The 115,343-nt window shown below is 75.8% G+C and carries 94 protein-coding genes and 2 tRNA genes (1 of these 96 only partly in view); 48 read left to right on the top strand and 48 right to left on the bottom strand.

Going from position 1 to position 115,343, the window contains the following annotated elements:
- Positions 1 to 15: 15 nt before the first annotated feature.
- From FB586_RS11225 to FB586_RS11245, 5 genes are all read right to left on the bottom strand, one after another.
- Entirely contained in the window at positions 16 to 1,002 is a 987-nt protein-coding gene (locus tag FB586_RS11225; protein WP_370741078.1) for a LacI family DNA-binding transcriptional regulator, read from the bottom strand.
- A gap of 197 nt (positions 1,003 to 1,199) precedes the next feature.
- Positions 1,200 to 2,114: a carbohydrate ABC transporter permease gene (locus FB586_RS11230; RefSeq protein WP_136519385.1), complete on the bottom strand. Its 915-nt coding sequence runs from the start codon at positions 2,112 to 2,114 to the stop codon at positions 1,200 to 1,202.
- Complete coding sequence (locus tag FB586_RS11235) at positions 2,111 to 3,145, bottom strand: carbohydrate ABC transporter permease (protein ID WP_136519386.1); 1,035 nt, start codon at positions 3,143 to 3,145, stop codon at positions 2,111 to 2,113. The genes FB586_RS11230 and FB586_RS11235 overlap by 4 nt, the downstream gene beginning before the upstream one ends.
- Before the next feature lie 143 nt (positions 3,146 to 3,288).
- Positions 3,289 to 4,599 carry an ABC transporter substrate-binding protein gene (locus FB586_RS11240; protein ID WP_136519387.1) on the bottom strand — a complete coding sequence of 437 codons (1,311 nt, stop codon included), beginning with the start codon at positions 4,597 to 4,599 and terminating at the stop codon, positions 3,289 to 3,291.
- Between the two features lie 383 nt (positions 4,600 to 4,982).
- Positions 4,983 to 5,549 (bottom strand): DUF2505 domain-containing protein, encoded by a 567-nt coding sequence (locus FB586_RS11245; protein ID WP_246036704.1) that lies wholly within the window; start codon positions 5,547 to 5,549, stop codon positions 4,983 to 4,985.
- 149 nt (positions 5,550 to 5,698) lie between these two features.
- Here FB586_RS11245 and FB586_RS11250 point away from each other — a divergent pair, with 149 nt between their 5' ends.
- Positions 5,699 to 7,180, top strand: a complete 1,482-nt coding sequence (locus FB586_RS11250; protein WP_136519388.1) for a sensor histidine kinase — start codon at positions 5,699 to 5,701, stop codon at positions 7,178 to 7,180.
- Between the two features lie 173 nt (positions 7,181 to 7,353).
- Here the strand turns inward: FB586_RS11250 and FB586_RS11255 are convergent, their stop codons facing one another.
- Complete coding sequence (locus FB586_RS11255) at positions 7,354 to 7,602, bottom strand: WhiB family transcriptional regulator (RefSeq protein ID WP_013117620.1); 249 nt, start codon at positions 7,600 to 7,602, stop codon at positions 7,354 to 7,356.
- A gap of 515 nt (positions 7,603 to 8,117) precedes the next feature.
- Here FB586_RS11255 and FB586_RS11260 point away from each other — a divergent pair.
- Positions 8,118 to 8,522 carry a hypothetical protein gene (locus tag FB586_RS11260; RefSeq protein WP_136519389.1) on the top strand — a complete coding sequence of 135 codons (405 nt, stop codon included), beginning with the start codon at positions 8,118 to 8,120 and terminating at the stop codon, positions 8,520 to 8,522.
- A gap of 51 nt (positions 8,523 to 8,573) precedes the next feature.
- On the opposite strand, the gene FB586_RS11265 is transcribed toward FB586_RS11260, so the two are convergent.
- The 5 genes from FB586_RS11265 to FB586_RS11285 all read right to left on the bottom strand — a co-directional run bounded on the left by FB586_RS11265 (position 8,574) and on the right by FB586_RS11285 (position 18,283).
- Positions 8,574 to 12,512, bottom strand: coding sequence for an FtsK/SpoIIIE domain-containing protein (locus FB586_RS11265; protein ID WP_136519390.1), 3,939 nt, complete (start codon positions 12,510 to 12,512; stop codon positions 8,574 to 8,576).
- A 143-nt stretch (positions 12,513 to 12,655) separates the two neighbouring features.
- Positions 12,656 to 15,202, bottom strand: coding sequence for an ABC transporter permease (locus FB586_RS11270; protein ID WP_136519391.1), 2,547 nt, complete (start codon positions 15,200 to 15,202; stop codon positions 12,656 to 12,658).
- Positions 15,202 to 16,011, bottom strand: a complete 810-nt coding sequence (locus tag FB586_RS11275; RefSeq protein WP_370741070.1) for an ABC transporter ATP-binding protein — start codon at positions 16,009 to 16,011, stop codon at positions 15,202 to 15,204. The genes FB586_RS11270 and FB586_RS11275 overlap by 1 nt, the downstream gene beginning before the upstream one ends.
- A gap of 185 nt (positions 16,012 to 16,196) precedes the next feature.
- Complete coding sequence (locus FB586_RS11280; protein ID WP_246036705.1) at positions 16,197 to 16,940, bottom strand: response regulator; 744 nt, start codon at positions 16,938 to 16,940, stop codon at positions 16,197 to 16,199.
- Positions 16,937 to 18,283 (bottom strand): sensor histidine kinase, encoded by a 1,347-nt coding sequence (locus FB586_RS11285; protein WP_136519393.1) that lies wholly within the window; start codon positions 18,281 to 18,283, stop codon positions 16,937 to 16,939. Before FB586_RS11285 ends, FB586_RS11280 begins: the two co-directional genes overlap by 4 nt.
- Positions 18,284 to 18,464: 181 nt before the next feature.
- Here FB586_RS11285 and FB586_RS11290 point away from each other — a divergent pair, with 181 nt between their 5' ends.
- The 6 genes from FB586_RS11290 (at position 18,465) to FB586_RS11315 (ending at position 24,836) form a co-directional block, all read left to right on the top strand.
- Complete coding sequence (locus FB586_RS11290) at positions 18,465 to 19,193, top strand: response regulator transcription factor (protein WP_136519394.1); 729 nt, start codon at positions 18,465 to 18,467, stop codon at positions 19,191 to 19,193.
- A 3-nt stretch (positions 19,194 to 19,196) separates the two neighbouring features.
- Entirely contained in the window at positions 19,197 to 20,516 is a 1,320-nt protein-coding gene (locus FB586_RS11295) for a sensor histidine kinase (protein ID WP_136519395.1), read from the top strand.
- A gap of 60 nt (positions 20,517 to 20,576) precedes the next feature.
- On the top strand, positions 20,577 to 21,773 hold the full coding sequence (gene manA / locus FB586_RS11300) for a mannose-6-phosphate isomerase, class I (RefSeq protein ID WP_136519396.1): 1,197 nt from the start codon (positions 20,577 to 20,579) through the stop codon (positions 21,771 to 21,773).
- A gap of 18 nt (positions 21,774 to 21,791) precedes the next feature.
- On the top strand, positions 21,792 to 22,976 hold the full coding sequence (locus FB586_RS11305; RefSeq protein WP_136519397.1) for a 5-(carboxyamino)imidazole ribonucleotide synthase: 1,185 nt from the start codon (positions 21,792 to 21,794) through the stop codon (positions 22,974 to 22,976).
- Positions 22,973 to 23,509 carry a 5-(carboxyamino)imidazole ribonucleotide mutase gene (gene purE, locus FB586_RS11310; RefSeq protein ID WP_136519398.1) on the top strand — a complete coding sequence of 179 codons (537 nt, stop codon included), beginning with the start codon at positions 22,973 to 22,975 and terminating at the stop codon, positions 23,507 to 23,509. Before FB586_RS11305 ends, purE begins: the two co-directional genes overlap by 4 nt.
- A 106-nt stretch (positions 23,510 to 23,615) precedes the next feature.
- On the top strand, positions 23,616 to 24,836 hold the full coding sequence (locus FB586_RS11315; protein WP_136519399.1) for an acyltransferase family protein: 1,221 nt from the start codon (positions 23,616 to 23,618) through the stop codon (positions 24,834 to 24,836).
- On the opposite strand, the gene FB586_RS11320 is transcribed toward FB586_RS11315, so the two are convergent.
- From FB586_RS11320 to rfbB, 3 genes are all read right to left on the bottom strand, one after another.
- Positions 24,809 to 25,741 carry an LCP family protein gene (locus FB586_RS11320; protein ID WP_136519400.1) on the bottom strand — a complete coding sequence of 311 codons (933 nt, stop codon included), beginning with the start codon at positions 25,739 to 25,741 and terminating at the stop codon, positions 24,809 to 24,811. The two genes, FB586_RS11315 and FB586_RS11320, sit on opposite strands and share 28 nt — an antisense overlap.
- A gap of 630 nt (positions 25,742 to 26,371) precedes the next feature.
- Positions 26,372 to 27,613 carry an LCP family protein gene (locus tag FB586_RS11325; RefSeq protein WP_246036706.1) on the bottom strand — a complete coding sequence of 414 codons (1,242 nt, stop codon included), beginning with the start codon at positions 27,611 to 27,613 and terminating at the stop codon, positions 26,372 to 26,374.
- 101 nt (positions 27,614 to 27,714) lie between these two features.
- A complete protein-coding gene (gene rfbB / locus FB586_RS11330) occupies positions 27,715 to 28,710 on the bottom strand; it encodes a dTDP-glucose 4,6-dehydratase (RefSeq protein ID WP_136519401.1) in 996 nt (331 codons plus the stop codon).
- Between the two features lie 139 nt (positions 28,711 to 28,849).
- Here rfbB and FB586_RS11335 point away from each other — a divergent pair, with 139 nt between their 5' ends.
- Genes FB586_RS11335 through FB586_RS11345 form a run of 3 tightly spaced genes read left to right on the top strand, consistent with a single transcriptional unit; the run spans position 28,850 to position 34,286 of the window.
- Entirely contained in the window at positions 28,850 to 29,923 is a 1,074-nt protein-coding gene (locus FB586_RS11335) for a class I SAM-dependent methyltransferase (protein WP_168800530.1), read from the top strand.
- Positions 29,923 to 31,467 (top strand): glycosyltransferase, encoded by a 1,545-nt coding sequence (locus FB586_RS11340; protein WP_136519403.1) that lies wholly within the window; start codon positions 29,923 to 29,925, stop codon positions 31,465 to 31,467. The genes FB586_RS11335 and FB586_RS11340 overlap by 1 nt, the downstream gene beginning before the upstream one ends.
- Positions 31,464 to 34,286 carry a glycosyltransferase family protein gene (locus FB586_RS11345; RefSeq protein ID WP_168800531.1) on the top strand — a complete coding sequence of 941 codons (2,823 nt, stop codon included), beginning with the start codon at positions 31,464 to 31,466 and terminating at the stop codon, positions 34,284 to 34,286. Before FB586_RS11340 ends, FB586_RS11345 begins: the two co-directional genes overlap by 4 nt.
- On the opposite strand, the gene FB586_RS11350 is transcribed toward FB586_RS11345, so the two are convergent.
- Positions 34,256 to 35,452: an ABC transporter ATP-binding protein gene (locus FB586_RS11350; RefSeq protein ID WP_136519405.1), complete on the bottom strand. Its 1,197-nt coding sequence runs from the start codon at positions 35,450 to 35,452 to the stop codon at positions 34,256 to 34,258. The genes FB586_RS11345 and FB586_RS11350 overlap by 31 nt on opposite strands.
- Positions 35,452 to 36,372: an ABC transporter permease gene (locus tag FB586_RS11355; RefSeq protein WP_136519406.1), complete on the bottom strand. Its 921-nt coding sequence runs from the start codon at positions 36,370 to 36,372 to the stop codon at positions 35,452 to 35,454. Before FB586_RS11355 ends, FB586_RS11350 begins: the two co-directional genes overlap by 1 nt.
- Before the next feature lie 194 nt (positions 36,373 to 36,566).
- Here FB586_RS11355 and FB586_RS11360 point away from each other — a divergent pair, with 194 nt between their 5' ends.
- Genes FB586_RS11360 through FB586_RS11370 form a run of 3 tightly spaced genes read left to right on the top strand, consistent with a single transcriptional unit; the run spans position 36,567 to position 41,891 of the window.
- Positions 36,567 to 39,071 (top strand): glycosyltransferase, encoded by a 2,505-nt coding sequence (locus FB586_RS11360; RefSeq protein ID WP_136519407.1) that lies wholly within the window; start codon positions 36,567 to 36,569, stop codon positions 39,069 to 39,071.
- Between the two features lie 4 nt (positions 39,072 to 39,075).
- Positions 39,076 to 40,020, top strand: a complete 945-nt coding sequence (locus FB586_RS11365) for a glycosyltransferase family 2 protein (RefSeq protein WP_136519408.1) — start codon at positions 39,076 to 39,078, stop codon at positions 40,018 to 40,020.
- Positions 40,017 to 41,891 carry a hypothetical protein gene (locus tag FB586_RS11370; RefSeq protein ID WP_136519409.1) on the top strand — a complete coding sequence of 625 codons (1,875 nt, stop codon included), beginning with the start codon at positions 40,017 to 40,019 and terminating at the stop codon, positions 41,889 to 41,891. The genes FB586_RS11365 and FB586_RS11370 overlap by 4 nt, the downstream gene beginning before the upstream one ends.
- A gap of 69 nt (positions 41,892 to 41,960) precedes the next feature.
- Here the strand turns inward: FB586_RS11370 and FB586_RS11375 are convergent, their stop codons facing one another.
- The 8 genes from FB586_RS11375 to FB586_RS11410 all read right to left on the bottom strand — a co-directional run bounded on the left by FB586_RS11375 (position 41,961) and on the right by FB586_RS11410 (position 53,415).
- On the bottom strand, positions 41,961 to 42,986 hold the full coding sequence (locus FB586_RS11375; protein ID WP_168800532.1) for a glycosyltransferase family 2 protein: 1,026 nt from the start codon (positions 42,984 to 42,986) through the stop codon (positions 41,961 to 41,963).
- On the bottom strand, positions 42,983 to 44,125 hold the full coding sequence (locus FB586_RS11380; RefSeq protein WP_136519411.1) for a glycosyltransferase family 4 protein: 1,143 nt from the start codon (positions 44,123 to 44,125) through the stop codon (positions 42,983 to 42,985). The genes FB586_RS11375 and FB586_RS11380 overlap by 4 nt, the downstream gene beginning before the upstream one ends.
- Positions 44,122 to 45,123: a lysylphosphatidylglycerol synthase domain-containing protein gene (locus FB586_RS11385; protein WP_136519412.1), complete on the bottom strand. Its 1,002-nt coding sequence runs from the start codon at positions 45,121 to 45,123 to the stop codon at positions 44,122 to 44,124. The genes FB586_RS11380 and FB586_RS11385 overlap by 4 nt, the downstream gene beginning before the upstream one ends.
- Positions 45,120 to 46,367, bottom strand: a complete 1,248-nt coding sequence (locus tag FB586_RS11390; protein ID WP_136519413.1) for a polysaccharide pyruvyl transferase family protein — start codon at positions 46,365 to 46,367, stop codon at positions 45,120 to 45,122. Before FB586_RS11390 ends, FB586_RS11385 begins: the two co-directional genes overlap by 4 nt.
- Positions 46,364 to 47,590, bottom strand: coding sequence for a glycosyltransferase (locus FB586_RS11395; RefSeq protein WP_136519414.1), 1,227 nt, complete (start codon positions 47,588 to 47,590; stop codon positions 46,364 to 46,366). The genes FB586_RS11390 and FB586_RS11395 overlap by 4 nt, the downstream gene beginning before the upstream one ends.
- A 26-nt stretch (positions 47,591 to 47,616) precedes the next feature.
- Complete coding sequence (locus tag FB586_RS11400; protein WP_136519415.1) at positions 47,617 to 49,992, bottom strand: LasA N-terminal domain-containing protein; 2,376 nt, start codon at positions 49,990 to 49,992, stop codon at positions 47,617 to 47,619.
- Complete coding sequence (locus FB586_RS11405) at positions 49,992 to 50,600, bottom strand: hypothetical protein (protein WP_136519416.1); 609 nt, start codon at positions 50,598 to 50,600, stop codon at positions 49,992 to 49,994. The genes FB586_RS11400 and FB586_RS11405 overlap by 1 nt, the downstream gene beginning before the upstream one ends.
- 115 nt (positions 50,601 to 50,715) lie before the next feature.
- Positions 50,716 to 53,415, bottom strand: coding sequence for an N-acetylmuramoyl-L-alanine amidase (locus tag FB586_RS11410; RefSeq protein WP_136519417.1), 2,700 nt, complete (start codon positions 53,413 to 53,415; stop codon positions 50,716 to 50,718).
- A 205-nt stretch (positions 53,416 to 53,620) separates the two neighbouring features.
- Between FB586_RS11410 and FB586_RS11415 the strand changes: the two genes are divergently transcribed.
- The 4 genes from FB586_RS11415 to FB586_RS11430 are packed head-to-tail and all read left to right on the top strand — an operon-like array spanning position 53,621 to position 56,897.
- Positions 53,621 to 54,760, top strand: coding sequence for a glycosyltransferase family 4 protein (locus tag FB586_RS11415; RefSeq protein ID WP_136519418.1), 1,140 nt, complete (start codon positions 53,621 to 53,623; stop codon positions 54,758 to 54,760).
- Between the two features lie 49 nt (positions 54,761 to 54,809).
- Complete coding sequence (locus FB586_RS11420) at positions 54,810 to 55,553, top strand: glycosyltransferase family 2 protein (protein WP_136519419.1); 744 nt, start codon at positions 54,810 to 54,812, stop codon at positions 55,551 to 55,553.
- The gene (locus FB586_RS11425) at positions 55,550 to 55,999 is read left to right on the top strand and encodes a DUF2304 domain-containing protein (protein WP_136519420.1); all 450 of its coding nucleotides are present in this window, start codon (positions 55,550 to 55,552) and stop codon (positions 55,997 to 55,999) included. The genes FB586_RS11420 and FB586_RS11425 overlap by 4 nt, the downstream gene beginning before the upstream one ends.
- A 10-nt stretch (positions 56,000 to 56,009) precedes the next feature.
- Positions 56,010 to 56,897 (top strand): glycosyltransferase family 2 protein, encoded by an 888-nt coding sequence (locus tag FB586_RS11430; protein ID WP_136519421.1) that lies wholly within the window; start codon positions 56,010 to 56,012, stop codon positions 56,895 to 56,897.
- A 171-nt stretch (positions 56,898 to 57,068) separates the two neighbouring features.
- Here the strand turns inward: FB586_RS11430 and FB586_RS11435 are convergent, their stop codons facing one another.
- Entirely contained in the window at positions 57,069 to 57,830 is a 762-nt protein-coding gene (locus tag FB586_RS11435) for a glycosyltransferase (protein WP_246036707.1), read from the bottom strand.
- A complete protein-coding gene (locus FB586_RS11440) occupies positions 57,827 to 59,149 on the bottom strand; it encodes a hypothetical protein (protein WP_136519422.1) in 1,323 nt (440 codons plus the stop codon). Before FB586_RS11440 ends, FB586_RS11435 begins: the two co-directional genes overlap by 4 nt.
- 86 nt (positions 59,150 to 59,235) lie before the next feature.
- On the opposite strand from FB586_RS11440, the gene FB586_RS11445 reads away from it, so the two are divergent.
- The gene (locus tag FB586_RS11445; protein ID WP_136519423.1) at positions 59,236 to 60,138 is read left to right on the top strand and encodes a glycosyltransferase; all 903 of its coding nucleotides are present in this window, start codon (positions 59,236 to 59,238) and stop codon (positions 60,136 to 60,138) included.
- 39 nt (positions 60,139 to 60,177) lie between these two features.
- Here the strand turns inward: FB586_RS11445 and FB586_RS11450 are convergent, their stop codons facing one another.
- Positions 60,178 to 61,629: a hypothetical protein gene (locus FB586_RS11450; RefSeq protein WP_136519424.1), complete on the bottom strand. Its 1,452-nt coding sequence runs from the start codon at positions 61,627 to 61,629 to the stop codon at positions 60,178 to 60,180.
- A 148-nt stretch (positions 61,630 to 61,777) separates the two neighbouring features.
- On the bottom strand, positions 61,778 to 62,407 hold the full coding sequence (locus FB586_RS11455) for a dTDP-4-dehydrorhamnose 3,5-epimerase family protein (RefSeq protein ID WP_136519425.1): 630 nt from the start codon (positions 62,405 to 62,407) through the stop codon (positions 61,778 to 61,780).
- Between the two features lie 93 nt (positions 62,408 to 62,500).
- Here FB586_RS11455 and rfbD point away from each other — a divergent pair, with 93 nt between their 5' ends.
- On the top strand, positions 62,501 to 63,352 hold the full coding sequence (gene rfbD, locus FB586_RS11460; RefSeq protein ID WP_136519426.1) for a dTDP-4-dehydrorhamnose reductase: 852 nt from the start codon (positions 62,501 to 62,503) through the stop codon (positions 63,350 to 63,352).
- 51 nt (positions 63,353 to 63,403) lie between these two features.
- Here the strand turns inward: rfbD and rfbA are convergent, their stop codons facing one another.
- Positions 63,404 to 64,276 carry a glucose-1-phosphate thymidylyltransferase RfbA gene (gene rfbA, locus FB586_RS11465; RefSeq protein WP_136519427.1) on the bottom strand — a complete coding sequence of 291 codons (873 nt, stop codon included), beginning with the start codon at positions 64,274 to 64,276 and terminating at the stop codon, positions 63,404 to 63,406.
- A gap of 58 nt (positions 64,277 to 64,334) precedes the next feature.
- Entirely contained in the window at positions 64,335 to 65,090 is a 756-nt protein-coding gene (locus FB586_RS11470) for a TIGR03089 family protein (RefSeq protein ID WP_136519428.1), read from the bottom strand.
- A gap of 245 nt (positions 65,091 to 65,335) precedes the next feature.
- On the opposite strand from FB586_RS11470, the gene FB586_RS11475 reads away from it, so the two are divergent.
- From FB586_RS11475 to FB586_RS11485, 3 genes are all read left to right on the top strand, one after another.
- Positions 65,336 to 65,662, top strand: coding sequence for a WhiB family transcriptional regulator (locus FB586_RS11475; protein ID WP_136519429.1), 327 nt, complete (start codon positions 65,336 to 65,338; stop codon positions 65,660 to 65,662).
- 82 nt (positions 65,663 to 65,744) lie between these two features.
- Positions 65,745 to 69,413 carry a glycosyltransferase gene (locus tag FB586_RS11480; RefSeq protein WP_136519430.1) on the top strand — a complete coding sequence of 1,223 codons (3,669 nt, stop codon included), beginning with the start codon at positions 65,745 to 65,747 and terminating at the stop codon, positions 69,411 to 69,413.
- Entirely contained in the window at positions 69,410 to 71,179 is a 1,770-nt protein-coding gene (locus tag FB586_RS11485) for a DUF5719 family protein (protein WP_136519431.1), read from the top strand. Before FB586_RS11480 ends, FB586_RS11485 begins: the two co-directional genes overlap by 4 nt.
- On the opposite strand, the gene FB586_RS11490 is transcribed toward FB586_RS11485, so the two are convergent.
- Together FB586_RS11490 and FB586_RS11495 are read right to left on the bottom strand one after the other, a co-directional pair.
- Positions 71,176 to 72,078, bottom strand: a complete 903-nt coding sequence (locus FB586_RS11490; RefSeq protein WP_136519432.1) for a glycosyltransferase family 2 protein — start codon at positions 72,076 to 72,078, stop codon at positions 71,176 to 71,178. The two genes, FB586_RS11485 and FB586_RS11490, sit on opposite strands and share 4 nt — an antisense overlap.
- Before the next feature lie 12 nt (positions 72,079 to 72,090).
- Entirely contained in the window at positions 72,091 to 72,630 is a 540-nt protein-coding gene (locus tag FB586_RS11495; RefSeq protein WP_168800533.1) for a metallopeptidase family protein, read from the bottom strand.
- Between the two features lie 116 nt (positions 72,631 to 72,746).
- Between FB586_RS11495 and FB586_RS11500 the strand changes: the two genes are divergently transcribed.
- The 3 genes from FB586_RS11500 to FB586_RS11515 all read left to right on the top strand — a co-directional run bounded on the left by FB586_RS11500 (position 72,747) and on the right by FB586_RS11515 (position 75,090).
- The gene (locus FB586_RS11500; protein WP_136519433.1) at positions 72,747 to 73,130 is read left to right on the top strand and encodes a DUF3499 domain-containing protein; all 384 of its coding nucleotides are present in this window, start codon (positions 72,747 to 72,749) and stop codon (positions 73,128 to 73,130) included.
- A 302-nt stretch (positions 73,131 to 73,432) separates the two neighbouring features.
- Complete coding sequence (locus FB586_RS11510; RefSeq protein WP_136519435.1) at positions 73,433 to 74,884, top strand: phosphomannomutase/phosphoglucomutase; 1,452 nt, start codon at positions 73,433 to 73,435, stop codon at positions 74,882 to 74,884.
- Positions 74,881 to 75,090 (top strand): Trm112 family protein, encoded by a 210-nt coding sequence (locus FB586_RS11515; protein WP_136519436.1) that lies wholly within the window; start codon positions 74,881 to 74,883, stop codon positions 75,088 to 75,090. Before FB586_RS11510 ends, FB586_RS11515 begins: the two co-directional genes overlap by 4 nt.
- Positions 75,091 to 75,165: 75 nt before the next feature.
- On the opposite strand, the gene FB586_RS11520 is transcribed toward FB586_RS11515, so the two are convergent.
- The 4 genes from FB586_RS11520 to FB586_RS11535 all read right to left on the bottom strand — a co-directional run bounded on the left by FB586_RS11520 (position 75,166) and on the right by FB586_RS11535 (position 79,614).
- Positions 75,166 to 76,077, bottom strand: a complete 912-nt coding sequence (locus tag FB586_RS11520; RefSeq protein WP_136519437.1) for a glycine betaine ABC transporter substrate-binding protein — start codon at positions 76,075 to 76,077, stop codon at positions 75,166 to 75,168.
- A gap of 105 nt (positions 76,078 to 76,182) precedes the next feature.
- Positions 76,183 to 77,055, bottom strand: a complete 873-nt coding sequence (locus FB586_RS11525; protein ID WP_136519438.1) for an ABC transporter permease — start codon at positions 77,053 to 77,055, stop codon at positions 76,183 to 76,185.
- Positions 77,052 to 78,314, bottom strand: a complete 1,263-nt coding sequence (locus FB586_RS11530) for a quaternary amine ABC transporter ATP-binding protein (RefSeq protein WP_370741072.1) — start codon at positions 78,312 to 78,314, stop codon at positions 77,052 to 77,054. Before FB586_RS11530 ends, FB586_RS11525 begins: the two co-directional genes overlap by 4 nt.
- A 448-nt stretch (positions 78,315 to 78,762) precedes the next feature.
- On the bottom strand, positions 78,763 to 79,614 hold the full coding sequence (locus FB586_RS11535) for an RDD family protein (RefSeq protein WP_246036708.1): 852 nt from the start codon (positions 79,612 to 79,614) through the stop codon (positions 78,763 to 78,765).
- Between the two features lie 47 nt (positions 79,615 to 79,661).
- Here FB586_RS11535 and FB586_RS11540 point away from each other — a divergent pair, with 47 nt between their 5' ends.
- Positions 79,662 to 80,651, top strand: a complete 990-nt coding sequence (locus FB586_RS11540; protein WP_136519440.1) for a stage II sporulation protein M — start codon at positions 79,662 to 79,664, stop codon at positions 80,649 to 80,651.
- Positions 80,652 to 80,693: 42 nt separating this feature from the next.
- Here FB586_RS11540 and FB586_RS11545 read toward each other — a convergent pair whose 3' ends face one another.
- From FB586_RS11545 to FB586_RS11570, 6 genes are read right to left on the bottom strand one after another with little or no spacing between them, the layout of a single operon-like run.
- Positions 80,694 to 81,869, bottom strand: a complete 1,176-nt coding sequence (locus FB586_RS11545) for a winged helix DNA-binding domain-containing protein (protein ID WP_136519441.1) — start codon at positions 81,867 to 81,869, stop codon at positions 80,694 to 80,696.
- 39 nt (positions 81,870 to 81,908) lie between these two features.
- Positions 81,909 to 83,225, bottom strand: a complete 1,317-nt coding sequence (locus FB586_RS11550) for a DUF58 domain-containing protein (protein ID WP_136519442.1) — start codon at positions 83,223 to 83,225, stop codon at positions 81,909 to 81,911.
- A gap of 3 nt (positions 83,226 to 83,228) precedes the next feature.
- Positions 83,229 to 84,260: an AAA family ATPase gene (locus tag FB586_RS11555; RefSeq protein WP_136519443.1), complete on the bottom strand. Its 1,032-nt coding sequence runs from the start codon at positions 84,258 to 84,260 to the stop codon at positions 83,229 to 83,231.
- On the bottom strand, positions 84,257 to 85,465 hold the full coding sequence (locus FB586_RS11560) for a DUF4350 domain-containing protein (RefSeq protein ID WP_246036709.1): 1,209 nt from the start codon (positions 85,463 to 85,465) through the stop codon (positions 84,257 to 84,259). The genes FB586_RS11555 and FB586_RS11560 overlap by 4 nt, the downstream gene beginning before the upstream one ends.
- The gene (locus tag FB586_RS11565; RefSeq protein ID WP_136519444.1) at positions 85,462 to 86,115 is read right to left on the bottom strand and encodes a DUF4129 domain-containing protein; all 654 of its coding nucleotides are present in this window, start codon (positions 86,113 to 86,115) and stop codon (positions 85,462 to 85,464) included. Before FB586_RS11565 ends, FB586_RS11560 begins: the two co-directional genes overlap by 4 nt.
- Positions 86,112 to 87,338, bottom strand: a complete 1,227-nt coding sequence (locus FB586_RS11570; RefSeq protein WP_136519445.1) for a glycerophosphoryl diester phosphodiesterase membrane domain-containing protein — start codon at positions 87,336 to 87,338, stop codon at positions 86,112 to 86,114. Before FB586_RS11570 ends, FB586_RS11565 begins: the two co-directional genes overlap by 4 nt.
- A 190-nt stretch (positions 87,339 to 87,528) precedes the next feature.
- Between FB586_RS11570 and mtrA the strand changes: the two genes are divergently transcribed.
- The 7 genes from mtrA (at position 87,529) to secA (ending at position 97,950) form a co-directional block, all read left to right on the top strand.
- Positions 87,529 to 88,212 carry an MtrAB system response regulator MtrA gene (gene mtrA / locus FB586_RS11575; RefSeq protein ID WP_136519446.1) on the top strand — a complete coding sequence of 228 codons (684 nt, stop codon included), beginning with the start codon at positions 87,529 to 87,531 and terminating at the stop codon, positions 88,210 to 88,212.
- 10 nt (positions 88,213 to 88,222) lie between these two features.
- Positions 88,223 to 89,983 carry an MtrAB system histidine kinase MtrB gene (mtrB, locus tag FB586_RS11580; protein WP_136519447.1) on the top strand — a complete coding sequence of 587 codons (1,761 nt, stop codon included), beginning with the start codon at positions 88,223 to 88,225 and terminating at the stop codon, positions 89,981 to 89,983.
- Entirely contained in the window at positions 89,980 to 91,641 is a 1,662-nt protein-coding gene (locus FB586_RS11585) for an LpqB family beta-propeller domain-containing protein (protein WP_136519448.1), read from the top strand. The genes mtrB and FB586_RS11585 overlap by 4 nt, the downstream gene beginning before the upstream one ends.
- Before the next feature lie 104 nt (positions 91,642 to 91,745).
- Positions 91,746 to 92,639, top strand: a complete 894-nt coding sequence (locus FB586_RS11590) for a ComF family protein (RefSeq protein WP_246036710.1) — start codon at positions 91,746 to 91,748, stop codon at positions 92,637 to 92,639.
- A gap of 255 nt (positions 92,640 to 92,894) precedes the next feature.
- Complete coding sequence (gene hpf, locus FB586_RS11595; RefSeq protein ID WP_136519449.1) at positions 92,895 to 93,563, top strand: ribosome hibernation-promoting factor, HPF/YfiA family; 669 nt, start codon at positions 92,895 to 92,897, stop codon at positions 93,561 to 93,563.
- A 112-nt stretch (positions 93,564 to 93,675) separates the two neighbouring features.
- On the top strand, positions 93,676 to 95,025 hold the full coding sequence (locus FB586_RS11600; RefSeq protein ID WP_136519450.1) for a winged helix-turn-helix domain-containing protein: 1,350 nt from the start codon (positions 93,676 to 93,678) through the stop codon (positions 95,023 to 95,025).
- A gap of 117 nt (positions 95,026 to 95,142) precedes the next feature.
- A complete protein-coding gene (secA, locus tag FB586_RS11605) occupies positions 95,143 to 97,950 on the top strand; it encodes a preprotein translocase subunit SecA (protein ID WP_136519451.1) in 2,808 nt (935 codons plus the stop codon).
- Positions 97,951 to 98,052: 102 nt separating this feature from the next.
- Here secA and FB586_RS20185 read toward each other — a convergent pair whose 3' ends face one another.
- The 3 genes from FB586_RS20185 to FB586_RS11620 all read right to left on the bottom strand — a co-directional run bounded on the left by FB586_RS20185 (position 98,053) and on the right by FB586_RS11620 (position 101,531).
- Positions 98,053 to 99,609, bottom strand: coding sequence for a GAF domain-containing protein (locus FB586_RS20185; RefSeq protein WP_136519452.1), 1,557 nt, complete (start codon positions 99,607 to 99,609; stop codon positions 98,053 to 98,055).
- A gap of 312 nt (positions 99,610 to 99,921) precedes the next feature.
- Positions 99,922 to 100,581 carry an Rv3235 family protein gene (locus tag FB586_RS11615; RefSeq protein ID WP_136519453.1) on the bottom strand — a complete coding sequence of 220 codons (660 nt, stop codon included), beginning with the start codon at positions 100,579 to 100,581 and terminating at the stop codon, positions 99,922 to 99,924.
- Positions 100,578 to 101,531: a LysM peptidoglycan-binding domain-containing protein gene (locus FB586_RS11620; RefSeq protein ID WP_136519454.1), complete on the bottom strand. Its 954-nt coding sequence runs from the start codon at positions 101,529 to 101,531 to the stop codon at positions 100,578 to 100,580. The genes FB586_RS11615 and FB586_RS11620 overlap by 4 nt, the downstream gene beginning before the upstream one ends.
- 147 nt (positions 101,532 to 101,678) lie before the next feature.
- Here FB586_RS11620 and FB586_RS11625 point away from each other — a divergent pair, with 147 nt between their 5' ends.
- Positions 101,679 to 102,203 (top strand): hypothetical protein, encoded by a 525-nt coding sequence (locus FB586_RS11625; RefSeq protein ID WP_136519455.1) that lies wholly within the window; start codon positions 101,679 to 101,681, stop codon positions 102,201 to 102,203.
- A gap of 37 nt (positions 102,204 to 102,240) precedes the next feature.
- Here FB586_RS11625 and FB586_RS11630 read toward each other — a convergent pair whose 3' ends face one another.
- Positions 102,241 to 102,468 carry a helix-turn-helix domain-containing protein gene (locus FB586_RS11630; RefSeq protein WP_136519456.1) on the bottom strand — a complete coding sequence of 76 codons (228 nt, stop codon included), beginning with the start codon at positions 102,466 to 102,468 and terminating at the stop codon, positions 102,241 to 102,243.
- Between the two features lie 187 nt (positions 102,469 to 102,655).
- Between FB586_RS11630 and FB586_RS11635 the strand changes: the two genes are divergently transcribed.
- The 5 genes from FB586_RS11635 (at position 102,656) to FB586_RS11655 (ending at position 105,532) form a co-directional block, all read left to right on the top strand.
- Complete coding sequence (locus tag FB586_RS11635) at positions 102,656 to 103,336, top strand: SAF domain-containing protein (protein WP_136519457.1); 681 nt, start codon at positions 102,656 to 102,658, stop codon at positions 103,334 to 103,336.
- Position 103,337: 1 nt separating this feature from the next.
- On the top strand, positions 103,338 to 104,570 hold the full coding sequence (locus FB586_RS11640) for a CpaE/TadZ family protein (protein ID WP_168800534.1): 1,233 nt from the start codon (positions 103,338 to 103,340) through the stop codon (positions 104,568 to 104,570).
- 26 nt (positions 104,571 to 104,596) lie between these two features.
- The gene (locus tag FB586_RS11645) at positions 104,597 to 105,055 is read left to right on the top strand and encodes a DUF6912 family protein (protein ID WP_136519458.1); all 459 of its coding nucleotides are present in this window, start codon (positions 104,597 to 104,599) and stop codon (positions 105,053 to 105,055) included.
- Positions 105,056 to 105,250: 195 nt separating this feature from the next.
- Positions 105,251 to 105,322 (top strand) — tRNA-Gln (locus FB586_RS11650).
- A 137-nt stretch (positions 105,323 to 105,459) separates the two neighbouring features.
- Positions 105,460 to 105,532, top strand: a tRNA-Glu gene (locus FB586_RS11655).
- Positions 105,533 to 105,798: 266 nt separating this feature from the next.
- On the opposite strand, the gene FB586_RS11660 is transcribed toward FB586_RS11655, so the two are convergent.
- Positions 105,799 to 106,518: an IclR family transcriptional regulator gene (locus tag FB586_RS11660; protein ID WP_136519459.1), complete on the bottom strand. Its 720-nt coding sequence runs from the start codon at positions 106,516 to 106,518 to the stop codon at positions 105,799 to 105,801.
- A gap of 116 nt (positions 106,519 to 106,634) precedes the next feature.
- Between FB586_RS11660 and leuC the strand changes: the two genes are divergently transcribed.
- The 5 genes from leuC to FB586_RS11685 all read left to right on the top strand — a co-directional run bounded on the left by leuC (position 106,635) and on the right by FB586_RS11685 (position 112,270).
- Positions 106,635 to 108,098 (top strand): 3-isopropylmalate dehydratase large subunit, encoded by a 1,464-nt coding sequence (gene leuC / locus FB586_RS11665; protein ID WP_136519460.1) that lies wholly within the window; start codon positions 106,635 to 106,637, stop codon positions 108,096 to 108,098.
- Positions 108,099 to 108,127: 29 nt separating this feature from the next.
- The gene (gene leuD, locus FB586_RS11670) at positions 108,128 to 108,796 is read left to right on the top strand and encodes a 3-isopropylmalate dehydratase small subunit (RefSeq protein WP_136519461.1); all 669 of its coding nucleotides are present in this window, start codon (positions 108,128 to 108,130) and stop codon (positions 108,794 to 108,796) included.
- Positions 108,797 to 108,976: 180 nt separating this feature from the next.
- Positions 108,977 to 110,308, top strand: a complete 1,332-nt coding sequence (gene murA, locus FB586_RS11675; RefSeq protein WP_136519462.1) for a UDP-N-acetylglucosamine 1-carboxyvinyltransferase — start codon at positions 108,977 to 108,979, stop codon at positions 110,306 to 110,308.
- Between the two features lie 136 nt (positions 110,309 to 110,444).
- Complete coding sequence (locus tag FB586_RS11680) at positions 110,445 to 111,626, top strand: sensor histidine kinase (RefSeq protein ID WP_136519463.1); 1,182 nt, start codon at positions 110,445 to 110,447, stop codon at positions 111,624 to 111,626.
- Positions 111,623 to 112,270 (top strand): response regulator, encoded by a 648-nt coding sequence (locus FB586_RS11685; protein WP_136519464.1) that lies wholly within the window; start codon positions 111,623 to 111,625, stop codon positions 112,268 to 112,270. Before FB586_RS11680 ends, FB586_RS11685 begins: the two co-directional genes overlap by 4 nt.
- Here FB586_RS11685 and FB586_RS11690 read toward each other — a convergent pair.
- Positions 112,242 to 113,186, bottom strand: coding sequence for an aminoglycoside phosphotransferase family protein (locus FB586_RS11690; protein WP_136519465.1), 945 nt, complete (start codon positions 113,184 to 113,186; stop codon positions 112,242 to 112,244). The genes FB586_RS11685 and FB586_RS11690 overlap by 29 nt on opposite strands.
- A 177-nt stretch (positions 113,187 to 113,363) precedes the next feature.
- Here FB586_RS11690 and FB586_RS11695 point away from each other — a divergent pair, with 177 nt between their 5' ends.
- The 3 genes in view from FB586_RS11695 to FB586_RS11705 are tightly spaced (at most 43 nt apart) and all read left to right on the top strand, a layout consistent with a single transcriptional unit that may run on beyond the window.
- On the top strand, positions 113,364 to 113,957 hold the full coding sequence (locus tag FB586_RS11695) for a DUF1772 domain-containing protein (RefSeq protein ID WP_136519466.1): 594 nt from the start codon (positions 113,364 to 113,366) through the stop codon (positions 113,955 to 113,957).
- A gap of 43 nt (positions 113,958 to 114,000) precedes the next feature.
- The gene (locus tag FB586_RS11700; protein ID WP_136519467.1) at positions 114,001 to 114,735 is read left to right on the top strand and encodes a lysophospholipid acyltransferase family protein; all 735 of its coding nucleotides are present in this window, start codon (positions 114,001 to 114,003) and stop codon (positions 114,733 to 114,735) included.
- Positions 114,732 to 115,343: the 5' portion of an NAD(P)H-dependent glycerol-3-phosphate dehydrogenase gene (locus tag FB586_RS11705; RefSeq protein WP_281276666.1), read on the top strand. The gene runs 408 nt beyond the window's last position; only the first 612 of its 1,020 coding nucleotides appear in the window; its start codon is at positions 114,732 to 114,734; its stop codon lies beyond the right edge, outside the window. The genes FB586_RS11700 and FB586_RS11705 overlap by 4 nt, the downstream gene beginning before the upstream one ends.

Here is a 115,343-nt window from a genome sequence, read left to right on the forward strand (position 1 = left end):
ACGCGGGCCGGCCGGTCAGGCGGAGGCGCGGACGACGAGCTCGGGGGCGAAGATCAGCGGCTCGCTCGGCGGCGCACCGTGCAGCTGGTCGAGCAGGCGTGCGCCCGCGGCGCGCGCCATGGCGACGACCGGCTGGATGACGCTCGTCAGGGGCGGGTTGGTCGACGCCGCGACGCCGAGGTTGTCGTACCCCACGACGGCGACGTCACCGGGCACCTCCCGGCCCAGCTCGGTGAGCACCCCGAGGGCGCCGGCCGCCATGAGGTCGGACGCGATGAAGATCCCGTCCACGTCCGGGTGCTGCTCGAGCAGCTCGCGTGCGGCCCGGGCGCCCGAGGTGATGGTGAAGTCCCCGTGCACCACGGCGGACCGGTCGAGGCCGGCGTCCTCCATCGCGCGGCGCCACCCGGCGAGGCGGTCGATGCCGGCGGACATGTCCTGCGGGCCGGCGATCGTGCCGATGCGGCGGCACCCGCGGTCGATGAGGTGCTGGGTCGCGATGCGGCCGCCCTCGGTGTTGTCCGTGTCGACGTACTGCACGTCCTCGTCGGGGGCGGACAGCGGCCGGCCGACGAAGACGTTGGGGACGCGCGAGGTGAGCAGCGCGCGGTCCAGCTCGTCGTCCCGGTGGTGCGAGACGACGATGGCCCCGTCCACGTGCCCGTTGCGCAGGTAGCGGATGGTGCGCTCGCTCTCGCCGGGGCGCGCGATGACGAGCACCACCTGGATGTCCGAGTCGGCGAGGGAGGTGCTCAGGCCGTTGAGCGTGCCCGCGAAGAACGGGTCCGACAGGACGCGCTCGTCGGGCTCGGGCACGACGAGCGCGATGGAGTCCGTGCGGCGCGTGACGAGCGAGCGTGCGGCACGGTTCGGCGTGTACCCGAGGTCCGCGACCGCCGCCTCGACGGCGGACAGCGCCTCGGGGGAGACGCGCAGGCCCCCGTTGATCGCGCGCGAGGCCGTGGATCGCGAGACGCCGGCTCGCTCGGCCACCTGCTCCAGCGTGGGTGCGCTCGGCCGTGCACGGTCCGCACCCGTCGGGACGTTCTCGACCACCGTTGGTCATCCCCTCCTGTGGCTGCTCGCGAGCAGCGCGTCGACGTCCTGCCGGCTCTCGCCGTGCCGGGCACAGCGAGGCTACCCGGCCGGACGGCCCGGTCCGGCCGGACGCACGGGGCGCCCGGCCGGACCGCAGCGGCTCAGCCCTTGACCGCGCCCGCCATGATCCCGGCGACGAGCTGCCGGCCCGCGAACATGAACAGGATGATGAGCGGCAGCGTGACCAGGAAGACACCCGCCATGACCAGCGAGTAGTCGACGAAGTAGTTCGCCTGGAGCAGCCGCACCGCGACGGGCAGTGTCGGGTTGTCCTGGTTCAGGACGATCGACGGCCAGAAGAAGTTGGTCCACTGGGTGACGAACGTGAAGAGCGCCAGCATGGCGGCGGCAGGACGTGCCGCCGGCATCGCGATGGACCAGAAGGTCCGGAACATCGAGGCCCCGTCCACGCGAGCGGCCTCGATCAGCTCGTAGGGGAGCGCCTCCTCGAGGTACTGGGTCATCCAGAACACCCCGAAGGCGGTGACGAGCGCCGGCACGATGACGGCCTGCAGCGTCCCGATCCAGCCGATCTTGGCCATGATGATGTACAGCGGGATGACGCCGAGCTGCGTGGGCACCGCCATGGTGGCGATGACGAACACGAGCAGCGGTCGCCGTCCGCGGAAGTTCAGCTTCGCGAACGAGAAGCCGGCGAGCGTCGAGAACAGCACGGTCGCCGCCGCGGTCACCACCGAGATGATCACCGAGTTCCAGAACGCCTTCCAGAAGCTGAAGGCGTCGGAGTTCATGACCTGCGAGAACTTGTCGAACAGGCTCGCGTCGGGCAGCAGCTGCGGCAGCGGGTTCTGCGAGATCGCGGCCGGGTCGGACGAGCCCAGCAGCAGCGTGTAGTAGATCGGCCCGAGGCCCACGAGCACCGCGATGCCCAGGAGCACGTAGGTGACGACGCCGGGACGGCGGTTGTACCCGCCGGCCTTGCCCCGCGAGCTGCGTGCCGCGGCCCGGGCGGCGCCCGGGCCCGCGGACTGGCGGATCATGGGGACGGAGCTCATGCCGACCTCCTCGAGGAACGGGCGGCGGCACGCCGCTGACGGCGGGACGGCTGGCCGCCGCCCGAGGTCGAGATCCGGTTCGTCACCGCGAAGTTCACCAGCCCGATGAGCACCACGATGATGAAGAGGATCCACGCGACCGCCGCGGCGCGGCCCAGGTCGCGCTGCGTGCCCCAGCCGACGTCGTACAGGTACAGCGTCGTCGTCATCCACTGCTGCGAGCCGCCGCCGCGACCCGCCGGGTCGAACACGCGCGGCTCGTCGAAGATCTGCAGGCCGCCGATGGTGGAGGTCAGCACGACGAAGATGATGGTCGCGCGGATCTGCGGCACCGTGACCGAGAAGAACTGCCGGACGCGGCCCGCGCCGTCGATGATCGCGGCCTCGTAGAGCTCACGCGGCACGGCCTGCATGGCGGCGAGGAAGATCAGGGTGTTGTAGCCGGTCCAGCGGAAGTTCACCATCGAGGCGATCGCGACGTGGCTCGCCAGCACGTCCACGTGCCAGCGCACCGGGTCGATGCCGAAGACCCCGAGCGCGGAGTTCACGAGGCCCGACTGGTCCGCGAACATGCGCCCGAAGATGAGACCGACCGCGACGGGCGCGACCACGTAGGGGAGCAGCACGCCCATGCGCCAGAACGTCTTGGCGCGCAGGTTCTGGTCCAGCAGCGCGGCGAGGACGATCGCGACGAGCACCTGCGGGACGGACGACAGCAGGAAGATCGAGAACGTGTTGCGCAGCGACCGCCAGAACATCGGCTGGCCGAACACGTCGGTGTAGTTCTGGAAGCCGATGAACTCGCCCTGCCCGCCCAGCAGCGCCCAGTCGTAGACCGACACGTAGGCGGTGTAGATCAGCGGGAAGAGGCCGGTGATCGCGAAGACGATGAAGAACGGCGAGATGTACAGGTAGGGAGAGACCTTCACGTCCCAGCGGGACAGCTTCTGCGAGAAGCCGACCCGTCGCGGAGGACGGGGCGCGCCCGACTGCGCGACGCGCTCGGGCGCGGGTGGTGACTGGACGGACATACGGACCTCGCGTGGGTGGTGACCCCGGGGGGCTCAGGGTCGCGTGTGCCCGCGGACCCTCGGACGGCGGATGCGGGGACGGCGCCCCGCAGCGGAGGACCGGCCGGGGACGACGATGGCGTCGTCCCCGGCCGGCCCGTGGGTCACAGACCCAGGTTCTGGAACGCCTCGACGGCGCTCTGCCAGCCCTGCTCGGGGTTCTGGGACTGCTCGACGTCCACGCGGATGATCGCGTCGGCCACCGCCTGGTGGATCTTGAAGTAGTTCTCACCCTTGAACGGCGTCACCGAGATCGCAGCGGCACGGTTGGCGAAGATCTCACCGACCGGCGCGTTGTTGAAGAACTCGTTGGTCGACGCGGTCAGCTCCTCGTTCTCCCACGCCTCGACCTGGCTCGGGAACGTACCCGCGTTGAGGAACGCCTTGATCTGCGTCTCGGGCGAGGTCAGCCAGTCGGCCAGCTTCTGCGCCTCCTCGACGTTGTCGCCGGTCGCGGGGACCGTCAGGTACGAGCCGCCCCAGTTGCCGCCGCCACCGGGGAAGACGTCAGCGACGTCCCAGCCGGTGACGCCGCCCGAACGCTCCTCGATCGGGCCGGTCATCCACGCCGGGCAGAGCATCGTGGCGAAGCCGTTGCTCTGGAACGCGGCGTCCCAGTCGGGCGACCACTGCTCGAGGTGCGCCGACAGGTCCGCGGACTCGGTCACGACCTGCGTGAACGCCTCCTGGACCTCGGAGTTCTCCGCGAGCGGCTTCGGGGTGCCGTCCGACTCCTCGTACGCGTTCTCCATCTGGTTCACGATGCCCTGGTAGATGGAGGTCGCGGAGTCGTACCAGGCGACGTCCGGCGAGGCGGCCTTGAACTGGCGGCCGGCCTCGAAGTAGGACTCCCACGTCGCGTCGTCGCCGCCGAGGAGCTCCTTGACCGACTCGCGGTCGGACGGCAGGCCCGCGGCCTCGAAGAGGTCCGCGCGGTAGCAGATGCCCTCGGGGCCGATGTCGGTGCCGTAGCCGATGAGGCGGCCGTCCTCGGACGTGGCGGCCTCGACCTTCCAGTCCTCCCAGCGGCCCTCGACCGAGTCGCTGGTCAGGTCGGCGAACGCGTCCGCGCTCGTCAGGAGCTCGGGCAGCCAGTCGACCTCGATCGCCTCGACGTCGGCCAGGCCGGAGCCGCCGGCGGCGAGCTTGGTGGTGAGGTTCGTCCGCGCGTCCTCGGACCGGGCGGCACGCGTCTGCTTGACGGTGACGTTCGGGTTCTCCTCGGTGTACTCCGCGAGGAGCTCATCCGTGTAGCCGAAGTCGTTGAAGGTCGCGACCGTGAGCGTGATGTTGCCGTCGCCGCTCGCGTCGCCGCCCTCGTCGGCGTTACCGCCGTCGGAGCAGGCGGACGCGAGCAGAGAGATGCTCGCGACGCCGGCGGCGAGCGCCCACGCCTTGCGTGTGGTCTTGCGCACTGTGACTCCCTTGTCAGTCGGACGGCGACGTCGCCGTACCCCTCTGTCCACCCGGCACCCGGACGCCGCAGGGGCTGCGTCGGGCGACGCGCGTCGGGCCGTCGGGCCCCGCCGTGGGCCTCCCGCTGCACTTCTGCGGGAGCGTTCCCACGCGCTGGTGACACCTTCGTCCGGTTCATGGTCGAGTGTCAAGGAGGACCGTGTGCGCCGACCGGGTGGTAGCGATCCCACGGACGTGTCTCCGCAGGTCAGCGCCCTGCTGGACGCTCCGCGTTACGCAATTGTTACGGCTGCGGGACCCTCGCGTGACCCTCGTCGCGCCGGCGTCGGGACGCGCCGACGGGGACGGGGAGGCGCGACGTCGCGCCAGGCCCGCGGCAGGGTCAGACGGCGGGCTCGTCGTGGGGTGCCGCCGACCGGTCCGCCGACGCCGTGCCGTCCGCCCCGTGCACGAGCCACGAGCGCGCCACCGCCGCCTCCGCGTCGAGCGCGGTGCGGACGGCCTGTGCGGCCGCCTCCTCGACGGGGGTCGCGAACAGCGGGAGCGCGGCGCGCACGTCGCCGTCGTAGGCGAGCGTGGTCGTCGCGTCGGTCGACGCCGTGAGCGCCGTGCGGCCCGTGACACGCACGGGCGCGCCGACGATCTCCACCACGACGGTGCCCGCCCGCGTGCCGTCGGCCTCGGGCGCCTCCCACGCCTCGACCTGGCGCACCTCGATGACCGAGCCGACCAGCCCGGCCAGGTGCGCGGGGATCTGCGCCGTGGGCAGGGAGCGCCGCGTCGTCACCGTGAAGGCGTCGCCGGCGCTGCCGGTGACGTCCACCTGGCGGTCCTCGGCCCCCGACGCCCGCACCTTGGCGTCGACGTAGGCCGGGTCGGCGAGCATGCGGGCGACCGCCACGGCGTCGCCCGGCAGCTCGTGCGTCACGCGCAGTCGCACTGCGAGCACCCCCTGCGGTCGTCGGAGCGTCTGCGGCCCCCGAGCCGGGTCGCCGCCTCCGGCGGGGCGGCACCGCGCCCGCCGCCGGTCCGCCCCGGGTGTCGTCCACGGGTGGACCGGTGAGGTCGAGCGTAACGCGCGCTGCGTAGGCTGGGCCGGTGTCCACGCTGAGCGACCTCGTCGCACGTCACGGGCCGCTCGCCCCCGCCGACCTGGAGTGGCTGCACCTGCTCGTCGGCGACTGGCAGGTGGTGTCCGACCTCGCCTTCGCCGACCTCGTGCTGTGGCTCCCCACGACCGACGGCGACTTCGTCGCGATCGCGCAGTGCCGGCCCTCCACGGGGGCGACCGTCCACTACGACGACGTCGTCGGGTCCCACCCGCCGGACGGTCAGCGCCCCCAGCTCATGCGCGCCCTCGTCGAGCAGGCGGCGCAGCGCTCGCGCGAGCCCCGGTGGTTCGGCTCCTACGCGGTCCGCGAGGAGGCGGTCCCCGTCGTGCGCGAGGGACGGTCGATCGCCGTGCTCGCCCGGCAGACCAACCTGGGCGGCACGCGCACGCCCAGCCGGCTCGAGCTCAACTACGTGGAGGCGGCCGACGACCTGCTCGGGATGGTCGCGCGCGGGGAGTTCCCGGCGCCGGACGCTCCCACGGGCCCGCGCCGGGGCGCACCGCGCGTGGGCGACGGGCTGGTGCGGCTCAACGGCGAGGGCGAGGTGCTCTACGCCAGCCCCAACGCCCTCTCGTGCTTCCACCGCCTGGGCGCGCTCGGTGACCTCGTCGGCCGCTCGCTCGTCGAGGTGACGTCCGACCTCATCGAGCAGGACGCGACGGTCGACGAGTCCATGCCGCTCGTGCTCATGGGCCGGGCGCCCTGGCGCGCCGACGTGGAGGCGCGCGGCGTCGCCCTGTCGCTGCGTGCGGTGCCGCTGACGGAGCACGGGGAGCGCGTCGGGGCCGTCGTGCTCTGCCGCGACGTCTCGGAGCTGCGGCGCCGCGAGCGCGAGCTCATCACCAAGGACGCGACCATCCGGGAGATCCACCACCGGGTGAAGAACAACCTGCAGACGGTCGCCGCCCTGCTGCGCCTGCAGTCGCGGCGCATGAGCACGCCGGAGGCGCGCGAGGCGCTCGGGGAGGCGATGCGGCGGGTCGCGACCATCGCGCTCGTGCACGAGACGCTGTCGCAGACCCTGGACGAGAGCGTGCCGTTCGACGACCTCGTCGGACGCAGCCTGCGGCTCGCCGCCGACGTCGCCACCGCCGGCGCGCACGTGCGCACCACCGTGCGGGGGTCGTTCGGCGCGGTGCCGGCGGAGGACGCGACGGCGCTCGCGCTCGTGCTGACCGAGCTCGTCACGAACGCCGTCGAGCACGGGTTCGCGGGGCGGGAGCAGGGCTCCGTGGAGATCGTCGTCGCGCGCGAGGGCGACGGCCTGCGCGTCGAGGTCGCCGACGACGGTGCGGGGCTGCCGGCCGACCGGGGAGCGGGGTCCGGCCTGGGCACGCAGATCGTCTCGACGCTCGTGTGCAACGAGCTGGGCGGGTCGATCGCGTGGCGCGCGCGGGAGGGCGGCGGCACCTCGGTGGTCATCGAGGCGCGGCTGCGGCAGGGCCGGGAGACGGCCACCGTCGCCTGACGGGCGGCGCCGGGGAACGCGGTGCCGGGTGGGGCCACGGGGTCGTCCCGGTCCCGGACGTGCCGCAGGGCCGTCCGCGTGCGTCGCGGACGGCCCTGCGGGAGCGGTCGGGAGGTGTGGCCCGGCCGCGCTGCGCCCCGCCGGGTGGGCGGGGACGGCGGTGGCGCGCTCGGTCAGCCGGCGCGGCGCTGGCGGGCGGTGCGGCGCTTGAGCGCGCGGCGCTCGTCCTCGGACAGGCCGCCCCAGACGCCGGCGTCCTGGCCGGTCTCGATCGCCCACTTCAGGCACGTGTCGACGACGTCGCAGCGCCGGCAGACGGCCTTCGCCTCCTCGATCTGCTGGAGCGCGGGGCCCGTGTTGCCGATGGGGAAGAACAGCTCGGGGTCCTCGTCGAGGCAGGCTGCGCGGTGGCGCCAGTCCATGGGATCTCTCCTTGGCACGCGTCGGCTCGGCGCCCCCGGATGGAGGGCGCGGCGGACGACATGGAGTCAGTGGTGGGGGGGACGTGCTGGATCCAGACTCACATCCGCCCTCACCGCCAGACAAGGGTTACGGCAAGGTTTCCTGACGGTGGCCGGTGAGGTCTTCGTCACATCCCGGTCGCGGCCGTGCGGCCGTCGAGGTGACCCGGGGGAGCTGCCGTCGTCCGCCTCCGGGCGAACGTCCAGGTCAGCGCCGCGGCGTGACGGGAACGGCGTTGACCTGCGACGTCATCCCCCGTGCGGGGGAGTGACGTGGCCCACCGTGCCCGCCCCGACCCGTCCGGAGGCGTGCGCGTGACGACCGTCACGAGGAGTGGCACCGCGTCCTGCCCGTCCTGCGCGCCGCGCACGTGGTAGGAGTCGCCCTCGCGATCTGGTATGGACCACGCGCATCGGCGTGTCGCGCCCCCGTGGTGCCGGCGCGGCGGCGTCCGTCCGCGTCCTAGGGTCGTCGCATGCCGACGTCCCGTCCCGCCCTGCTCGTCGTCGCGTGCGGGCTCGTCCTGCTCGAGGTGCTGGCGCTGGTCGCGGCCGCCGTCAGCGGCCTGGTCGTCCTGGTACGAGGTGCGCAGGCGCCCGCCGTGGCCGCGTTCCTCGTCGTGCTCGCGCTCGCCGCCGCCCTGCTGCTCGTCGCGGCCGCACGAGGGCTCTGGGCGGGCCGGCGCTGGGGTCGCGGCCCGGTCCTGACGGCGCAGGTCCTGCTCGTCGTGGTGTCCGCGACGCTGTGGCAGTCGGGCGGGGGAGCGGCAGCCGTCGCCGGCGTGCTGCTCGGCCTGCTGGTCGGTGCGGCCGTGCTCGCGCCGTCGGTCCTGGCGGCGACCGGACGGGCCGGTGGCGAGGGCACCGACCCGCGACCCTGACGCGCAGGGGCTGCACGCCCTGGGGCGGGGTGCTCCGCGACCCGCCTCCTGTCACGAGGCGGCCGTGCCCGGGTCGGCGTGCACCTGCACGCGGACGAGCGCGCGGTCGCACCGCAGGACGCCCCGTCCCGGCGGCCGGTGCGCCGGGTCGGCGTGCAGGGCCCCCTCCGGGCCGAGGAGCGCCGCGGCGTCCGTGTCGTGCGGGTCGAGCACCAGCACGTGCCGGGCCCGCAGTGCTCGCGCCACGGGACCGCGGAACGCCGTCGCGGCGTGCGCGCTCGTGGTCGCGAGCGCGGCCACGTGCACCCCGCTGCCGGGCAGGAGGAGCTCCTCGACCGCCTCCGCCGACCCCGGGACGGCCCGGTCGAGCTCGTCGGCGTCGTCGACCACCACGACGACGGGCGGCGCGCCCGGCCCCGTGAGCGCGGCGACGTCGGGCAGGGCGGAGGCGTCGACCGTCGTCCACGGCGCGTCGGCGTCCTGGGGCTCGCCCGGTCCTGCCGCGAGCCGCAGGACGCGGTGCCCTCGTCGCGCCCAGTGCCGGGCGACCGCACGCAGCGCCGTGGTCCGGCCCGTCCCCGGCGGCCCCGCCACGACGAGCGTGCGCGTGGCCTCGGCGTGCACCACCTGCCCCGCGTCGCCCCCTGCGCCGAGCGGGACGAGCCCGTCCGGCGCGTCGGTCACGTCGGCGGGAGGTACCGCACGCCGGGGCAGCGGGACGACCCGCACGGGGGGCGGACCGGCCTGCGGACCGGCGTCCCCGCCGGCCGCGGGCGCGGACGGGCCCGAGCCGCGCTGCGGCGGCCGGTCGGCGTCGCGCGAGCCGAGGCGCGGCGGCAGCGCGACCTGGCAGACGCGGGCCTCCTCGCCGCCGCACACCACGCCGCGCCCGGGGAACCGCCCCGTCGCGAGGCCGGCCGGCACGCCGGCGAGCGCGTCGGCCGCCGGATCGGCGGACGGCAGCACGACGCGCACGGGGAACGCACCGACCAGACGCGTGACCTGCGGGACCACCGCCGCCGAGGCGGCGACGCCGAGTCCCGCCACGGGGTCGCGCCAGGTCGCCGCGAGCATGTCCGCGACCGTGCCGCGGGCGTGCCGGCCCAGCTGCTCGAGGACGACGTCGAGCCGGTCGACGACCAGGAGGGCGGCGGGGCGGCCCTCCTGGGGCGTGCGCAGCCGGCGCAGCAGGAGACCCGCGCGGTGCACGTCGTCGGGCGGCACGGCCGTCCCGAGCCGGTGCGGGTCCACCGTCGCACGCACGTCCGCCTCCACCGGCCCCAGCGCGTGCACGTGCAGCCCGCTCCACGCGGCCTGGGCGGCCACCGTCAGGAGGGCGGTGGTCCGTCCCGAGCGCGGCCCGCCCAGGACGAGCAGCGGACCGTCGTCCGGGTCCCACCGCACGGGCTCGCGACGCTGCTCCTCCGGGACGTCCGCCAGGGCCAGCGCGAGGCCAGGACCCGGCGGGACGTCCAGCACCTCCACGCGGTGCGGCAGTGCGGGGCACCACGGGACCGCCGGCGGTGCGAGTCCCCGGGCGGCGTCCCGCGCGGCGCGCACCCACGCACGCACGTCGTCCTCGTCCGGCGGCGGCGACGGGGGGCACCACGTCGACGCCGCCGTCGCCATCGGCAGCAGGCGCACGTCGGGCCCGTCGGTGGCGCGGCGCGCGCGTGCGACCTGCACGGGACGCGGTGCCCGCGCCCCGACCCGCAGCACGGCACGGCCGGGGTGGGCGGGGTCGAGGTGCGCCGGGTCCGCGACGTCCACCACGTCCCGCGCGTCGGCCTCGTCCGCGACCCGCAGCGCCACCCGCTGCGTGACGTTCGCCCGCAGGTCGGCCGTGACGGCGCCGGCGGGGCGCTGGGTCGCGAGCACGAGGTGCACGCCGAGGGCCCGTCCCTGGGCGGCGGTGCGGGCGAGGACCGCCATCGCGTCGGGCACGTCGTCGGCGAGCGCGCGCAGCTCGTCGACGACGAGGACGAGCCGCGGCGGCACGTCGGGGGCGTCCGGGTCGAGCGCACGCAGGTCCGCGACGCCCGCCGCCGCGAGGACGCGTTCCCGCCGGCGCAGCTCGGCGCGCAGACCGGTGAGCGTGCGGCGTGCGGCGTCCGGGTCGAGGTCGTCGACGTGGTCGACGACGTGAGGGAGCCCGGCCAGCGGCCCGAGCCCGGTCCCGCCCTTGAAGTCCGCGAGCAGGACGGCGAGCCGCTGCGGCGGGTGCCGCAGCGCCAGTCCGAGCACGAGGGTGGTGAGCAGCTCGGACTTGCCCGAGCCGGTCGTCCCGGCCACCAGCAGGTGCGGGCCGTCGGCGTCGAGGTCGAGCTCGACCACCGCACCGTCGGCGCCGCGTCCGAGCGGGACGCGCAGGGCGGTCCCGAGGGGCTCCGCCCACCGGGCGGCGACCTCGGCGGCGTGCGGCGGCGGCACGCCGGGCAGGGCGCCGAGCGGCACCGAGGCCGGCAGCGGGTCGGTCGAGCCCGGGCCGGGCGGGAGCGGCCCCCCGGTGCTCCCGCGGCCGGCCGGGACGCTCACCGACCGCGCGTGCCGCAGCGACGCGAGCCGGCGCGCGGCGTCCTCCGCGACCGGTTCCTGCACGAGCTCGGCAGGGCCGCTCGTGCGGCGGCCGTCGGGTCCGGTCCGGACGGCGCGTGCCCGCTCGACCTGCACGACGGTGCGGACCCAGCCCGGTGGACGCGCCCCCGGCGGCACGAGCACCAGGAGCCGGTGCGCCGGCGGCGCGGCGGCCCGCCACCGTGCGCAGTCGCCGTCGGCGCCGTCCACGACGACGACGGAGCGCGCCGGGACGTCCGGGGCCTCGTCCTCGTGCGGGGTCACGGTCGGCAGCGCCGTGCCCGGCTCGAGCCACCGTGCCCAGGCCCAGGGCGCGGGCGCGTCGGAGCGCACGACGAGCGCCGCCGCCGGCGCGTCGGCCAGCGTGCGCAGCACGAGCGCCCGGGCCGCGGCGAGGGTGCGGGCGCGGTCGCCCACGAGCGCCAGCGTGCCGTCGCAGGGCCATCCGGCGTCCGCGTCGACGGGCTCGTGCGCCACCGGTCGCCACCCGTCGAGCACCGTCCGGGTGCGCGCCGCGGCGACGTCCGTCGCGGGCGGGCGTCGCGGCTCCGCCCCGTCCCCGGGCTGCTCCGGCCCGCCCGGCGGCCGCGAGGCGACGAGCCCCAGCACGCCGGCGGCGGCCCCGACGAGCAGCAGCGGCTGGCGCAGCGCGACGGCGAGGGCGACGCCGGTGACGGTCGAGGCGAGGGACGACCAGAGCCAGGGCGCCGGCGGCCGCCGCAGAGCCCGACCGGCCCCGGGGCGGCGTGCCCCCTCCGGTGCTCGCAGAGCCAGGACGGTGCCGGCGACCTCCAGGAGGCCGCCGGGCCGCCAGGGACGCCAGCACCTGCCCACCCGGCGGCGGCGTCGACGGGGGCGGGGGCGGCGGCCCCGCGGCGTGTCGCCGTCCCCGCCACGGACGCGCGCGCGGTGGGTGCGCGGGCGGTCGACGAGGCGGCCCCGGGCACCGAGCACCCGCACCCAGGTGGTCCGCGCGGCGCGCCGGACCTCGACGCGCACGCCCGCGAGCGCCTCGTCGGCGAGGAGCCACGTGCCGGGGCCGGGCGCCGCGCCCGGACCGGTCGTCGTCACGCGCGTCCCGGCGGTCAGGGCGCGCACGTGCCCCGCGTCCGGCCCGGCGACGACGGCCACGTGCCGGTCCGCCCGCGCGGCCGCCAGGACGGCGTCGTCGCCGGTGCGGTGGAGCGACGTGCGCGCCCCGGCGACGAGCGGCGGGACGCCGGCGGGGTGACCGTCGTCGAGCACGGTGCCGTCGACGACGAGGCGGGCCGTGCTCGCCGCCCACCGGACGTCCCCGGTGAGGAGCGCGAGGTGGCGGCGCAGGGTGCCGGCGGCGGTGCCGGCGTCGACGTCGACGTCCCGGGTGGTCCCGGGGGACGGGACGGGAGCCGACGGATCGTGGACGAGGATGCGCACGCCGCACCCTCGCGCGGTGCCGCCCGGCGCGGGGCCGACCGCGGGTCACGCTGTGGACGTGGACCTGCGGCGGGGCGGCTGTGGGCGGCCGGACGCGCGACGGGGCGCCCACGTCACGTGGGCGCCCCGTCGCGGCGGGCGGGTCAGTCGACCGCCAGCGCGGCCACGGGCGGGGTCCGGGCCGCCGACCGCCCCGGCAGCACCGAGGCGACCAGGCCGGCGAGCAGGGCGACCGCGAGCACGATGCCGAGGTCGGACCACGGCACGGCCAGGCGCAGGTCGCCCGTCGTGCCGAACACCGTGGCGGCGCCCGCCCAGCCGTAGAGCAGACCGAGGCCGACGCCGAGCGCCGCGCCGACGCCGGCGATGAGCATCCCCTCGACGGCGAGCATCCAGCGCAGCCCGCGTCGCGACAGGCCGATCGCGCGGAGCGTGGCCGACTCGCGCCGGCGCTCGATCACCGACAGCGACAGCGTGTTCGCCACGCCGATCAGCGCGATGACCACCGCGACGGCCAGCAGGCCGAGCACGACCGCGAGCAGCGTGTCGATCACGTTCTCGTCGGACTCGCGCTGCGCCGCGGCGCTCTCGACCCACACCTCCGCGTCGCCGAGGGTGTCCCGCACGGCGCTGAGCACCGCGCCGGCGTCGGCGCCCGACGCGACCGAGGCGAACAGCACGGTCGTCCCCGCGCGCGCGCCCAGGTCCTCGGCGGCCGCCGCGGTGAGGTACGAGTCCGCGACGCCCCCGGCCACGACGGGCACGTCCACGACGGGCCCGTCCTCACCCCCGGCGGGATCGGTGAAGGACATCGGCGCCGTGCCCTGCACGTCCACCCAGGACGGCAGCACGGACCGCCCGTCCAGGAGCGCCTCGACCAGGGTCTCGTCCTCGAGCACCGCGCGGGCGGTCTCGTCGTCCAGCACGTACGCCTGGACGGTGGTGTCGCCCGTCGAGCGGTCGTCGACCCGCACGGACACCTGCCGCACCTCCGCGACGTGCTCGATGCCGGGGACGTCGGCGACGTCCCGCCGCACGCCCGCCGGCACCTGCCCCTCGGCCGACGCGCTGCCGACCACGAGGTCGACCGGGTACCGCTCGTCGAGCTCGCGGGCGAGCGAGGTGCGGGCGGACGCCGCGCCGGTGCTCATCATCGCCACGAGCGTGACGCCGATGAGCAGGGCCGTACTCGTCGCCGCGGTGCGCCGCGGGTTGCGGATCGTGTTCGCGGCGGCGAGGCGCGTGGTCGGGCCGACGCGCCGCAGCAGGGCGCCGACGGCCGACACGACCCGGGGGATCCACAGCACGGCGCCCAGCAGGATGCCGACGAACGACGCCGCACCGCCCAGCACGCCGACCAGCAGCGGCAGCATCGCGTCGACCCCGACGCCGGCCGTCGCGAGCGCGACCCCACCGAGCAGCATCGCGACGCCGCCGATCGTGAGCAGCAGCGAGAACGCCAGCCGGACGCGGCCGGCACCCGCGCGCAGCGTCGGCGCGTCGACCGGGCGCAGCGCCGCGATCGGCGGGACGCGGGTCGCGACGCGCGCCGGCACGAGGGCGGCCAGCACCGTGACCGCGGTCCCGATGAGCAGCGGCAGCAGCACGACGGCGGGCGTGATCGACACGGTCGACGGCAGCGGGACGCCGAGGTCCATCCGCGAGAGCACCGACAGCGCCGCCTGGGCGAGGCCCACCCCGAGCAGCAGCCCGGCCAGGGACGCGCCGATCCCGAGGATCGCCGCCTCCAGCAGGACCGACGCGCGCAGCTGCCCCCGTCGGGCACCGACGCAGCGCAGGAGCGCGAGCGTGCGGGCCCGCTGGGCGACGAGCACCTGGAAGGTGTTCGCGATGACGAGCGCGGCGACGAGCAGCGCGACGGCCGCGAAGCCGAGCGCGACCATGACGAGCACGTTGCCGCCGTCGCCGATCTCCTCCACCGACTCGGCGGCGGCCTCGTCGCGGGTCATCACGGTCGTGCCCGCGGGCAGCGCGGCCTCGAGCTCCGCGCGGACGGCGTCGGCGCGACCGGGCTCGGTGGCGACGAGCGCGCGCACCGCGCCCGCCTCCTCGAGGGAGCTCACGCCGGTCCAGCGCAGGGCCGACGCGAGCGTCGCGAGCCCGGCCCCGCCGTACTGGCTCCACGCCCCCGCCGGGTCCTCGACGATGCCGACGAGCCGCACCTCGGCGGTGAGCTCCTCGGGCTCCTCCGTGGCGGCGTCTCGCGAGAGCTCGGTCCACGACACGCCCAGCACGTCCCCGACCTCGGCGCCGAGCCGCTCCGCGGTCGCGGCCGGCAGGGCGATCTCGTCGTCGGCGGCGGGGGCGGAGCCCTCGACGACCTCGAGCGTGCCGAGGCGCGGGTCCGAGGGCGTCGCCAGGACGCGCTCGCCGGTCTCCCGGGCGCCCAGGGCGAGCTGCACGAAGCCGATGAGCACGGGATCGGCGCCGCTGACGCCCGGGGTTCCCCGCACGGCGGCGAGCTCCTCCTCGCCCAGGCCGTCGCCCTGGCCCACGACGAGGTCCGCGTCGCCGTACGACGCCGTGATCGCGTCGTAGCCGGTGCGCGTGATGACGTCGCCGGCGACGAGCGTCGCGGCGACGAAGGCGGCGCCCAGCGCGATGGCGACGCCGGCGGCCACGAGCCGGCCGAGGCTGCGCCGCATCTGGGCGAGCGTGAGGCGCAGCATCAGGCGTCCCTCCCGACGGGGGCCTCGAGCGTGCGCAGGCCGTCGAGCGCGGCCAGGACAGACTCGGGCGACGGGTCCCCGACGTCCCCGGCGATCCGCCCGTCCGCGAGCAGCACGACACGGTCGGCGTACGCGGCGGCGGTCGGGTCGTGCGTGACCATGACGACGGTCCGGCCCAGCTCGCGCACCGAGCGCCGCAGGAAGCTCAGCACTTCGGCGCCGGCGCGCGAGTCCAGGTTGCCCGTCGGCTCGTCGGCGAAGACGACCTCCGGCTGGGCGATCAGCGCGCGGGCGATCGCGACGCGCTGCTGCTGCCCACCGGACATCTCGCTCGGCCGGTGCGTCAGGCGGGCGCGCAGGCCCAGCGTGTCGACCAGCGTGTCGAACCACGCCCGGTCCGCGCTCGCGCCGGCCAGGTCCAGCGGGAGCAGGATGTTCTGCTCCGCCGTGAGCATCGGCAGCAGGTTGAACGACTGGAAGACGAAGCCGACGCGGTCGCGACGCAGGCGCGTCAGGTCGTCGTCGCCGAGCCGGGTGATGTCGGTGGTGCCGAGGTGGACGGTGCCGGAGCTCGCCTGGTCCAGGCCCGCGAGCAGGTGCATGAGGGTGGACTTGCCCGAGCCGGACGGACCCATGATCGCGGTGAAGGCACCGGCCGCGAAGTCCACGTCGACGCCGTCGAGCGCGCGGACGGCCGACGCCCCCGACCCGTAGACCTTGGTCAGGCCGCGCGCGCAGGACGCGGCGGGGCGGTGGGGTGGTGCGCCGGTCGGCGGCTGGTCGGCGGGGCGCTGCACGGTCGTGTCCACGAGGTGGTGCTCCTGTTCTGCTGGGGACGGCACCAGCCTGCTCGCCGCCGTCCGCGTCGCGCGTCCGGCCGGCGGTGGGTCGTCGGGCGGGGCGGGTCATACCCCAGCCGCACGGCGAGCCCGTCACCGGGGGGACGGCGGGTGCCCGGACCCCGCCCCCCACGGGGACGCCGCCCCCGCGGTCGTCAGCTGCCCGGGCGGACGAGCCCGGTCTCGTAGGCGACGACGACGGCCTGCACCCGGTCGCGCGCGCCGAGCTTGGCGAGGATGCGTCCGACGTGCGTCTTCACCGTCGCCTCCGCGACGAACAGGTCCTGCCCGATCTCGGTGTTGGAGCGGCCGCGTGCCATGAGCACCAGCACCTCGCGCTCGCGGTCCGTCAGCTGGGCGACCGCACGGTGCGCGGGGTCGTCGGCGGCCGCCGGCTCGTCGGCGGGCAGCGCGGTCACGAGGTGCTCGAGCAGCCGCCGCGTGCTGGACGGGGCGATGACGGCGTCGCCGCGGTGCACCGTGCGGATCGCCGCGAGCATCTCCTCGGGCGGGGCGTCCTTGAGCAGGAAGCCGCTCGCACCGGCGCGGATGGCGCTCAGCACGTACTCGTCGAGGTCGAACGTCGTCAGCACGATCACGCGCGGCGCCGGCCGGTCCGGTGTGCCCCGCGCGACGATCTGCTCGGTCGCCTCCAGGCCGTCCATCGTCGGCATCCGGACGTCCATGAGCACGACGTCCACCGGCCCGGTCGCCGTCCGGGCCGTCGGGTCGAGGGCACGGACCGCCTGCGCGCCGTCGCCCGCCTCGAGGACGACCTCGAGGTCGGGCTGGGAGTCGATGACCATGCGGAAGCCGGCGCGGACGAGCTGCTGGTCGTCGACGAGCGCGACGCGCACGCGGTCGTCGAGGTGCGGGTGGCCGGTGTCCGAGGTGGTCACGCGAGGGGTCCTTCCGGGCTGGTGGGCGAGGGCGGCGTGGGCGGGGGCGCGGCGAGCGCCGACGGTGCGGGTGACGCAGAGGCGGACGGACGGGCGGACGACGGCGTCGGGAGCTCGGCCCGCACCCGGAAGCCGCCGCCGGGCCGCGGTCCGGCCGTCACGGTGCCGCCGAACATCGCCGCGCGCTCGCGCATGCCCACCAGACCCTGCCCCAGGCCGTCGCTGTCCGCGGCCGCGCCGCGCCCGTCGTCGCTCACCTCGAGCCGGACCGCGTCGGGCAGCCACTGGAGCATGACCGTCACGGACGGGTCGGGACCGGCGTGCTTGAGCACGTTCGTCAGCGACTCCTGGGCGATCCGGTACACCGTGAGGCCGGCGCCGGGAGGCAGGTGCCGCGGCGCCCCCAGGCGCACGAGCGAGACGCGCATGCCGCTCGTGCGCATGTGCGCGACCAGCGTCTCCAGGTCCTCGACCGCCGGCTGGGGAGCCGTCGCCGCGGCGCCCGCACCGGCCGCGGCGGCGGGACCCGCGTCCGCGGGTCCGGCCGCCGACCCGCCCGGGCGGTCGGCGTCGGTGCGCAGCACGCCGAGCAGCCGGCGCATGTCGGTGAGCGCGGCGCGGCCGGTCTCGGCGATCGTGCCCAGGGCGCGGGTGGCGGCGGCGGGGTCGGCCGCGGCGGCGTACCGGCCGCCGTCCGCCTGGGCGATCATCACGGTGAGGCTGTGCGCGACGATGTCGTGCATCTCCCGGGCGATCCGGGCCCGTTCGGCGGCGGCGCCGATGACCGCCTGCTGGTCGCGCTCGACCTCGAGCCGCTCGGCGCGGTCGACGAGGGCCTCGAGGTGCTCGCGACGGCTGCGCCGCACGAGCGCGAACGCGAAGACCGCGAGGAACATCGAGCCGACCAGCACCCCGACGATGATCGCGGCCGGCCAGTAGAACGCCCCGTCGGTCGTGAGCAGCACCGCGAGCAGCAGCGTGCCCACCGCGGCTCCCGCCATCCCGACCCGGTAGGCCCACCGGGGGCCGTGCACCGTGAGGGAGTAGAGGGCGACGAGCACGACGAGGTCCGCCGGGAACAGCAGGGGGATCCCGAGGAGCATGTGCGCGAGCGCGGCCGCGTAGACCGCGGCGGCGCTCGCCACCGGCCGCACGCGGCGCCACGCGAGCGGGCCGATCACCGCGAGGGCGGCGAGCCGGGTCGCGTTGCTCATCGGCTCCCCGGGCGCCGACATGTCGATCGCGATCGTCCCCATCACGAGCCACAGCAGCGCGGCACCGACGGAGTCGACGGCGAACCGGTGGTCGTCCTCCCACCGCAGCATCCGGTCCCACCACGTCACCGGGCGAGCGTAGGCGCCGCCGCCCGGCAGGGGCGTGCGCCCGAGGACGGAGGGCGCGCCGCACGCCGTCCGCCCGGGGGCGCACGCGGGGCGGCCGGCACGCGGCGTGGCGGTCCCGGCACGCCGCCGGGTGGGACCTGGGTCTGGCGGACGTGGGGAGTCCGTGACCTAGCATGGCCGGATGACCCAGGTGCTGCTGGCGGAGGACGACCCCGCGATTGCCGAGCCTTTGGCGCGGGCGTTGGGTCGTGAAGGTTACGACGTGCGCGTGCAAGGCACAGGTCAAGGCGCGATCGACGGAGCGGCGACCGCCGACCTCGTCGTCCTCGACCTCGGCCTGCCGGACATGGACGGGCTCGACGTCGCCCGCGCGATCCGCAGCCAGGGCCTCACCACGCCCGTCCTCGTGCTGACGGCACGCGCCGACGAGGTCGACCTCGTCGTCGGGCTCGACGCCGGTGCCGACGACTACGTGACGAAGCCGTTCCGCCTCGCGGAGCTGCTGGCCCGCGTGCGGGCCCTGCTGCGCCGCACGGTCGGCGACCCGCAGGACGAGGACGAGCTGCACGCGCAGGACGTGCGCGTCGACGTCGCGGCGCACCGCGCGTTCCAGGGCGAGCGCGAGCTGCACCTGACCGCCAAGGAGTTCGACCTGCTGCGGGTGCTCGTCGGCGCCGCCGGGACCGTCGTCTCGCGCGACGCGCTCATGCGCGAGGTGTGGGGCTCCGACCCCACCGGCTCGACGAAGACGCTGGACATGCACGTGTCCTGGCTGCGGCGCAAGCTCGGCGACGACGCGAACGCGCCCCGCTACGTCACGACCGTCCGGGGCATGGGCTTCCGGTTCGAGGCCGGCTCCGCGACGGCCGCCGCGGGCGCGCCGGGTGCGGAGCAGCTCGACCGGGCCTGAGCCGTGCGACGCCGCGTCCTGCAGGCGACGATCGCCGCCGTCACGGTGGCCGTCGTCCTGCTCGGCTTCCCGCTGGCCTTCCTCGGGGCCCAGCTCGTCCGGGAGAACGAGGTGCGCGGGCTGGAGGTGCGGGCCGAGTCCGTCGCGCGCACCGTCGACTTCCGGCTCGAGCAGGAGATCACCCTGAGCGACCGGATGCTCGAGCCGTACACCGGCGGTGACGGGGAGGTCGCCGCGTCGGTCACGGTGCGCACCGCGGACGGGGAGACCTACCGCGCGGGCCCCGACGTCGTGGACCGCACCGTCGCCGTGCGCGTCACGTCCGACACGGCAGCCGTCGTCGTGCTCGAGGTCTCCTGGTGGGACGTGTTCTGGCTGTCCGCGCGGGTGATCGGGCTGGTCGTCGTCGCCGCCGTCGTCGCGTTCGGCGCCGGCATCGCCATGGCCATCTGGCAGGCCAACCGCCTGGCCGCCCCGCTCGTGTACCTCGCGGCGTCCGCCGAGCAGCTGGGGTCGGGGCAGGTGCGTCCCCAGCTGGAGCCCTCCGGCGTCGAGGAGATCGACCTCGTCGCTGCCGAGCTCGCCCGCAGCGCCGACCGCATGGCGGGCCGCCTCGCGGCCGAGCGACAGTTCGCCTCGGACGCCTCGCACCAGCTGCGCACGCCGCTGACGGCGCTGTCCATGCGGCTCGAGGAGATCATGCTCACCGCCGGGGAGCCGGAGGTCCGCGAGGAGGCCCGCATCTCCCTGGAGCAGGTCGAGCGTCTCGTCCGCGTCGTCGACGACCTGCTGACGCGGTCGCGCCGCGCCCAGGGCGGCACGACCGAGGCCGTCCGCCTCGTCGAGGTCGTCCGCCAGCAGGAGGAGGAGTGGGCGCCGACGTTCGCCGCCGCGGGGCGCCGCCTCGTGGTGGACGTGGACCCCGCGACGCAGGTGCTCGCGACGCCGGGTGCGCTGGCCCAGGTCCTCGCGACCCTGATCGAGAACTCCCTCAAGCACGGCGCCGGCACCACGACGGTGCGCTCGCGCGCCGGCGGTCCCGCGCGGACCGTCGTCGTCGAGGTCGGGGACGAGGGTGCGGGTGTGCCCGACGACCTCGCCCCGCGGATCTTCGAGCGCGAGGTGACCTCCGGCGCCGGCACCGGGCTCGGCCTCGCGCTCGCGCGGGACCTCGCGAACGCCGACGGCGGCCGCCTCGAGCTCGCCCAGCGCCGCCCCGCCGTCTTCGCGGTGTTCCTCTCGGGCGTGCCGGCCTCGCTGCGGCCGGAGGTGGTGCTGCCGCGTGGCGCGATGGTGTCGGTCCGCCGGGACCGGCGGCGCTGACCCCGGCGACCGTGCCCGGCCCCTAGGGTGGTGCCTCCACGACGACGGCAGGAGGGTGGCGTGCGGGCGATCGACCCGGTGCTGCAGCACTACGCGTGGGGTTCGACCACGGCGATCCCCGAGGCGCTCGCGGCCGTACCCGACGGCCGGCCGGTCGCGGAGGCGTGGTACGGCGCCCACTCGTCCGCCCCGTCGCCCGTCGTGACGGACGGTGAGCCCGCCACGCTCGACCGCTTCATCGCGGACGACCCGCGCAGGGCCCTCGGCGACGACGTGGCGGCGCGGTTCGGCGGGCGCCTGCCGTACCTGCTGAAGCTCATCGCGGCAGCCGCCCCGCTGTCGCTGCAGGTGCATCCCACCCGCGAGCAGGCAGCGGCGGGCTTCGACGGCGAGGAGGCGCGCGGGATCCCCCTGGAGGACCCGCGGCGCAGCTACAAGGACCGCAACCACAAGCCGGAGATCGTCTACGCCCTGAGCCAGTTCGAGGCGCTCGTCGGCTTCCGTGCGCCACGCCGCACGGCGGAGATCCTGGCTCACGTGGACCACCCGGTCGCCAAGCGCCTCCTCGACCTCGTGACGGCCGACGCCACCTCCGAGGGGGTGCGCGCCGCCTTCACCGACCTCGTCGGCCCCGGCACCCGTCCCGCCCCCGAGGAGGTCGACGAGCTGGCGCAGATCTTCGCTGCGCGGCTGAGCGAGGGATCGCCGTCGCCCCGCACCGACCGTGCGGTCGCCACCTTGGCGGCCGCCTACCCGGGGGACCCGGGAGCGATCACGGCCGTGCTCCTCAACCCGGTGACCCTGCGTCCCGGTGAGGCTTGCTTCGTCCCCGCCGGCTCCGTCCACGCGTACCTGCGGGGCTCGGCCATCGAGGTCATGGCGAACTCGGACAACGTCCTGCGCGCCGGGCTGACGTCCAAGCACGTCGACATCCCGGAGCTCCTGCGCACCGTCGACTGCGTCGCGGCGCCTCCGATCCGCATCGCTGCCGAGCGCTCCTTCGACGCGACGGAGGTGTTCTACGCGCCCGTCGACGACTTCGAGCTGTCGGTCACGCGTCTCACCGACGGTCGCCCGGCACGTCTGCCCGGTGTGGGCCCGCGGATCGTGCTCTGCCTGGAGGGGGCGTGCCGTCTCGCCGCGGGCGGTGGCGAGACGCTCGAGGTGAGCAGCGGTCGGGCGGCGTTCGTCGAGGCCGCGGACGGGCCGTTGACCGTGCAGGGGTTCGGGCAGCTGGTCCAGGCATCCGTTCCCTGACGGCTAGGCTCGTCGCCCGTGACCCCTCCCACCGTGGCCGTCGTGGGCGGCGGCCAGCTCGCCCGCATGATGGCCGGACCCGCCACCGCGCTGGGGCTGCGCCTGCGCGTCCTCGTCGAGGCGCCCGGGTCGTCGGCCGCACAGGCGGTGGCCGACGGACCCGTCGGCGCCGCCGCCGACGTCGCTGCCGTGACCGCGCTCGTCGACGGTGCCGACGTCCTGACCTTCGAGCACGAGCACGTCCCCGGGGACGTGCTCGACGCCGTCGCGGCCCGCGGCGTGCCGGTGCGGCCCGGACCCCACGCGCTGCTGCACGCGCAGGACAAGGTGGTGATGCGTGAGCGGCTGACCGCGCTGGGCGTCCCGTGCCCGCGGTGGTCACCGGTGTCCACCGGTGAGGAGCTCGCCGCCTTCCTGGCCGAGGCCGGCGGCCGGGCGGTCGTCAAGACCGCGCGCGGCGGCTACGACGGCAAGGGCGTGCGGGTCGTGCGCGACGCGAACGAGGTCGCGGACTGGCTGGACGCCGCGGCGGCCGGCACCGGCCCGCGTCTGCTGGTCGAGGAGCTCGTGCCGTTCCGCCGCGAGCTCGCCGCGCTGGTCGCCCGCGCGCCGTCCGGCGAGGTCGTCACCTGGCCCGTCGTGGAGTCCGTCCAGCGTGACGGCGTGTGCGCGGAGGTCGTCGCCCCGGCACCGGGCCTCGACCCGGCCACGGAGGCGGCGGCCGTCGAGGTGGCATGTCGCGTGGCCGAGGGGCTCGACGTCACGGGGGTGCTCGCCGTCGAGATGTTCGAGGTGGACGACCCGGACGGCGGCGCGCCGCGCGTGCTCGTCAACGAGCTCGCGATGCGTCCCCACAACTCGGGGCACTGGACGATCGACGGTGCGGTCACCAGCCAGTTCGAGCAGCACCTGCGCGCCGTGCTGGACCTGCCGCTCGGGGGCACGGAGCCGCGCGCCCCGTGGACCGTGATGGTCAACCTGCTGGGCAGCGCCCTGGACGACCCGGCGCAGGCCCTGCCCGCCGTGCTCGCGGACCCCGGGGTGAAGGTGCACCTGTACGGCAAGGACGTGCGCCCCGGGCGCAAGCTGGGGCACGTGAACGTCAGCGGCCACGACCTCGAGGACGTCCGTGCGCGTGCACGGGCCGCCGTCGCGCTCCTGCGCGGCGAGACGTCCGCCACGCACGACGGAGGTACGGCATGAGCGGCGCGCCCGTGGTCGGCATCGTGATGGGCTCGGACTCCGACTGGCCGGTCATGCAGGCGGCGGCCGACGCCCTCGCCGAGTTCGACGTCCCGGTCGAGGTGGACGTGGTCTCGGCGCACCGGCAGCCCGACAAGATGGTCGCCTACGGGCGCGCCGCCGCCGAGCGGGGCCTGCGGGTGCTCGTGGCCGGCGCCGGCGGAGCCGCGCACCTGCCGGGCATGCTGGCGGCGGTCACGCCGCTGCCGGTCATCGGCGTGCCCGTGCCGCTCGCGCACCTCGACGGCATGGACTCGCTCCTGTCGATCGTGCAGATGCCCGCGGGTGTCCCCGTGGCGACGGTCTCGGTCGGTGGGGCCCGCAACGCCGGCCTGCTCGCCGTGCGCGTGCTCGCCGCCGGCGTCGACGACGAGGCCGCGCGTCTGCGTGCGGCGATGCTGCGGTTCCAGGACGGCCTGCGCGAGCAGGCCGACGCGAAGGGCGAGCGCCTGCGCGCCCTCGCGCACCGGCCGCCCGCCGGGTTCAGCGCCTGACGGACGGGTGCCGCGCCACCACGCCTCGCCGGGGTGAGGCCGGCGTCGCGGGCGACGACCGCCCGCTCGCGCTGCGGGCGCCGCCGGACGTGCCTACCGTCGTGCGGTGACGTCCGCGCCCTCCCGGGTCCCCGCGCCGACCCCTCGCCCCCACCTCCCGCAGGAGCCGGACCGGCCGCGCGCCCCGCGCCTCGTCGCGCTCGACGCGCTCCGCCTGGTGGCGGCCCTCGCCGTGGTGGTCTACCACTTCACGGCCCGGGAGGCGTCGGTGTGGGGGCCCGAGCAGGACCGCCTCGTCGGGGCGGTCGCGCCGTGGACCTCCTACGGCTCGCTGGGCCCCGAGCTGTTCTTCGTGATCTCGGGCTTCGTCATCCTCATGTCGGCCTGGGGACGCACGACGGTCGCCGTGGTGGCCTCGCGCATCGGGCGGCTGTACCCCTCGTACTGGGTGGCCGTGCTCCTCACCGGCCTGCTCCTGCTCGTCGTGTGGCCCGAGGGCAAGCACGTCACACCGGGGCAGGTGGCGGTGAACCTCACGATGGCCCAGTCGGCGTTCGGCGTGCCGCACGTCGACGGCGTCTACTGGACGCTCTGGACGGAGCTGCGGTTCTACGTCCTCGTGGGCGTCCTCGCCCTCGTCGGGGTGACACGGCGTCGGGTGCTGGCGGTCGCGTTCCTGTGGCCGCCGGTCGCCCTGCTCGCGGCCCGGCTGGGCCTGGACGACGTCGCGACGCTGCTCGTCGCCGACTACGCGCCGCTCTTCGCCGCCGGGATGGCGCTGTACCTGCTGTACCGCGACGGGCACGCGGCGCTGCCGTGGGCCGCCGTGGTCGTGAACACCGTGCTCGCGGTCGTGCTCGTCACGCCGTCCCGGGCGGCGGTCCTCGAGCGCGTCACGGGGATCGTGCCCTCGACGGCCGGTCTGGCGGCGGGCGTGGTGCTGTGCGTGGCGCTCGTCGCGATCGTGGCGCTGACCCCGCTGCGCCGGGTCGACCGGCCGTGGGTCGCGGCCGCCGCCGCCCTGACGTACCCGCTCTACCTCGTGCACCAGTACTGGGGGCTGTGGACCATCGGACTGCTGGTCGACCGCGTGCCCACCTGGGTCGCCGTCGCGGCGGCGGTGGCGGTGGCGGTCGCGCTCGCGTGGGTCATCCACCGCCTCGTGGAGGCGCCCTACGCGCCGGCCCTGCGCCGCCGGTCCGAGCGCGCGCTCACCGCGGTGCGCGACGCCCTGCTCACCCGGGTGAACCACGGGCCGCGCGCGCTCGAGGCGGCGGCACGCCTCGGGATCACGGACCGTCAGCCGCCGGGGACGCCGCCGACCTGACCGGGCGGGAGGGTGCCGTCCCGGACCGCCGCGAAGAACGGGGGAGTGGCCGCCTCGTCGAGCAGCACGGCCGCCCCGATGTTCCCCGGGCGGTAGTTCATGTCGACGATGGGCGGCGTGCCGGTGATGCCGCCCGGCCCGTTCGCGTTGCGGAACGCCACGGCGAGCCGCGCGACGTCGAGCACCCCGGTGTCCTCGTCGAACGTGAGCGCGCTTGTGCCCGCGTCGACGAGCGCCACCTGCGCGCCGGGGCGCAGCGCGAGCGCCTTCGGGTCGACCTTGGCGACGACGGCCCCGATCAGCTGCCGTTGGCGCAGCGCCCGCCCGACGTCGCCCTGCAGGTCGGCCTTGCGCATCCGGGCGAAGGCGAGCGCCTGCGTGCCGTCCACGTCGTGGCAGCCGGGCTGCCACACCATGCCGGAGTCCTTGTCGTCGACCGCGCCGTCGTAGCAGAGATTGACGCCGCCGACGGCGTCGACGACGTGCGCGACCCCGCCCATGCCGATCTCGGCGTAGTGGTCCACGGTCAGCCCCGTGAGGCCCTCGACCGTCTGGACCAGCAGCGGCGCGCCGCCCCAGGCGAAGGCCGAGTTGAGCTTCGCACCGCCGTGACCGGGGACCTCCACGTAGGTGTCACGGGGAAGCGAGATGAGCGCGGTCGGTCCGGACCGGGGGACGTGCAGCAGCAGGATGGTGTCGGTCCGCTGGCCCTCGGTGCCGTCCTCGGCGATGCCGCCCTCCTCGCCGCGGGCGTCGGAGCCCGTGAGCAGGTACGTCGTGCCCGCGGTGTCCGCACCGCCCGAGAGCGCCGTCGTGCGCTGCAGCTTGCCGTTCGCCCAGACCAGCAGCCCGACGGGCCACGCGAGCGCGACGAGCAGGAGGACCGCCACGACGGCGAGGGCCACCCGGCGTCGCCGGCGGGGACGTCCCGGGTGGGTGGTCGCAGCGCCGGCCACCGCGGTGGGCGGGCGCCCCGCCCCGCCGCGGGGCGCGGCCGACGGGCCCCCGCGTGCGGCGGCGGCCGACGGCACGGTGCGGCGGGCGGCGGGTGGTGCGGTGCGCGGCGGCACGGACGGCGCCGGCCGGCGCGGCGGTGCGCCGGTGGACCGCGCAGTGGAGGCGGCCGCCGTGCGCTCGTCCGGGCGCGGGGCCCGGCCGGCGACCTCGACCGGTGCCGCGGCGCCGGGTCGAGGACGCGAGGAGGGGGCGAACGAGGCCGGGCTGCCCGACGGGGGAGTCGCACCGGCGGACCCGGCGTTCCCGGCTGCGCCGCCGGCACGCGCCGGGCCCGACGTGGTCCTGGGCGTCCGCCCGGCGCCGGCGCCCGCGCGGCTCCCCGAGGAAGTCGGGCGTGCGGTCGGCGTCGCGGGTCGTGCGGCTGGCGTCGCGGGTCGTGCGGCCGGCGTCGCGGGCCGTGCGCGGGGGCGGTCGGGACCCACGACGCGCGCGTCGTCGGCGTCAGGGCGCGCGCGTCCCCCCGACGGGCTGAAGCTCGGCGGCGCGTCCTCGGACCGGTCCCGTGGTGCCACGGTGCCTCAGCAGCTCGACGTGACGTCGGCCGCGGTGAACGCCTCCCGGCCGGGCGTCTTCGTCGGGGTCGGGGTGGGCGCGGGGACGGGGTCGACGACCGGCGCCTCGGCCCCCGGGTCGGCCGGCGCGGCCGCCTGGGGCGGCGTCGTCGGCGCGGGCGCCTCCGGTGCGCCGAGCATCGGCTGGTCGGCGGCGATGTTCGCCCACAGGCGGTCCGCCTCGGACGTCCACTCGACCCGGTTCTTGTCGCTGCGCGCGGGGGCCCACGGCACCGTCGTGAACGCGATGTTCTCGCGGCTGATGCTGCGCAGGCTGAACGCCAGACCCGTGAGGTCGGTGACCGAGACGCTCGTCGTGACCGACTGCGTCGCCGCGCTGAGGAAGCCCATGAGCTGGCCGGCGTCGGTCAGCAGGTTCTTCGACAGCACCTCGTTGGCGAGGTTGGCGATGAGCTGCTGCTGACGACCGGCCCGCATGATGTCGGAGCCGTCCAGCCCGGTGCCGTGGCGCGCGCGGGCGTACTGCAGCGCGGTGACGCCGTCGAGGCGGTGCCGACCCGCGGCGATGTTGAGACCGGTGTACCGGTCCTTGATCGGCTTCTCGATGCACACGTCGACACCGCCGACGGCGTTGATCATGTTCTGGAAGCCGGCGAAGTCCACGACCACGACCTCCGACACCGGGACACCGGTGTTCGCGACGACCGTGCTCATGGCGCAGGCCGCCGCGGACTCGATGTCCTGGCCGTTGTCCCAGCCGATCGCGAACGCGTCGTTGAACTGCCCGTTGCGCGCCCTCGTCGTCGTGCCGTCGGACATCCGGCACGAGGGGATCTCCACCAGCGAGTCGCGCGGGATCGACACCAGCTCGACCCGGGTCCGGTCCGCGGAGACGTGCAGCAGGATCGCCGTGTCCGACCGCATGCCGGCCACGTCGCCGCCGATGGCCGCGTTCTCGCCGTCACGCTGGTCCGACCCCAGCACGAGGACGTTGACCGGCTGGCCGGCGTTCATGTCGGCGGGGTCGGGCGCCTCGGTCGGGGACGGGCCTGCGACGACCAGGTCCCCGACGTCGACCTGGTCGACGTTGCCGGTCAGCTTCGCCGCCACGGCGACGCCGCCGGCGACGACGAACACGAGCACCGACGACAGCGTCAGGGCGACGCCGCGCAGCACGGCGTGCGACCGCAGGTCGCGGGCGTGCCGAGGCGCGCGACGGCGTCGCGGAGCAGCGTGGCGGGAGGTCACGTGTCAGATCGTAGGAGCGCTACGGCGAGCAGCGGCGGAGCCCGGGCAGGAGCGCCGTGAATGATCTGTGCAGATGCCCGGGAGCCTCGGCTCGGTGGCGGTCAGCGGCCGAGGACCGCGTACTTCGCCTCGGTCGCGTCCTTCTGGGGCCGCCACCACGACTCGTGCGCGCGGTACCAGTCGATCGTCGCCGCCAGGCCGTCGCGGAACGTGGTGTAGCGCGGCTCCCAGCCGAGCTCGGTGCGCAGCTTCGTCGCGTCGATGGCGTAGCGCAGGTCGTGGCCCGGGCGGTCGTTGACGTGGTCGTACGCGTCCGTCGGCTGCCCCATGAGCTCGAGGATCAGCTCGATGACGGTCTTGTTGTCCTTCTCGCCGTCGGCGCCGATGAGGTAGGTCTCGCCGAGGCGGCCCTTCTCGATGATCGTCCAGACCGCGCTGTTGTGGTCCTCCACGTGGATCCAGTCACGCACGTTCTCGCCGGTGCCGTACAGCTTCGGTCGCACGCCGTCGATGACGTTCGTGATCTGCCGCGGGATGAACTTCTCCACGTGCTGGTACGGGCCGTAGTTGTTCGAGCAGTTCGAGATCGTCGCGCGCACGCCGAAGCTGCGCGCCCACGCCCGCACCAGCAGGTCGGAGGACGCCTTGGTCGAGGAGTAGGGGCTCGACGGGTTGTACGGCGTCTCCGGCGTGAACTTCGCCGGGTCGTCCAGCTCGAGGTCCCCGTAGACCTCGTCGGTCGAGATGTGGTGGAAGCGCACGTCGTACCGGCGCACCGCCTCGAGGAGCTGGTACGTGCCGATCACGTTCGTGCGCACGAACGGCCACGGGTCGTGCAGCGAGTTGTCGTTGTGCGACTCCGCGGCGAAGTGCACGACGAGGTCGACGTCCTTGACCAGGCTGTCGACGACGTCCGGGTCGGCGATGTCGCCCTTGGCGAACACGACCTTGCCGTCGACGGGGTCGAGGCTGCGCTCGTCGCCCGCGTAGGTCAGCGCGTCGAGGACCGTCACGTGGACGTCGGACCGTTCGCGCACCGTCTGGTGCACGAAGTTGGAGCCGATGAAACCGGCCCCGCCGGTGACGAGCATGCGCATGGGACGAACCTCCGGGATGGGCGGGAGGCCAGTATGCCGCGTAACCCCGCGAGGCCAGAACTCGGTCTCGGGTAGTCTCGGGCGGCGTTCATCCCCCCGCTCGGACGGACCGCCGGCCCCGTCCCGGAGAGAGGCACCTGTGACGCGCTACCACATCGACGAGCTCGACCTGGACGAGGCGAACTCGAGCCACTCGCTCGTGGCCGAGCTGGTCGGCGACGGCAAGGACGTCCTCGACGTGGGGTGCGCCACGGGTTACCTCGGGCAGGCGCTCGGGTCGCTCGGCTGCCGGGTCGTCGGGATCGAGGTCGACCCGGTGAGCGCCGCCGAGGCGCGTGAGCGCCTCGCCGAGGTGCTGGAGGCGGACATCGACGGCGTGCCGCTCGACGAGGTCGTGGGTGACCGCCGGTTCGACGTCGTGGTGCTCGCGGACGTCCTCGAGCACCTCGTCCGGCCGGAGGTGCTCCTCTCCTCCGTGGCGCGGGTGCTGCGGCCGGGTGGGGTGGTCGTCGCCTCCGTCCCGAACGTCACGCACGGGTCGCTGCGTCTCGCGCTGCTGCAGGGACGGTGGGACTACCGCGACACGGGCCTGCTGGACCGGACCCACCTGCGCTTCTACTCCCGCACGTCGCTGGTCGCCCTGTTCGCCGAGTGCGGGTTCACGGTCACCGACCTGCGTGCCACCGTCCTCGACGCGCTGGGGTCCGAGGTCGAGGTGGACGCGGACGACCTCCCGCCGGGTGTCGTCCGGTGGGTGCGCGAGCAGGACGACGCGGCCTCCTACCAGTTCGTGCTGCGTGCGGTGCCTGGTGCCGCGGCGCCGCCGCCCGAGCTCGTCCCCGCCGTCGCGGTGCCCCGGCCCGACGACCGGTTCACCGCGCGCGGTGAGCTGTCGAGCCTGCAGACGCCCACCGACGACGTCACGGAGCTGCGGCGCCGGGTGCTCACGCTGCGGGACCACGCCATCGGCGCCGAGGCGTCCGTCGGCACGATGCGGGCCAGGCTCGCGGAGCGGCAGATCGAGCTCGCGGACACCCGCGCCGAGCTGGCGCTGTGCCGCGAGGAGGTCGTCCAGGTGCACGCGAGGCTGCGCGGTGTGCTCGACGAGCTCGAGGCCACGCGCGCGTCGAGCACCTGGCGCGTCGGGTCCTTCGCGACGCGGCCGCTCCACTACCTCCGGCGCGTCTCGGGCCGCCGCGGGACGTCGGCCTGATGCAGGACGAGATCACCCTCACCGTCGTCCACTGGCCCGGTGACGCCCCGCTCGCGGAGGTCGTCGGGTCCGTCCGGTCGGTCGGTGCGCAGCAGGGCGTGACGTGGGACCTGTGCGTCCCCTCGACCGCGCTCGAGGCGTGCGACGGGCTCCCGGAGGGAACGGTCCACGCGCTCGACGTCGCCGAGCCCACGAAGGCGGCGGTGTACGCCGCCGGCCTCGAGCGCGCGACAGGTGAGTGGACGGTGTTCCTCGACCAGAACGTCCGGCTCGAGCCGGGTGCGCTGAGGGCGATCGTGGACGCGATGCTGCGCCCCGGTCCCGTCGACGTCGTGTACGGGGACGAGATCCGGGAGGCGGACGGGGACCGGCGTCGGCTGCGGCGACCGGTGTGGTCCCCGGAGCGGGCGCTCGGCGAGCTCTACACGGGCCGGCTGCTCGCCGTGCGCACGGCCCTCGGCCGTGAGGTCGGCGCCTTCGGCGCGGACTCCGTCGGTGCGGAGGAGCACGACCTGCTGCTCCGGGCGGTCGCGCACGGCGCACAGCCGGCCCACGTCGCGGTGCCGCTGTGCCTCGCCCCGCCGCCGGTCGACGCGCCCGAGGCTCCCGGGACGCGCGGCGAGCGCGCCCGCACGGCGGCGCAGCGAGTCGTGCAGCAGCACCTCGACCGGCACCGGCCGGGCACCCGGGCCGTCCCCTCACGGTCGCCGGCCGCGCTCACGCTGGTGCGCCCCGAGCTCGCCGACGCGCTCGTCAGCATCGTCATCCCCACGCGGGGCGGGCGCGCGCTGGTGTGGGGCGAGGACCGCGTCCTCGTCGTCGAGACCGTGCGGTCCGTCGTGCGCCACGGCGGCCTCGCGCGTTTCGAGGTCGTCGTGGTCCACGACGACGTCACGCCCGAGCCGGTGCTCGACGAGCTGCGCGCGCTGTGCGGCGACCGGCTGGTCCTGGTGCCCTTCTCCGGCCCGTTCAACTTCAGCGCGAAGTGCAACGCCGGCTACGTGGCGTCCGCGGGTGAGATCGTCCTGATGCTGAACGACGACGTCGACGTCCGGTCGCCGGGTGCGCTCGCGCGCCTGGTCGCGCCGCTGGACCGGCCGGAGGTCGGCATGACGGGGGCGCGTCTGCTGTACAGCGACGGCACGGTGCAGCACGGGGGGCACGTCTACGCCCGCGGCGCCATGACGCACGCGTTCCTGGGCGCGTCGCCCGACGACCCCGCCATCCCCGAGCTGCACGTGGACCGGGAGACCTCCGGGCTCACCGCGGCGTGCGTGGCCCTGCGTCGGGAGGTGTTCGAGACCGTCGGCGGCTTCTCCGAGGCGCTCCCCGTGAACTTCAACGACGTGGACCTGTCGTACAAGGTCCGCTGGCTCGGGCTGAGCCTGCTGTGGGTCGCGACCGCGGACCTCTACCACTTCGAGTCGCGTACCCGGGTCCCGGTCGTGCACCCGTGGGAGGCCTCGACGGTGCACGCCCGTTGGCACGGCGAGGGCGACGACCCCTACCTCCCCGAGCACCGGTACCCCGGCCCCTCGTCATGACACGCACCGTGCCGGTGCAGAGGGTGCGCCGGCTCGCGGACGTGGTCGCGTGGGCGTCGCTCGTGCTGTTCGTCGTGCTCGCCGTCGGTCCGTCGTTGCTCGGGCGCACCGTCTTCCTCGGTGTCGACGTCCTCGACGGCTTCGACCCCTGGCGGTCGACGGATCCCGCACCCGCCACGGTCGTGAACGCGATGGTGGGCGACACGGTCGACGCCGTCGTGCCGCGCACAGTCCTCGTGGCCGAGGGCATGAGGGCGGGCGAGTACGTCCGCTGGAACCCCTACGTCGCGGGCGGTGCCCCCGTCCTCCCGCTCCCCGACAACGCGCCGTTCTCGCCGCTGAGCCTGCCGTGGTACCTCGTCCCGGCCACCTACGCACCCGGCCTGGTGAAGGTCCTCGAGGTCGCGGTCGTCGCCGTCGGCATGCACCTGCTGGTGCGCCGCTTCGGCCTGCCGTCCGCCTCGGGGGCGGTGGGCTCGCTCGTGTACGTCTCGAGCGGCTTCATGGTGGCCTGGACCAACTGGTCGCAGACGCGCGTGGCGGCCCTCGTGCCGCTCCTGTTCTGGGCGGTCGACCGCGCCGTGGTCGAGCGGCGCCCCCGCGACGTCGTCCCGCTCGCGCTCGTCGTCGCCGCCATGGTCGCCGGTGGCTTCCCCGCGGTCCTGGGCTGGGCCCTGTACGCCGCCGCCGCCTACGCGCTGGTGCGGGCGCTGGCCCTGCGCCGGGGGACGGCGCAGGTCGTCAGGTCGGGCGCCGTGGCCGCCACCGGTGTCCTGGCGGGCGCGGGTCTCCTGGCGTTCCAGCTGGTGCCGTTCGTGCGCAACACGCTGGCGGTCGTCGACACGTCCCTGCGGAGGCAGGAGGGGCAGCACCTCGACTGGACGGCCCTCGCCACCACGGTCGTCGCCGACGTGCTCGGCGGGCCGGTGGAGGCGCGCTGGGCGACGACCGACAACGGGATCGAGAACTTCTCCTACATCGGCGTCGCCGCTCTCGTCCTCGTGCTGTGCGCGCTCGTGCGGTGGCGGCCGTCCGCGACGCTCCCGGGCGTGAAGGGCACGCTCGTCGTGTCGGCCGCCGTCACCGGTGTCCTGGTGTACCTGGGCGGCCCGCTCCTGCACGCGGCGCAGCAGCTGCCCGTGTTCGACAACAGCTTCGTCGGACGCATGCGGTTCCTGCTGGCGTTCTACGTGGCCGTGCTGGCGGCGGCGGGGTACGCGCAGGTGGTCGCGTCCCTGCACCCGCTGGGCAGCGCCCCGGCGGCAGCCACCACCCCGCGGAGCGTGCGCGCCCAGCGGGTCGTGGCCGCGGTGTGCGTGGTCGGCGTGGCGGGCCTGGTCGCCGTCGTCGCCCGGGTGCTGGGCTGGGTGCCCGAACCCTCGCGGGCCCCGCTCGTGCGGGAGGCCCTGGTCGCGGCCCTGCTCGCGGTCGTCAGCGGGGGGCTCGTGCTGCTCGCCGTGCGGCGGCGCGGACCCACGGCTGCGGTGGTGGCCGGCGTCGCGGTCCCGCTGCTCGTGCTGGTGCCGGCGGTGGACGTCGCACGGAGCTGGTGGCCGAACGTACCGACGAGCGCGTTCTACCCGTCCACCCCGACCCACGAGTACCTCGCGGAGCACCTCGAGCACGACCGGTACATCACCGTCGGGCAGGCGATGATGCCCGGGTCGAACACGCTCTACCGGCTCCGGTCGGCGGACGGCCACGCGTTCCACGCCCCGCAGTGGATGGACCTGCTGCGTACCGCGGACCCGGACGTGCGGTGGGGAGTCTCGGGCACGTACACGTCGCTCACGGTCGGCGACGTGGACAGCAGCCTCGCCTCACCCGTGCTCGACCGGCTCGGGGTGCGGTACGCGGTGCTCCCGGCGGCGCTCCCGGTGCCCGGTGCGTGGGAGGCCGGTACCCCGGGCGGTACGACGGTGACGCTGGGGGCCGACGGGGGCAGCGTGCGGGGGAGCGTCGCCGGCCCGCTGCTCGGTGTCGCGCTCACGACCCCGGACGGCGTCCACGTCGGTGCCGACGGTGCCACCGTGCGGCTCGAGCTCCGCGACGACGACGGCCGTCCGGTGGCCCGGGCCGAGCGGACGCTCGAGGGGTCCAGCGCCGACCCGCAGCTCTGGATCGCCGTGGCGGCGGACGTGCCCGCCGGCGAGGAGGTCGAGGTGGTCGTGACGGCCGAGGGGCTCACGGCACCCCTCGTCCTCGCGGCCGACGACACGGGCCGAGTCGTGCTGGACGTGCGCCGGCCCGTCGGTGAGACGCTCACCGTGGTGTCCACAGGCGGTGCCACCGTCGTCGAGCGCGCCGGCAGCCTGCCCCGGATCCGCTGGGCGGCACGGGAGGTCGTGGTCGAGGACCCGCAGGACCGCCTCGAGGCGCTGGCCGGGGGCCGGGTGCCCGACGACGCCGTGCTCCTGCAGCACGCCGAGGACGCGGCCGGCGTGCGCGCGTCGACGGCCGATCTCGACGTCGTCGAGGACGGTACGGGGACCATCACCGTGGCGGTCGAGGCCTCGGACGCGGGCTGGCTGGTGATCGCCGACTCGATGCAGGCGTCGCAGGGGTGGAGTGCCCAGGTGGACGGCCGGTCGGTGCCGCTCGTGGACGCCGAGCACGCGGGTGCCGCGATGCTCGTGCCCGCCGGGCGGCACGAGGTCGCCCTGACGTTCACCACGCCGGGATCGGGCGTCGGTGCGGTCGTCTCCGCGGCCGTCGCCACGACACTGGCGGGTGGCGCACTGGTGTCGTGGGTCACGGCCCGACGCCGCCGCCGGACGGCGGGGACGACTCAGAGCACCTCGAACGAGGTCGTGGCGTAGAGCGGTGCCGGCGAGAGGTACTCACCCTCGACGGTGAACTTGGCCGCGATGGGCAGCGTGTGCAGCTCGGACCCGTCGGACGAGCGGAGCTCGGTGCGGACGACGTAGTCGCCTGCGTTCAACGGCAGCGCCCCGAGGGCGACCTCGAACTGCTGCTCGCCCGTGAGCGTCGGCACGGTGACCCCGAGGGTGCGCGTGCTGGCCCGGTAGACGGTCGTGCCCACGGGCGTCGTGAGCGAGACCTCGATCTCGGGGTCGTGGACCGGCACCGCGGCGCGGGTCGTCATGCGGATCCGCATGCCGTCGCCCTGGCGGAGCGGGACGTCGTAGGTGCCGTCCGGGCGGTGGGCGGACACGCCGATGAACTCGGCGTCCGGCCTGGTCGTGCCGTGCTCGGCCGCGCGCGCACGCGCGAGCTGCTGCTGGCGCTCCGCCTCGAAGTCCTTGCGCAGCGCCGTGAGGGCCTCGCGCGGCGTGCCGTCCGCGACGACCGCACCGGACTCGAGGACGACGGCGCGGTCGCAGAAGTCGGCGACCTGGTCGAGGCTGTGCGTCACGAGCACGATCGTGCGGCCCTCGGCCTGGAAGTTCCGGATACGCTCGAGGCACTTGCGCTGGAACGGCTCGTCCCCGACCGCGAGCACCTCGTCGACGAGGAGGATGTCGGGGTCGACGTGCACGGCCACGGCGAAGGCGAGCCGGACGTACATCCCCGACGAGTAGAACTTGACCTGCGTGTCGATGAACTGCTCGATGCCCGAGAAGTCCACGATCGCGTCGAAGTGGCGGTCGATCTCGACCCTGCTCAGACCGAGGATCGACGCGTTGAGGTACACGTTCTCCCGGCCTGTGAGGTCGGGGTGGAACCCGGCACCCAGCTCGAGCAGGGCGGCGAGGCGCCCCCGCAGCAGGACCTGTCCCTCGGTCGGCTGCAGGATGCCCCCGACCGTCTTGAGCAAAGTGCTCTTGCCCGAGCCGTTCGGACCGATGAGCCCGACGGTGGTGCCGGACGTGATGTCGAGCGACACGTCCCGCAGCGCCCAGAAGTCCTCCTTGTGGAGGTTGGAGCGGCCGAAGTTGACGATGCGCTCCTTGAGCGACTTCTCCTTGCGGATGACGAAGCGCTTGGAGACGCCCTCGACTCGGATCACGGTGGGTGCGGTCATCACAGCTCCTGCGCGAAGTTGCTCTGCAGCCTGGCGAAGGTGCGCTGGCACAGCCACAGCGCCACCACGCCGACGACGAGCGCGACCCCGAGGCGCTCGTGGAGCCCGTCGGGCACCGGCTTGCCGTCACCGGCCACCCAGAAGGTCTCGTGGAACCCGAGCACCACGAGGGTGACCGGGTTGAGGAGATACAGGCGCTCGAGCCACCCGCCGGAGAGGCCGATGCTGTCCAGGCCGGTCGTGACGAGCTGCCAGGAGTACACGATCGGTGAGGCCCAGAAGAAGATGAGCAGGCCGACGTCGACGAGGTACTGGACGTCGCGCAGGTAGACGTTCAGCGCGGACAGCAGGAGCGCGAGCGCCGTGGCGTGGACGAGGAGGACCGCGAACGCGAGCAGCGCGGTCCACCACCGGGGGCCGGTGGGGAACTGGCCCACGACGGCCGTGGCAACGACGAGGATCGCGAGCTGGACGGCGAAGTTGACGAGCGACGACCCCACGACGCTGAGCGGGAAGACCTCGCGCGGCAGGTAGACCTTCTTGACCAGTCCCGCGTTCGCGATGATGGAGGACGTGCCGGCGTTGACGATCTCGCTGAAGAGCGTCCACGCCGTCAGCCCGCAGTAGACGAAGATCGCGAAGCTCGGGATGGACCGTTCGGCCTCGAGGAACTTGCCCAGCACGACCCAGTAGATCAGGAGCATCGCCAGCGGCCGGACGAGCGTCCAGACGAAGCCGAGCGTGCTGTCCTTGTAGCGCGACTTCAGCTCGCGCCGCACGAGCGAGCCGAGCAGCTCGCGGTGGGCGGCGATGTCCCGGACGGAGCCGAGCGTGCCGCGCAGGAAGCCGGGGCGCGGACCGGCGAGACGCATCGGCTGCGCCTCGAGCGCGGCCGCCCGCGCGGTGGCGTGGTCTGTCATGAGCCCTCTCGTCCGTCCTCGTCGCTCGTCGCGCGTCACGCGTGGTCTGCGCGGCGAGCGGCCCCAACAGTACCCGCGGCAGCCCTGGCCCCGGTGTGGTCCCGTCGGGCGCCGTCCGGGGGCAGGTAGGGTGTCACGCCGTGCGACCGCCAGCCCAGGACGCGGCGCCGACCGCGCGCACCACCGGAGGAAGAGTGTCCCGTAACCCGGTCGAGACCCGTGCAGGGGTGGTCTCGGTGGTCCTCGTCAACTACCGCGGTGCCGACGACACGATCGTCTGCCTGCGGTCGTTCGCGGACGTCGAGTGGCCTGCCGACCGCCTGGAGCTCATCGTCGTCGACAACGACTCGGGTGACGACAGCGCGCGGCGCATCGCCGAGGCGGTGCCGGAGGCGGTCGTCATCGAGTCGGGGGCCAACCTCGGCTTCGCCGGCGGGTGCAACCTGGGTGTCGAGCACGCGTCCGGCGAGTGGGTCGGTTTCATCAACAACGACGCCCGCCCCGGCCCCCGGTGGATCGCCGCGGCGGTCGAGGCCATGCAGGGTGACCCGACGATCGGCGCGGTCGCCAGCAAGGTGCTCGACTGGGAGGGCAGGCTCGTCGACTACGTCGACGGTTCCCTGACCTGGTACGGCATGGGCTACAAGCGCGAGGCCGAGCGGCCCGACTCGGCCGAGTACGACGAGCCGAAGGACGTCCTGTTCGGCACCGGTGCGGCGATGTTCGTGCCGACGCAGCTCTACCGCGAGGTGGGCGGGTTCGACGAGCGCTTCTTCATGTTCTACGAGGACGTCGACCTCGGGTGGCGGCTGAACGTGCTGGGGCACCGGGTCCGCTACGTCCCGGAGTCCCTGGCCTACCACCGTCACCACGTGACGATGCGCAAGTTCGGGAACTTCCGCGAGAGCTACCTGCTTGAGCGCAACGCGCTCCTCGCGATGTACAAGAACCTCGACGACGAGTCGCTCGCGCGTGCCCTGCCCGCGGCCCTGGCGCTGTCGGTGCGGCGCTCGGTGGCCCGTTCCGGGGTGGACGCGACGATGCTGGACCTGCAGCGCTCCCCGGGCGGGGACGACGTGGAGACGGTCGAGGTGCCGAAGATGGCCCTCACCGGCCCGCTCGCCATCGACTACTTCGTCGACCAGTTCCCCGGCCTCGCGGAGTCCCGCGCGGAGCTGCAGGCCGCCCGACGGCGCCGCGACCGCGAGCTCTTCCCGCTCTTCCGCCACGCGATCGAGCCGGCCTACGGGTTCCCTGGCTACCTCGAGGCGCACGGGCACCTCGTCGAGGCCTTCGGCATCGCCCAGCACTTCGTCTCGCGGCAGCGCGTGCTCGTCGTGACGGGGGAGCCGCTGCTCGAGCGGATGGCCGGACCGGCGATCCGCGCCTGGGAGATCGCCCGCGCGCTCGCCCCGGAGCACGACGTGCGCCTGCTGTCCACCGCCGGCGTACGGGTGACGGGCGACGGGTTCGACGTCGTGCACGGCACGGGTGCGGAGCTGCGCAAGCACACGGACTGGGCGGACGTGATCGTCTTCCAGGGGTTCCTCCTCGAGGGTGCGCCGTGGCTCAAGGAGAGCTCGAAGATCCTCGTGGCCGACGTGTACGACCCCATGCACCTCGAACAGCTGGAGCAGGCGAAGGACCTCGGGCCGACGGGCCGCGCGACCGCCATCCGTGAGACGACCCGCGTCCTGAACGAGCAGCTGCGCCGTGCCGACCTCGTGGTCTGCGCGTCGGGCAAGCAGCGTGACTTCTGGCTGGGGCAGCTCGCGGGCCAGGGACGGCTGAACGCGGCCGTGTACGACGAGGACGCGAGCCTGGAGTCGCTCGTCGCGGTCGTGCCCTTCGGCGTGTCGGACGAGGCGCCGGTGCAGCGCCGGCACGCGATCAAGGGCACGGTGCCCGGGATCGGGCCCGACGACAAGGTCATCCTGTGGGGCGGCGGGGTCTACAACTGGTTCGACCCGCTGACCCTCGTGCGTGCCGTCGACCGGCTGCGTGCGCGCAGGCCGGACGTCCGGCTGTACTTCCTGGGCCTCAAGCACCCGAACCCGGGTGTCCCCGAGATGCGCGTCGCCTGGGAGCTGCGCGAGCTGTCCGACCGGCTCGGGCTCACGGGCACCCACGTCTTCTTCAACGAGGGCTGGGTCCCGTACCAGGAGCGCGCCGACTTCCTGCTCGACGCCGACCTCGGCGTCTCGACGCACTTCCACCACGTGGAGACCGCGTACAGCTTCCGCACCCGCATCCTGGACTACCTCTGGGCGGGGCTGCCCATCGTGGCGACGCGGGGGGACACCTTCGGCGAGCTCGTGCAGCAGCACGGCCTCGGGGCGTCCGTGCCGGCCGAGGACGTCGACGCGCTCGTCGAGGCGCTGGAGACCTACCTCTACGACGACACGGCCGTGGCCGCCGCGCGGGACGCCGTGCGTGCCTTCGCCGAGTCCTACCGGTGGTCCCACGTGCTGCAGCCGCTGCTCGAGTTCTGCCGCTTCCCCCGTCGCGCCGCGGACCTGCGCTACGAGCTGGGGGAGCCGACGACCGTGGCGTCGCCCTACGTCCGGCCCACGGGCCTGCGGTCGGACCTGCGCCTCGCCCGGGAGTACCTGGCTGCGGGAGGGCCGCGTGAGCTGGCCACCCGGGTACGCGGACGACTCAGGCGTGTCGTCGGTGGTGGCGCGGGTGGGGGAGCATAGTGCTGTGAAGGTCTTCGTGCAGATCCCGTGCCTGAACGAGGAGGAGACGCTCCCGGCAGTGCTCGCGTCCATCCCGAGGTCGATCGAGGGGGTGGACGAGCTCGAGATCCTCGTCATCGACGACGGCTCGAGCGACCGTACCGTCGAGGTGGCGCGGGCCCACGGGGTCCGCCACTTCGTCCGCCACTCGCGGAACATGGGGCTCGCCCGCTCCTTCCGTGACGGCGTCGACTACGCCCTCGCGCACGGTGCGGACGTCGTGGTCAACACCGACGGCGACAACCAGTACCCGCAGGACCGCATCCCCGACCTCGTGGCGCCCATCGTCGCCGGGCGGGCGGACATCGTCATCGCCGACCGGCAGACCAGCACCATCGCCCACTTCTCGCCCTTCAAGAAGGTGATGCAGCGCGTCGGCAGCGCCGTGGTCAACGGTGCGTCGGACACGGACCTGCCCGACGCCGCGAGCGGGTTCCGGGCGTACTCGCGGGCGTCGTTGTTCCGCCTCAACATCGTCACCGAGTTCAGCTACTGCATGGAGACGATCATCCAGGCGGGGCACAAGCGGCTGCGCATCGACAGCGTGCCGGTCGTGACGAACCCCAAGACCCGTGAGTCGCGGCTGTTCCGCAACATCTTCCACCACATGGCCAAGTCCGGGTCGGCCATCGTGCGCAGCTACCTCATGTTCAAGCCGCACGTCGTCTTCTCGACGATGGCAGCGGTGTTCGCGCTGCTCGCGGCGATCCCGTTCGTGCGCTTCATCGCCGTGTGGATCACCGGCGGCGACGCCAGCGGGAACGTCCAGTCGCTGATCTTCGGCGCGATCATGGCCGTCGCCGCGTTGCTGTCGGTGGCGCTCGGCGTGCTCTCCGAGCTGCAGCGGACGAACCGGATCCTGCTCGAGGACCAGCTGGAACGGCTCAAGCAGATGCAGTACCGGCGATGACGGCAGGCGCACCCCCCTTCGCCACCCGGCAGGACGACGAGCCGCAGGAGGCGGCCGTGCGACGGCGCGAGGAGCCGGACCGGCAGCCCGTCGCGCGCACCCGGCCCGCCCGGCGGCGCCCGTCGACACCCGTGCTCGTCCTGTGCCTGCTGCACCTGGTCGCGTCGGTCGGGCTGGTGTACGGCGCGTGGCTGTCCCGCTTCTCCATCAGCAACATCGACGGCATCTCGTACCTGTCGCTCGCGCGGCAGTACGCCGAGGGGTCGCTCGACACTGCGGTCAACGCCTTCTGGTCGCCCGCGCTGAGCTGGGCGATGGTCCCGTTGATCCTGGCGGGTGTCCCCGGAACCCTCGCGCTCGTCCTGGTCAACGCGGCAGCCGGCATGGTCGGCATGGCGCTCGGCACGTGGCTCGTGTGGCGCGCGACCGGCAGGCACTTCTGGGCGTCCGGCATCTTCCTCGTGAGCTCCGCGCTGTTCTTCCTGTCGTCGCTCTACCTGTTCACGCCCGACGTGCTCGTCGTGACGTGGGTGATCGCGTTCGTCGCGACGCTCCACTGGGCGACGCCGGCCGTGACCGACGGCTCCCCGCGCCGGGTGGTCCCCCGTGCGGTCGTGCTCGGGGCCGTGTGCGCGGTGGGCTACGTCGTCAAGCTGTACCTCCTGCCGGTGATGCTCGTCTCGATCCCGCTGTGGCTGGTCTGGGCGGTCGCACGGCGCGGGGGTCGTGACGGCCGCCGCGCCCGCGCCGTGCGTGCGGCGCGCGACGTCGGCCTGGTGCTGCTCGTCGTCCTCGTCACCTTCTCCGTGCTCGCCGCCCCGTGGGTCGCGGCGCTGTCCCACAAGTACGGCGGGTTCACGCTCGGCTCGTCGTTCACCGTGAACATCGAGGCGAAGTTCGACCCCATGGCCGGTGAGCCGGCGCCGCCCGAGCTGCGCATGTGGGAGCCGCCGAACGACGAGGCGGTGTCCTACGGCGAGGACCGGACGTTCCGCGGCTCCGACGAGCCGGCGTTCGTCTCCACGCAGCCGCTGGGGGCGCGACTGGAGTACTACGTGTCGCAGCGGATCGCCGCCTTCCCGCACTACCTCGACCGGGTCGCCTCCGTCGCGCCGTTCGCGGCCGTGACGGTCGCGCTCTACCTCGTGCTCCTGGCGCTCGGGCGGTTCCGGTCGGACCGGTTCCGCCTCCCGACGGTCGCGGCCGTGGTCTGGGTCGTGTACTTCGCCGGCTACGCCGCCATCACGACGGCGCTGAACGCGGGGGGGAGCCCGCGGTACTACTGGCCGTCGCTCCTGACCTGGCTCGTCTTCGTCTGCGCCCTGGTGCCGCCGTTCTGGCGGGCCTTCGGAGCCGGGGCGTCCCCGGCCCGACGGTCCCTCGTGATCGTGCTCGTCGCCGCTGTGCCGCTGTCCGTGCTCTGGCAGTTCGGGCTCGGGCGGTCGGCGCCGTTCACGCGGAGCGACGGCCCGCGGGGGGTGGTCCAGCTGCTGCGGACCGTGCCCGAGCCGGGCGCCGTCCGGACTCTCGCGACGAGTCACCTCTCCGAGATCATCGAGCCGGGCGACCGGCTCCTGGCGACGAACTTCCGGTCGACGAACGAGATCGCGTACTACCTCGGCGCCCAGGTCTACGGCCGCTCGGCTCAGCCGTACGACCCCGCCGACCCCGAGTTCCGCGCTCTCCTGCGCGAGTACGACGTGGACTACTACCTGTACTTCCAGCGCCTGACCTGGGAGCCCGAGCCCCCGGACGCGCTGGAGAAGATCGGTCCGACGGCGGGTGAGTACGTGGCGACCATGCCGTGCGACGACGTGGCGGCGGCCCCCGAGGAACCGTGCCGCGTGATCGTCGTCGAGGTCGCCCCCTGAGGTGAGCGGGCACCCGCCGCGAGCGCCCGTCCGTCGTGCGGCGGTCCCGCGGTCCGCACCCGTGGCCGGTCAGCGCGTCGGGGTCCTGCCGAGCACGGAGTCGAGGCGTCGGCGTTCGGCGAAGGTCCGCGGCAGCCGGAGCACGGCGTCCCGCAGCGCACGGCGGCGTGCCGCTCGCACCGGTGCCGGCTCCGCCCGTGCGACCGTCGCACGTACGGTGCCGAGCGTCTGCCGGGCGAGCGAGGCCGCCACGACCGCCAGAGGCGCATGGCGAGCGACCACCACGAGGGCGTTGCGCGTGTTGTAGTACCGGAACAGCGGGCTGCGCTCGTCCGAGGACGCGGCGTGACGGTGCTCGGCGAGCGCGGACGACGCGTAGCGGATGCGCCATCCCGCGCGCCGCAGCTTGTACGACACGTCGGTGTCCTCGTAGTAGAGGAACAGCGAGCCGTCGAAGCCGCCGACCTCCGCGAGGGCCGACCACCGCAGGAGCGCCGCGGCCCCGCAGAAGCCGGGGACGTCGCCGTCGCTCGCCTCGGACCCCGACGGCGCCAGCCAGTCGCGGTCGTGGCCGGCCCCCCAGGTGTCGACCACGTTGCCCGTCGAGTTCACCAGGCGTACCGCACCCGGCGTGCCGGCCGGGCACGGCCGGACCCAGCCGTGCCGTGCCCGCACGGCCCCCGGCGACCCCGGTGGCACCGGGCAGAACCAGCCGGCGAGCAGCACCTTGGCCGTGACCGCACCCACCTCGGCGTCCTCGCGGAGCACGTCGAGCATCCGTTCCAGGCCGTCCGGGGCCAGCACGGCGTCGTTGTTGAGCAGGAGGACGGCCTCACCGCGGAAGTCCTGGCAACCGAGCGCGACCCCACCCGCGAAGCCGAGGTTGGTCGGGCTCGCGATCACCCGCACCGTCGGGTACTCCGTGCGCAGCAGCTCGAGCGTCCCGTCGGCGGAGCCGTTGTCGACGACCACGACCTCGAGCTCGTCGCGTGCGGTCTGCGCCAGCAGCGAGTCCAGGCAGGGACGGAGCAGGTCCGCGCCGTTCCACGACACGACCAGCGCGCGGACGGGCAGTGCCCCCTGGGTGGCGCTCACCCGGCCACCGCGCGGTAGACGGCGACGTGCGCCGCCGTGCTCGTCGCCCAGTCGAACTCCGCCGCACGGGCCCGAGCACCTGCCGCGAGGGCGTCCCGGTCACGTGCGGCGCGCACGAGGCCGTCGGCGAGGTCCCGTTCCGACAGCGGGTCCACGAGCACCGCGCAGTCGGCGGTGACGAGCTCGGCCATGGACGTCCCCGCCGAGGTGACGACGGGGACGCCGTGCGCGAGGGCCTCCAGGACGGGGAGCCCGAAACCCTCCCAGACGGAGGGGAACGCGAACAGCGCGGCCCCAGCGTAGGCGCGTGCGAGATCGTCGTCCGACAGGCGCCCGACGAGGTGCACGGTGGGTCCGGCGGCGCCGTCCGTGCCCGCGGCGAGCTGCTCGTGGGTCCCTCCCCACCCGCGGGGCCCGGCCAGCACGAGGTCGAGCCCGATCCGGCTCGCGACGGACCTGTGCGCGGCCACGAGGCGGTCGAGGTTCTTGCGCGGCTCCAGCGTCCCGCACCACAGGACGTAGGGGCGGTGCAGCCCGTGCCGTGACCGGAAGTCGGCGACGTCCTCGCCCGACACGGGCGGGACCCGGACGCCGTGCGGGACGACGTGGACGCGCTCGTGCGGCAGACCGTGCCGCAGGCAGTCGTCGGCGGTCGTGGCCGACGGGACGACCACGGCCGCGGCCTCGCGCTGCGCGACGGCGAGCGCCGCACGGAAGAACGCGTTGCCGCGCGGCGTGAAGTGCGACGGATCCCGCAGGAACGCCAGGTCGTGCACCGTGACCACCAACGGGACCGCGGCCGGCGGGACCGCCCACGTGGTCGCGTGCACGACGTCGAGCTCGCCGCGCCGGGTGCCCGTCAGCAGGCCCGCGAGGACGCCCGAGCGGGACCGTCGCCAGGCCTCGTACGTCGCGGCCCTGGGGAGCGGCGACGTCCGCACCACCAGGTCCTCGGGCAGGTCGGGATGACCGCAGTGACCTCGTGCGGCCAGCCCGACGACCGCGGCGTCCGGCCGGTGGCGGAGCCCGGCGACGAGCTCGCGGACATACGTCCCCGAGCCGCCGGGCGTGGGCTGCCAGAGCTGCTCCACCGTGACACCGACCCGCAGCGCAGGACCGGGCGCCGTCCCGGCGGTCATCGGGCGGCGTCCGGCGCCGCGACCCGCTGCCGCCGGCGCCCCGCCGAGCGCGAGACGGCGGTGGCGGCGAAGAACAGCAGGTCGATGAGAACGCTGTGCAGGCGCGTCGCCACCGCGACCAGGAGGGCGAGCGCGGGAGACATCACGAGGCTCAGCAGGGCGATCTGGATGCCCTCGCGCACCCCGATGCCACCGGGCGCGAAGACCGCCAGCATGCTCGCGGCCCCCGCCAGCGTGCTGACGCCGACGACGTAGCCCACCTGGTCGAAGCCGAGGCCGGGGTCGACGGTCTTGGCGACGAAGAACAGGGACGCGCCGCCCATCACGGCGCCCACGGCGTAGAGGCCGGAGCCGACGCCGACCGTGCGCCACGTCGCCTCGCTGCCCGGGTCGAGCGGGGGACGCCGCAGGAGCCGGAAGGCGAGGCGGAGCACGCGGTTGAACACCGGTGGGGGGAGCACGGCGACGCAGGCCACCAGCGCCACCACGAGCAGGACGCGCAGCCCCGGGGCTACCGAGTCGGCCTGGGGCACCACGAGCAGGAGCGCGATCGCGAAGATCAGCTGGGCCAGGATCTGCAGGGACGCCTCGAGCAGCGAGCTGACGGCGAGCTTGCGGCGCGGCACCCCGTGCTGCGAGGCGAACCAGATCTTGCCGAGGATCCACGGGGCGGTGCCCGGGATGTACCGGCCGAGCCACGACTTGGCGTACACGTACGCGAGCTCACGGTCCAGGCGCACGCCGCGCGCGCCCAGCGAGCGCAGCAGGACCGTCCAGATGAACGCGCCCCAGTAGCGGAACGCGAGCGCGAGGACGGTCGCGACGACCGCGCACCACCACAGCGGCTGCACGTCGGCGAGCGCGCTCAGGTCCGTGGCCTGCACGTACACCACGAGGAAGGCGACGATGAGGAGGTAGAAGGCGGCCTCCAGGGAGCGCCGCAGCCACCGGCGCCGCGAGCCCGTGCGCGTACCCGACCCGCGGAGGTCGTCGGTCACGGGCGGGAGCCTCCCGACCCCACGAGCGCGGCCACGGCGGAGAAGCTCGAGCGGACGGAGGCGCGCAGACGCGTGGTCGCTGCGACGACGTCGCCCCGCACCTCGTCACGGTGCTCGAGCACGTCGTCGAACAGCGAGAGGACGCGGGGGACGAAGTCCTCCTCGAGCGCCGCCTCGATCGGGATCGCCCGGTGGCCCTGCCCGATCTGGTCGAAGAACACCCGTCCCTTGTCGACGTAGTAGACGTTGACGCACGGCACCCCGGCGCTGATGCCGATGATGTTGGAGTGCAGGCGGAAGCCGATCATCGCCGTGGCCCGCGCCACCAGGGAGCGGACCTGCGCGGGCGACAACGTGTCGGCGTCGAGGATGCGGACGCTGTCGGGCGCTGCGCTGTGGTCGCGCAGGAGGCGGCACAGCGCGGCGTCGCTCTCCGAGAGGTGCATCGGCACGAGCAGCACGCGCAGCGCGTGGCGCCGCGTCAGCTCTCCCATCAGGGCCGTCAGGCTGTCCAGGTAGGCCTGGTGCCTCGGGTCGGGGCCACGCCGCCGCCGGAAGGGCAGCCGCTCGGCGTACTTGAAGGGCAGGATGCCGCCGGGCCGGTAGTGGAACCAGTCCCGCGGGCCGATGCACACGAAGCCGTCGGCGAGGAACTCCTCGTCGATCCCGAAGTCCTCGCGCAGCGTCGTGAGCGTCGCCGCGTCGAGCGGCTCCGGCTCGGGGAGGACGGCCGGGTCCGAGGCGGCGCGCACCTTGCCGGGGTCTGCGCCCCAGGCCAGCAGCTTGTCCCGCGACTCCTCGTCCCGGACGAGGAAGAGGGAGGTGCGGTTGACGAGCCGCGCGATGATCCGGCGGCTGCGCGCGGAGGCGGTCGGGCCGATCCCCTGGAAGGCGCCGACGACGCGCGGGTTCGCCCACGACACCGCGGTCATCTTCAGCGCCCAGTACCAGAGCGCCGCCTTGTTGGTGTAGTCCTTCAGCAGCTCGCCGCCGCCCCAGAGCACCAGGTCGCTGCGTCGTGCGGCACGCAGCAGACGCACCATGTCGAGCGGTCGCAGGGACTGGAAGTCCATGTCGAGGAAGTCGATGCCGTACCACTCGGCGTCCCGCCGGGGGTGCTGCGAGATGCCGGTGACGGTCGCGTCGGGGAACAGCTCGCGGACGAGCTGGATGTTCCCCTCGGCGATCGCGCGGTCACCGCGGTTCTCGGCGAGGTCGCTGTTGATCAGGAGGACGGACGTCATGCGGGAGGCGCTCCATCGAAGAGGAGGTCGAGGTGCTGGCGGGCGACGACGGGCCAGGCGAGCCGGCGCGCGGTGGTGCGGGCGCGCTCGCCGATCAGCGAGCGCTCGGAGGGGGAGAGGTGCACGGCCCGGACGAGGGCCGCGGCGAGGGCCGTGCTGTCGCGCTGCGGGACGAGGAACCCGTTCACCCCGTCCTCGAGGACGTCGTCCGCGCCGCTCTCCGGTGTGGCGACGCAGGGCCGGCCGGCGGCGAGGCCCTCCAGGAGGGCGATGGGCAGCCCCTCCACGTCGCCGTCGGAGGCGACGACGGACGGGACCACCACCACGGCGGCGGAGCGGACGAGGTCCGCCTTGGCCTCGCCCGTGACGTAGCCGGGGAACTCCACGCGTCCACCCAGCCCGAGCTCCACCGCCTCGGCCGTCAGGGCGCTGCGGAGCGGTCCGTCACCGGCGACGACCAGGCGGACGTCGCCGAGCTCCGGTCCGGCCTCGGCGAAGGCGCGCAGCAGGAAGGAGACGCCCTTCTTCTCGACGAGGCGGCCGATGAACAGCACCGTCCCATCCGCAGGAGGGGTCTCGTCGGCGGCGTCCACGTGGACCCCCATCGGCAGGACCCGACCTCGGTCGGCGACCTCCGCCCACGCCTCCCCGGGGAAGAACTGGCGGAGGCGGCCCATCGACCGCCGGCTCACGGCGGTGAACGCCGCGGCGCGGCGCACGTGCCACCGGACGACCGCCGCGCCCAGGGGCCCGAACCGGTGCCAGACCGCGACGTCCGAGGCGTGCGTGGTGAACACCGTCCGGCTGCCGACCAGGCGCGCGACCCACACGCTCGTGATGGCCTGCGGCGTGAACCAGTGCGCGTACAGCACGTCGGGGCGCAGCGACCGGGCGAGCCGCCACAGGGCCCAGAACTCGGCCAGGAAGAAGAACGGCAGCACCACGTGCAGGTGCGGCTCGGCACGCAGCGCCGGCATGATCCCCCGGCCGGCGAGGCGCTCGAGCCGTCGCGGCCACATGTAGTGGAACCGGTGCTCGACGAACGACGGCCAGCGGCGCACGGTACGCGTCTGCGACCGCCGGTCGTGCGGTGCGAGGACGTGCCACTCGACGTCCGGGTCGAGGGCCTGCATCGCGACCACCTGGTCGCGGACGAAGGCAGGGACGTGGTCCTCGTCGTTCGCCGGGAAGGTCGACGCGACCACGAGCACCCGTCTGACCACCGGGCGACCCTACCAGCCGTCCCCGGTCACCCGACCGTCACGGAGCGGCACCCGAGCAGGGGGTTCTCCTCCTTCTCGAGGTCGATCGCGTAGGTGCACACCTCGTGCGGACCCGGCGCGACGGAGCGCAGGGTGGGGGAGTACCCGTGCCTGTCACCGAGCCCGTACGCTCGCTCGACGTCGGGGCGGCTGCGGTCGGCGGACACCGAGAGCACGGGCTGGCCGTCCAGGTAGACGTGCACCCGGATTGGACCCGTGGAGTTCGGGTCGAGCGCCCAGCCCGTCACCGTCACCGACGTGCCGGAGGCCGTCACGGAGTCGAGCGCACCGATCGGCAGGCCGTTCACGACGGCGGTCGTGCACGCGACCGTCGTGAACCGGCCGGTGCTCGCGTCCGCGGCGTCGACGCACAGCTCGTAGCTGCCCGCTGCGAGCGGCCCGCCCGACCAGACGAACCCGTGGGTGTCGCCGAAGCCGAACCGGGCGCCCGAGCCGGCGAGGGCGGCGTCGGCGGTGAGCGTCGCGACGACGCGCCCGTCGATGCGCAGGCGCGTGCTCAGCGCGGTGTCCTGGTCCGGGTCCACGACCCACCCGGACGCGGCGATGCCGTCCCGCGTCGCCGACACGGTCAGGTCGCCCACGGGCGCCTCGTTGCGTGCCTCGACCGTGCGGCACCCGACCACCGGGTTGGCGCCGCCGCCCGTGTCGATCGCCCACACGCAGACCTCGCGCCGGCCGCTCTCGGCCGGGATCGTCGTCGAGAAGCCGTGGGCGGCACCCCGGCCGTACGCGCGCTCGACGTCGGGCCGCGCCGCCGAGGCGACGAGGGACCGCACGGGCTTCCCGTCCACGTACACGTGCACCCGGATCGAGGCCGTGGTGTCCGGGTCCAGCGCCCACCCGCGCACCCCGAGGGTCCCCGGACCGGCGGTGACGGCGTCCAGGGAGCCGACGGGCGGGGCGTTGGTCACGGTGACCGTGCGGCACGTGAGGGTGAGCGCGGTGCCGCTCGTCGCGTCGACGGCCTGGACGCAGACGGACCGGCGTCCCGGTGCCGCCTGCGCGGACAGGGTGTACCCGTGCGCGGCGCCGCGTCCGTACGCCCGCTCGACGTCCCGCCGGGTGGCGGAGGCCGTCGCCGACGCGACCGCCGCGCCGTCGACCAGCAGCCGGACGCCGATCGAGGCGTCCGTGTCGGGGTCGAGCGCCCATCCGCGCGCGGTGACGGTGCCGCCCGAGACGGTGACCTCGTCGAGCGCGCCGATCGGCTCGGCGTTGGCCACGACCACGTCCCGGCACCCGACCAGGGGGTTCACGGCGCCGCCGTTGCCGTCGATCGCGTAGACGCACACGCGGCGGGGACCCGGTGCGACGCCGAGGGTGGTCGAGAAGCCCACCGAGGCGGACACGCCGAACGCGGCGGCCACGTCCGGCCGCGACGCGTTGGCGCGCACGGACCGGACCGGGGCACCGTCGACGTACACGTGCACCTGGATGCTGGAGCTCACGTCCGGGTCGAACGCCCAGCCGCGGACGGTGACCTTGCCCCCGCCGGACGCGGCCACGGTGTCGAGCGCGGCCACGGGCTGGCGCTGGGTGGTCGAGCCGAACCAGTCGGTGAAGTAGTTCCAGAAGTTGCGGTTGCCGTACGACGAGCAGGAGTCGCCCGTGCCGTACCCCGCCGCGAGCGCGGCCGCGTTCGGCTGGTACGGCGTGTAGTTGTACAGGCTCGCTGTCGCCTGGTTCTCGATGTGGACAGGGGAGGAGGAGCAGGCGGCGACGGGGTGGTACCGGACGTTCACGACGCGTCCCGCCTGGTGGGTCCAGGACGTCGGGTGCGCGGCGTAGCGCTGGAACTGCCGTGCTGCGGAGTACACCTGGGCGAAGAACCCGGCGTACGCGCTGTCGCAGGGGGCGGTGTCGGGGCAGGCGAAGCCCAGCGCCTTGTCGTAGGTCGACTTCGGCCGGGCCTGGGTGATGAGGCCCTGCTCCTTCTGCAACGTCACGAGCAGCACCTGGGGGTTGATGCCGCAGGCGCGTGCGACCTTCGTGACGATCTGGGCCGCGGTCTCGTTCGTGGCACCCGTGTAGGTCTGCCGGCAGTACGCGTCCGCGGGGCGGGTGGTCGTGGACTGCCGGTAGTCCTTGAGGCACGTGAGCGAACCGCTCGTCGTGCAGCCCGCCCCCCGCGCGACCAGGAACGACTGCACCTGGGCGGCGGACATGGCGTCGCTGTCGTAGAAGATGGCGTCGCTGATGATGTGCCCCGGACGGAAGTCGCGCAGGTCCGCGCCCTGCGCGGGGGCTGCGGGCGCGACGAGGACGGCGATCCCGGCGCCGAGGGCCAGGGCGCAGGACACCAGGGCGCCGACCGCCGCGCGCAGGGCGCGCCCGCCCCGCATCACGGCACCTCCACGTCGACCGTGGCCGACGCGCCCGTCGACGTCGCGGACGCGTACTCGACGCGGACCTGCCAGGTGCCCGACCGCAGCTGCGCGGCCGGCACCGACATCACCCCGCACGAGGTGGTGGTCACGTCGGCGAGCGCGGGCTGCTCCGTGGTCGCCGTGGCCCCGCCACCGGTCGCGGTGAGCGTGCACGTGCCGTCCTCCTCGTACACCTGGGCGTACGCCGACGCCTCGATGGCCCGCGTCGCCGTGCTCCACTCGGCGAACCCGAGCACGACGTCGACGGTGCGCCGTCCGTCCGGTCCGCCGCCGGGACGGCCGGGCGCCGACGTGGCGGGAGCGGACGGCTCCGGCGCGGGCGCGGGCGCGGGCGCCGCGGTGGGGGCTGCCGAGCCGGGGGCCGTGCCGGGCGCGGTCTCGGGGGCGGCCGGGTCCGTCGGCTCCGAGGGACCCGTGGACGTCGAGGCCGAGGGTCCCGTCGCCGACGCGTCGGCGGGGCTGCCGCCGGGCCCGCGCAGGGCCAGGACGAGCGTGACGGCACCGGCGGCCGCGAGGACGCCGACGGCGCCGACGACGAGTGCTGTGCGCGAGGTGTGGGTCATGGTTCTCGTTCGACGTCCGGGCGTGGCGTGGTCGACGCTAGCGCGAGGCGGGCGGCGTGACGTCGATGCCGTCGCCGGACGCGGCGAGTTGTCGTGGTTCCTCCGGGTTCCCGTCTCAGCCCACGGTCGTGACCCGGCAGCCGAGCGAGGGGTTCGGACCTCCCGGGACGTCGATCAGGTAGAGGCACACCTCGTGGCGCCCGGGCGGGGCGGCGACGGTGCCGCTGAACCCGTGCCGGTCGCCGACCCCGTGCACGCGGGCGACGTCCGGCCGTGAGCGGTCCGCGGTGAGGGACCGGACGGGGGAGCCGTCGACGTACACGTGCACCCGGATCGGTGCGGTCGTGTCGGGGTCGAAGCCCCAGCCCCGGACGGACACATCTCCCGCGGTGCCCTCGAGGGCGTCCCACGCGCCGACCGGCGGTGCGTTCCGCACCGTCACCGTCCGGCAGCCGAGCAGGGGGTTCGGGCCGGTCGGGACGTCGATGAGGTAGAGGCAGACCTCGTGCCGCCCGGCGGTGGCGGGCACCGTGCCGGAGAAGCCGTGCCGCTCGCCCACGCCGTGCGCCCGGGCGACGTCCGGACGGGAGCCGTCCGCCCGCAGGGACCGGACCGGGCTGCCGTCGACGTAGACGTGCACCCGGACGGGGTCGGTCGTGTCGCGGTCGAAGGCCCACCCGCGGACACCGATCGTCGACGGGGTCGTGACCACCGCGTCCAGGGCGCCCACGGGCGGATGACCGACCTGGACCGTCCGGCAGGCCAGCTGGGGGTTGTGCCCCTCCGGGACGTTGATGAGGTACAGGCACACCTGGTGGACGCCCGGGGTGGTGCGCACGGAGCCGGCGAACCCGTGGTTCGGACCGACGCCGAAGGCCTGCGCGACGTCCGGGCGGGAGCCGTCGGCGGTGATCGAGCGGACGGGTGCGCCGTCCAGGTACACGTGGACGCGGACCGGGTCGCTCGTGTCGGGGTCGAACGCCCAGCCGCGGACCGCCACGGCGGTCGCCGTCGTGGTCACGGCGTCCAGCGAGCCCACGGGCGTCGCGTTCTGCACCTGCGACCACGTGCACCCGAGGTTGACGTCGTGCCCCGGTCCGACGTTCAGGGCCGTGACGCACACGGCGTGCCGCCCGTTCGGGGCGGGGACGCGCACACGGAAGCCGTGCAGCGGTCCCTCGCCGGGGTGGGCGGCACCCACGTCGGGGCGGTGGAGGTCGGCGACGACCGTGCGTGTCGTGCCGCCCACGTCCACGCGCACGCTGACGGGCGCGGTGCTGCCCGGCTCGGCCGCCCAGCCGCTCACGGTCACCGCGCCCCCGCGGGCGTCGACCGAGTCCCAGGACCCGAACGGTGAGGCCGCCACGGTCCCGTCGGCCAGGACGGCGACCCGGTTCCGGATCGCTCCGAGCGCGGCGTAGAGCGTCTGGCCCGGGCAGCTGGTGTACTGCGCGTCGCGGTGGCCGAACACCGTCGGGAAGGTGACCGCGGTGCCGGCGGGGTACTTCGACGCGCCGCCGCCGGAGACCAGGGTCACCGAGGCGCTCGCCGAGATGCGGTGGACGGCGAACTTCCACGCGATGACCTGGCTGATCGCCTCGGTCATGGCAACCGGTGCCGTGGTCGAGCCGTACTCGCCGATCGCCGCGACGCCGAAGGTCCGGCTGTTGAAGCCGCCGGTGTGGACGCCGACGACCGGCCGGTCCATGCCGCCGCTGCGCCCCTCGAAGACGCGTCCCCACTTGTCGACGAGGAAGTTGTAGCCGATGTCGCACCAGCCGCGGCCGCCTCCGGACTCCGGCCGGGTGTGGTACGCGAGGATGCCGCGCAGGATCCCGGGCACGTCAGCGGCCGAGTAGGAGTTCGACGAGGCCGTGTGGTGCACCGCGGCGGCGCGCACGTCGCGGGAGTAGTCCGGCGAGCACGTCACGAGCGACTCGTCGGCACCCCACTGCGCGCGCGTGACGATGCCCGGCGCGGCCACCGCGGTACGGAGCGCGGCACCGGTGGCGTTCGCGGCCGGGTCGGGCCCGGGGTCGATGAGCACGACCTTCAGCCCGGCCACGGTCCCCCGCTCCGCGTCCGCCCAGACCTGGATCCCGTCGGCGTCGGGCGCCACCACCGCGTCGGACGCGCCGCGGCTGGGCGCGCCGCCCTCGGCGCCGTCCGCGTCGGGGGCGACGTCCGAGGCGCCGACCGCCTCCCAGTCGCTCCACCGGCCGTCGCTGCGCAGGCGGTAGCGGACGACGACGTCCTCGAGGTCGTCGGTCACGTCCCAGCTGACGCCGAACACGGAGAAGGGCTCGACCTCCAGCTCCGGCGTGAGGACGGCCGGCGGTGTCGTCGGCACGGCCGCGGCGACGGGTGCGTCGCCCGGCGTGGCCGACGGGGTGGCTCCGTCCGTCGCCGCGTCGGTCGCTGCGTCGGTCGCCGACCGGCCGCCGGACCGTCGGGCGTCCTCCTCGGGCTGGTCCGCGCCCGGCTCCGCGGACGGCTCGCCCCCCGCGCCGGGACCCGCGTCCGGTTCGGCCCCCGTGCCCGGACCCGCGTCCGGCTCGGCCGCGGGCTGCCCGGAGACGCCGGAGGAGGCCAGCGCCTCGGGTGCGACGTCCTCGGCGGGCAGCGGTGCCTGCGGCGGCAGCTCGCGCAGCTCCTCGACGTCGACGCCCGACAGGTCGAGCTCCTGCACCTGGGGCGTGCTGACCGCGACGTCGGCCGGCAGGGCGCCCGCCGACGCGCCGGCCGGGACGCCACTGGCCACGGCGAGCGATGCGGACAGCGACGTGATCGTCAGGAGCCGGACGAGAGTCGGCACGGCGTACCTCCGTGGTGTGACGCGTCCGGGCCGGACGGGGTCGACGTTCCTCCCGAGTGTGCATGGGATCACGAGGTCCTGGTGGACGTCGGCGGGCGTGGCGGGATCCCCGGTCGGTGCCGCGGCGCGTCGGCGACGAGGTAGCGTCCGCGTCCGTGGGTCACGACCGGGGCCCGAGGGGCGCGACCGGGGAGGCGGAGGACGCATGAGGGTGGTGCTGGACGCGACCGCGGTCCCGGCCGACCGCGGCGGGGTCGGCCGCTACGTGGACGCGCTGGTGCCGGCGCTGCTACGCACGGGGGTGGACCTCGTGGTGGCGTGCCAGCCGCGGGACCTCGCGCTGTTCGCGGCCGCGGCACCCGGTGCCGACCTCGTGGCGGCGCCCGCGTCGGTCGTCCGTCGGCCGGCCCGGCTCGCCTGGGAGCAGCTGGGCCTTCCCCGGCTCGTGCGGGCGGTCGCCGCCGACGTCCTGCACAGCCCGCACTACACGATGCCCGTCCGGCCGGGTGTGCCGACGGTCGTGACGCTGCACGACGCCACGTTCTTCAGCCACCCCGCTCTGCACTCGCCGCTCAAGCGGAGGTTCTTCACCGCCGCGACGGTCCGTGCCGTGCGACGCGCCGACGCCCTCGTCGTCCCGTCGCAGGCCACCGGGCGGGAGGTGCGCCGGCACGCCGGCGGTGAGCCGGGTCTCTTCCACGTGGCCTACCACGGGGTGGACACCAGCCTGTTCCACGTCGTCGACGAGCACGAGCGGGCCCGGGTGCGCGCCACCCTGGGCGTCGACGGCGCGTACGTCGCGTTCCTCGGCACCCTCGAGCCGCGCAAGAACGTCCCGGCGCTCGTGCGCGGCTGGGCCGCTGCCGTGCACGACACGGTGGACCCGCCGGCCCTCGTCCTCGCCGGCGGGCGCGGCTGGGACGAGCAGGTGGCGCCGGCCGTGGAGCAGGTGCGACGCGAGCACCCGCACCTGCAGGTGCAGGTGCCCGGCTACCTCCCGCTCGAGCACCTGCCCGGGTACCTGGCCGGGGCGGAGGTCGTGGCCTACCCGAGCCTGGGCGAGGGGTTCGGCCTGCCCGTGCTGGAGGCCATGGCCTGCGGCGCGGTCGTGCTGACGAGCCGTGAGCTGTCGCTGCCGGAGGTCGGTGGCGACGCGGTCGCGTACTGCGGCACCGACGAGGGGTCGATCGCCGCGTCCTTGCGCGCCCTCCTCGCAGACCCGGCACGTCGGCGGGCGCTGGCCGCTGCGGCGGTCGAGCGCGCCGCCACGTTCGACTGGGACGCGACCGCCCGCTCGCACGTGCGCGCCTACGAGGCCGCGGTGCGCGCAGGCGGGTCCCGCTGACGCCGTGGGCGGCACGAGGGCGTCGCACGGCGCCGGTAGTCTGTGGGGCATGTCAGATTCCAGCGACCCTCGGGTGCTGGTCGTTCTCCCGGCGTGGAACGAGGCCGCCTCCTTGACCGGGGTGCTCGCGGAGGTCCGTGCGCACCTTCCGCGAGTCGGCATCCTGGTCGTCGACGACGGATCCCGGGACGCCACCGCGGACGTGGCGCGTGCCGCTGGGGTGGACGTCCTTCAGCTGCCCTTCAACCTGGGTGTCGGCGGTGCCATGCGGGCCGGGTTCCGGTTCGCACGGGCCGAGGGCTACGACGCCGTCGTCCAGGTCGACGCCGACGGGCAGCACGACCCCGCCGACGTGCCTCGGCTGCTGGCCCCGCTGCTCGCCGGCGAGGCCGACGTCGTGCTGGGTGCGCGGTTCGCCGGCGTCGGGGCGTACTCCGCCCGCGGTCCGCGCCGCTGGGCGATGGGCCTGCTCTCGGTGGTCCTGTCACGGATCGCCCGCACCCGCCTGACCGACACCACGTCCGGCTTCCGTGCCTCGAACCGGCGCGCGATCGAGCTCTTCGCGCGCGAGTACCCTGCCGAGTACCTCGGTGACACCGTCGAGTCGCTCGTCATCGCCTGCCGGGCCAGGCTCCGGGTCACCCAGATCGGCGTCGAGATGCGCCAGCGCAGCGCAGGCGTGCCCTCGCACGGGCCGTTCAAGGCGGCGGTCTTCCTGGGACGAGCCGTCCTCGCCCTGGTCGTGGCGCTCTCGCGGCCCATGGTCCGCACGAGCGGGGAGGCGACGGCATGAGCGGCTACGCCTTCGCCGTGGGCGCCTGCGTGGCGCTCGTGGTGTTCCTCGTCGTGCTGCTGCGGACCCGGAGGCTGCGCGAGAAGTACGCGGTGACGTGGATCCTGCTCGGGTCCGGCGTCGTGGTGCTCGCGGCCTTCCCGCGCACCGCCGAGACGCTCGCCTCGGCCGTCGGGGTGCAGACGCCGAGCAACCTGCTGTTCGCGATCGCGCTGATGGTGCTCCTGCTCGTCTGCATCCAGCTCAGCGTCGAGATCACGGGGCTCGAGGAGGAGACCCGCACGCTCGCGGAGGAGGTCGCGCTGCTGCGCCTCGACGTCGAGCGTGCGCTCCGCAAGCAGGAGGACCGTCGCTCCGACGGCCCGACGGCGTCGCCCGTGGTCGACGGCACGCCCCTCGAGGCGCGTCGACACCCGGTGCTCGGCGAACCCGTGTCCGGCGACTGAGGGCGACACCGTGCTCGTCGACCTCGTCGTGCCCTACTGGGGCGACCCCGAGTACCTGCGCGAGACGGTCGCGAGCGTGCTCGCCCAGAGCGACCCGCGATGGCGGCTGACGGTCGTCGACGACTGCTACCCGGACGCGTGGGCGGGGGACTACCTCCGGGGCCTGGGTGATCCTCGGGTCCACTACGTCCGCAACGAGGTCAACCGCGGCATCGCGGCCGTCTTCCAGCAGTGCGTCGACCTCGCGACGGCCGAGGTCGTCGCGATGCCCGGGTGTGACGACGTGCTCCTGCCCGACTACGTCGCGGTCGTGCTGTCGGCGTTCGAGCGGTTCGAGCACGTCGACGTCGTCCAGCCCGGTGTGCGGGTGGTGGACGAGCGGGGGCGGCGGGTGCGTCCGCTCGTGGACGAGGTGAAGCAGCGCGTCGTGCGGCCGCGTGCGTCCGAGCCGCGGGTGCTCTCGGGCGAGCCGCTGGCGGTGAGCCTCCTGCACGGCGACTGGTTGTACTGGCCGTCGCTCGCGTTCCGGCGCGAGAGCGTGCAGGCCGTCCGGTTCCGGACCGACCTGCCCATCGCGCTCGACCTGGCGCTCGTGCTCGACCTTGTCCGCGCGGGTGCGCAGCTGCTGCTGGAGCCGACCGAGTGCTTCGCCTACCGGCGGCACGTCGCGAGCGCGTCGTCGGAGGCGGCATCCGGCGGGGGGCGTTTCGGCGACGAGCGGGACTTCTTCGAGGAGGCCGCCCGGGACGTCGAGCAGCTCGGCTGGCGGCGGGCCGCGCGAGCGGCACGCCTGCACGTCACCTCTCGGGCGCACGCCCTGACGCTGCTGCCGCGTGCGGTGGCCCGGCGCGACGCGGCCGCGGCGCGGGCGCTGCTGCGCCACGCGGTCCGCCCCTGACTTGCTCCCGCGTCGCCGACGGAGGCGACGCAGCGCACGCCGGGCGTCGCCGGTCGACGTGAACCACGGGTCGTGCGACGAGCAGGAACGACGGGAGCGGGCGCCCGCACGTCCTGGCGACCGTGCCCTCGGTCGAGGCGTCGTCGGCGGCCACCCGGCTCCGCACGCCCGTCAGGCTCGCGCGCGGCCCCGCCGCACCAGCTCGAGCACGGCCCGCACGAGCATGAACCGCGAGCGGAGCACGAGGCGCAGTCCCCGGGGACGGTCCGGGCTGGCGTTGTCGCCGTGGAACCGGCGACGCACCGACCGCAGCTCGAGGTGCCGCATGCGACCGAGGACGTTGCCGTAGAGGGCGATCCACAGGTCGTGCGACTCCTCGAGGAAGCCGGGGAACGGCAGGACCGTCGAGAGCGCCGACCGGCGCAGGGCCATCGCGCAGCCGTAGTACGGCCGGTTGCCCGCGAGCACCCCGACGACGTTGCGCAGCCGGCGGCGCGAGTGGGCCGCGCGCAGGTGCCAGTCGGCCTGCCCGTACGGCCCGCGGATGGCGTCGGGCCCGTCCAGCGTCGCGAGGTTCGTGGCGACGACGTCCGCGCCCGCGTCGAGCGCCGCCGTCATCGCCGCGAGCCGACCCTCCACCCAGACGTCGTCCTGGTCCGCCAGGACGACGTGCTCGCCTCGGGCCAACCGGAGCGCGTGCTCGAAGGTGCGGACGTAGCCACGGTTGGCCTGCTGCACCTCGATGCGCACGCGCGGGTCGCCCAGGGCGCGGAGCGCCGCGACGGTGCCGTCCTGCGAGGCGTCGTCGACGACCACGAGCTCGTCGTCGGGGCCGAGCTGCGCGAGCACCGATGCGACCTGCTCCGCCACCCACGCCTCGCCGTTGTAGGTGGCCATGCACACGCTGACGGGGACGTGGGCGGCAGTGGTCACGCGAGCTCCTGCGGGGGCGAGGGGGGACTCTGGACGCCGTCGGCGGGCCCCGGCGGCCGACGCAGCGCCAGCAGGTGCACGCCGATGCCGACGAGGGGCGCCACGACGAGGGCGACCACAGCGCGGGACTCGAGGGGGAGGGGCAGCACGAGCACGACGAGGGCGACCCCGACGGCCACCGCCCAGCCGCCGAGGAACGCGCCGTGGCGCGCGAGGGCCTGGCAGACGGCCCCGGTGAGCGTGAGCAGGGCCAGCCCGGTCGCCCCCAGCGTGAGTCCGGCGAGGACGGCGCCGCCCAGCCGGTAGTCCGGGCTGTCGCCGACCAGCGCGAGGAGCCAGGGTCCGACCGCCCACGCGGCGACCGCTCCCACCGCGCCGACGGCGACGACCGCCCGGGCGACGGGCAGCAGTGCGCGCAGGCCACGGTCCCGGTGCCGCACGACGTGCGCGACGGCTACGCCCTGGTAGGCGTTGAGCGGGATCATGAGGGGCGCTCGCGTCAGCGTCAGCGCGAGGATGAGCGGTGCCGCGAGGGCGTACTCGGCCGTCGGGGTCGTCACCGCGAGGAGCGTGGGGAACCCGACGACCAGCAGCGCGCTCGCGCCGGTGGCCGCTGACGCAGCCCCGAGGCGGCGCAGGTAGGCGCCGAGCGGGACGTCGGCACGTGTCGAGAAGGCGGCTCGGGACGCGGGGGAGAGCAGCAGGAGTGCGGCCCAGGTGAACGCGGCCGCGACCGCGCCCGCCCCGGCACCGACCACGGATCCGGTCGTGACGGCCACGGCGGCGACGAGCAGGAGGCGCACGGCCGAGTCCGCCGCGATCAGCCGGGAGTAGACCGCCCACCGCTGCGTCCCGGCCAGCGCGCCGACCAGCACGGAGTGCACGGCGTAGCCCGCGACGCCGAGCGCCACCAGCAGTGCGAACGGCAGGGCGGCCCGGGGGAACACGGCCGGTCCCCACAGCGGCGCGGCCGCTGCGACGAGCGCACCGACGAGGACGCCCACGCACGCACCCACCGTCCCGACCGAGGCGGTGCGGCGAGCGCCGGCCGCGCCGTGCGTCGTGGTCGCGGTGACGGCGCGCGTGGTCTCGAGCGAGATCCCCGACAGCAGGCCGAAGCAGACGAACAGCGCGGACCAGAAGGTGAGGAAGACGGTGGTCTCGGCGGTGTCCCCGAGCACCCGTGGTGCACCGGCGACGATGAGCGTCGACGAGCCCGCAGCGATCGCGGAGGCGATCGCGACGCCCGTGGCGTCGGCCCTGCCGATCGTGGGTGCGGCCCCCACGGGGGGCCGCCCCGCCGGGTCGGGCTGGCTCACGTCGCTCCCTGTCGGACCGGGCGCGGTCGAGCTCGCCGACCGCGGTGCCCGCGGCGCGGGCCGGCGGCTAGTGTACGTTGACCCGCGTGCCCGACCGCGTCGCCGGCGGTGACGCAGGCGCCACGACGCAGGTCGTGGCGGTCGTCACCGCCTTCCAGCCGGACGACGGCCTCCTGGAGGTCGTCCGCAGCGTCGGCCCCCAGGTGGACCGGGTGGTCGTCGTGGACGACGGCAGCAGCGACGAGGCCGCGCCGGTGCTCGCACGGGCGGCGGAGGCGGGCGCGACGGTGCTGCGGCAGGGCGCGAACCTCGGGATCGGTGCCGCCCTGAACGCCGGCCTGCGCGCTGCGGGCGACGCCGACGTGCTGACGCTCGACCAGGACTCGCGCGTACCGGCGGGCTACGTCGCGGCGCTGCGGGCCGCGCTCGACGCGGCCCGTGCGGCCGGTGTCGCCGTCGGCATGGTGGGCCCTGGCCGGGCGACCGGTGTGCGCGCCGCGGCGGCGGCGCCCGGAGCTGCGTCCGACGTGGTGGAGGGACGCGAGCCGATCCAGTCCGGCCTCCTGCTGCCTGCCGACGCGCTCGCGGCCCTCGGCCCGTTCGACGCCGCGCTCTTCATCGACGGCGTCGACACCGAGTACTGGCTCCGCGCTCGCGCGGCCGGGTTCCGCGCGGTCGTCGCACCGGGTACCCAGCTCGAGCACCGGCTCGGCCGGGCGCACGAGGTCCGGCTCGCCGGCCGGCGGCTCGCCGTCACCCATGCCGCGATCTTCCGGTACTACTACATCGCCCGGAACCGCGTGGTGCTCGTGCGCCGGTACGGGCGGCGCGAGCCGGTCTGGGCGCTCGGCGCGGTCGTGCGTGACGTGCGCCACCTCGCGATCACCTGCGTCCTGGTGCCCGGGCGACTGGCGCGCCTGCGAGAGACGGCCGCGGGGCTGCGCGACGGGGCGCGGGGCCGCACCGGTCGACGTCCGCCGCGCCGCTGACCCGGACGCCCCAGGCCCTCGCGCCGGGGCACGTGCGCGTCACGGGACGAGCATCCACCCCAGCACGGCGAGGTACAGCGTCACGCCTGCGAGCCCCACGACCAGACGCGCGGCACGGCTGCGGAGCGTGGCCGCTGCGATGGCCAGGCCCGCAGGGACCAGCGTGAGGGCGTAGCGGCCGGGGATCGGCACGAACATCCCCTGGGACACGTACGAGAAGGTGATGATGAGCGGCGCGCCGACGACGCCGACGACGAGCAGCGACACCGCCAGCGTGCGGGTGGTGCGCGGCACGCGGTCCGTGAGGAAGGCCGCCGCGAAGGTCCCAGCGAACGCCACCATGCCGACCAGGTTCTGCACCACGGGCCCGATGAACGGGGTGGTGACCCACCAGCCCGGCGCGTACAGGACGTTGAGGAAGACGCCGATGTGCTCGACCGTCTGCAGCGTGGGGAAGGTGTCGGCCCGCACCCGTTCCGCCATCGAGACGCCCTCGCTCGAGGCCACGGCGTTCGCACTGCTGAACAGGACGTACCCGATCGCGCCGGCGAGCGCCACGGCGGACACGACGGTGACGAGGGCCGCGGACTGCCCCACGGACGGCCCGCGCCGACCGGGGACGTCGCGACCGGGCCGCTCCTCTCCGGCCTCGTCGCGCGGCCACGCGAGACGCTGGACGAGGCGCAGCACGACGTACAGGGCGACGAGGACCACGACGATGACGTTGAGCGCCTTCAGCGCGACGACCGCGAGGGCCAGCAGCGCGGGGAGCCAGAGCCGCCGCACGCCGGGCCGCTGCTCCCACCACAGCACGGACCACACCAGGGAGGCGCCCGCGAGCAGCGCCGCCGCGTCGGGCGTGACGGTGGCGGACGGCAGGACGACGTTCGGCGTCGCGGCCCCCGCCAGCAGCAGCCCCGCGGTCGGGTAGGGGTGCGCCCCGAGCCGGCGCGCCACCAGCAGCGTCATGACCAGGCCCGCGCCCAGCCACAGGCCCCCCACCAGCCGGGCGGCGGTGACGAGCGACTCCATCCCGGTCACGGCCTGCAGCGGCATCGCGACGGCCTTCGTCAGCGTGTAGTACAACGGCGTGTAGATCGCCGCCGTGTTCGTCCCGAGCTCCTGGAAGTCGTCGGGGTCGTACGTGGCCGTCTCCGAGCAGGGCGGCGCCGGGTAGTTGGGCAGGGTGCGGCAGGCCTGCTCGCGCATGGCGTCCTGCTCGACCTTCTCGCCGTTGCGGACGACCTCCGGCGCCTTGTAGAGGTAGTCGATGTGCTGGAGCTCGTCGACGGGGCTCAGCTCGGAGTAGTGCCGGACGTGCGTGGCGCTGAGCGCGAGGGCGCCGAGCAGCACCACCACGGCGGCGACCAGCGTCGGTCGCCGGGACAGCAGGTCCGAGACGGTCCGTCGAAGTCCCGTGGACCGGCGGTCCTGCCGGGTCTCCTCGTGCACCCCGGACGCCGTCGCCCCGGTCGTGGACCTACCGCTCACGGGACGAGGCCCCTCTCTGGTGTGTCGCGCGGCCGGACGGGCGCCGGCCGCGCGACAGGCTACTGCAGGCGGCCCCACCGGCCCGACGCCCGCGCCTCCCCGCGGGAGGGGCGGCGCGGTCGTCCACGAGGGCGGTCCGACCGGGTGGTCAGTGGCCGGTGTCGGCGCGCAGCGAGTCGACGTAGCCGCGCACGACGTCGTCGAGCGGCAGCAGCCCCTGGTCGCGCGCCTGGGCGAGCGTCGGCGCGTCCGCGTCCTTCGCGGACAGCTGCGGGGAGATGGGGCGCCCCTGCCGGTCCTGCGACGGCCACTCGATCCCGAGCTCGGGGTCGAGCGGGTGGATGCCGTGCTCCCGGCCCGGCGAGTAGCCGGTCGAGCACAGGTAGAGCACGGTCGAGCCGTCCTCGAGGGACATGAAGGCGTGGCCCAGCCCCTCGCCGAGGTAGATCGCGCGGCGGTCGACGTCGTCGAGCAGCACGGCGTCCCACCGGCCGAAGGTGGGCGACCCGACCCGGATGTCGACCACCACGTCGAGCACGGCACCGGAGGCGCAGGTCACGTACTTCGCCTGCCCGGGGGGCACGTCGGCGAAGTGGATCCCCCGCAGGACGCCGGCCGCCGACACCGAGCAGTTCGCCTGCTGCAGGTCGAACCGGTGCCCCGTCGCCTCGACGAACGCCGCGGAGGTGAAGTACTCGAGGAAGACGCCTCGAGGATCGCCGTGCTGCTGGGGCGTGATCTCCCACGCACCGGGGACGCTGAGCTCGCGGTACTGCACGTGTGGTTCCTCCAAGGTCGGGCGGCCGGTCCACCCTACCGACGACGCGCTGAGTAGGGTGAGGTCATCATCGTTCGTCGAGAAGGAGAACACGTGCGCTGGGTGGTCATGGGCGCCGCGGGGATGCTGGGCACCGACATGGTGTCGGCCGCCGAGCGGGACGGTCACGAGGTCGTGGGGTTCGACCGTCGGACGGTCGACGTCCTCGACGCCGAGGCCGTCGGTCGCGCCGTGGACGGTGCCGACGTGGTGGTCAACTGCGCTGCGTGGACGGCGGTCGACGCCGCCGAGAGCGAGGAGGGTGCCGCCTTCGCCGTGAACGCGACGGGTCCGCAGGTCCTGGCGCAGCGCACGCGCGAGGTCGGTGCGCGGCTGGTGCAGATCTCGACGGACTACGTGTTCGCCGGGGACGCGACCTCGCCCTACGGCGAGGACCAGCTCGCCGCGCCGCGCTCGGCCTACGGCCGCACCAAGCTCGCGGGGGAGTGGGCGGTGCGGGCGGGGAACCCCGAGCACCTCGTCGTGCGCACCGCGTGGCTGTACGGCGCCGGTGGGGCGTGCTTCCCGCGGACCATCGCCCGGGCGCTCGCGGAGCGGGGGGCGCTCCAGGTCGTCGCCGACCAGGTCGGGCAGCCCACGTGGACCCGTGACCTCGCCGACCTGGTGGTGCGGCTCGTCGCCGCGGGTGCCCCCTCGGGCGTCTACCACGGCACGGCGACGGGGCAGACGTCCTGGCACGGGTTCGCCCAGGAGGTCGCGGCGGCCGCGGGGCTGTCGCCCGAGGCGGTCGACCCGACCACCAGCGCCGAGTACGTGCGGCCCGCGCCGCGCCCCGCCTACTCGGTCCTCGGGCACGACGCCCTGCACCGGATCGGGGTCGATCCCATCGGTGCCTGGGACGAGCGCTGGCGCGTGGCGGCGCCGGAGGTCCTCGGCGCCTCCTGACGGCACCCGGTCCGCGGTGCCGGGCCCCGGCGCGCCGGGGCCCGGCGCGGATCAGTGGCCCTCGTTCTCGAGCAGGCCGAGCAGGTAGGTGCCGTACCCGGACTTGACGAGCTTCTCGGCCCGCGCGCGAAGGTCGTCGTCCGAGAGGAAGCCGCGACGCCACGCGACCTCCTCCGGTGCACCGACCTTGAGACCCTGGCGGTGCTCGATGGTGCGGACGTAGTCCGACGCCTCGAGGAGCGAGTCGAACGTGCCCGTGTCGAGCCAGGCCGTGCCGCGGGGCAGGACCTCGACCTGCAGGCGCCCCTGCTCGAGGTAGACACGGTTGACGTCCGTGATCTCGTACTCGCCGCGCGCGGACGGCTTCAGGTCCCGCGCGATCGCGACGACGTCGTTGTCGTAGAAGTACAGACCAGGGACGGCGAAGCTGCTCTTCGGCTGCTTGGGCTTCTCCTCCAGGGAGAGCGCGCGGCCCGACGCGTCGAACTCGACGACGCCGTACGCGGTGGGGTCCGCGACCCGGTAGGCGAACACCGCGCCGCCGTCGATCCGCTCGAAGCGCTGCAGCCGGCTGCCGAGCCCGGCTCCGTAGAAGATGTTGTCGCCGAGCACGAGGGCCGCGGGCTCGTTCCCGACGAAGTCCGCGCCGAGGACGAAGGCCTGGGCCAGGCCGTTGGGCTCCGCCTGCACCGTGTACTCGATCGAGATGCCGAACTGCGAGCCGTCACCCAGCAGCCGCTGGAACTGCTCGGCGTCGTGCGGCGTCGTGATCACGAGCACGTCGCGGATCCCGGCGAGGATCAGGGTCGAGAGCGGGTAGTAGATCATCGGCTTGTCGTAGACCGGCACCAGCTGCTTGCTCACGCCGAGAGTGATGGGGTGCAGCCGGGTGCCGGAGCCGCCGGCGAGGATGATTCCGCGCATGGCTCGCCATTCTGGACCATCCGGCGGCCTCGCGGGTGACGGGGCGCGTGCCGCGTGGTCAGCCCGCCTCGTGGGTGACCCGCTCGCCGGCCCGCACGCGGGCCAGGGCCGCCCCCTCGAGCGCGTCGCCGTCGACGAGCACGAACGACCCGTCCACCGCCCACGTGGCCGCTGCCGACAGGGCGAGGTCGACGGCGTCGAGCGCACGTGCGTCCTGGAGCGTCCGGGCACCGGCCGGCGGTGCTGCGACGAGCGCGGTGGGCAGCAGCTCCCCGTGCGGCACGTCCGGTCCGCCGGCGACGGCCGGTGCGGACGGGTCCGCCGCCGGCACCCAGCCGAGGGCGTCCGGGTAGGTCATGACGGCCGCCGCGGCGTCCACGGCGCCGCGGGGCAGCGGACCCGGCCACGACCGGGCGAGCGCGGCCAGCGCGACCGCCACGACGGTCGCACCCGTGCCGTGCTCCTCCGGTCGCGACGTGACGACGACGTCGACGGGCCGGCCGTCCGCCGGCTCGCCGCCGGTGCCGGCCCGTACGACGCACGCGCCCGCCCGCCAGACGCCGAGCGCCCACGTGAGCGCGCGCCAGTGCGGCGGCAGGTCGAGCAGCACCCGCGTGCCCGGGCCGGCGTCGAGTTCCTCGACGAGCAGGTTGGTGGTCTTCACGGCCCAGTTGACGAGGACCGCCCCCGACAGCTCGACGCGCTCGTGGTCCGGTCCGTACCACGTGACGCGCGGCCTGCCGGGCTCGCGCAGCAGGCCGGCGAGCAGGGCGGGCACGTCGCCGGCGCGGCCGGGCGCGGGGAGGTCCGTCATGGTCGAAGGGTACGCAGCGGAGGGTCCGGGACCAGCGGGCGGGGACGCCACGCCGCGCACACAGAACTTTCACCCGGACAACTCGGGCATCTAGCACGGCTCCGGTTGACGACCGCGAACGACACGCGTGTAATTCCTGAGAACTGATTCATTCGAGCGCGTTCGTCGCGGCCTCCGCGCCGCACGGCCGGCTTCGAGGAGCCAGCCCAGCACGAGGACATCCAGCATCAACCGCGGAGGCACGTATGTGGCACCTGCTCGACGACGAGGGACTGCCCGACGACGTCGCCACCCCCGTGACCGCACCGACCGGCAACGTGCTGTCCCTGTTCGGCACGCCCGACGACGACGGCCCCATGGGGTGGCAGGAGCGCGCGCTGTGCGCCCAGACCGACCCGGAGGCGTTCTTCCCCGAGAAGGGCGGCTCGACGCGCGAGGCGAAGAAGGTCTGCACGTCCTGCGACGTGCGCGCCGAGTGCCTGGAGTACGCGCTCGCCAACGACGAGCGCTTCGGCATCTGGGGCGGGCTCTCGGAGCGGGAGCGCCGCAAGCTCAAGCGGCGCGTGGTCTGAGGCACCCGTCGGCCCGTCCGACCCGCCACGCCGGGCGGCCATGCCGCCCGGCGAGCGGTCGCGAGGGCATGATGGCGCGAGCATGACCGACACGCTGTCCCCCGCGGACCTCCCCACGACCGCGGCCGTACCGGTGACGACCCCGGTGACGGCCGTCGTGGTGACCCACGGACGCACCGGCTACCTCCCGGCCACCCTGCGCGCGCTCGCGGCCCAGACCCGCCGGCCGTTCCGCGTCCTGCTCGTCGACGTCGCCGAGCCGGCCCCCGGGGCGCCGGACGGCGGTCTCCGCGCGCTGCTCGAGGAGGCGTTCGCGACCGTCCCGGCGCCCGTGCCACGGCTGTCGACCGCGTCGGCGGCCGGGGCCCGGTCGTTCGGCGAGGCCGTGTCCGTGGGGCTCGCGACGCTGGCGGACGCGCTCGAGGAGCGGCCGACGCCCTGGCTGTGGCTGCTGCACGACGACAGCGCCCCCGCGCCGGGCGCCCTCGCGCAGCTCGTCAAGACGGTCGGCCACGCGCCCTCGGTGGCCGTCGCAGGCTGCAAGCAGCGCACCTGGACGGAGCCGCAGCGCCTCCTCGAGGTGGGCCTGCGCACCACGCGCTCCGGGCGCCGGGTCACGGACGTGGAGCCCAACGAGCTCGACCAGGGCCAGCACGACGGCCGCACGGACGTGCTGGGCGTGGGCCTCGCCGGGGCGCTGGTCCGCCGCGACGTGTGGGACGCGCTCGAGGGCACCGACCCGGCCCTGGGGCCGTACGGCGACGGGCTCGACCTCTCCCGGAGGGCGCGGCTCGCGGGGCACCGGGTCGTCGTGGTCCCCACGGCGGTGGTGCGGCACGCGCAGGCGGCCTACCACGGCCTGCGCCCCGCGCGCGGCGGGGTGGACGGCGCCCGCGGTGCCGAGCCCGACGGGGGAGCGCGCGAGGTCGACCTCGACGGCGACGGCGAGCCGGACGGCGCCGACCCCCGTCGGTCCTTCGCGGCGCGCCGCCGGGCGCTGCTGCACTCCCGCCTCACGGGCTGCCCGCTGCCGCTGCTGCCGCTCGTGGTGCTCATGGCGCTGGCCGCCGGCGCCCTGCGCGCGCTCGGCCAGCTCGCCGTCAAGCAGCCCGGCCTCGCCGTGGTGGAGGTGCGGGCCGCCCTGTCGGTCGTGCTGCGCCCGGCGCCGGTCGTCCGCGCACGTCGCCGCGCCCGCGCCTCGCGGGTGCTGCCGCGCCGGACCCTGCGCCCCCTGCAGGCGACGTGGCGCGACGTGTGGCGGCAGGCGCGCGACCGTCGGCTCGCGCGCCGCGAGGCCCGCCGGACCGTGCAGGCGCCGAGCGAGCTCGAGCTGCGCGAGCTCGCCGCGCTCGCGACCCGGCGTCGCGTCGCCCTCGCGGCGGTGACGGGCGCCCTCGTCCTGGTCACCGCGCTGGCCCTCGGCGGCGTCGTGGGTCCCGTGCTGTCCGGAGCGCGCCTCGTCGCGCCCGCGCTGGCACGCGCGACCACCGACCTCGCGGACGTGTGGTGGGCCGCCACGTCGGGCTGGGTCGCCGGGGGCGTCGGCGCACCCGGTCCCGCCGACCCCCTGCTGCTCGCGCTCGTGCCCCTCGCGGCCCTCCTCGACGGCGACCTCGGCGCGGCGGTCGCCCTCGTCGTGCTCGGCGGCGTCGTGCTGTCGGGGCTGGGCGCCTGGGCGGCGGCGGGCGCCGCCACGCGGTCGGCGGGCGTGCGCGCCTGGGCCGCCCTCACGTGGGCGGCCGCGCCGGCGCTGCTGCTCGCCGTCGGTGACGGGCGCGTGGGCGCGGTCCTCGCGCACGCCGCGCTGCCGTGGGTCGCGCTCGGCCTCGCGCGGGCCGTGGGCGTCCAGCGCGTCGACCAGGTGCTGTCGGGGCTCGTCACGGTCCGGCGCGACCTGGACGAGCCGGTGGTGCGGGACGCCGACGAGGACGCCCCGACCGCCGTGCAGGACCCGGCCGCGGCACGCCCCGACGAGAGCGACGTCGTGACCCCCGTGCGGGGTGTCCCTGCCCTCCCGCACCCGCGCTCGGCGCCGTCCGGTGCCGTCCCGACGGTGGCGTCCCACGACCGCGGTGCCGCCGCATCGGGCCGCCCCGCCGCCGTGAGCGCGGTACCCGCGCCGTCCGCGGCGCCGCAGCCGGCGTCGCCGGTCCTCGTGGGCGCGCCCGACCCGACCGGGTCGCTGGCCGCGGCCGCCGGTGCGGCGCTCGCGCTCGCGCTCGTCGTCGCCGGAGCACCGGTCCTCCTGGTGCCCGCGCTGCTCGTGCTCGCGGTCGTCGCGCTCGTCGTGCCGCGCGGTCGCGGTCGCGTCCTGCTGACCGCCGTGCCCGCGCTCGTGCTCCTGGCGCCCCTGCTCGTCGAGGCGGCACGCCGCGGGCCGCAGGGCGTCCGTCTCCTCCTCGCCGACCCCGGACCCGTCGCCGCCGCGCGCCCGGCGGACGCCCTCGCGCGGCTGCTCGGTCTGCCCGCCGACGCCTCCGCCCTCGTCCCGGCCGAGGTGCCCGCCGGGCTCGGCGACGTGTGGCCCTCCCTGTCCGGCGCCGTGCTGCTGGCGCTGGCGCTGCTCGCGCTGTGGCGCGGCGCTGCGGTCGCCCGCGGGGTCCGGGCCTGCTGGTGGGTCGCCGCCTGCGGCGTCGCCGCGGCGACGGCCGTCGCCCTGCTGCCCGCCGCGGCCGGGCCGGACGCCGTCGCACCGGCGTGGACCGGTCCGGCCGTCTCGCTCACGACGCTCGGCCTGCTCGGTGCCGCGGTGCTCGGCGCGGACCGCCTGCCCGAGCGGCTCGCACGGCACTCGTTCGGCTGGCGGCAGCCGGTCGTGGGGCTGCTCACGGCCGTGGCCGTGCTCGTCGCCCTCGCGGTGCCGGCGGCCTGGGCGTGGTCCGCGCGCACGCAGGAGACCGTCGCCCTGCGCGCGTCGCAGGCGCCGGTCGTGCCGGTGGTGGGCCAGCAGGGCGGGTCGTCCCCGGCCGCGTCGCGCGTCCTGGCGCTGTCGTCGCTGCCCGGGGAGGAGGCGGCCGGGACGGTCGCCTGGAGCCTGCTGCGGGCCGACGGTGAGCAGCTCGTGGACGTCGCCGCCGCCGTCGGCACCCGCGGCGTGCAGGGCGGGCTCGTCGACCCGGTGGGGGGTGCCCCGGACGCCGCGACCGACGAGGTGGCGGCGGTGGCCGCCCGGCTCGCCGGTGGTGCCGCGGGCGACGTGGCCCCCGCGCTGGCGGCGCTCGGCGTGGCGGACGTGCTCGCACCCCCGCCGACCGACGACAGCGCCGCCGCGCGGCAGGCCCGTGCTCGCCTGGTGGGCGTGCTGGACGCGACGGCCGGGCTCGAGCGGGTGACGCACGACGGCGCCGGCACGCTCTGGCGCGTGCGGCCCGCGGCGGACGACGTGCTCGCGTCCTGGGCCCGGCTCGTCCCGGCGGAGGCCGACGTGGCGGAGCCCGTGCCGGGCGTGGAGGCCGTGCCGGCCCAGGGGCGCGCCGTGCGGACCGGTGTCGGCGCCGGCGACGAGGACAGGGTGCTCGTGCTCGCCGAGCGGGCCGACCCGGGGTGGCAGGCGTGGCTCGACGGCCGGCCTCTCCCGCGCGCCGACGCCGGGTGGCGGCAGGCGTTCGCGGTGGGCGCCGAGGCCGGCCTGCTCGAGGTGCGGTACGTCGCGCCGGGCCGGACGGCGTGGCTCGCGGCGCTCGGCGCGACGACGCTCGTGACGGTGCTGCTGGCGCTGCCGCTGCGCCGGCGGCGCGGGGTGCGGACATGACGACGGACGACGGCGCGAGCAGGGACGACGGCATGACCAGGGACGACGGCACGACGAGGGACGACGGCACGACGAGCGACCACGGCACGACGAGCGACCACGGCACGACGAGCGACCACGGCACGGCCGGCGGCGACGGCACGACCGGCCGCCACGGCACGACCACGGACGCCGCGTCGGTGGACGAGGCGGCGCCCGCCGGAGCCGCGGGGGAACCTGCCGCCGCCGGGGCGGACCGTCGCGGCCGGGTCGGGCGCGTCGTCGGGGCGCTGGCCGTGCTCGCCCTGACCGCGGGCGCGGTCGCGGCGGGCGCGCGCCTGGGCGTCGCCGAGGCCGTGCCCGTGGCGGGCGCGGCCGTCGAGGCCCCGCCGACGCCGACGACCCTCGGGTGCGCCGGGACGCTGCAGCCCCCGGACGAGCGCCGGCGCGGTGACGCCGCCTTCGACCCCGCGCCCGTGCCGCCCGTCACCACGGTCGACGCGCTCGTCGCCGCCGGCCCGGGTGCCGGCGCCCTCGACGCCCTGACCGCCGCCGGCGACGGGATCGACCGTGCCGGGGCGGGCGGGGGAGCGTTGCGCGTCGAGGACGTGGAGGCGGCCCTCGTGGTGCGCGCCGACCCCGCCGAGGAGGCACCGGTGCTCGCCGGCACGACGACGTCCCTCGTCTCCGAGGGCGACCTGCGGGGCCTGTCGGCGGCCTCGTGCGTCGCGCCCGGTGTCGACGACTGGCTGGTGGGCGGTGCCACCACGGTGGGGTCGTCGGCGGCGCTGGTGCTCACCAACCCGGGCCTGACGACGGCCGAGGTCACCGCGGAGGTCTGGGGGCCCAACGGGCCCGTCGAGACCGCCACCGACCGGCACGTCGTGGCACCGGGCGCGACCGAGGTGGTCGACCTGGGCGGGGCCGCCGCCGAGCAGCGTGCGCTCGTGGTCCACGTGACGACCACCGGCGGTCAGGTGGTCTCCCACCTGCAGGCGACGAGCGTCGAGGGCTTCACCCCGGCGGGCACCGACCTGGTCGTGCCCGGGCACGCACCGGCCACGCGTCAGGTGGTGCCCGCCCTCGTCGTCGAGCGGTCCCGGGTGGGCGCCGAGGTCGCGCCCGCCCTGCGGCTGCTCGCGCCCGGGGACGTCGGCACCACCGCGCGCGTCACCCTCCTGGGGGCCGACGGCCCGGTCGAGCTGCCCGGGGCGGACGCGGTGCAGCTGCCCGCGGGAGCCGTCGTGGACGTGCCCCTCGGCGGGCTGCCCGCCGGCGCCTGGACCGTCGTCGTGGACGCGCCGGAGCCCGTCGTCGCCGCGGCCGTCGCATCCCGCACGGGCAGCGAGGGCGAGCTGGACGACCGGCCCCGTGTCGAGCGCGCCTGGTCCGCCGCCGTGCCGGACGCACCGCACGCGGCCGTCGCGCTGCCCCGGGGCGTCGAGGCACGCCTGGTGGTCGGCGCGGTCGCCGAGGGGGACGACCCGACGGCGACCGGGGAGGGGCGTGCGCGGCTGCGCGTCCTGGGCGACGACGGACGGGTCCTGTCGGAGCACGACGTCACCGTCGACGCCGGCACGACGGGCTCGTGGCCCGTGGCCGACCTGGCCGACGACGCCGCGGGTCTCGAGCTGGAGACCCTGCGCGGCGCCCGCGTCCTCTGGTCCGTGCAGCTCGAGGTCGAGCAGGACGACGGCGTGCTGACCTCGGTGCTCCTGCCCGTCCCGGTCGCCGACGGGGCAGCGGCCCTGCGGGTGCGCGAGGACGGGCGCGCGACGCGGGGCTAGGAGCGCCCGGCGTCCGCGGCCTCGGCCGTGCCGCGCAGCTGCATGCGCTCGCGCGCCGTGAGACCCAGACCGATCGCGAGGCGCAGCGGGGCCTGCCACCAGTGGTGGTAGCGCCGGTGCAGGTACTGCCGCGCGCTGGCGTGGTGTGCACGGATCATCGGTGCGGGCCGCTCGCGCCAGGACGTCCCGCCCACGTGCGTGACGCGCACGTCGGGGACGTAGAGGTTCTCCCAGCCCGCGCGGCCCAGGCGCTCGCCGAGGTCCACGTCCTCGAAGAACATGAAGTACGACTCGTCGAAGCCGCCGACCTGCTCGAACGCCTCCCGGCGCAGCACGAGGCACGCCCCCGAGAGCCACCCGGCCTCCCGCAGGTACCCGCCCACGGACTCCTGCCGCGCGTGGTACCCGCGCGTCCAGGGGTTGTCGGGCCAGACGCGGGCGAACACCGCGTGCCCGGCCCCCTGCCGGAGCGACGGCAGCGCGCGCGCCGACGGGTACATCGTGCCGTCGGTGTTGAGCAGCATCGGGCCGAGCGACCCCGCGCGGGGCTGCTCGTCACCGGCGTCGAGCAGCTGGTCCAGCGAGCCGGGCGTCCACTCGAGGTCGGAGTTCGCGACGACGAGCCACGGCGCGGTCGCCCCGCGCGCACCGGCGTTGGCGCCGGCGCCGTAGCCGACGTTCGCGCCCGGGACGACGAGGCGGCCGCCGAACTCGGCGACGACGGACTCCGCGACGGCGTGGTCCGTGCCGTTGTCGACCACGACGAGCTCGACGGGGTGCGTCGAGGCGCCGGCGAGCGTGCGGGCGAAGCGGCGCAGCTCGTCCCCGGGGTGGAACACGACGCACACGACGCGGACGCGGGGGGTCACCGACCCGGAGGCGGAGGAGGGGGTGCTCATCGACGACCCAGCCTAGTGGCCGTCGTCGTACCCCGGGTCCACGTCCTCGGGCGACCGTCCCAGCAGGTGTGCGACCTGCTCCACGACGACGTCGCGGACCAGGTCGGGCAGGTCGGTCGCGTCGTGGGCGCGCGCCTCCACGGGACGGCGGTAGACGACGATGCGGTGCGGCAGCCCGGCGTCCGCCGGGAAGTACCGGCCGAGCGGGACCCCGCCGTGCTCCCAGGGCGCCGGGTCGGACGGCGGGACGTCCTCGACGGCGAACTCGACGCCGTCGAGCTGGCGCGCCCAGCGCCGCTCGAGGTCCTCGACGGCGTCCAGCACCAGGTCGTCGAAGCGCTCGGCGCGCGTGCGGTAGCCCGGGCTGGTCATGGGCAGCACCGGGCCGCGCAGCCCGCGGCCGCGTCGGTCCCGGCGCCGGGTGCCGCCGACGCGCGGTGCGGGGGCCGGCACGGCACCGCCCCGGCGGGCGGGCAGGGCGCGCTCGGTGCCGCCGGGCGCCGCGCCGGGCGCGGGTCCCGAGGCGGGACGGTGGGGGCCGGCGGCGCTCATCCGGTCACTGTACGACGGCCGGGGGTGCCGGGACCGCCCGCCGGCCCGGCGGCGACACGGCGGCGCACGGCGCGGGCGCACCGGTGCGGCGGGGCCCGCGCGGTACGGTCTGCACCGTGAGATCCGTCCGGCAGTGCTCGCGCACGGCGTGCCCGCACGCTGCGGTCGCGACGCTCACCTACGTGTACGCCGACTCCACGGCGGTCCTCGGCCCGCTCGCGCAGCTCGCCGAGCCGCACTCCTACGACCTGTGCGTGGAGCACGCGGAGCGGCTGACGGCCCCGCGCGGCTGGGAGGTCGTCCGGCTGCTGCCCGACCTCGAGGCCGCGGCGCCCAGCCACGACGACCTCCTCGCGCTGGCCGACGCCGTCCGCGAGGCCGGTCGGCGCCGTGCGCCGGAGCCGGCCCAGCCGCTCGCGCCGGTGCCGCCGCCCGCGGCGCCCGCACCGGACGGGCGCCGTCGCGGGCACCTGCGCGTCGTCCCCGGCGACACGCCGTGACGGGCCGCTCGCGCGGTGCCCCGGCCGACGAGCCGCTCGGGTCGGTCACGCGACCCGTCGTGGACGACTCCTCGGTCGTGCCGGCGTGCCACGCGTGCGGCTCGGCCGCTCTCACGCGCGTGCGGCTCCCGCTGCCCGACGGCCGGCCGGCCGTCTTCGCCTCGTGCCCGGGGTGCGAGAGCAGGGCCTGGTACGTGGTCGGCGGCGACGGCACGCCGCTCGGCCCGGACGGCAGTCCCCGGGGCGGGGGCGGCGTGGGTCGCTAAGGTAGTGCGACCCCACCGCCTGACGAAGGACCTGCCATGCCCGCGCCCGTGGACCTCTCCGCGCTCATCAAGGCCTACGACGTCCGGGGCACGTACCCCGAGCAGCTCGACGCCGGGGTCGCTCGCGCCATCGGTGCCGCCTTCGCGGACGTCGTGGTGCTGCCCGAGGCCCCGGCCGGTGCGCGTGCCCGGGTGGTCGTCGGCAACGACATGCGTCCCTCGGGTCCGGAGCTCGTCCGGGCGTTCGCGGAGGGGCTGACCGCGCGGGGCGTCGACGTCGTGCTCATCGGGCTGTGCTCGACGGACGGGCTCTACCACGCGTCGGGCGCGCTGGGCGTGCCGGGTGCGATGTTCACGGCGAGCCACAACCCCGCGCAGTACAACGGCATCAAGCTCTGCCGCGCCGGTGCGCGGCCCGTCGGGCAGGACAGCGGGCTGGCGGACGTGCGCGAGCTCGCCGGCCGCTACCTGGCGGAGGGTGTCCCGGCGGTGGACGCGGCGGGCACCGTGAGCGAGCAGGACATGCTCGGCGAGTACGCGCGCTTCCTGCGCGGGCTGGTCGACCTGTCCGGCATCCGCCCGCTCAAGGTCGTCGTGGACGCCGGGAACGGCATGGGCGGGCACACGGTCCCTGCGGTCCTGGGCACCGGCGCGGGTCTGCCGGCGCTGCCGCTCGACGTGGTGCCGCTGTACTTCGAGCTCGACGGCACGTTCCCGAACCACGAGGCGAACCCGCTCGAGCCCGAGAACCTGCGCGACCTGCAGGCGGCGGTCGTCGAGCACGGCGCGGACCTCGGTCTCGCGTTCGACGGGGACGCGGACCGCTGCTTCGTCGTGGACGAGAACGGCGACGCGGTGAGCCCGTCGGCGATCACGGCGCTGGTCGGCCTACGCGAGGTCGAGCGCGAGCTCGCCGCCGGCCGCACGCCGACGGTGATCCACAACCTCATCACCTCGCAGGTCGTGCCCGACCTGCTGCAGGCCGCCGGGGCGCGCACCGTGCGCACGCGGGTCGGCCACTCGTTCATCAAGGCGCAGATGGCCGAGCACGACGCCGTGTTCGGCGGCGAGCACAGCGCGCACTACTACTTCCGCGACTTCTTCTTCGCCGACACCGGCATGCTGGCGGCGATGCACGTGCTCGCGGCGCTCGGCGGTCAGCCGCACCCGCTGTCGGCGCTCGCCGACCAGTACCAGCCCTACGTCGCGAGCGGCGAGATCAACTCGCGCGTCGAGGACGTGGCCGCGGCCCGTGCGCGCGTCGTCGAGGCCTACGTGACGCAGCAGGGCGGCGGACCGGCCGAGGTCGACGAGCTCGACGGCCTGACCGTCTCGCACTGGGGCGGCCACCCGCAGTGGTGGTTCAACCTGCGCGCGTCGAACACGGAGCCGCTGCTGCGGCTCAACGTGGAGGCCGCGGACGAGGACATCATGGAGAAGGTGCGCGACGACGTGCTCGGGCTCGTGCGGCAGGAGGAGACCCGGTGACCGAGAGCTCGCAGGACGGCGCGACGTCGCTGGAGCCGTGGGCGCGGGCCCTCCTGCGCTGCCCCGTGACGGGCGCGGAGCTCGTCGACGGCACGGACGAGAACGGGCAGCCGGTGCTGGTGAGCCAGGACCCGGAGCGCCCCCTCGTCTACCCCGTGCGGGACGGCATCCCGGTGCTGCTCGCGGACGAGGCACGCCCGGCCTGACCCGGCAGGTCCCGCCACGACGACGGCCCCGGGGGCGAGCAGCACCCGGGGCCGCCGTCGTGCAGCCTGCGGAGGTCAGGCCTCGAGCGCCGTGGCGATCGCGTCGCGCACGTCGGTGTTCTCCTCGAGCCAGGCCCGGGCGGACGCCGCCGGGTCCGAGCCGCCGTCCTCGTTGAAGATGCGGTTCTCGAGCGAGAACAGCTGCTCGTCCGTGAGCGTGAAGTCCGCGATCGCCGCCGCGAGCGCCGGGTAGTCGTCGCTGAAGCCGTCGCGCCCGACCGTGTGGATCTCCTCGGCCTCGCCGAGCACGCCCTGCGGGTCCTCGAGGTCGCGCACCGGGAACGCGTCGTACGCCCAGTGCGGCCGCCACAGCGTCACGACGACGTCCTCGCCCGCGTCCGTCGCGGCGGTCAGCTCCGCGAGCATCGCCGGGGTGGAGGAGACGAGGAACTCCATGCCCTCGAGGCCGTAGGCCGGGATGACCTCGTCCTGCGTGATGCGGGTGAGGCCGGCGCCGGCCTCGATGCCGACCAGGCGGCCGCCGAACGCGTCGGCGTTCGCGGCGAGCTCGTCCAGGGACGTGATCGGGGCGTCCTCGTTCACGGCGATGGTGAGCTTCGCGTCGTCGTACCAGACGCCCAGCTGCTCGAGGTCGTCGCCGTACTTGTCGAGGTAGTCGGCGTGGGTGACCGGCAGCCACATGTCGAAGTTGAGGTCGTAGTCGCCGCCGGCGAGGCCGGTGTAGACGACACCGGCGTCGGCGTCCTCGGTCTCGACGTCGTAGCCGGCGTCCTCGAGGACGGCCGCGAAGAGGTGCGAGACCGCGATGCCCTCGTCCCAGCCGGTGTGGATGCCGATCGAGACGGCGGGCAGGTCGCCGTTGTCGAGGCGGTCGTCGTCCGACCCCGCCCCGCTCGAGCAGGCGGTCAGGCCGAGCGAGAGGACCGCGGCGGCGGCGAGGGTGGTGCGCAGACGTGTGCGGGTCATCGTGTCCTTCCGTGGGGGACGGGCCCGGTGCCCGTCCCGAGGGGGTGGGGGGGGGAGCCGGCACGCTCGGCGCCGGACAGCGGTGCGGCCGCCGGGCGGCCGGGGTCACGCGGACGCGGTCGCGAGCGCGCGGGAGACCGGCGCGCGCGCCGCGAGCGCGGACGTCACGCGGTCGAGGAACATCGCGAGGATGACGACCGACAGCCCGGCCTCCACGCCGAGGGAGACGTCGACGCGGGTCAGCGCGTTCACCACGTCCCCGCCCAGGCCGCCGGCACCCACGAGGCCGGCGATGACGACCATCGACAGGGCGAGCATGATCACCTGGTTGACGCCCGCCATGATCGTGGGCAGGGCGAGCGGCAGCTGGATCTGGCGCAGGATGCGCCCCTCGGTCGAGCCGAACGCGTGACCGGCCTCGACGACCTCCTTGTCGACCTGCCGGATGCCGAGCTCGGTGAACCGCACGCCGGGCACCATCGCGAAGATGACCGTCGCCACGATCCCCGGCACGATCCCGACCCGGAAGATGAAGACCATCGGGATGAGGTAGACGAACGCCGGCATCGTCTGCATGAGGTCGAGCACAGGACGCAGGACGGCCGACACCCGGTCGCTGCGGGCGGCCCAGATGCCGAGCGGGACGGCGAGCGCGAGCGCGACGACGCTCGCGAGCAGGACGAGCGCGAGGCTGTCCATGGCGTTGTCCCACTGGTCGACCGCGATGACGACCGCGAACCCGACGAGCGAACCGACGGCGAGGCGCCAGCCGCGGACCAGCAGGGCGACCGCGGCGAGGGCGAGCGCGACCGCCCACGCGGGCGGGCCGCCGAGGACGGCGTCGAGGGCGTCGTAGGCGAACGCGGCGGCGTCGCGCAGGGCGAGGAACAGCCAGCGGAACGTCGTCGTCACCCAGTCGATCGCGCTCTCCACGGCGTCCCCGAGGGGCAGGCGGGGGAGGATGCTCGTGCCGCTCATGCCACGACCTCCGGCTCGGTGGTGACGGCGCCCGGGAGGGGCGAGCCCTCCGGCGGTGTCCGGGGGAGGTCGTCGGCGGGGACGATGTCGGCCGGCGTCATGGCCTCCAGGAGGGTGACGCGCGGGATCACGCCCACGAGCCGACGCTCGTCGTCCACGACCGGCACGGGCAGCGCCGACTCGGCCGCGGGGGCGAAGACGTCCGCGAGGGGGGTCGTGGGGGTGACGCTCGTGACGTCCCGCTCGAGGGCGTCGGTCAGGGCGGCCGCGCCGGAGCGCAGCGCCGTCACGACGTCGGCGTCGCGGACGACGCCCTGCAGCACGCGCCGGCGGTCGACGACGTACGCCGCCGGCAGCTGCTGCTCGCGCAGGGTCCGCAGCACCTGGCGGGGCCCGGCGGTGACCTGGACCGTGACCGCAGGGGGCCGCATGACGGACCCGGCGGTGAGCACGCGCGAGCGGTCCACGTCCGCGACGAACTGCGCGACGTACTCGTCGGCCGGCTCGGACAGCACCTGCTCCCCGGTGCCGACCTGGACGATGCGGCCGTCCCGCATGACCGCGATGCGGTCGCCCAGGTACATCGCCTCGTTGAGGTCGTGGGTGATGAACACGATCGTCTTGCCGAGCTGCTGCTGCAGGTCCAGCAGCTGGTCCTGCATCTCGCGGCGGATCAGCGGGTCGAGCGCCGAGAACGCCTCGTCCATCAGCAGCACGTCCGTGTCGGCGGCCAGCGCCCGCGCCAGCCCGACGCGCTGCCGCATGCCGCCGGACAGCTGCGCCGGCACGACGTCGCCCCACCCCGACAGGCCGACGAGCTCGAGCGCCTCGCCGGCGCGGCGCCGGCGCTCGGCGACGTCGACGCCCTGGATCTCGAGCGGGTACGCCGCGTTCTCCAGCACCGTGCGGTGCGGCAGCAGCGCGAAGTGCTGGAACACCATGCTCACGCGGCGGCGACGCAGCTCGCGCAGACGCTTCGCGTCGACGCGCGCGAGGTCGTCGTCGCCCAGCAGGATGCGGCCCTCGGTCGGCCGCCAGAGGCCGTTGAGCATGCGGATCAGCGTCGACTTGCCGGACCCGGACAGGCCCATGACGACGAACGTCTCCCCGGACGCGACCTCGAAGGTCGCGTCGATGACGGCGGCGGTGCCCCACGGGCGGACCTCGTCGCGCGTGGCCCCGTCCCGCAGGCGGCGCAGCGCCTCCCCGGGTCGGCGGCCGAAGATCTTGTACACGCCCTCGGCGCGTAGTGCGGTCACATCCACCTCGTCGTCCAGGAGCCCTGGCGCCGGGCGTGCGGCGGCCGCGGGCGCACGCAGGTGCGCCCGCTGCAGGGCTCTCGCGTCGGACCCCGGACCGGTGCGGTCTCAGCTCAGCGTTCCCGGCGGTGCCGGGGCGAGGGTCGGTCGGGACCCTCGGGGTCCGCCCCCGGCCGGACGGCCCGGGACGTCGTCCACCCTGCCCCGGTGCGCACCCGGGCCGCAAACCGCGTCTGCCCGCTTCGTGCGGGTTCGTCCCTGCGCCCGGTGGTGCCGCAGGGCCGACTATCGCTGCCTGACCTGCGACAACGCTGCGCAGGCGATCGTGACCAAAGCGTGACCGTCCGATGGTCCGGCGATGGTCCGATGTCCGGTCTCGTTCACACGGATGCCAACGGGACGGCCGGCGGCGGTGGCGGCAGGCGGTGGTGGCGGGCGGCCGGAGGCGTCAGGCCGCGGGGTCGGGGATGCCGTGCGGCAGCCGCCGCAGCAGGCGCGCCTCCTCCTCCACACGGCGCACCCGGTCCGTCTCGACGTCCGTCTCGCGACGCCGCCGCTCGGCCAGGACGGCGGCGAGGAAGGCCTCGGGGTGCGTGCCGGGAGGCGGCGGCGGGCTCACGTACGCCGCCAGCTCCGCCGACAGCCGCGTCCCGAGCTCGACCCGGGAGGCCGGGTGCAGGCGGTCGGCCCGGGCCAGGAACTGCCGGACCGTCAGCGCGAGGCCGTCCGGCAGGCGCACGGCGTCGGCGTGCGCGGCCCACGACGCCAGCGCGGGCGGCATGTCGACGGGGCGCCGCACCGGCGCCGCGGCGCGCACCCGCGCCGCGTAGGTGCCGGCCAGCAGGTCGCCGACGCGCTTGCCGCGGGGGTGGACGATCGCGCACAGCAGCGCGACCGAGCCGAGCGTCGCCCAGAGCTCGAGCACACCGGTGAGCGCGCGGACGAACGCGTGCCGGAACGTGACGGGCCCGCCGTCGTCCCGCACGACGCGGATGCCCGCGACGAGCTTGCCGACCGACCGCCCCCGGCTCAGGGTCTCGACGGTCGTGGGCAGGACCAGCACGACCGTGACGAGGGCGACGATCGACAGGATGCGGCTCGTCTGCTCGTCGACCGGCACCTGGACCTGCCCCAGCACGAGGCCGACGAGGACGGCGCCGACCAGGATCGCGAGCGCGTCGAGCACGCCGGCGAGCAACCGGGACGCCACCGACGCCGGGCGGGTGTCGAGCAGGACCCCCTCGCCGATGACGACGCCGTCCGCCGGCCCGCCCTGCTGCCACCCGGTCCCCACGCTCACCTGGGCAGACTAGCCGTGCCGGGGCCGGCGGATGGCAGGCTGGGGGCGTGGACCTCGACGCGTACACGCAGGCGCGCACGCCCCTGTGGGACAGGCTCGACGCGCTCGCGCGGGAGCGCCGCCTCGACGGCGCGCAGGCCGACGAGCTCGTGCGGCTGTACCAGTCGACGGCGACCGACCTGTCGGCCGTGCGCTCCGCGGCGCCCGACCCCGAGACCGTCACGCGGCTGTCCCAGCTGCTCGGCCGCGCGCGCGGCCGGCTGGCGGGTGCGCACGCACCGGCGTGGTCCGACGTCGCGCGGTTCGTCGCCGTCACGGTCCCCGCGGCGCTCTACCGGATTCGCTGGTGGACGGTCGCCGTCATGGTCGCCTTCCTCGTCGTCGGGATCGCGACCGGCGTGCTCGTCGCGACGGACCCCGACGCGCGGGCCCTCATGGGCACCCCCGAGTCGCAGCGGCTGTACGTCGAGCAGCAGTTCGCCGAGTACTACGACCCGGGCGCGGGCTTCGCGACGATGGTCTGGACGAACAACGCGTGGATCGCGGCGGTCTGCGTCGGCACCGGCATCACGGGCGTGCTGCCCGCCTTCATGCTGTTCACGAACGCCGTGAACGTCGGGGCGGCGGGCGGCCTCATGGCCGCGCACGGTCGCCTGGACGTGTTCCTGCAGCTCATCTCGCCGCACGGCCTGCTCGAGCTCACGGCGATCTTCGTCGCCGGCGCCGCGGGGCTGCGGCTGTTCTGGACGATGGTCGACCCGGGCCCGCGCCCGCGCGGTCGGGCGCTCGCGCAGGAGGGACGCGCGCTGTTCACGGTCGCGATCGGCCTGGTCGGCGTGCTGGCCGTGTCCGGGCTCGTCGAGGGCTTCGTCACCGGGTCCGCGCTGCCCTGGCCGGTCAAGGTCGTCATCGGTGCGGTGGTCCTGGCCGCCTTCTGGGTGTGGACGCTCGTGCCCGGGCGGCGGGCGGTGGCGGCCGGGGAGACGGGGGACCTCACGGCCGACCGTGCCGGGTACGCGGTGGCGACCGCCGGCTGAGCCGCCGCGGGCCACCCCTGGCACCGCTCCGCGTCCCGCGCGTCAGCGGGGGAGCAGGGTCGTCGCGTGGTCGTCGGCGTCGTCCGCGACGAACCGCACGAACCGCTGGCCCTCGTCCTCGACGGCGCGCCGCTCGGTGGCGGTGAGGGTCTCGAGCGGCGTGACGACGAGGGTCGCGATCCGCCGTCCGCCGGACCTCCCGCCGCCGGTGCGCTCCACCGCCCAGGTCGCGCGGACGCGCCCGTCCACGAGCACCGCGGCCGGGGTCCTCCCGTTCGGTGTCTGCAGCGCGCGCCGGTGGCCGTCGTCGATCACGCGCTCCCGCCGTGCGTGCGCGAGCCACACGTCGTCGTAGTCCGCCAGGTAGCGCACCGGTGCCGGGTGCTCGCCACCCGGTCGCGGGGCGTCGGGCAGGTCGAGCAGGGTGCGGGTCCGCCCGTACCCGGCGGAGGGGGCGACCGGGACCTCGACGAGGCGGTCGCGCACGCGGTCCGCCACCGCGGCGAGTCCCCGCAGACCCGACCACGCCTGCGCGTCCGCCACGGTGGCCGGTCCGTAGGCGCGCAGGTACCGCAGCAGGAGGTCGTCCTCGGCGCGACGGCGCACGTCCGGGTCGGTGAGGTCCCCGGCCCCGGCGACCGCGGCGGGCGTCCACGCGTCCAGCGGGGTCAGGGTGGGCGCGGCCGAGCCGCGCCACAGCCCTCGGGGCGGCACCTGCACGAGCGGCAGCAGGGCGCGGGCGAACGCCGCGAGGTCCTTCGGGTCGACCTGCGGCCACGTCGCCGCCAGGTGCGCGCCCAGCTGCACGGTCGTGCGGGGCTCCTCGGTGACGTACGCGGCGGCGCGGGCGGCGAGCTGCGGCAGGTCGACGACGTCGCACGCCGCCCGCCGCTGCGGGTTGGCACGCAGCTCCCGGTGCAGCACGGGCCGGACGAGGTCCGCCAGGACCGCGGCGTCGTCCGCGGTGACGAGGTGGACGGTGGAGCGCATCACGGCGATGCGCACGACCCGCCGCGCGAGCAGGAGGTCGTCGAGCGCCCCGGTGGTGAAGCCCTCGACGCGGCTCCACAGGCCGACGAACGGCGACCACGGGTTCTGCGCCTGCAGGCCCACGACGTCGGAGGCGACACGCTCCGGACCGTCCGTGGACCGCGTCAGCAGGTGCTGCCGCGCGAGCAGCGCGCGGTTCAGGGCACGCTCGTCGAGCACGTCGTCCACGGCGCCGACGCTAGCCCCACCCGGTGACGACGGCGGACGTCAGAGCCGACCGGCGGCCTTGAGCGCGAGGTAGGTGTCGGCGAGCCGGGGCGCGAGGTCGTCGGGCAGCGCCTCGACGACCTCGACGCCGCGCTGCCGCAGGCGTGCGGCGACGGCGACGCGCTCGAGCGCGGCCCGCTCGGCCGCGGCCGCGTCGAACGCCTCCTCGACCGTGCTGCGCGCCGTGCGCAGCTCCTCGAGCTCGGGATCGGCCACGGACGCGAGCACCACCAGGTGCCGGCGCGTCAGCCGGCCGACCACCTCGAGCAGACCCTGCTCCACCGCCGCCGGGTCCAGCGACGTGAGCAGCACCACGAGCGCGCGCCGGCTCAGCCGCGAGCGCACCTGCGCCACGAGGCCGGACCAGTCGGTCTCGACGAGCTCGGGCTGGACGCCCGCGAGCGCCTCGGCGAGCGCCGGCAGCACGCGGCTCTGGTGGGTGTCGACGGCGCGGGCCCGGACCCGTCGGTCGTAGGCCAGCAGCTCGACGCGGTCGCCGGCGTGCGCCGCGAGCGCGCCGAGCAGCAGCGCCGCCTCGACCGAGGCCTCGAGCCGCGTGGCGTCGAGCACGCGCGCGGCGCTGGTGCGGGAGGTGTCGACGACGAGCAGGACGTGCCGGTCGCGCTCGGGGCGCCAGGTGCGCACCACGACCTCCTGGCGCCGCGCGGTGGCGCGCCAGTCGATCGACCGCACGTCGTCCCCGTCGACGTACTCCCGCAACGAGTCGAACTCCGTTCCGGCGCCGCGCACCTGGACCGCCGCGCGCCCGTCGAGCTCGCGCAGCCGCGCCAGGCGCGAGGGCAGGTGCCGGCGGGAGGCGAACTCCGGCAGCACCCGCAGCCGGCCCGGCACCGTGAGCGACACCTGCCGCCCGGCCAGCCCGAGGGGCCCCACGGTCCGCAGGGTCACGCGGTCCGCCGCCAGGTCGCCGCGACGCGTCGGCAGCAGCGGGGTGCGGACGGTCCGCGCCTCGCCCGGCGGCACCGCGACCTCGTGCCGCGGGGTGCGGGCCCCCGTCGGGGCGTCGCCGTCGGGCAGCGCGGACGGCGGCCACGCGTCCCGCACGACCCCGCGCAGCGCGCGGCGCCCGACGTTGCGCAGCGTCACCGCGGAGGCGGTCGGCTGCCCGAGCCGCACCGACCGCGGCACGTCGCGCGAGAGGGCCACCTCGCGCGGGGACGCGGCGAGCGCGACGTCGACGGCGCACAGCACCACCACGACCAGCGCCCACGCCAGCACCGTGACCGGCGCCGGCAGCACCGCGACCGGGACGAGACCGAGCAGCGCGACGAGGACCGCGCGGGACGTGATCGCCACGGGTCAGCGGGGGACCGGGACGGAGGCCAGCACCGTGTCGAGCACGGACTCCGTCGTGACGCCCTCGATCTCGGCCTCGGGGCGCAGCTGGACGCGGTGGCGCAGCGTCGGGTGCGCGAGCGCCTGCACGTCGTCCGGGGTGACGTAGCCGCGGCCCGACAGCCACGCCCACGCGCGCGACGTCGCGAGCAGCGCGGTCGCCCCGCGGGGGGAGACGCCGAGGGCGAGCGACGGCGAGGTGCGGGTCGCGCGGCACACGTCGACGACGTAGCCGAGGACCTCGGGCGACACCTGGACCGCGGCGACCTCCGCCCGCGCCCGGGCGAGCTCGCCGGCGCCCGCGACGGGTCGCAGGCCGGCCGCCACGAGGTCGCGCGGGTCGAAGCCGGCGGCGTGGCGCGCGAGCACCTCCACCTCGTCGGCGCGCTCCGGCAGGGGGAGCGTGAGCTTGAGCAGGAACCGGTCCAGCTGCGCCTCCGGCAGCGGGTACGTCCCCTCGTACTCGACCGGGTTCTGGGTCGCGACGACGACGAACGGGTCGGGCAGCGGGCGGGGCACGCCGTCGACGGAGACCTGCCGCTCCTCCATGGCCTCGAGCAGCGAGGCCTGCGTCTTCGGGGGCGTGCGGTTGATCTCGTCCGCGAGGAGCAGGTTCGTGAAGACCGGGCCCTCGCGGAACGAGAACTCCGCCGTGCGGGCGTCGTACACGAGCGAGCCCGTCACGTCGCCCGGCATGAGGTCGGGCGTGAACTGCACGCGCTTCGTGCCGAGCGACAGCGCGCCGGACAGGCTCCGTACGAGCAGCGTCTTCGCGACGCCCGGCACACCCTCGAGGAGGACGTGTCCCCGGCACAGCAGGGCGATGATCAGGCCCGTGACGGCGGCGTCCTGCCCGACGACGGCCTTGCCGACCTCGGCACGGACGGAGGCGAGCGCGGCGCGCAGGTCGGCCGTGGGGGTCGGCGGCACGGGGGCGACGCCCGCGGCCGTGCCGGTCTGCGGGGCGGGCGCCGGGAACGGCGTCTGGTCGGTCACGGTCGGTGAACCTCGCTCTCCAGGTGGTGCAGGTCGTCGGCGAGCCGCAGCAGGCCCGCGTCGTCGGTGGGGGGCGGTCCGTACAGCAGCTGCTCGACCGCCCGCGCGTCTTGGCCCGTGGCGCGCGCGAGGGCGTCGACGAGCGCGGGCGCGGGGGCCGACCGGGGCAGGCCGAGGCGCTGGGCGGTGCGGGTCGCGGTGCCGGCACGCAGGGCGGCCGCGGCGTGCCCGTGGGCACGTCCGCGGCGGTAGAGGCGCCCCCGTCCGCGGGTCGTCTCCGCGGAGCGGACGACCACGGGCAGCGGCTCGGCGACGACGGGCCCGAGCCGGCGTGCGCGCCACACCACGAGCACGACGAGCACGAGCAGCAGCCACAGCCCGACGGGACGGACCCACGGCACGAGGTCGGTGAGCGAGGTGCCCTCGTCCTCGCCCGCCGAGGTGCCCGCGTCGTCGAGGCTCGGGACGTACCAGACCAGGTGCTCGTGCCGTCCCAGCGCCCGCAGCGCCAGCGCCGCGTTGCCCTCGTCGAGGACGGCGTCGTTCGTCAGCGGCGTGAGGTCGGACAGCGCCGTGACGCGGCGCCCGTCCTGCTCGAGCACGACGTAGGCGCCCTCGGTGGCCGGGCCGCCCGCGGGCGGGAAGCACACGGTCGCCGTGCCGGACGGGTCCGCGACGGAGCCGCTCGCCGTGATGGTGCCCGCCGCGCGTGCGTCGGGGTCGTCGCACGCCGCGGCGCGCACGCGCCGGGGTGCGGCGTCCGTGCCGGCGGTCAGGCCGGGCGCGACGGACGACAGCACCCAGCCCGCGTCGACGAGGACGAGGTCGTTCTCCAGGGCGGCGACCCGGTCGACCTGCTCGGGCACGAGCCACACGTCGCCGAGCAGCAGGACCGTCCCGCCGCGCGCGGCGGCGGCCTCGGCGGCCGCCGTCGTGCGGACGTAGGAGATCTCGACCCCCTGGCGCTCGAGCACCCGCGCGATCGCCCGGGAGCCGGACGCGCCGGCGTTGTCGGGGGCGCCCGGGGTCGTGCTCGTCCGCGGCGCGGGCAGCAGGAGCACGAGCACGCCGATCGCGAGGACCGCGGCGACCACCAGCCAGGGCCGCGCGCGGCGCCACCCGCCGGCGGCGCGGGTGCGGCCCGTGGTGCCGTCGCCGAGCACCTCCCCGGGGCGCAGCGCCACGGAGGCGGCGGGCGCGGTCACGACGGGTCCCCCGGACCCACGGCGACCGGGGCGCGACCGGCCGGCGACGCGGCGCGCACCGCGTCGTCGAGGGCCCGCATGCGCTCGTCGTCGCCGGCGCCGGCGCGTCGCTCGCCGTACACGACCTCGTCGAACAGGTCGCCGCCGCGGCGCAGGTCCTCGGCCACGTCGGGCAGCGCCCGTCCGGCGAGCGAGGCCGCCTCGTGCGCCGTGCGCCCCGGGCGCTCGTCCAGCAGGCCGCGCTCCTCGAGGTCCCGGACGACGGCGCGGAACCGCTCCGCCACGGCGGTCGAGTGGTCGCCCGCCGCGGCGGCTGCGTCGGCGGCCTGCCGCAGGTCGGCGGCGGAGCGCCGGTCGTCACCGGCGAGGACGGCGTGGGCCCGTCGGCGGGCGGTCACCCGCCCGCGCACGGGCCCCGCGACCCACAGCGCGACCAGGACCACCGCGACCGCGACGGCGACGACCACGAGGAGGCCCGCGCGCGGCGGCAGCCCGACGCCCTGCAGACCGTCGAGCTGCTCGACCACCCAGGCGAGGAAACGGTCGAGCAGGGACTCGTCACGGCTGTACACGGGGTCCGCGAGCTCCTCGACGAGCCAGCGGCGCGCCGTCGGCGCGTCGGGCGTGACCGGGACGCCGGACGCGGTCACGGTCCGCTCGCGGCGCGGGCGAGCTCCAGGTCGAGGCCCTCGCGTCGCATCCGCACGTCGACGTACAGCAGCGCCACGACGGCGGCGAGGAACGAGGTGGAGATCGTCATGCCGACCACGGTGCCGAGCGCCGTCAGGACGATGGTGACGGTCGCCGACCCGCCGAGCCCCATGAGCACCCCGCCCACGGCCGAGGCCGGCAGCAGGAACAGGTAGGACACGAGGACGACGAGGATCGACGCGAGCAGGTACGTGCCCAGGAGGCGCCAGAAGCTGCCACGGGTCAGGCGCCATGCGCGGGCCACCGTCGCCCAGAACGGCTTGCCCTCGAGCATCAGCGCGGGCGGCACGAGGAGGGTGCGCACGGTCACCCAGACGAGGGCCACGAGCAGCAGCAGGCCGCCGCCGAGCAGGACCGCCACCGCCGCCCCCTCCTGCTCCTGCGCGAACAGCAGGACGGCCAGACCGAGCCAGGCCGCGAACGCGAGCGCCTCCGCGAGCATCAGGAGCAGGGTGAACCCCAGGACCCACCACACCCGGCGCGAGCGGACGACCTCGCGCAGCGCGACGCGGCGGCCGAGGACGCTGCGGCTGACCGAGACGATCAGCAGGCCGGTCAGGACGCTCGTGACGGGCAGCAGCAGGGGCCCCGTCGCGGACCCCGCGAACCCGACGGAGAGCATCTCGGTCGCGGCCGCCACGTCGGCGCCGCCGTCGACCCCCACGACGGCGTCGCCGATGGCGCCGGCGGCGAGCGCGACGAGGTACAGCTGGACCAGGGTCTGGAGCGCGACGGCCACCGTGACCACGAGCGCGGCGAGCCCGAACATCACCGAGGGGTTCGCGCGCACGGCCCGCACCGAGCCGTCGAGGATCTCGCCGAGCCCGAGCGGGCGCAGCGGCACGATGCCCGGCTGCAGGGGGGCGGGGCGCCAGGCGCCGTAGGGCGACCCGGGCGGCACCGGTGCGCCGGCGGCCGGCGGCACTCCCCATCCGGGCGGCGCGGCGGGCGCACCCCAGCCGGGCGCGCCCGCACCCGGGCCGGGCGCGGGGACGGCAGCGGCCGGGTGCGGCGCGTCGGCGGCGGGAGGTCCGGCGGCGGGGGCGGGCGGGGTGGGGCCGGCCGACGCGTCGGGCTGCGGTGCGCCCGACCCCTCGGCGGGCCGCGCCGACGGGCTCACCCACGGCGCGGGGGGCGTGCCGTCGTCCTGCGGCGAGCTCATGGGGGTCGGGGCTCCTCGGTCCGGCTGCACGTGCGGGCCCATCGTGCCACGCGGGGGCACGGCGACCCGGCAGGTCAGCGCCGCGGCTGTGCACGACGCCGCCCAGCGCCGCGGCCCCGCGGCGACGTCACCCGGTCGGCCCCGGCGCGGGGCACCCGGACGGCCGTCCGGCGGTGAGAGAATCGCGCCCATGAGGGGACGCGTGCTCGTGGTCGACGACGACACCGCGCTGGCCGAGATGATCGGCATCGTGCTGCGCTCGGAGGGTTTCGAGCCGGTGTTCTGCGAGGACGGCGACGAGGCGCTGGGCGTCTTCCGCCAGACGCAGCCCGACCTCGTCCTGCTCGACCTCATGCTCCCGGGGCGTGACGGCAACGAGGTGTGCCGGCTCATCCGTGCCGAGTCCGGGGTGCCGATCGTGATGCTGACGGCCAAGAGCGACACCGTCGACGTGGTGCTGGGGCTCGAGTCGGGCGCCGACGACTACATCTCGAAGCCGTTCAAGCCCAAGGAGCTCGTGGCGCGCGTGCGGGCCCGCCTGCGGCGCAGCGACGAGCCGGCGCCGGAGCACCTCGCCATCGGCGACCTCAGCATCGACGTGCCCGGCCACCGCGTCGAGCGCGCGGGGCGCCCGATCTCCCTGACGCCGCTGGAGTTCGACCTCCTCGTGGCGCTCGCGCGCAAGCCCTGGCAGGTGTTCACGCGCGAGGTGCTGCTCGAGAAGGTGTGGGGCTACCGGCACGCGGCCGACACCCGCCTCGTCAACGTCCACGTCCAGCGCCTGCGCTCGAAGATCGAGACCGACCCGGAGCGCCCCGAGATCGTCGTGACGGTGCGGGGCGTCGGGTACAAGGCGGGCGTGCCGAGCACGTGAGGGCCGGGACGTGCGGGGGGTGAGCAGGAGCGGACGGCTCCGGCGGCTGCGGGTCGGCCGTCGGGTGCACGCCGTCGCGCGCTGGTGGCGCTCTTCGCTGCAGGTCCGCGTGCTCACCTCGACGCTCGCCATCGGGCTGGTCGCGCTCGCGCTCCTGGGCGTCTACGTGGGGGAGCGGATCGGCAACGGCCTGTTCGAGGCCCGGCTGCAGCAGGTGCTCGCCGAGAGCGCCCGCAGCACCCAGCAGGCGCAGGACCTGTTCACCTCCTCGACGGCGAGCACGCGACCCGACGTGCAGCAGCTGCTGAGCGACGTGACCACGACGCAGAGCGGCGGCGGGTCCGGTGAGCGCGACGTGTTCCTGCTGCGCGCACCGGGCCAGCGCGCCGCCGTCGAGGTGGGGGCGTTCGCGTCCAACCCCGACCTCGTCGACCTCGTCGGCCGGGAGCTGAAGGAGGCCACGGCGGGCGGCGGCCAGCAGTGGCAGTCCGTCGCGATCCCCGGGGAGGACGGGCGCGACGTGCCCGGCGTCCTCGTCGCGCAGGACGTCACCGTGCCGGTCGTCGGCCGGTACCAGATGTTCTTCCTCTACAGCCTGCAGCCGGAGCAGGAGCAGCTCGACTTCCTGCTCGGCACGCTCGCCCTCGCCGCGGCCGCGCTCGTGGTGCTGCTCGGTTCCATGACGTGGCTCGTCACGCGGCGCACCGTGCACCCGGTGCGCGCGGCCGCACAGGTCGCCGAGCGCCTCGCCGACGGGCACCTGTCGGAGCGGATGCCCGTGCGCGGCACGGACGAGATGGCCCGCCTCGCCCGCTCCTTCAACGAGATGGCGGCGGGCCTGCAGGACCAGATCCGCCGCATGGAGGAGCTGTCCACGCTGCAGCGCCGGTTCGTCTCCGACGTCTCCCACGAGCTGCGCACCCCGCTGACCACGATCCGCATGGCGGGCGAGGTCATCCACGCGTCCCGGGACGACTTCGACCCCGCGGCCAAGCGCTCGGCGGAGCTGCTGCAGACCCAGCTCGACCGGTTCGAGGACCTGCTCGCCGACCTGCTCGAGATCAGCCGGTTCGACGCGGGGGCCGCCGTGCTCGACGCCGAGCGCCGCGACGTCCGCGACGTCGTGGTCCAGGCCGTCGAGCACGCGGTCGCGCTCGCGCAGCGACGGGGGTCCTGGCTCAGCGTGCGCCTCCCCGAGAAGCCCGCGGACGCGGACCTCGACCCCCGCCGGGTGGAGCGGGTCCTGCGCAACCTGCTCGTGAACGCCGTCGAGCACGCCGACGGCAGCGTGGTCGAGGTGACCGTCGGCGCCGACGCCCGCGCGGTCGCCGTCACCGTCCGCGACCACGGCGTCGGCATGACGCCCCAGGAGGCCGCGCACGTCTTCGACCGGTTCTGGCGCGCCGACCCGGCCCGGGCCCGCACCACGGGCGGCACCGGCCTCGGCCTCGCGATCTCGCTCGAGGACGCCCACCTGCACGGCGGGCAGCTCGAGGCGTGGGGGCGACCGGGCCGCGGCGCCTGCTTCCGCCTCACGCTGCCACGCCGTGCCGGCATCCGGCTCGAGGGCTCGCCCCTGCCGCTCGTGCCGGAGGAGGCGCCGGAGCGCGCCGACGCGCCGCCGCGACCGCGCACGGACCCCGCGGCCCTGCCCGAGCTGCCGGCGATGACCGGGGAGATCGCGGTCGTGGGCGACCTGCGGGACCCCGCCCGCGCGGAGCTGCAGGACCGGGTCGGGCACGCGGCGCCCCGCCGGGGAGGTGCCACGTGAGCACCGGCGTGCCCCGTCGTGCGCGTGCCGCCGCGGCCCTCGTCGCCGTCGCGGCGCTCGCGGGCTGCGTGGCGCTGCCGACCTCGGGCCCGGTCACGGCCGGGGACGGGCGGGTGCGCGAGCCCCAGGGTGTCGTCGTGCTGGCGCAGGGACCCCAGGCGGACGCCGGTCCTGCGGAGATCGTCGAGGGCTTCCTGCTCGCGGGCGCCGCGGAGGTGACCGGCGACTTCGGGGTCGCCCGCGAGTACCTCGTCGGCGACGCGCGCGAGGAGTGGGACCCGACGGCGGGCGCGGTCGTGGCCGGCAGCCGCCGGTTCGAGGTGACCGGCGACGCGCAGGTGAGCGTCGAGCTGGCCGTGCAGGGCAAGGTCGACGGGGGCGGCCGGTTCACGGAGACCTCCGCCGACACGCGCGAGTCGCTGCGCTTCGAGCTCGTCGAGGACGCGGACGGGGACTGGCGCATCGCCCACGCCCCGGACGGCCTGGTCCTGACGCCCGCGAACCTGGACCAGCAGTACCGCCAGGCGACCCTCTGGTTCCTCACGCTCGACGCGGAGGCGCTCGTGCCCGAGGTCCGCTGGTTCCCGCGGCGCAACCTCGAGACCGCGATCGTCAAGGCGCTGCTCGTCGGCCCCTCGCCGTGGCTGCGCGACGCCGTCCGCACCGCCGTGCCCGCGGGCGTCGAGCTCAAGCCGGAGGCCGTGGTCGTCGAGGACGGCGTGGCGGAGGTGTCGCTGCAGCCGGCGCAGCTCGTGCAGGAGGCCGACCGCGGTCTCCTCCTGGCCCAGCTCGAGCGCTCCCTCGCGCCGTGGGGCGTGTCGTCGGTGCGCGTGCGCGCCGGCACCGTGCTGCTCGACAGCGGGGCCGCCGCGCTGCCGACGCCGGCACCCGGCGGGCTCGAGGTGCTGTCCGCCGGACGCGTGCTCGCGTTCAGCGACGGCCAGACAGTGCCGGTGGCCGACCTCGCCCCGGTGGCCGGTGCGGCGCCGCAGGGGCTCGCGCGGGGCGTGACGGGGCCGCGCGTCGCGCTGTCCGACCCCGGGACGCTCGTCACCGTGCCGCAGGCGGGGGAGCCGGTCGAGGTGCTCGCGTCGGGCGCCGCGCTCGCGGTGCCGTCGGTCGACCGCCACGGCTGGGTCTGGACCGCGCGGTCGGCCACGGCGGCGCCGCTCGTCGTGACGCGGCCGGGCGGGCCGGTCCTCGACGTCACGGGGGACTGGCTGACCGGGCGGACCGTCGAGGCGCTGCGGGTCTCGCCCGAGGGCACCCGCGTCGCCGTGGTGTCGACCGGTGCGGACGGCGTGACGCTCGACGTCGCGGGGGTCGTCCGGGACGACTCGGGCACGCCACGGCTGCTCGGTCCCCCGGTGCGGGTCGGCGCGCAGGTCGTGCCCACGACGTCCGTCGTGTGGGCGGACGACGACCGGCTGGCGGTGCTCACCGAGGACGAGGCGGGCACCGTGCCGTACCTGGTGCCGCTCTCCGGGCGCAGCACGCCGCTGCCGGCGGTCCCCGACGCGGTCGCGCTCGCGGCCGGCCGGGGCGAGCGGGCGCTGCACGTGGTGACGTCGGACGGCGAGCTGCTCCGGTACGACGGCCGCACCTGGGTGGCCGTCTCCGGCGTCACCGGGGTCACCGGCGCCGCGTTCCCCGGCTGACGGGCGGGCCGCGAGCCGCCCCCAGCCCGCCCTCGTCCGGGGCGCGTCCCCTGTGCCGGGCGCACGGGACCCGCTCGGCACCCGCCCGCCGCGATGCTGACGACGTGATCCCGCAGCTCCCGCCCGCACCGCCGAGTCGCGCCGCGACGCCCGTCGGTGCGCCGGCCGGTGCGGCGGCGCTCCGGGTCGCGCGCGCGGCGCTGGCCGACCTGCTCGGGCTCGTCGTCCCGGTGTCGTGCGCGGGGTGCGGCCTCGAGGACGTGCCGTGGTGCGCGCCCTGCGCCGACCTGCTCACCGCGCCGCCCGTCCGCTGCGAGCGGGCGGCGCCGCGGCTGGACCTCGTCGACCGGGTGCTGGTGCCGGTGTGGGCGCTCGCGCCGTACGCGGGTCCCGTGCGGACCGCCGTCGGGGCCTGGAAGGACGGCGGCCGTGCCGACCTCGACCGCCCGTTCGCCACGGCCCTGGCGTGTGGCGCCCCGCACGTGGTCCCGGCGCTCCCTCCGTCAGGGGGGCCCGCCGGACCGCGCGCCGTGCCGGGTCCGGCGGTGGGCGCCGCACCGGCCCCATCCGACGCGCCCGTCCTGGTGGTGCCGGTGCCCTCGGCCGCCGCCGCCCACCGCCGGCGGGGTCGTGCGCCCGTGGACGCGCTCGCGCGGGGCCTCGCGGCGGGCCTCACGGCCTCCGGGCGCCCGGCGGTGCCCGCCCGCGTCCTGGTGCGGCGCGGCGGTGCCGACCTCGCGGGGCTGGGCGCACGTGCCCGCGTGCGCGCGCTGGACGGCCGCGTCCGGCTGCGCCGGGCCGCGGCGGTCCGCGGTCGCGACGTCGTCCTGGTCGACGACGTGCTGACGACCGGCGCGACGCTCGCCGCGTGCGTCCGCGCGCTGCGTGCCGCCGGCGCCCGGGTGCCGTGCTGCTGCGTCCTCGCGGCGACGCCGGCGCCCTCGGACCGCTCGCCGCCGGCGGCCGGGGGTGGCACGGCCGCGCACGACCCGGCGTGACGAAGGTCCCGGTGGACGGCCCGCCCGCCGCGCGGCGCGCGCGGGTCACCCGAAGGGGGGCCGGCGACATGCGGGAGGGGCACACCCGGCGATAGCGTGGGTGCCTGGGAACGACGCCCCGCACCCTCGTCCTCGCAGGTCGGGCGGGCGGGTGGCGAGGAGGTGATGCCGCCCCGGGTCCCGTTCGGGGCCCCCGATCGCACGTCCCGCCCGGGCGGGGTCGAACCCCGCCCCTGACCTCCCCAGGAGGCCCCCATGGAGATCGTGGTCGCCGGCCGGCGCACCGAGGTGTCCCCGCGGTATCGCGCACACCTCGAGAACAAGCTCGCCAAGGTCGAGCAGCTGGCCCCCCGCGCCCAGCGCGTCGACGTCATCGTGTCGCACGAGCCCAATCCCCGGCAGTCGGACAGCAGCGAGAGGGTCGAGATCACCGTCGTCGACAAGGGCCCGGTGATCCGCGCCGAGGCCTGTGCCGACGACGCGTACGCCGCCCTCGACCTCGCGCTCGGACGGTTGCAGGAGCGGCTGCGGCGAGCACGGGACCGGCGCAAGGCGCACCGCAACCACGCTCCTGCGGGCCCCGCGGAGGTGCTCCCCGCCGAGGAGGCGGGCGACACGGTCGGCGACGTGCCGGTACCGGCCGCGGAGCCGGCGCCGACGGCCGGTGAGGACGGCGTGACGGAGACGACGCTCGGGGACTCCCCGGTCGTCATCCGGGAGAAGGTCCACCACGCCGCACCCATGACCGTCGACGACGCGCTCTACGAGATGGAGATGGTCGGGCACGACTTCTTCCTCTTCATCGACGCGGAGACGGCCCAGCCGGCGGTCGCCTACCGGCGTCGCGGCTGGAGCTACGGCGTCATCAAGCTCGACTCGGCCGTCCGGACGGCGGGGTCGGGCACGGAGGCTGCCGCGGGCTGAGCCCGGGCGCCGCGGGAGGCGTGGCACGACGCACGGGGCGGTGGTCGCACGCGGTGCGGCCGCCGCCCCGTGCCGCGCGGCCGGTGTCGGACGGGCGCGGCAGGATGCGGCCATGACCCACGAGCCCCCGGGTGCGGCCGTGCGCCGGGCCGCCCGTCCGCCCGTCGGCGAGCGCCTCACCGTCGCGCAGGTGCGGCGGGCCGCGCTGCGCGCGTCGGGCCTCGACCGGCCGCGGGCCGAGCGTGCCGCACCGGCGGACGGCCGGGGGCTGACCACGGTCGTCGACCGGCTCGGGCTGCTGCAGATCGACTCGGTGAACGTGCTGGCGCGCGCCCACCTCGTCCCCGTCTACTCGCGGGTCGGTCCCTGGGACGTCACGGCGCTCGACCGCGCCGCCGGCAGGGCGCCGCGCCGCCTCGTCGAGACGTGGGCGCACGAGGCGTCGTTCGTGCCGCCCGCGACGTTCCGCGACCTGGGGTTCAAGCACGAGCGCCTGCGCGCGCAGGCGCAGCGCCGCGGGGTGCACATCCACGGCGTGCCGATCGACCGCGCCCCCGAGGTGGCGGAGGTGCGCGCGCTCGTCGACGCGCACGGTCCCGTCACGGCGCGCGAGGCGCACGCACTGATGGGGGCCCGGCACGCGCGCCCCACGGACCACTGGGGGTGGAACTGGACGGTCGCGAAGCGCGCGCTGGAGTACCTGTTCGACGTCGGGGAGCTGACCTCGGCGGGGCGCAACGCGCAGTTCGAGCGGCGCTACGACCGCGCCGACCGCGTGCTGCCCGCGGCCGTGCTGCAGCGCCCCGCGCCGGACGAGGCGACCGCGCGCCGGCGGCTCGCGGCGATCGCGGCCCGCGCCCACGGCGTCGCCACCGTGCGCACCCTCGCGGACCACTGGCGGACGCGGGTCGACAGCACCCAGACGGCCGTGGACGAGCTGGTCGAGGACGGCGTCCTCGTGCCGGTCGAGGTCGAGGGGTGGACGGCGCGGGCGTACCGGCACCGCGACGCGACCGTCCCCCGGCGCGCCACGGGGCGGGCGCTGCTCAGCCCGTTCGACCCCCTGGTGTGGGAGCGGGCGCGCACCGAGGCCCTGTTCGGCCTGCGCTACCGCATCGAGATCTACGTGCCCGCGCAGCAGCGGGTGTGGGGCTACTACGTCCTGCCGTTGCTGCTGGGGGACCGGCTCGCCGCGCTGGTCGACCTCAAGGCCGACCGGGCCACGGGCGTGCTGCGCGTCGCCGCGGCGCACCTCGCGCCGCCCGGCGCCCGGGGAGACCTCGACGCGGGCACGGTCGCCCACGAGCTGGCGGCCGAGCTGCGCACGCTCGCGGCCTGGCTGGACCTCGGCGACGTGCTCGCCCAGGGCGCGGCGGGGGACCTCGCCGCGGCGCTCGCGGGCGCGCTCGCACGGCGCCCGGATCCCGGGGAGCCCGCCCTGCCGTCGCACGCGGGCCGGTGACCGGCGCCCCACAGCGTCGCGTCGCTCGCCTACGATGGTCGGGCCCGGCCGAGCGGCCGGGACACGGACCGCCCCGGCGCCGCGCGCGGACGGGGCGCAGCACGTCGGGAGAGATGCGTGACGGCGATCCTCGAGAAGGTCCTCCGGCTCGGCGAGGGACGGGTCCTCAAGAAGCTCTCCGGCATCGCCGCGCAGGTCAACGCCCTGGAGGACAGCTTCACCTCGCTGTCGGACGCCGAGCTGCGCGAGGAGACCGACCGCTTCCGGGCCCGGCTCGCCGACGGCGAGACGGTCGACGACCTGCTGGCCGAGGCGTTCGCGGCGGTGCGCGAGGCGTCGCGGCGCACGCTCGGCCTGCGGCACTTCGACGTCCAGCTGATGGGCGGCGCGGCCCTGCACCTGGGGAACATCGCGGAGATGCGCACCGGTGAGGGCAAGACGCTCGTCGCCACCGCGCCCGCCTACCTCAACGCGCTGTCGGGCAAGGGCGTGCACGTCGTCACCGTGAACGACTACCTCGCCGGGTACCAGGCCGACCTGATGGGCCGTGTCTACCGGTTCCTCGGCCTGACGACCGGCACGATCCTCGCGAACATGACGCCGGCGCAGCGCCGCGAGCAGTACGCCGCCGACATCACCTACGGCACGAACAACGAGTTCGGCTTCGACTACCTGCGCGACAACATGGCGTGGAGCGTCGACGACCTCGTCCAGCGCGGCCACCACTTCGCGATCGTCGACGAGGTCGACTCGATCCTCATCGACGAGGCGCGCACGCCGCTGATCATCTCCGGGCCCGCGTCCGGCGACGCCAACCGCTGGTACGGCGAGTTCGCCAAGGTCGTGCGCCGGCTCGAGCGCGAGCGCGACTACGAGGTCGACGAGAAGAAGCGCACCGTCGGCGTGCTGGAGCCGGGCATCGAGCGGGTCGAGGACTACCTCGGCATCGACAACCTGTACGAGTCGCTCAACACCCCGCTGATCGGCTTCCTCAACAACGCCATCAAGGCGAAGGAGCTGTTCAAGCGCGACAAGGACTACGTCGTGATGAACGGCGAGGTGCTCATCGTCGACGAGCACACGGGCCGCATCCTGCCCGGCCGCCGGTACAACGAGGGCATGCACCAGGCCATCGAGGCCAAGGAGGGCGTGGCGATCAAGGCGGAGAACCAGACGCTCGCCACGATCACGCTGCAGAACTACTTCCGCCTCTACACCAAGCTCGCGGGCATGACCGGTACGGCCGAGACCGAGGCCGCCGAGTTCCAGGGCACGTACAAGCTCGGCGTCGTGCCGATCCCAACGAACCGGCCGATGGTCCGCATCGACCAGAAGGACCTGGTCTACAAGGCCGAGGAGGGCAAGTTCGACGCCGTCGTCGCCGACATCGTCGAGCGGCACGCGAAGGGCCAGCCCGTGCTCGTCGGCACGACCAGCGTCGAGAAGTCGGAGCTGCTGTCCTCGAAGCTGAAGAAGCAGGGCGTCCCGCACGAGGTGCTCAACGCCAAGCAGCACGCGCGCGAGGCGGCGATCGTGGCGCAGGCCGGGCGCAAGGGCGCCGTGACCGTCGCGACGAACATGGCCGGTCGTGGCACGGACATCATGCTGGGCGGCAACGCCGAGTTCATGGCGGTCGCCGAGCTGGCCGAGCGCGGCCTGGACCCGGCCGAGAACGCGGAGGAGTACGAGGCCGCCTGGCCGGACGCGCTCGCGAAGGCGAAGGCGGCGGTGGCGGCCGAGCACGACGAGGTCGTCGAGCTCGGGGGCCTGTACGTCCTCGGCACCGAGCGGCACGAGTCGCGCCGCATCGACAACCAGCTGCGCGGCCGGTCCGGCCGTCAGGGCGACCCGGGCGAGTCCCGGTTCTACCTGTCGATGCAGGACGACCTCATGCGGCTGTTCAACTCGGGCCTGGCGGAGTCGATGATGACCCGCGCCGGCTTCCCGGACGACATGCCGCTGGAGTCGAAGATCGTCACGCGCGGCATCCAGTCGGCGCAGGCGCAGGTCGAGGCGCGCAACTTCGAGATCCGCAAGAACGTCCTGAAGTACGACGACGTGCTCTCGCGCCAGCGTGAGGTCATCTACGAGCAGCGCCGCCGCGTGCTCGAGGGCGAGGACCTGCAGGAGCAGCTCGTGCACTTCCGCACGGACGTGCTCACGGACTACGTCGCCTCGGCGACGGCCGAGGGGCGCCCGGAGGAGTGGGACCTGGACGCGCTGTGGACGGCGCTCAAGGCGGTGTACCCGGTCTCCATCACCCCGGAGGAGGTCGTGGAGCAGGCGGGCGGCGCGACGCGGCTGTCGACCGAGCTGCTCACCCGTGAGGTGCTCTCGGACGCCGAGCACGCCTACGCCGAGCGTGAGGACCAGCTCGGTGCCGAGAACATGCGCCAGCTCGAGCGGCGCGTCGTGCTGTCGGTCCTCGACCGCAAGTGGCGCGAGCACCTCTACGAGATGGACTACCTCAAGGAGGGCATCGGGCTGCGGGCGATGGCCCAGCGCGACCCGCTGGTCGAGTACCAGCGCGAGGGCTTCCAGCTGTTCAACGCGATGACGGACGCCATCAAGGAGGAGTCGGTCGCGTACCTGTTCAACCTCGAGGTGCAGGTCGCGCCCGCCGAGGGCGCCGAGGGTGCGGACAGCGCGTCGCCCGTGGTCAGCGTGGAGTCGGCGGCTGCCGCGGCCGGGAGCGCGGGTGCCGCCGCGACGGCGTCCCGCCCCGCCGCGCAGCCCGCCGGCAAGCTCGTCGCCAAGGGCATCGACGGGCCCGCGCAGCGGACCCCGCTGCAGTACACCGCGCCGTCCACCGACGGCGACAACGGCGTCGTCACCCGCCGCGAGGGCGGCGGCGCGGCGGCGTCGAGCGGTGACGGCGCGAACCGCGCCGACCGGCGCAAGGCCGCCAAGCAGCGCAAGCGCTGAGCGTCCGGGTGCCCGCCCGCGGTCGTCCGCGGGCGGGCACCGGGCCGGGTCGCCGCCGGGGCCGGGGGAGCGTCGCGCCGGTGGGCGGCGCCGTCGGTGCCGTCAGGCGACGATCGACCGCGTCACGGCGAGCTGCTCGGTCAGCACGGAGCTGATCACGTCCTGGGTGCCGTTGATCCGCTCGACGACCTCGCGGATGTGGGCGAGCGCGGACACGGCCGTCGCCGCCTGCCGCTGCACCTCCGCGACCTTCTCGCCGACCTCCGTCGTGGCGCGCGCCGTCTCGTTGGCGAGCTCCTTCACCTCGTGCGCGACGACCGCGAAGCCCCGTCCCGCCGCGCCCGCCCGGGCGGCCTCGATCGTCGCGTTGAGCGCGAGCAGGTGGGTCTGCGCGGCGATGGTCCCGATGGTCTGCACCACCTGGCCGATCTCCTCACTGGACCGCCCGAGGCCCGCGACGTCGCGGTCGGCCGTGACGACGAGGTCCTGCCCCTCCGCCGCGACCGACGTCGCCGACAGGACGTTCCGCTCGACCTCCTCGATGGACGTGAGGAGCTCGTGCCGGGCGGTCCGGAGGCGGTCGGCGGCGGTGAAGCGCGCGAGCGCCTGCGCGACGAGGTAGGCGGTGTCCTGCAGCGCGCGTCGCCGTCCGGCGGTGAGCTCGAGCCGCTCGAGGACGAAGAAGTCCATGGTCCCGACGACGCGTCCGTCGACGACGATGGGCAGGCACACCCCCGACTGCACGCCGGCGGCGCGGGCGGCGGGGGCGCGGACGCAGTCCGTGACCTCGGCGAGGTCCGGGACGAACACGAGCTCCCGGGCGCGCCACGCGCGTCCGGCCAGTCCGACGCCCTCGGCGAAGGTCGACCGGTGCGTCACGGCGCGGAACTCCTCGCCGGCGTCGCCGGACTCCTGCACGAAGCGGAGCACCTGGTGCGCCTCGTCGACGGCCCAGTACGAGGCGTACGCCCACCCGAAGCCGGTGCGGATCGTGTCGAGCGCCCGGGTCAGCGCGTCCTGCACGCTCGTCCCCGAGGTGACGGCGTGCAGGACGGCGGTGCTCGCCGCGGTCTCGCGTGCCGCCTCCGACTGGCGAGCGGCCACGACCAGCCGCTCGAGCGCCTGCGACGTCACCGTCCCGACCGCCTCGAGGGCCGCGCGCCGTTCGGGGGAGAGGTCGAGGACCTCCGAGGTGAAGAAGTCCATCGTGCCGATGACGTCGCCCTCGACGAGCAGCGGCACGCACACGCCGGCCCGGATCCCGACGCGCCGGGCGGCGGGCGCCCGGACGCAGTCCTGCAGCTCGCCCAGGTCGGGCACCGCGACCAGCGCCCGGCTGCGCCACGCCCGCCCGGCGAGGCCGACGCCCTCGGCGAAGGTCGCCTCCCGCGTGATCCGCCGGAAGTCCTCGCCGGCGTCGCCGGACTCGGCGACGAACCGGAGCACGCCCGCGACCGCGTCGACGCTCCAGGCCGAGGCGTACGCCCACCCGAGCTGCTCGCGCACGACGGCGACGGCTGCACCCAGGGCTGCGCGCACGTCCCCGACGTCCTCGAGGGCGCGTACGAGCCGGGTGACGGCGTGCACGTCGGCGCGTGCCGCCGCGGACTCGGCGGTGAGGCGGGCGATGTCGGACCGCAGTGCGGCGGAGCGGAGCATGGCGGGGTTCCTCGTGGCGGTCGTCGCCGGTTCGTGGCCGGCGTGGGAGCGCTCCCGACGAGGAGCCGCGACGTGCCCCCGCGGCCTCCCTGGACGCGACCGCCGGTCGGCGGTGCGCTGCCCAGCATCGGCCGGGCCGCCGCGCGGCGCCCGGTGAGGTCGGAGCCGACGAGCACGATCATCCGTCCGGCCGAGCAGCAGCACGGGCGTACCGGACGGACCGGCGGGGAACGCCGGACCCGGACGGGTGGCACCGTCACCGGTGTCGTAGCCGCGCACGACAGCGACAGCGACAGCGGAGGCGGGCCGGCATCAGCCGATCTCGAGCGTGGTCGCCCGCCACGTGCCCCGGTGCGCCTCGAGCCGGAGCGCGACCGCGCGCACCCGGGCGCCGTCGTCGACGACGAGGCACGCCTCGGCCGTCCGGTCGTCGATCGTGCACACACGCACCCGGCGCACCTGCGGCCGGCGTGCCGAGGTGGGACGGGCTGCCGCCCGCGTCAGGGTCGCGCGCTCCTGGACCGCGAGCAGGACGCCGGGCGTGAGCCACCGCGCCAGCTGGCCGGCGGGCCGCCGCCCGAGGACCACCTCGACGCAGGCCAGGCCGACGCCGTGGGCGAACCGTGCCGCGTCCACGGCGGGTGCGGGCCCCGGCCCGTCGTCGGCCGTCTCCACGAGCAGCGCACGGTCGCTCGCCACCAGCCGCAGGCGCTCCCCGACGGCCGTCGGCGGGGACAGCGGCCGCTCGGCGCGGGGACGGGCGGGGGCCGGCAGCGCGGGGACGAGGCGCAGCCGCGGGGCGGGCCGCCGTTCCGGGCGTCCGTGGCCCGCCGCGCTGCTGCCGTGGAGCGCACGAGCGTCCGGGGCAGCGGTGGCGGAACCGCGTGGCCGCGCCGGCGGGGCCAGCGCGCGCAGCGCCGCCTCCAGCACGGTCGCGTCGGCCGAGTCCTCCAGCAGCGTGGTCATGGTCATCGGGTGCTCCCGTCGAGGTCGGCAGGCACGACGAGCACCTGACCGGGGCGGATGTGGTCGGGGTCGGGCCCCACGGCTGCGGCGTTGGCCGCGTACCAGGCCGGCCAGGCCGCGGCGACGGCCGCGTCGGGCGCGTCCGGACCCAGGTGCCGTGCGGCGATCGCCCAGAGCGTGTCCCCGTCCTGGACGACGACGGTCCCGGGCGCCGGTGCGTGCGCGAGGTCGGTCGCAGCGGAGGCCGGGGGTGGCGACGTCGGCACGTCCGTGGTGGGCACGGGGTCCGCCGGCGCGGGGACGACCGTGCCGGGGTCGGGGGGCGACGGCGGGTCCGTCGCTCCTGACGTCGTGCCGGCCGGCCGGGGAGCGACTGCCTCCGGGGACGGCGTGTCGGCGTCGGCCGGCGCGGGGACCACCGTGTCCGTCACCGCTTCCGGGGAGGGCTCGGGCGGCGCGGGCGAGGAGGCGGGGGCGGGCGCGGCGACGTCGAGCGCGGGGGCCGTCGGCGCCGGCGTCCCGGCGGTGGGCGCCCAGCCGAGGTCGAGCACCTCGGCCGGAGGCGGCGGGAGGGGGGCGGCGTGGGCGCCCGTGGCCGCGCCGGCCCCGACGGCGGCGGCCACGGCCAGCGTCAGCCCGCGGCGCACGAGTGCGGGCGCCCAGCGTCGCACCGCGTCCTCGCCGCGGACCCAGGCCCGGCCGCCGGCGCGGGCGACGAGGCAGGTCGCGGCGAGCGCCGCGGAGACCGCCACCCAGGCCGCGGCCAGGGCCCCGACGACCAGGACCGCCGCACCCACCACGGCGTCCGGCCGCCACGGACCGGACGGTGCGAGGACCTGGGACGCGTGCAGCGCGAGGACGAGCGCGGCGACCGCGGCCAGGGCGCTGCCGACCAGGAGCAGGACCGCCGCGCCGACGGTGCGCGCCGGTGCCGAGGTGGTGCGGGGAAGGGTCACGTCCGGTCCTCACGATCGTGCAGTTTGATGTCGTTTGATGCAGGAAGGGTGCCGTAGACAGGCACGGCGGCGCCAGGTCTGTCCACAGATGTCCGATCCGTGGTGCGGCGGTGCTCCTCCGTGCGCGGCTCGCTACGGTCCCGTCCCATGCGGTGGGAGCGGCTGTTCGCCGACCTCGAGGGGCAGCTCGCGGCCGGCGCCGCCGCCCAGGGCCGGTGGGACGTCGCCGACCTCGTCCGGGCGGAGCGTGCCGGCGTGCGGCTCGTCGACCGCGTGCGGGCCGCCGCCGGCACGACGGTGCGCCTCACGCTGGCCGACGCGGGCGAGCCGGTGGAGGGCGAGCTGCTCGAGGTCGGCACCGACTGGGTGCTGGTGGCCCTGTCCGAGCGGCGCCGGGCGCTCGTCCCGCTGTCCGCCGTCGACGCGCTCGCGGCCGTGCCGGCGGCCGTCGCGCCGCCGGCCGGTCCCGTGGAGCGGGCGCTCGGCCTCGGTCACGCCCTGCGCGCCCTCGCCCGCGACCGTGCCACGGTGCGGGTGCGCACCCGTGGGGGTGTCGTCAGCGGGCGCGTCGAGCGCGTGGGCGCCGACCACGTGGACCTGACCCCGCAGCACGGTGCCGCACGCGCCACGACGGTGCCGTTCTCGGCCGTGTGCGCGGTGGTGTCCGCATGACCGGGACGCCGGCACCGGGGCGGGCAGGCCGCGGGCCTCAGCGCGAGGCGTCCCCCGTGGCCGCCTGGTGCGAGTTGCGGGCTCTGGTCTCGGCGTACATCCGCTCGATGTACTTCTCGAGCTCGCTCGCCTCGACGCGCCACTGCAGCCGGCCGCCGATCTGGATGGCCGGGAGGTCGCCGGACCGCACGAGCGCGTACGCCTGCGGGGCCGAGATGTTGAGGATCTCGGACACGTCGGCGAGCGTCAGGAAGCGCGGGGCCATGTCGGCAGTGTGGCACGCAGCGGTCCGTCCGCCGCGTCGTCCACAGGCGGCCGCCGCGCACCCGCACGGGCCTCCCGCGGTCGGCCACACTCGCCCTGCGCAGCGGCCGGCCGCCCGCGTCTGACGCCGCGTTCGACACCCCCCGCCCGCGCCCTGCGCGCTCCCCCCGACGACGTGGAGGACCCCGATGGAGACCCCCGTGCTGGACCTGCCCGCGCCCGTGGCGGCGCGCCTGCGCCGTCCGGGCTGGCGCGACCCCCGGCTCCTCGTCGGCGTCGTGCTCGTCGCGGCGTCGGTGGCGCTGGGCAGCTGGGCGGTCGGCGCCGCGCAGCGGACCGTCCCGGTCTGGGTGGCGCGCGACGTGCTCGCCCCGGGCGACACGCTGCGGGCCTCCGACCTCGTGGTCGCCGACGTCCGCCTCGGCGTCGCCGGCGACGACTACCTGCGCGCCGACGGCGACCTCCCGCAGGACCGGGTGGTGCTGCGGACCGTCGGGGCCGGCGAGCTCGTCCCGGCCGGGGCCGTCGGGTCCGCCGACGCGCTCGACGTCCGCCCGGTGGCCGTCCCGCTCGAGGGTCCGCCCTCGCGTGACCTGGTCGCGGGCGCGGCCGTGGACGTCTGGTGGACGCCGGCGGAGGCGGACGCGCCGGCAGCGGCGCAGGACCAGGGCGCGGCGACGCCGGAGCCCCGTCAGCTGGCCTCGGCCCTGACGGTCGCGGAGGTCAGCGCACCGGACGGCGGGTTCGGACCCGGTGGTGGTCGGACGGTGCACGTGCTCGTCCCGGTGGACGAGCTGCCCGGCGTGCTCGGCGCGCTGGCCGGCGACGGCGTGGTCGACCTCGTCCCGGTGCCGGGCAGCGGGGGCTGACGTGGGCGTCGGGGTGCTGTGCGCGGTGCAGGGCGCCGCCGAGTCGGCCATCGTGCAGGCCGTGGAGGGCTCGGGCGGACGGCTGTCCGTCACACGCCGGTGCGCGGACCTCACCGAGCTCCTGGCCGCGGCGGAGGCCGGCCTGGGCGGCGTCGCCGTGGTGTCCGCCGACCTGGACCGCCTCGACCGTGAGGCCGTCGCGGAGCTGCACCGCTGCGGCGTGCGCGTGGTCGCCCTCGGCGACCCGACCCGGCCCTGGCTCGCCGAGCGGCTGACCGCGCACGGGGCCGACGTCGTCGTGGAGGTGCCGGCCGACGCCGACGCGGTGGTGCGCGAGGCGCTCGGCGTGCTCGCCGGTGCGGCCCCGGCCCGCCCCGCCCCGGAGGCCGGGCGCGAGCCCGTCCTGCGTCGCGGTGCGACCGTCGCGGTGTGGGGCCCGACCGGCGCCCCCGGCCGGACCTTCCTCGCGGTCAACCTGGCCGCGGAGCTCGCGGTGCTGGACCACGACGTGCTCCTCGTCGACGCGGACACGTACGGCGGCGTGGTCGCCCAGGTGCTGGGCGTGCTCGACGAGTCGCCGGGTCTCGCCGCGGCGGCGCGTGCCGCGGGTCAGGGCACCCTGGACCTGCCGACGCTGGCGCGGCTCGCGCCGGTCGTGCTCCCGCGCCTGCGTCTGCTCACGGGGCTGTCCCGTGCCGACCGGTGGCCGGAGATCCCGGCGTCGTCGACGGAGGAGGTGCTGCGGGTCGGCCGGGGGGTCGCCGACGTGACGGTGGTCGACACGGGGTTCTGCCTCGAGCAGGACGAGGTGCTGAGCTACGACACGCACGCACCCGCCCGCAACGCCGCGACGATCACCGCGCTCGAGCAGGCCGACCTCGTGGTGGTCGTGGGGGCGGCCGACCCGGTGGGCGTCCAGCGCCTCGTGCGCGCGCTGGGCGAGCTCACGGACGCGGGGCTGGCACCGGACCGGATGGTCGTGGTGAACCGGTTGCGGCCGACCGTGGCCGGGGTGCGTCCCGCGGACGCCGTGACCGCGGCCCTGGCGCGGTACGCGGGGGTCCGCGACGCCGTCCTCGTCCCCGACGACCGGGCGGCCGTCGACGCCGCGCTGCTCGAGGGGAGGGCGCTGCGGGAGATCGCCCCGGGGTCGCCGGCGCGGCGCAGCGTGGCCGCGCTGGCCGAGCGCGTGGCGGCGCGCGTCCTGGCGGAGTTGCGCGTGCCCGTCGCGTGACGGCCGCGGGACGGCAGACTGAGCACGTGCGCGTCTACCTTCCCGTGACCCTCGACGAGCTCCAGGACTCCACACCGGTGCTCCTCGCACCGCGGCCCGCCCACGCCGTCACCGCGGCGCTGCGCGCGGCCTGGGCGGACGAGGACGAGGAGGGGTGGGAGTACGCCGCCCAGGCGAGCGCGGCCGACGACAGCCTGGCCCTCGTGGCGGCTCGCACGCAGGCGCCCCGGCTGCGTGTCGTCGTGGCGGCCGACCTCCCCGACGCGTGCGTCACCGCGGCCGCCGACCCGGCGGTCCCGTCCGCCGTCGAGGTCGTCTGCGGCGTCGGCCTGGACCAGGTGGTCAGCGTCCACGTCGACGAGCCCGAGGCGGCCCAGGACGTCGCCGGTGCCGCGGCGGGGGAGGAGGCCGCCCTCGAGCGCCTGGAGGAGCGCGACCTCCTCTGGTACGACGTCACGGAGGTCCGGGACATCCCGCGGGCGTGAGGTCGGTCACGAACGGGTGCGAGCCCCGCTCGTCCGGGGCAGCCGGTTGGACCGAGCCCCTGTCGCTCGGGTAATGTTCACGGCCGGTGCGGCGCCCACGGGCGCGGCGCCACGGAGCTGTGGACGACCCCGACGGGCGGTCCGGCCCCGACACCACGTCGGGCTCGGGGATGCATCGGTGCAGGTCACAGCCCTTGGGGTATGGTGTAATTGGCAGCACGACTGATTCTGGTTCAGTTAGTCTAGGTTCGAGTCCTGGTACCCCAGCGCAGCCCACGGAGTCATCCGTGAGCGGCTCGACATCCGGCGTACGCGTCGGGCCGGACGCCCGGCCGAGTTTTCGACTCGGGCAGGTTCTCCGGTAGAGTGTCCAACAGGCACACGGCCTCCGGGTCGTGAGCGAGGCCCCCGTTGTGTAGCGGCCTAGCACGCCGCCCTCTCACGGCGGTAGCGCCGGTTCGAATCCGGTCGGGGGTACGTCTGAGGCCCGGTCACCATCTGGTGGCCGGGCCTCTGCCGTTTCCGCAGATGGTCGCCTGGTGACGTCGACGGGCTCGCCCGGTCGGCGTCGCCCGGACCGAGCCGACCGCGCGTTCCCGCCGCCGGCCCAGCACCTGCGTCGCACGGCGGCACCCGGCGCACGCACCGCGACAGCGCCGCGCGCACCGCGACGACCCGCGGACGCGCCGCGACGCCCCGGCCGTCGGGGACGGCGGGGCGTCGCCTGCGGGGTCGGCGCCGGCTCAGTCGGCGCTGCGGCGCAGGACCTCGGTGAGCCGGTTGGCGGCCGAGACGACGGCTGCCGCGTGCAGCCGGCCCGGCTGGCGTGACAGCCGCTCCAGCGGCCCGGAGACCGAGACGGCCGCGACGACGCGCCCCGAGGGGCCGCGCACCGGCGCGGAGACGGAGGCGACGCCGACCTCGCGCTCGGACACCGACTGCGCCCAGCCGCGGCGGCGCACGCCGGACAGGATCGTCGCGGTGAACTTCGCCCCCTGCAGGCCGCGGTGCAGCCGGTCGGGCTCCTCCCACGCGAGCAGGACCTGGGCGGCGGAGCCGGCCTGCATGGTGAGCGTCGCGCCGACGGGGATCGAGTCGCGCAGGCCGATCGGACGCTCCGCCGCGGCGACGCAGATGCGCTGGTCGCCCTGGCGGCGGTAGAGCTGCGCGCTCTCGCCCGTGTGGTCGCGCAGCAGCGCCAGCACGGGACCGGCCGCGGCGAGCAGGCGGTCCTCGCCGGCGGCCGTCGAGAGCTCGGACAGGCGCGGGCCGAGGATGAAGCGGCCCTGGAGGTCGCGGGCGACGAGGCGGTGGTGCTCGAGCGCGACGGCGAGGCGGTGGGCGGTCGGACGAGCAAGATGGGTGGCGGCGACGAGCTGCGCGAGCGTGGCCGGACCGGCCTCCAGTGCGCTCAGCACCGACGCGGCCTTGTCCAGGACGCCGACTCCGCTAGAGTTGTCCATGGTTCGATATTGCCGTCTCGCTGACTGAGATGCAAGACGGCACGCAGGACGCCCGCCCGAGACCCGGTCGCGGGCGACGACCGGGAGCCCCCGCCCGGAGGAGAGGAACTGAGGACATGGCCGGCACGCTGGCGGAGAAGGTCTGGGACGCGCACGTCGTGCGCCGCGGCACGAACGGTGCCCCCGACCTGCTGTACATCGACCTCCACCTGGTCCACGAGGTGACCAGCCCGCAGGCCTTCGAGGGCCTGCGGCTCGCCGGCCGCCCCGTGCGCCGCCCGGACCTCACGATCGCGACCGAGGACCACAACACGCCGACGCTCGACATCGACCGGCCGATCGCCGACACGACGAGCCGCACGCAGATCGAGACGCTGCGCCGCAACGCCGCGGAGTTCGGCGTGCGCATCCACTCCCTCGGCGACGCCGACCAGGGCATCGTCCACCAGGTGGGCCCGCAGCTCGGCCTCACGCAGCCCGGCCTGACGGTCGTCTGCGGCGACTCGCACACGTCGACCCACGGCGCCTTCGGCGCGCTGGCGTTCGGCATCGGGACGAGCGAGGTCGAGCACGTGCTCGCCACGCAGACCCTCCCGCTGGCGCCCTTCAAGACCATGGCGATCACCGTCGACGGTCAGCTGCCGCCGGGTGCGACGGCCAAGGACATCATCCTCGCGATCATCGCGAAGATCGGCACGGGCGGCGGGCAGGGCTACGTGCTCGAGTACCGCGGCGAGGCGATCCGGTCCCTGTCGATGGAGGGCCGGATGACCATCTGCAACATGTCGATCGAGGCAGGTGCGCGCGCCGGCATGATCGCGCCCGACGAGACGACGTTCGAGTACCTCAAGGGTCGTCCGCACGCGCCCGAGGGCGCCGACTGGGACGCCGCCGTCGAGTACTGGCGCACGCTGCGCACCGACGACGACGCGGTCTTCGACGCCGAGGTGGTCCTGGAGGCCGCCGACCTCGAGCCGTTCGTCACGTGGGGCACGAACCCGGGCCAGGGCCTGCCGCTGTCGGGCTCCGTCCCGGTGCCGGAGGAGATCGCCGACGCGAACGAGCGCGTCGCCGCCGAGCGTGCCATCGAGTACATGGGCCTGACCCCCGGCCAGCCGCTGCGCTCGATCAAGGTCGACACGGTCTTCATCGGCTCGTGCACCAACGGGCGCATCGAGGACCTGCGCGCCGTCGCCAAGCTCGTCGAGGGCCGCAGGAAGGCCGACGACGTGCGCGTGCTCGTCGTGCCGTCCTCGGCGCGCGTGCGCCTGCAGGCCGAGGCGGAGGGCCTGGACAAGATCTTCCTGGACTTCGGCGCCGAGTGGCGCAACGCCGGCTGCTCCATGTGCCTGGGGATGAACCCCGACCAGCTCGCCCCGGGGGAGCGCTCGGCGTCCACGTCCAACCGCAACTTCGAGGGCCGGCAGGGCAAGGGCGGCCGCACGCACCTGGTCTCGCCGATCGTCGCCGCCGCGACCGCGATCCGCGGCACGCTCTCGTCCGTCGCCGACCTCGGCCCGGACGTGCCCGTGCCCGACGGCAGCCCGCTGGTGCGCACCGACGCGCTGCAGACCGCCTGACGCCCTCGACACCGGACAGGACCACCGCCATGGAGAAGTTCACCCAGCACACCGGCGTCGGCGTCCCGCTGCGGCGCAGCAACGTCGACACCGACCAGATCATCCCGGCCGTCTACCTCAAGCGGGTCACGCGCACGGGCTTCGAGGACGCGCTGTTCGCGGCGTGGCGGGGCGACCCGTCCTTCGTCCTCAACCAGGACGCGTACCGCAGCGGCTCGGTCCTCGTCGCCGGCCCCGACTTCGGCACCGGCTCGTCCCGCGAGCACGCGGTGTGGGCGCTCAAGGACTACGGCTTCAAGGTCGTGGTCTCCTCCCGCTTCGCGGACATCTTCCGCGGGAACTCCGGCAAGCAGGGTCTGCTCGCCGCGCAGGTCGCGCAGGAGGACGTCGAGCTGCTGTGGAAGGTCCTCGAGACGCGTCCCGGCACCGAGGTGACGGTCGACCTCGAGGCCCGCACGGTCACGTGCGACGACGTCGTCGTGCCGTTCCAGGTGGACGACTACACGCGCTGGCGCCTGATGGAGGGCCTGGACGACATCGGCCTGACGCTGCAGCACGCCGATGAGATCACGGAGTTCGAGGCGCGGCGGGAGTCGTGGCGGCCTGCCACGCTGCCGGCGAAGCACCTGCCGCCCGTCGAGGTGCGCCCGGCGCGCCCGGTGGTCGGCGTCGAGCTCGGCACGACGCGACGCGCCTGAGCGCTCACCCCGGCGCGTGACGCCGGGAACCCCGGACCCGCCGCTACCGTGGCCTGGTGCACGGTGGCGCGGGTCCGGGGTCGCTCCCGGGGCCCGCCGGGATGTGAGAGTTTCGCGAGGACCGTGCACGCCGGGACCGCGGTGGCGCGGCCCGCACCGCCCGTAGGGGAGCATGGGACCATGACCGACCTGCTGTACGTCGACGGCGGCAACCCCCTGCGCGGGGAGATCACCGTCCGCGGCGCCAAGAACTTCGTCTCCAAGGCGATGGTGGCCGCGCTCCTGGGCGAGACCCCGAGCGAGCTGCGCAACGTGCCGCAGATCCGCGACGTGGCCGTCGTCACGGGCCTGCTGGAGCTGCACGGCGTCCGGGTGGACGCGGACCCCGAGGGCGGCGTGCTCCGCCTCGACCCGACCGACGTCGAGCAGGCGCACGTCGCCGACATCGACGCCCACGCGGGCTCGAGCCGCATCCCGATCCTGTTCTGCGGTCCGCTGCTGCACCGGCTCGGGGAGGCGTTCATCCCCGACCTCGGCGGCTGCCGGATCGGCGACCGGCCGATCAACTACCACCTCGACATCCTGCGCCAGTTCGGTGCCGTGGTGGACAAGACGCACAACGGCATCCACATCCGCGCCCCGCGCCGCCTGCAGGGCACGAAGATCGCGCTGCCGTACCCGAGCGTCGGCGCCACCGAGCAGCTGCTGCTGACGGCCGTGCGCGCCGAGGGCGTGACCGAGCTGTCCAACGCGGCGATCGAGCCCGAGATCATGGACCTCATCAACGTCCTGCAGAAGATGGGCGCGATCATCTCGGTCGCCACGGACCGGGTCATCCGGATCGAGGGCGTCGACCGGCTCGTCGGCTTCCAGCACACCGCGCTGGCCGACCGCATCGAGGCGGCGTCCTGGGCCTCGGCCGCGCTCGCGACCGGCGGGGACGTGTACGTGCGCGGCGCCACGCAGCCGGAGATGACGACGTTCCTCAACACCTTCCGCAAGGTGGGCGGCGAGTTCACGATCGACGACGAGGGCATCCGGTTCTTCCACCCGGGCGGCGACCTCAACTCGATCCAGCTCGAGACGGACGTGCACCCGGGCTTCATGACGGACTGGCAGCAGCCGCTCGTCGTGGCCCTCACGCAGGCGCGCGGGCTGTCGATCGTGCACGAGACGGTGTACGAGAACCGGTTCGGGTTCGTGGACGCGCTGCTGGGGATGGGCGCGACCATCCAGGTCTACAAGGAGTGCCTGGGCGGGCGGCCCTGCCGCTTCGGCCAGCGGAACTTCTACCACTCGGCCGTGATCTCCGGTCCGACGCCGCTGGCGGCGGCGGACATCGAGGTGCCGGACCTGCGCGGCGGGTTCAGCCACCTCATCGCCGCGCTCACGGCGAAGGGGCAGTCCTCGGTCCGCGGCATCAGCCTCATCGACCGCGGGTACGAGCGCTTCACCGAGAAGCTCGAGTCCCTCGGTGCGCAGTTCAGCCGGGAGCGGAGCGACCGGGTCTGATCGCGGCGGCCGCCCTCACCGGCGGCTGCGCAGGTCGCGCGGCGTCGCTGCGGTCGTCGCTCCCGGGCGACTCCACGGCGACGCCGCCCGTCCGTACCCTGTGCCTACCGGGAGCTCGTTCGGCACGGGTGGGGGCATGGCGGTGGTGGCGCGGTCCGACGGAGCGGCGACCGGCGTCGCCCCCTGGGCGGTCGACGCCCTGCTCGGCGCGGGGCTGGCGGCGACGCTGGCGCTCCTCATCAGCGCCGGCGTCGCCGGCTCGCGACCCGACGGCCTCGCCTACGCGTGGGCGGCGGGGGTCGGCGCGCTGATGCTCGCGCGGCGCCGGTACCCGGTCGCCGTCGTCGTGCTGACCGTGGTCAGCCTCTTCGCGTACTACGCCCTCGGCTACCCGGCCGTCGGGGTCGCGGTCCCGGTTGCGCCGGCGGTGTTCTCCGCGGCGGAGCGCCGGCGGCTCACGACGGCCGTGGTCGCGTCCGTCGTCGTCCTGGCGGGGTCGAGCGCCTACCGCGTCGCCACGGGGCAGGACGCCGCGTACGTGCTCGGGTTCGAGCTCGTGGGGCACGCCCTCCTCCTCGCCGCGGCCGTCGCCCTCGGGGACGCGCTGCGCGCGCGCCGCGAGGTCCAGCGCAGTGCCCGGCAGGTCGCCCGGCTGACGGCCGACCGCCTGCGCCGGCGGATGGAGGCGGCGAGCGACGCGGAGCGGCTCGCGACCGCGCGGGACCTCCATGACACGGTCGGCCACGCCCTAGCCGTCGTCTCGATCCACGCCCAGGTCGCGGAGGAGGCGGTGGGTCACGACGACGACGCCGCGGCGCGCGCCCTGGCGGTCGTCCGGGCGACCACCACCGAGACGTTCGCGGAGCTGCGGCGCGTCGTCGCGGCCCTGCGCCGGACCGTGGCGTCCCCACGACCTCCGGCCGCCGTCGTGGACGTCACCACGGCGACCCGGCCGGCCGTCGACGCCGGCATCGAGGTGCACGCGGACGTCGACCTGCCGGCGGACCTGCCGGGACCGGTCGCGGCCGCCGCCCACCGGATCGTGCAGGAGGCGGTCACGAACGTGGTCCGGCACTCGCGCGCCGCGCGGCTCGACGTCGTGGTGCGGGCGGGAGCGGGTGCGCTGGAGGTGCTGGTGGCCGACGACGGCGGCGGCGCGACCAGCGACGACGTCCGGACCGTCGGCCCGGCGACGGGCGGGCACGGGATCCTCGGCATGCAGGAGCGCGCCGCGGCGCTCGGCGGCTGGGTGACGGCGGGGCCGGCGACCACCGGCTGGCAGGTCCGGGCGTCGATCCCGACGGGAGCCGGCCCGTGACGAGCGTCGTGCTGGTGGACGACCAGGACCTCGTCCGGGCAGGGCTGCGCGCGCTGCTCGCGCACGATCCCGCGATCGCGGTCGTCGGGGAGGCCTCCGACGGGGTCCGTGGGGCCGAGGTGGCGGCCCGGTGCCGTCCGGACGTCGTCCTCATGGACCTGCGGATGCCCCGTGCGGACGGTCTCGAGGGCATCAGGCGGATCCGTGCCGATGCCCGCCTCGCGGACACCCGGGTGGTCGTCCTCAGCACGTTCCACGACGAGGCCGACGTGGCGGAGGCGATCCGGGCGGGGGCGGCCGGCTACCTCCTGAAGGACGCGTCCGGGCCCGACCTGCGTGCCGCGGTGCACGCCGCTGCCGCGGGCGAGAGCGTTCTGTCTCCCGACGTCGCCCGCCGCGTCCTGCAGCTCGTCGCGGCGACGCCACCGCGGCCGCACCCGCACCCGCGCCTCGCGACGCTCACCGACCGTGAGCTGGCCGTGCTCGAGCGGGTCGGGCACGGCGACACCAACGATGAGATCGCGGCCGCGCTGTTCCTCAGCCCGGCCACCGCGCGCACGTACGTCAGCCGCATCCTCGCCAAGCTCGGCGCGCGCGACCGCACGGAGCTGGCGATCATCGCCCATCGCTCGGGGCTCGTCTGACGCCGCCGCGGGTGCCGTGGGCGGGGAACAGCCAGGGGAGTGCCGCGAGCGACTTGTCCGCGTAGGACTGCCGCCCGGTCGCCAGCCCGTAGGCCAGGTCCTCAAGCGCGCCGCAGCGGGCGTAGAAGCACGCCCGCTCCCGGAGCGCCCGGTGGTCGCCTCCGCCGTAGTGCAGGAGCGCGGCCTCGAGCGCCGCCGGCCCGAGGTCGCGCAGGAGGAGCCCCAGGTCGCGCGCGGGGTCCGTCACGGTCGCGTCGGTCCAGTCGACCACGCCCGTCACGCGCCCCGTGCCGGGGTCGACGAGCACGTGCTCCGCCCCCAGGTCGGCGTGCGCCACGACGTGCACCGGGGCGGCGGGCGGTGCCTCGGCGAGGAACGCGGCGACCGGTCCGCGGTGCTCGGCGGGCAGGTTCCCCACGAGCCGTGGGTGGAGCGCGCGCGCCTCCTGCAGGGCGTCGGCGGCCGGGGTGCGGTCGGTCCCGAGGCGGGGGGCGAACCGGGCGACGGGCCGGCGGTGCAGGACGGAGAGGAACGCCCCCAGCGCCGCACCGACCGCGGCGGCGTCGACCGCTCCGAGCAGCTCGAGCGCGGGCCGGCCGGGCAGCAGCGGGTACGCGAGGAGCCCGTCCTGCGGGGCGACGACGGCGGGGACCGGCACGGGCAGCGGGAGGACGCCGCCGAGCGCGCGCAGCAGCCAAGCCTCGCGTGCGACCGCCCGCGCGCGCCGGCCGGGGTCCTCCTGCGCCGCGACGCGGACCACGAGCCCGTCCACCACGACCGCGACGTTGTCGAGGCCCGACCCCAGGAACCGGGCCGCCCCGGGCGCGATCCCGTGCCGCCGCCAGGCCGTGCGGACATGCTCGGGCACGCCGTCCGCCGTGGCGGCGCCCCCGGGCGTGCTCCCGTCCGCGCTCATGTCCGCCCTCCCGTCGCGACGCCGTCCGGCCACCGTACGAGGGGGCCGGCCGCGGCGGCGTCGTACCGGGGCGTCCGCGCCGTCGACGGGTGGCGACACCCGGCCCCGCCCTCGGGCGACCCGGCTCTCGCCCCCCGACGGCAGGCAGGGGCGGCCCGCCTGCCTAGCGTCGTCCGCATGACTCAGACGACTCCTCGGACCCCTGCCCCGTCCGCGTGGCGGACCGCCGCGCTCGTCGCGTCGCTCGGCTACCTGTGGGTGATGCTCGTCCTGCTCGGCGCGATCGTCCTCGAGACCTTCATGGTCTACCCGAACATCTTCAGCGACCCGCCCGCGTCCCTCGCGCTGACGATGGAGTTCCTCGCCACGAGCGGGCCGTCCGACTTCTTCCCGCCGCTCGGCCTGGCGTCGTGGGTCCTCGGCGCGGCGGCCCTCGTGCTGTGCTGGCGGCAGCGGGACGCGCGCTGGTGGGTGGTCCTCAGCGTCGCGGCGGTCGTCGCGGAGGGGGTGGTGTCGGTCCTCTACTTCTGGCCGCGCAACGAGGTGCTGTTCGTAGAGGGCCTCGCGGTGCACAGCCCCGAGCACCTGGTCCAGGTCGCCCATGAGTTCGAGACCTGGCACTGGCGCTCGCGGATGGTGTTCAGCACGGTGGCCGCCGTCGCGGCGTTCGCGGCGTTCCTGGCCGTGCACCGGTCCGAGGTGCTGCGCCGGGCCGGGCTCGTCGCCGACCGGGACGTCCCGGCGGTTCCTGCCGGACGCGTGCGGCCCTGACCGCCTGCGCGCGACCGGGCGCGCACGGCCTAGGATCCCCTGCGTGCCGTCGCCGCTGCGTTCCAACCGTGCCTACCGCAACGTCGCGCGGATCGTGCGGCCCTTCCTGTTCGCCACGACACGGCCGGACTGGCACGGCGCCGAGCACATGCCGACGGACCGGGGGTTCATCGCGGCGTCGAACCACATGACCGAGGTCGACCCGCTGACGCTCGCGCACTTCCTGTGGGACCACGGCCACGTGCCGCGCATCCTGGCCAAGGCGTCGCTCTTCTCCGTGCCGGTGGTCGGCCCGGCGCTGCGCGCCACGGGGCAGATCCCGGTCCACCGCGAGACCGCCGCGGCCGGTGACTCGCTGCGCTCGGCCGTCGACGCGATCGCGCAGGGCGAGTGCGTCGCGGTGTTCCCGGAGGGCACCCTCACGCGGGACCCCGACCTGTGGCCCATGGTCGCGCGCACCGGTGTCGCCCGGCTCGCGCTCACCACGCGCGCACCCGTCGTGCCGATCGCGCAGTGGGGCCCGCAGGACCTCCTGCCGCGCTACGGCAAGGTCCTGCGGCCCGTCCCGCGCAAGAAGGTCACCGTGGTCGCCGGCCCGCCCGTGGAGCTCGACGACCTCTACGACCGCCCGCAGGACTCCGCCACGTTGCGCGAGGCGACGGCGCGTGTGATGGCAGCCATCACGGGCCAGCTCGAGCAGGTCCGCGGCGAGCAGGCGCCGGCCGAGGCCTTCGACATGCGGCGGCGGCGCACCGAGCCCGGCGCGGGGCAGGCGTGACGGCCACGGGGGAGGGCCTGCGCGCCGCCGTGCTGGGCGCGGGCAGCTGGGGCACCACGTTCGCCGCCGTCATGGCCGACGCGGGCTGCGCGGTCACGGTGTGGGGCCGCGACGCGGGCACCGTGCGGGAGATCGCGGAGGAGCGCCGCAACAGCCGCTACCTGCCGGGCATCGAGCTCCCGGCGGGCGTGACGGCGACCGCGGACCCGCGCGAGGCGGTGCGGGGAGCCGACGTGCTCGCCGTGGCGGTGCCCTCGCAGCAGGCCCGCGCCGTGCTCGAGCCGCTCGCGGACGCGATCGGGCCGGAGACGGTCGTCGTGTCGCTCATGAAGGGCGTGGAGCTCGGGTCCGACCGGCGCATGAGCGAGGTCGTCGCCGAGAGCCTGCGCCTGCCCGCCGAGCGCGTCGCGGTGCTGTCCGGGCCGAACCTCGCGCGGGAGATCGCGATGCGCCAGCCCACCGCGACCGTCGTGGCGTCCACGAGCGACGCGACGGCCCGCCTCGTCGCGCGGGCGTGCGCGTCCTCGTACTTCCGGCCCTACACGAACCCCGACGTCGTGGGCGTCGAGCTCTGCGGCGCCGTGAAGAACGTCATCGCCCTCGCGGTG

The sequence above is a fragment of the Cellulomonas telluris genome (assembly GCF_004886325.1).
GTDB lineage: Bacteria > Actinomycetota > Actinomycetes > Actinomycetales > Cellulomonadaceae > Cellulomonas > Cellulomonas telluris.

What these genes read in the sequence shown, in the direction of transcription:
- FB586_RS11230 (WP_136519385.1), bottom strand. Translation starts at nt 2,114, where the DNA reads ATGAGCTCCGTCCCCATGATCCGCCAGTCCGCGGGCCCGGGCGCCGCC.
- FB586_RS11235 (WP_136519386.1), bottom strand. Translation starts at nt 3,145, where the DNA reads ATGTCCGTCCAGTCACCACCCGCGCCCGAGCGCGTCGCGCAGTCGGGC.
- FB586_RS11255 (WP_013117620.1), bottom strand. Translation starts at nt 7,602, where the DNA reads ATGGACTGGCGCCACCGCGCAGCCTGCCTCGACGAGGACCCCGAGCTG.
- FB586_RS11260 (WP_136519389.1), top strand. Translation starts at nt 8,118, where the DNA reads ATGCCGACGTCCCGTCCCGCCCTGCTCGTCGTCGCGTGCGGGCTCGTC.
- FB586_RS11270 (WP_136519391.1), bottom strand. Translation starts at nt 15,202, where the DNA reads ATGCTGCGCCTCACGCTCGCCCAGATGCGGCGCAGCCTCGGCCGGCTC.
- FB586_RS11290 (WP_136519394.1), top strand. Translation starts at nt 18,465, where the DNA reads ATGACCCAGGTGCTGCTGGCGGAGGACGACCCCGCGATTGCCGAGCCT.
- purE (WP_136519398.1), top strand. Translation starts at nt 22,973, where the DNA reads ATGAGCGGCGCGCCCGTGGTCGGCATCGTGATGGGCTCGGACTCCGAC.
- rfbB (WP_136519401.1), bottom strand. Translation starts at nt 28,710, where the DNA reads ATGCGCATGCTCGTCACCGGCGGGGCCGGTTTCATCGGCTCCAACTTC.
- FB586_RS11340 (WP_136519403.1), top strand. Translation starts at nt 29,923, where the DNA reads ATGCAGGACGAGATCACCCTCACCGTCGTCCACTGGCCCGGTGACGCC.
- FB586_RS11345 (WP_168800531.1), top strand. Translation starts at nt 31,464, where the DNA reads ATGACACGCACCGTGCCGGTGCAGAGGGTGCGCCGGCTCGCGGACGTG.
- FB586_RS11350 (WP_136519405.1), bottom strand. Translation starts at nt 35,452, where the DNA reads ATGACCGCACCCACCGTGATCCGAGTCGAGGGCGTCTCCAAGCGCTTC.
- FB586_RS11355 (WP_136519406.1), bottom strand. Translation starts at nt 36,372, where the DNA reads ATGACAGACCACGCCACCGCGCGGGCGGCCGCGCTCGAGGCGCAGCCG.
- FB586_RS11370 (WP_136519409.1), top strand. Translation starts at nt 40,017, where the DNA reads ATGACGGCAGGCGCACCCCCCTTCGCCACCCGGCAGGACGACGAGCCG.
- FB586_RS11380 (WP_136519411.1), bottom strand. Translation starts at nt 44,125, where the DNA reads ATGACCGCCGGGACGGCGCCCGGTCCTGCGCTGCGGGTCGGTGTCACG.
- FB586_RS11390 (WP_136519413.1), bottom strand. Translation starts at nt 46,367, where the DNA reads ATGACGTCCGTCCTCCTGATCAACAGCGACCTCGCCGAGAACCGCGGT.
- FB586_RS11400 (WP_136519415.1), bottom strand. Translation starts at nt 49,992, where the DNA reads ATGCGGGGCGGGCGCGCCCTGCGCGCGGCGGTCGGCGCCCTGGTGTCC.
- FB586_RS11405 (WP_136519416.1), bottom strand. Translation starts at nt 50,600, where the DNA reads ATGACCCACACCTCGCGCACAGCACTCGTCGTCGGCGCCGTCGGCGTC.
- FB586_RS11415 (WP_136519418.1), top strand. Translation starts at nt 53,621, where the DNA reads ATGAGGGTGGTGCTGGACGCGACCGCGGTCCCGGCCGACCGCGGCGGG.
- FB586_RS11420 (WP_136519419.1), top strand. Translation starts at nt 54,810, where the DNA reads ATGTCAGATTCCAGCGACCCTCGGGTGCTGGTCGTTCTCCCGGCGTGG.
- FB586_RS11425 (WP_136519420.1), top strand. Translation starts at nt 55,550, where the DNA reads ATGAGCGGCTACGCCTTCGCCGTGGGCGCCTGCGTGGCGCTCGTGGTG.
- rfbA (WP_136519427.1), bottom strand. Translation starts at nt 64,276, where the DNA reads ATGCGCGGAATCATCCTCGCCGGCGGCTCCGGCACCCGGCTGCACCCC.
- FB586_RS11470 (WP_136519428.1), bottom strand. Translation starts at nt 65,090, where the DNA reads ATGACGGACCTCCCCGCGCCCGGCCGCGCCGGCGACGTGCCCGCCCTG.
- FB586_RS11475 (WP_136519429.1), top strand. Translation starts at nt 65,336, where the DNA reads ATGTGGCACCTGCTCGACGACGAGGGACTGCCCGACGACGTCGCCACC.
- FB586_RS11480 (WP_136519430.1), top strand. Translation starts at nt 65,745, where the DNA reads ATGACCGACACGCTGTCCCCCGCGGACCTCCCCACGACCGCGGCCGTA.
- FB586_RS11485 (WP_136519431.1), top strand. Translation starts at nt 69,410, where the DNA reads ATGACGACGGACGACGGCGCGAGCAGGGACGACGGCATGACCAGGGAC.
- FB586_RS11490 (WP_136519432.1), bottom strand. Translation starts at nt 72,078, where the DNA reads ATGAGCACCCCCTCCTCCGCCTCCGGGTCGGTGACCCCCCGCGTCCGC.
- FB586_RS11495 (WP_168800533.1), bottom strand. Translation starts at nt 72,630, where the DNA reads ATGAGCGCCGCCGGCCCCCACCGTCCCGCCTCGGGACCCGCGCCCGGC.
- FB586_RS11510 (WP_136519435.1), top strand. Translation starts at nt 73,433, where the DNA reads ATGCCCGCGCCCGTGGACCTCTCCGCGCTCATCAAGGCCTACGACGTC.
- FB586_RS11520 (WP_136519437.1), bottom strand. Translation starts at nt 76,077, where the DNA reads ATGACCCGCACACGTCTGCGCACCACCCTCGCCGCCGCCGCGGTCCTC.
- FB586_RS11525 (WP_136519438.1), bottom strand. Translation starts at nt 77,055, where the DNA reads ATGAGCGGCACGAGCATCCTCCCCCGCCTGCCCCTCGGGGACGCCGTG.
- FB586_RS11570 (WP_136519445.1), bottom strand. Translation starts at nt 87,338, where the DNA reads ATGAGCTCGCCGCAGGACGACGGCACGCCCCCCGCGCCGTGGGTGAGC.
- mtrA (WP_136519446.1), top strand. Translation starts at nt 87,529, where the DNA reads ATGAGGGGACGCGTGCTCGTGGTCGACGACGACACCGCGCTGGCCGAG.
- hpf (WP_136519449.1), top strand. Translation starts at nt 92,895, where the DNA reads ATGGAGATCGTGGTCGCCGGCCGGCGCACCGAGGTGTCCCCGCGGTAT.
- FB586_RS11600 (WP_136519450.1), top strand. Translation starts at nt 93,676, where the DNA reads ATGACCCACGAGCCCCCGGGTGCGGCCGTGCGCCGGGCCGCCCGTCCG.
- FB586_RS20185 (WP_136519452.1), bottom strand. Translation starts at nt 99,609, where the DNA reads ATGCTCCGCTCCGCCGCACTGCGGTCCGACATCGCCCGCCTCACCGCC.
- FB586_RS11615 (WP_136519453.1), bottom strand. Translation starts at nt 100,581, where the DNA reads ATGACCATGACCACGCTGCTGGAGGACTCGGCCGACGCGACCGTGCTG.
- FB586_RS11625 (WP_136519455.1), top strand. Translation starts at nt 101,679, where the DNA reads ATGCGGTGGGAGCGGCTGTTCGCCGACCTCGAGGGGCAGCTCGCGGCC.
- FB586_RS11630 (WP_136519456.1), bottom strand. Translation starts at nt 102,468, where the DNA reads ATGGCCCCGCGCTTCCTGACGCTCGCCGACGTGTCCGAGATCCTCAAC.
- FB586_RS11635 (WP_136519457.1), top strand. Translation starts at nt 102,656, where the DNA reads ATGGAGACCCCCGTGCTGGACCTGCCCGCGCCCGTGGCGGCGCGCCTG.
- FB586_RS11660 (WP_136519459.1), bottom strand. Translation starts at nt 106,518, where the DNA reads ATGGACAACTCTAGCGGAGTCGGCGTCCTGGACAAGGCCGCGTCGGTG.
- leuC (WP_136519460.1), top strand. Translation starts at nt 106,635, where the DNA reads ATGGCCGGCACGCTGGCGGAGAAGGTCTGGGACGCGCACGTCGTGCGC.
- leuD (WP_136519461.1), top strand. Translation starts at nt 108,128, where the DNA reads ATGGAGAAGTTCACCCAGCACACCGGCGTCGGCGTCCCGCTGCGGCGC.
- murA (WP_136519462.1), top strand. Translation starts at nt 108,977, where the DNA reads ATGACCGACCTGCTGTACGTCGACGGCGGCAACCCCCTGCGCGGGGAG.
- FB586_RS11680 (WP_136519463.1), top strand. Translation starts at nt 110,445, where the DNA reads ATGGCGGTGGTGGCGCGGTCCGACGGAGCGGCGACCGGCGTCGCCCCC.
- FB586_RS11690 (WP_136519465.1), bottom strand. Translation starts at nt 113,186, where the DNA reads ATGAGCGCGGACGGGAGCACGCCCGGGGGCGCCGCCACGGCGGACGGC.
- FB586_RS11695 (WP_136519466.1), top strand. Translation starts at nt 113,364, where the DNA reads ATGACTCAGACGACTCCTCGGACCCCTGCCCCGTCCGCGTGGCGGACC.